Genomic DNA, 115,343 nt, shown 5'->3' with positions numbered 1-115,343 from the left:
TGAATACGTTCTTATGTTGATTGTGACACTTTCCCTCATCGTAGGTCTGTCTATACATTTTATTAAGCCATTAGGGGATTATTTAAAACACAATGTCGGGGAATACATTCAGTGCTTACTTGAAACTGGTCAGCTCCCTTTTATTCTAGTCAATAATCCCAGTAGCGAATGTGATCTTGAAGGGCTCCAAGCCTCTAGTCTTGCAGAGTCTAGTGGCACAAGTGGAGGCAGCGGTTCTTCAGGTGATACAGGAAGTAGTAGTTCCAGTGATTCAGACTCTGACTCTAGACGAGGGGCTAATAATAAAAGTGGCAACTCAGGTAACAATTCCAACAATTCAGGAAGCGGTAACTCTGGCAATAATGGCCTTAGCCAAAACAGAAGTGGGGCCCTTACAGAATCAGGCGGTGGAAGCGGCTCTGGTGGAGGTGGTGGGTCTAGTGGCTCTAACCGAGGCCAAAAACTTGCTGCCAAAATCAATGTCGATGGGAACGGCGATGGCATTCAGCGTGGCCAAAATGCCTTTTATAAATACGATCAAGATCTTGGTCGTGGTATCTCTGGTACTATTCCTGTTGAGCGAAAGCCCGAAGAAGAAAAACTAGCATCCGTACGCAATCCCACAGAACCACCTAAGGCTAAACGAGATAATCAGGTTGAGGGCCTAAGAAAAAGTGGCTTCACTGCTCAAATGCCTGCTCCACAAAAAATGGGTGGGATAACTAACGAAAATGTCGATCTTGGACTAGATTTCGGTAAATATATTCGATACCTCATCATCGGGGGGATCATATTTGCTTTAGTTCTGATGGTCGTCTTGCAGCTCAATAGCTTAAGAAAGAGCATGTCAGGCGGAGATTAGAATTTAAAGACCCTTTGCTTTAATGAGATCCCTTACATATAGGAACTCATTGCCTGTCTAACGTGATTATAATACAACAGACACATGAAAGTGAGTTTAGCCCAAATCAACCCCACTCTAGGAGACTTCCAGTTTAACAGCCAACAGATCCTTGCTCGGATTCAAGAGGCTTATGAAGAAGGCAGTGACTTAGTAGTGTTCCCAGAATGTTGCCTATTTGGATACTACCCCGCAGATTTATTAGAGCGTGAGTCCATCGTAAAAGAGCAACTGAAATATATCGACGTTATAAAAAAGAAAATGCCGAAGGGTATCGCCGCACTTATTGGTTTTATTGACCTCAACACGGATCGCCGAGGTAAAAGGTTTCGAAATTCTGCGGCATTGATTTCTACTCACAAAATACACAAAGTTTTCCACAAACAGTTGTTACCTACCTACGACATCTTTGATGAGAGTCGTCACTTTGAATCTGGGGATATGAATAAAAATTTTATATCCTTTAAGGGTAAAAAGATTCTTGTCACTCTTTGCGAAGATATATGGGCTTGGGAAACACAACAAAGGGCACTGTATAGTAAAAATCCTCTTCTCTCTTTAAAAAACAAATGCGACCTTATTATAAATTTAAGTGCTTCACCTTACACTCTTACTAAAAGCAAACAGAGAAAATTGATCATCGAAAAAACATGTAACGCCGTTAAGGCGCCAATGATCTATGTCAATCAAGTGGGAGCACAAGACGAAACTATCTTTGATGGAGGCTCGTTAGTTGCAAATAAGAAGGGCCAGATTATTAAACAGCTCTCTATATTTAAAGAGGATTTATCTTCTATTGATCTTTCACAGATTTCAAATACTAAGGAAATCTCTGTTAAAAGTGGCTGCATTGAAGATGCCCTTATTTTAGGTATTAAAGACTTTTTTAAAAAAACTGGGTTTACGAAAGCGCATCTTGGTCTAAGCGGTGGCATTGACTCGGCAGTTGTGTATGTCCTCGCCTGCAAGGCATTAGGCTCAGAAAATGTTACAGCGATTTATATGCCTACAAAGTTTAATGCCAAACTCAGCGCAGATCTTTCTTTGAGACTTTGTAAAAATATGGGCCAACCTCTTTTACAATTTCCTATTGATGAAATCTTTGGAACCTTCTCTAAACATCTTGATGAACATTTGAATTTAAATTCTTTCAGTTTGGTGCATGAAAATCTCCAAGCTCGTATTCGAGGCAATATCTTAATGGCCTACTCTAATCAATTTGGTTCTATGCTTTTATCCACAGGCAATAAAACTGAAATGGCTGTAGGCTACACCACACTATATGGAGACATGTGCGGTGGTCTTTCTCCGATTGCCGACCTTACAAAAACTCAAGTCTATAAACTGGCAAGAGACATGAACGCATCTCGGGAGGTGATTCCTGATGAGATCATCACTCGCGCTCCTTCTGCAGAGTTACGAGAAAATCAAAAAGACCAAGATTCATTGCCTGAGTACGTTCTTCTGGATAAATCTGTCACTAAAATTGTTGAACACTGTTTAAAGCCCACAACACCTACTGACAAATGGACTTTAAATGCCTTAATGAAAAGTGAATTTAAAAGATGGCAAGCCCCACCTATTCTAAAGGTGACAGGGCATTCTTTTGGTAGAGGCAGAAGATTCCCTATCGCCCATAAAGCCTTTTATTAAATCTGTTTCACAAATTCCAAAACAATGAGGAGGCTTAAGATCATGATTGAGAGGCCAAAGCAAACCCTCGTGGTCACTCATCCATAACACTTAAAACAAAGTGGAGTTTTAGATCGTGAAGACGCTCAGGATTTCTATTAAATTTCTTTTTCGCAGCACTTTAGTATTTCAAGTGTGGCTTGCAAAATTCGTTGTGGAGGCCATTGGGATTTTTCAAAATTTAATGTGGAAGGAGGATAGTGTATAAAGCCCGCACGTATTGGAGTCCTATTTTTTTCTAAATCTGGTCTTTGCCTTGGAGCGCTGTTAGAGACCAAAGATGCTTCCCTCCCCACTGTGCTCTTATTAGCTATGTAATCTAGGAGCTGATACATTAAAGAGTTACACACATAAGTGCCTGCCGTATTAGAGATTTTTGCCTCAAATCCCTTTTGATTTAAATGCTCAACGATTTCAACAATAGGGAGGGTGGAAAAAAAGGCCTCCCGTCCATTAAACACAATAGGTCTTTCTAATGCCATATCCATATCATTATCTGCGATGTGTGCAGATTCACAATTTATCGCGATTCTTTCTATATTGATAACTTCTCTGTTATAAGCCAACCCAGTGCAAATCACATAGTCCACTTGTTGTTCATCCAAAGCTTCTTTGAGTTTTGCAAATGCTTGTTTGTAACTTACTGGTAGCAAAAGTGTTTCAATATGAGACAAGTGCAGTTGAGATAGATCTTCTATCAACCGCTGTGTAGGATTATGCTCATAATCCGCAAACGCTTCAAAACCTGTAATGAGAATCTTCTTTTGTAATTCCATAAACTCAACTATACTACTTTTATCCATCTAGCTTAAAGCCGCTCTCTGTGACCCATTTATCTTAAAGCACACATCCTGATTTGCCGATAGTATTGTATGTTAATATTTTTGACAGCATCAAAGACCATTAACAAGTTTGCTGCTTAAAAGAGGTTTAAAAACGATTTTAACAGCACTAGACGACAAAATATGTGGCATAACTCTCGCAACACAAATGCTAACAATGGGGGTTTAAAATGAAACTTATCACTATTACAGTTGCTATCTTATTTAGTAGCCAAATTTCTTTTGCTGCCTTAACAGCAAATACACCTAATTGCGACAAGCAAGCTAAACAAGATCGCCATGTCAGCGTTTCTACTTGTAACTTTAATTTCTCTTCTCTATATCCGTCTTGTGCAGGAAAAGTAAAAGAATCACCTGATGGCGCTAGAGGTGCAGATTATTCTCAAAAGAAAGGTTCTTAATTTAGTTCCTCTCTCTTTGGTTGAGACTTACCATTGTTCAAAGCCTTGGCTTCAGAGCTAAGGCCTTTTTTATTTTCTTTCAACGTATTTAAAGTCTCTTTGCGCAATTCCTCTTTGAGTTTTTCTTGGGCCTCTGTTGTCAAATCACCCACTTCTAATTTTAGACCCTGTAAAAAGCGTGCGACACTGGAATTATCTTTAAGTAAAACCTGCTTTACTCGTTCGCCTTCCGCCTTCAAATGTTGCTGAACTACAGGACGAGTGATGATCACCCGAGAGCCATCCTCTGTTGTGAATTCTTTAATAATGTCAGAAGTGAGCATCTGGCCCCCTTCAGCAATATTTTGAATTCTACGCGATGCCGACAAAGACTTCATCCAACTTGTAAAATGAACTTCCAGGGTTCTATTTTCTTTACCTATTCGCAACTGTAAAATCGAAATGATCACAAAGGTCACAAAGATGCTTTTGATCATAAACCATGTCACGCTCATAACACACCACCTTTTTTCATATTAACAGGTGTCAGTTTTAAAAAGTAGATCTGTCGGATCTTTCTTGATTGGACTTAGGTATAAAAAAAGCCCAGACTTTGTGTCTGGGCTCTCTATGTCACTCAAATACGGCAAACCAAATTTACCGCTATAAAAGGACATTACATCATAGGCATTCCACCCATGCCGCCGCCCATTCCATGAGAATGGCCACCGCCATCATCCTTTTTAGGGGCATCTGCGATCATGGTTTCTGTCGTCAACATTAAGGACGCCACAGAAGTTGCGTTTTGTAGTGCGCATCTTACAACCTTAACAGGATCAATTACACCTGCTGCAATAAGATCTTCGTACTCTTCAGAGTAAGCATTAAAGCCCCAGTTATCACCTTTGCCATTGATAACACGGTCTAAAACGATGGAACCATCTAAACCTGCATTAAAGGCAATCTGTTTAATAGGAGATTGGCATGCTTCTGCCACAATTCTTGCACCAAACTGCTCTTGTTCAGAAAGCTTTAAGCTTTCAATCGCTTTGCCTGCTCTAAGAAGTGCAGTACCACCACCAGGAACAATACCTTCTTCTACTGCCGCACGAGTTGCATTTAAAGCATCTTCTACACGAGCTTTCTTTTCTTTCATTTCAATTTCAGAAGGAGCACCCACGTGGATCACGGCTACACCACCAGAAAGTTTAGCTAATCTTTCTTTTAGTTTTTCTTTGTCATATTCAGAAGATGTTTCATCAATCTGCGCACGAATTTGACCGCAACGAGCTTCGATATCCGCTTTTGCACCCGCACCATCTACAACAGTTGTATTGTCTTTATCCACAACGATTCGCTTAGCATGACCAAGATCCTCTAATGTAGCTTGCTCAAGTTTGCGGCCAGTGTCTTCACTGATCAATGTTGCGCCTGTTAATACCGCGATGTCGTCTAACATGGCTTTTCTTCTATCACCAAAACCAGGAGCCTTAACTGCACAAACTTGGAGGTTACCTCTAAGTTTATTCACAACAAGAGTTGCAAGAGCTTCACCATCAACATCTTCTGCAATGATCAATAAAGGACGGCCTTGTTTAGCAACACCTTCTAAAACACCAATTAGGTCTTTCATCACACTGATTTTTTTATCAAATAAAAGAATGTAGGGACTATCAAGTTCTGTTTCCATTCTTTCTGCATTAGTGATGAAGTAAGGAGACAAATAACCACGGTCAAATTGCATACCTTCTACAACTTCTAATTCTGTTTGCGCTGTTTTAGATTCTTCCACTGTGATCACACCTTCTTTGCCCACTTTATCCATGGCTTGTGCAATCATCTCACCGATTTCTTTATCATTGTTTGCAGAGATAGCGCCCACTTGAGCAATCTCTTTAGAATCTTTAACAGGCTTAGCGATCTTTTTAAGTTCAGCAACAACAGCCTCAACAGCTTTGTCCATACCTTTTTTGATCGCCATCGGGTTGTGGCCCGCGCTCACAATCTTTGCGCCTTCGCGGAATAAAGATTGAGCCAATACTGTAGCAGAAGTTGTTCCGTCACCAGCATCATCATTAGTTTTAGCGGCCACTTCTTTCACCATCTGTGCGCCCATGTTTTCAAATTTATCTTCCAGTTCAATCTCTTTGGCTACAGTCACACCGTCTTTAGTGATAAGAGGCGCGCCAAAAGATTTATCAATAACAACGTTACGACCTTTGGGTCCAAGTGTTACTTTCACAGCATTTGCTAAAGTGTTTACGCCTTTTAAAATAGATTTTCTAGCGTCTTCACTGAATTGTAATTCCTTGCTCATTTAATACTCCTAAACGTATTTTAATTTTTTAATTAGTTGATCACACCGAAAACTTCGTTTTCTCTCATCATTAGATATTCAACACCATCTATCTTAAGTTCTGTACCAGCGTAAGTACCAAAAAGAATCTTATCGCCCACTTTAACTTCTAATGGAATTGTCTTTCCATCATCTGTAACGCGACCGACTCCCACCGCAACGACCTCACCTTTGGATTGTTTTTCTTTTGCAGAATCAGGGATGATTAGACCACCAGCTGTTTTATCTTCTTGCTCTGTTCTTTTGACCAAAATACGATCGTTGAGCGGGCGAACATTAACTGCCTTTGCCATGAATAGACCTCCTATTTTAATAACTCATTATAATGGCTAAATTTTTTTATTTTTATGTGGTCAATATGGAGCCTGTGTCATGAGAGTCAAGTAAGCCCAGAAAATTTTTCTATAAAAACTACGGCCCATCAAAAGGGCTCACACTGACTCAAACCTAGGCCCGTGTTTCTCTTGATTTTTCTACTGCTTACACCATGTATATTGCGTCGCATTATCGGGGTGCTGCCTTACAGATTAAAGACCCCTTGAAAGCCGCTCCTATCTAGGCATTGCGAGGGTCGGGGGAAACCAGACCCTAAAGGGAACTTGGGCCGCGTGTTGCTCCTATCTCTTCGCTCCGCGCAGGTCGCAAAAGCCTTTCTTAACTCTCGAGAGGAGAGGTCACCGTATCCTCGCTGTCTAACACCAGCTCGCCCATGCCTTGGTCTAAACTTTCGATCTTTCGAGCCTGTACTAGCACTCGGCTTTCAAATGAATTTCTAGCTTTTTTAAAGGTGTCTAAACTTTTTTGTAGATGATCTTCAATTTTTAAAAAGGTTTCGGTAAATGTTTGCAGTCTTTTTTGTAGCTCTTTGGATTGATTATAAATCTGACGAACATTTTGAGACACCTTATGCTCACCCCAACCCATGTGTATGGCTCGAAGTAGGGCAATAAACGTAGGTGGTGTGGTAATCAAAACTTTGTTTTTAAGAGCGTACTCTATGATCTCTTTATCAGCTTCTAGTGCGGCATACAAAAAAGATTCATTAGGTAAAAACATAATCACTTGATCTAAACTTTCAAAACCTACAGCTTCAAAATATTTTTTCGAACCTAATTCGCGAATATGTGTTTTGAGCCGTTGTGCATGATCTTTGATATGCTGTTTTTTAAGATCTTCATTGTTTTCGTCAACAGATTTCAAATAAGAGTCCATCGGTGTTTTAGAATCCACAATGATTCTTTTTCCTGATGGAAGCCTTACAATCAAATCTGGTTTTAGAGACTTGTCATCTTCAATGAATTCTTCTTGCGTAGAAAAGTCACAAAACTCTGACATCCCTGCAAATTCAACACAGTTTTTAAGTTGCAGCTCTCCCCAGCGTCCACGAATGTTGGGTTTAGTCAGAGCTTCTTTTAAGGATTGAGTCTGTTGGCTTAGATAGGTTCCTGTCTCAGCAACGTACTTTAATTGCCCTTCGACAAGACCCAGAGTCTTTTCTCTTTCTTTTTCAAACTCATTAAGTTTATTTTGATAAGTCTGTATTTGAGCAAAAAGATCTTTGAACTCTTTTTGCAGATGCTGTTCCCTTCGCTCTGTCACTTTATCTTGCGAGGCCACTTCATTCTTAAAGCTCAATTGAGCCATTTCTAATAGCTTCTTTGATTTTTCTTCTAATATTTCTGCCGAAGTGGTTCTAAAGCTATCTTCAAGTTCACGCTTGATATCTAGTACCAGTTGTTTTTTTTCAGACAGCTCATTCTGCAAGAACTCGTGAGCAAATTGTGATTGTGCTAGTTCTGATTTCAGTTTGTCTATTTCCTGCGTGCTCTTATAAAATTTGAGCCTAGAAAGCAGGTAGCCTATGACTAACCCCAACAGAAAAACCGCAACTAACAGAATAGGAACAAATGCACTTATTGTCATACTCACCTTAAAACATCCCTAAATTTAAACATTTATTTATCTTTCGTGCTAGCACCAGCGCGCGCTCTCAAAAGAGTTCCTCTTTAATCTACATATATACAGGACGTGACCTTATAAATTCCCGACTTGTCCATGTAGTAGTCCCCATCAATAATCAGAACGATCTCTTCGGTTTCATCTAGCAAAATAAAAAAATCGATCTTTAAAGCATGGCCTTGGGGTGTGACTTCTAAAATGTCCACAGCAGGTTTTCTGATGATCTGCATATCTGTAAGACCGATTTGCATCACGGCATATTCAATCTCATTGTCTTCGTCAAAGCCCACTTCTGTCCAAGAGCCATTATCTGCAAAACAGTTGATCTTTCCAGCATGAGCGTTAAACCCCACCAGTGTGAACAGTGTTAAAATAAAATATTTCATGTCTTCCCCCACTTCTTATCCTAAAACTCTAATGTAAATCACCAGTTTCAATACAACTTAAGCACATGTAGTTTGTTCTTCCTGACACTTCGTTTACATCTTATTACAGAAGGGACAGCATCTACACTTTTTGAGCGTGCCTAAATGCACAGCACTTAGCGCCCCATCGTAGACTCTTTTTAACATAGATCAAAATGTTTTATTATTCTTAGTTTGGTCTGTAGAAAAATGATGCAAAATGGCTCAGATGGAGGGATTCGAACCCCCGACAGGGTGATTAACAGTCACCTGCTCTACCGACTGAGCTACATCTGAACGAAGCCTTATTTTTAGATGAAGACTAGAATTGTGTCAATCACATGGACAAATTAAGGCCTGGGCTTTATTTTATAAAAAGACTAAAAAAACAGCACTTACACAAAAGAAAGGACTCGAAAATGATTCAACTAAGACGAGAGGGCTTGTTCGTTGCGTTAATAACCCTATTTTTCTGTCTAGGATTGAGCGCATGCTCACATGGAGGTTCCTCGTCCAAGGCCTCTGCCCATGGCAAAAAAGAATGCTGCAAGACCAAGAAAGATCACCATGCCCATGAAGGCCACGATCACCACCATCATCATAAAGATGGGGAAGCCTGCGACCACAGCCATGACAAAGACCATAAGCATGACAAAAAAGAGTGCTGCAAAACCAAAAAGTCCGAAGGTGAAAAGAAAGAGTGTTGTAAGACAAAAAGAGCTGACAGCGAAAAAAAAGATTGTTGTAAAACCAAAAAGCCTGATGGCGACAAGAAAGAATGCTGTAAGACTAAGAAACCTGGTGGTGAGAAAAATGAGTGTTGCAAAACTAAAGCAGCAGAGAAAACTTCCGCCACTCCTCAAGCCACAAAGTGATTTAACCAAAGGGGGCTTATCGTCCCCTCACTGCAATCTTGCCACACACACTCTGAATATGAACATAGACTTCAGAATCTAGTCTATGATTTAAGTCTGAAGATTACTCACCACTTCTAAAAACTGGGATTTGCATATCTGGCCTTTTTTCCTTGTCGGTGCCCTCGTTATGCTGCGAGCCTTTATCTTCTGCTCTGGCATTCTCCTCATCGTCTTCATCTCCAAAGAACACCTCTTCAATAAGACTTGATTCCTCATAGGGATCGTGTGGGCCATTGTTGTTTGCTAAATAATAAATGATAGAGCCAAAAGCTAAACACAAAGTGATCACTCGCAAAACCCACGCCCAAAAACTAAAATCACGGTGATGCTTATCTACTATTTTTTTGAGGTGCTCTCTATTGGGATCCATGCAACTCTCCTGTCATTTGACCATAAAGCTCGGTCAATTCTGTATATATTTCTGCCAATGTCATCGTTCCATCAATAGCCATTTTAAGTGGAGGACGACTCGGAAATGAAGCTACCCGTACGTCATCATAACCCCATTTCAGCAGTAAATACACAAGGGTTTCAAGTGTCTCGTCATCTAAAAGTATAAAAGAATAAAAAATAGGGGTTTTAGTGATCAGAATGGCATCGTATCTAAAAGTTTCAGCTTTGATCTTCTGATCTTTTAAGGCCTGTGCAGAAGGATAATCTAACTGAATAAAATAACCCGCATCTCTATCCCAACCTACATTCTGAACTTTATAAATACCCTCAGGAAAGGAAGAATCTGTAACTTTCATTCGTAATCCATGACCCTCACTCCGAAACAGAAACTTCAACCGCGTCCTTTGTTCTTGCTGGGGAAGCCATAATTCCATTTCAGCTTCTTTTTTGAAAATACTGAGGTATGCCGTGCCTTCATTTTTAGAAAGCAGATAACCCTTACCTTCACGCTCTAGGCGTTCGGGAACAGATTGTGACAGCTCTTTTATAATTTGCTCTTGTGTCCGTTCGGAGTGAAAAGTGTTTTGAGCATCAAGACGATTTTTGAAAATCTTTAAAGCTATCGCAGAAAGAAATAAAACTACAACTAACCCTATTAAAACCCAATGTAATCTGATACGACTGCCCACACATCTGCCCCTTATCTCTTATTTTTTCTTAAGTTTCTTAAGAGGTAAAGTCTCTTTTTACTAAATCATCCTTTAGGTACCTTTGGACTCTGTCTCTTATCCACAAAACCCATTTCTGACCAAAAGCTTCGACTTTGACGATCGCCAAGACCAAACTGAAGTTTTCTATTTTTAATCTCAGATGAAGAGACCCATGAACCAAAGATTTTATCCCAAATGGACAAAGACACACCAAAGTTTTTATCTCTATGCTCTAGAGCAGAAGAATGATGGATCTGGTGCTGCCTTGGACTGATAAACACTGTCTCAATCCACTTACCAAATCCTATAGGTATGTGGCTATGCCTTAGGTTGGCGCCAAGTAAATTAAAAAGAAACCCGAAAATATTCACACCCAACAAGGTCCACAGTGTTAAAGGCCTTGAAAACCAAAATACAAAAAGACCTGTAACCACACCCAGACTTAAGCTGTTCCTCAAGGTGGCAATAGCAGATTCCACAGGATGAGCCCTATACAACGTAACGGGTGTGAGAATCTTTGCCGAATGGTGCACAGAGTGAAACTTCCATAGGAGTGGTACTTTGTGCATGATCATGTGATGGAAAAATCTTAAAAAATCATCCCATATAAACGCAACTACTGTAAAAACAAATAGAGGCAACGGAGTAATGGCTGCTGAAGCATGGTCAGGAAAATTTGTATTTAGAAGCTTAGCTAAGTTCTTGGCAATCCAGAAGCTAAAATCCAGAAAAGGAATGAACAAAGCTACTTTAAATAAAGAGTTCATAAAATAGATATAGTAATCAAACTTTGTTGATCTATTCCACCAATATTTCTTTCTAAAAACCAAACGTGAAACCTGAGATGGTGTGTTTTTAAAGCCATAGGTGAAAATCACCCACACCACAATCAATAAAAATGCGACTAAAATGTTCCAATGAAAAAGGCGTGAGCCTGGCTCATCCACAGGAGCCAAAACCAGGTCTAACCATTTTTTGATATCAAATGAAATCTCGCCCATAGCCTCTACCTAGAGCATACATAGCGGATTGGGCCCTATTTTACCACCTAATCTTTACCGACTGAGCTTAAAACTTGTGAGTGACACCCAAATGAAAAGACTGTCTTTTACCTGATCTGAATCCTGCGGGTCTAGCCGCCACCATATATTCTGCGGCTAACACGTTATCCACTTTATAGGTCATATCCCAATTCTCACTAAAGATATAACGGCCAGAGAAATCCACCACCGTATAGGCTGGGATTTTAATACGATCTGTATTATCAATAGACTGATCGTACATAAAAGATTGATAGGTTACAGACAAATAATTTTTAGTGAGTTTGGTCTCTACACCTACGGTCAACGACATCTGGGCTTCAGGAACGTAAGGCAAAGGATCTCCCTTAGACACCGTGCCTATTCCCCATTCATGATTTGTAGAATTGAACTGTGAATCAAACGCAGCTGAAAGAAGGGTTAGGTTTGCCTGTAAAGGTAAATAAAAAGACTCAAATATAAAGCCCTTTGTGGCACTGGCTTCAATACCAAAAATGCTGGCCTTACCTCCATTGAATGCCACTCCCAGAGGCGTCCCCGTACATCCTGACGATACCGTACATGTCCCTGTGATATTCTGATAGTGGGTGAAAAAACCCGTCAGATCAGCTTCAATAAAACGTTTAGCATCTCTGTACTTAAGCTGAGCTTCAAAATTATCTGCCTCTTCTTTAACTTCTGTTCCTGCCACAGAAATGCCCGATAACGTTGCCGCACGGTTGTAGCTTATCGCTGTTGAAAACATAGGGTGCCATCGGTAAAGTGTCGATAAACCTGGGATAAAAATATTATCACTTCTTTTGGCATTGCGGCTGGGCGTGAGCGTGTCATCCAAATCCATCCCTACCCATTCATATCTTAAAACTGGAGTCACATTCCATTTGCCAAACTCAATGCTGGATCGTGCAGATAAAGTGAAGGCTTGAGAGGTTTGACTCTCTAAAGCGTCTGTCTGAGTAGGCGTCATTGTTCTTTCTAATTTACCGTCAAACATTTCATAACGATCTGAAGTGTGGTCTCTCTTAATCTGATCTTGGTGAAACCTTACAAAAATTTCTGGTGAGATTTTATAGTTATTAACTTGATATTCTGAAGAGAAATTTGTTTGTATCCCTTGGCTATAGAATCGTCGATCATTGCCAGCAATGACAATTTCGGCATCGGGACCAAGATCTTCAGTGTCTCTTGCTCCAGTTAAAACTTCATAAAAAAGTGGAGCACTCGATGGATTTGCAAGTAGGCTTCTGAAATCCTGTCCCCCTCTAAAACGGTCTGCGCGATACCATTTGCGGTGAAAGTCATTGCGATAAAGTGAGGTCTTTAAAATTGCCACGTCACTTAATTGCATTACATGATGCAATTGGTATTTTTGATGATTCCAAAGCATCTCATCTAAAGCCGTGGATGAATATCTTCTAAAAGGACTTGCATTAAAATCTGTACGGGAAAGCCCAACATAGGTTTCGTTGGAGTCTTCATAAGAATAACCAAGATGGACTTGTAGATAATGCTCGTAACCTTTGGCAGAAAATAAGTCCCACTTTAATTTTCCAGAAAGATCAATCTTTTCGAAACCCGCATTGCCCCCACCATCAATCTTTTTAAAACCATCGCTTCGCAAGTACGCACCTTGAATGAGGTATCCACCAAAACTTGTAGGCGCAGAGTAATTAAGTTTTGTGTTCAGAGTATTAAAAGACCCGCCAGTGGCTTTAAGCTCCCCGCCCTGCGTGTTGCTGATAGGAATGGTGACATAGTTGACCGCCCCCCCGATAGAATTTGGCCCAATATGAATGGCAGAGAACCCTTTCCAAACTTCTAAACTATAAATATTATTCATGTCTGGGACGTAGTAAGCGGCTGGAGCAGAGTACGGAGCTGGTCCAATTAAAATATCATCTTCCAAAATGACCACTTTTTTTGAACGATCAGGATTTGTCCCACGCAGCCCAATGTTAGGGCGCAAACCTAGTCCCTCTTCCTCTCTAATATATACACCTGAAGTGTGCTTAAGTGCACGGTTGACGTCAGTGAATTGAAAGGACTCTATCACCTCATTTGAGATTTTTTTGGGATTAAAGGCCTCTTCGACTTGGCCCATGCTTGTGCCAAAAACCACAATATCATCTAATTTTTCAGTCTGTGCAGATGAAGCAGAATTCACCCTATCCTGTGCTAAAGAAAAAACAGGGGCTGTCATTATAAATAACAGCCCCACAATAGTAATATTTCCAAAATACTTTTTCATTAACCTGACCTAGTCGTTGTCCCCTTGGAACGTGGGTGGTGCTTGAAGAGACAATGCAATGATCACATCTGTCTTCATTAAAGTCGTGATTCCACGAACATTATGAAAAAGAGCACACAAGGTCCCACTTGTTCCTTCTTCGCCAGCACAAGACTTATATCCTTGCTGATGGATCAGCTCAGGAAGGGAACCTTGTGTTTTTAGTGTTGCAATGTCTGCTAACACCTTATCGACGTAGAATAAGACCTCTTGTGCCACCTTGCCATGTCCTACAACTGTTAAATAGTCATCAAACCCAAAGGCTTTTACTTGTGGATCTAATGAACCAAAGAAAACTTCTTTGTATCCCAACGCTTGGGCCTCCATGGCCTCAAAAGACATTCCTGACCACTGGTGTTCCGCCAGTTCAGGACAAATTTTATTGGGGCTGATGCACTCTTTGTGAAGTCCAATGATCTTTGCTAATCTAAAGTCTTTAAGGCTTTCAATAGAAAATAGACCATCACTGATTTGGTTTATAACCGCATCAATCTTTTGTGTGCCATCCACCAATCGTTGTGGATAGTTCCCACTGGCCTCATCCCAAGCTTCCAAGAGTTTGTGTGCTGTTCCCACCAACTCATCAGAGATGATTTCAGCATACGCACAACGATCCACTTGTCTTTCCACAGCTGGTTTTTTAAGCCACTCCACCACATTTTTATTTCTAGAGCTTGTAAGGTTACACTCAGAAGAATAGGTCTCTTCAAAAAACATATACTCAAGCGATGTAAGTCCCTTTGATGTAAAAATAGTTTGTGGGTTGTACTTTCCAGTTCGATCTAATTCCTCGACGGCTCTATCTACACCACAGGTGTTCATCAATGGCCAAGAATAAATATTGTCAGCTAAAAATTTGCCGTTATCTATTAACGGACCAAAAGCAACTGCATCAAGCTTGTGATACACAAGCATAGCCTTCTTCCATTGCTCTTGAACGGCTTGCAAATTTGCTGTCGTAGGATCAGCCTTTAACTCCCCACAATAACCCTTGATCGTTTGACTTAAGCTTTCGGTTTCAGAGTAAAAAGCCTGTACATTTGGGTAAACCACATTCAGAGCAACATTCAGAACAAGTTTCTCTTTGCTGAATTCACCTTCGCCCAGCTGACTCACCAACTGTTGGTATCTTGTACCAGTTAGGGCCGCCATTGTTACAAATAGCGCGCCCATCAAAAATACTAATCTTAATTGAACCATTTTGTCCTCAATACATTTAGGATTTAGTTATATCCAACTTCTGTCATCACTTCGATGGCAGTAGTGATATTGTTACCAATTGTAGACCAAGGAACTGTGGTCATTTCAAATGGACCCCAAGTGTCTACAAATGTGTTTGCATTTAAACCTTGTAAAACAGGGAAATCAAAGTGTGATCCAGAAATAGCGAGCTGGTGCTTTTCTTGTAATAAGATTTGCACAAATTGCGCTGCCAATTCTTGTTGTGTAGATGTTTTAAGTAAAGCTACACCCATTCCGTTGGTGTGCACGCCGCCAGTACCTTGCTCTAAGAAGGCCATTTCCACTGGAAAGCCAGGGTTTGGCGCAATGGCTCCTGCAAGATAGTAGTGATTTACAATCCCTAGATCACAAGTACCATTGGCAATTGCATTTAAAATAGCATTGTCATTTGAAAAAATAGGAGCTGCTAAATTATTTAGCCAGCCTTCTAAGATTTGAGTTGTCTTGTCTTTACCATGCTTATCTAAAAGGTAAGACACCAATGAGATATTGTAACTGTGGAAACCTTTTCTTAAGCAAAGACGTCCTTGCCATTTTGGATCCGCAAGATCTTCGTAAGTTGTCAATTCAGATCTATCCAAAGCCTCTGGCGAAAACGCTACAGATCTTGATCTGTATGTAAGAGCCACATAGTTTCTGTCTGTATCTTGAAGTGAAGGAATCACCTTGCTGATATCTAAACTAACTGGGAACGCTTGTGTTAAGTTATTAGCTTTTAAATCGCTAAAGAACATGATGTCTTTTGTAATGAATAGATCACCCACAACACCTTGAGCCGTTGCAGCGATATGTTGATCTCTGAGTGCGAAATAGTCATTACCACCCACAAACACCACTTCTTCGCCTGTTTGGGCTTTAAATTCGTTAGCAGCTTCAACAAATAGTTGAAGATTTCTGTCGGCATAAACTACTAATTCTGCAAATGATGCTTTTGCTACTAAAAGAGACGCAAGTATAATTAAAATACCTTTCATAGAACCCCCTATTGATTTGGTGATTTACTCCTATTCAAAATCACCAAGCAGGTCTAGAGAATTCCATTTTTATTGAAACAATCTTTCAAGTTGAAAGTGAGTTGATCATGCACTGACAAGAAACTGTTTAACGCTCTTCGTAAGAAATTTAAATTTATAAAAATAGCCACATCAGCAATGCAACTAAAGCAGGTCCACCTTGAATCATAAGTATCTTACGCCCTACGGAATAACCTCCATATAGAGCCGCAACAGCAACACAACTTAAAAAGAAAATAGCTAGTTTGTGTGAATATGTCGGATCAGCATAGGTCGACCAAATTAACCCCGCAGCTAAAAACCCATTGTAAAGCCCTTGATTGGCCGCAAGTACTTTGCTTTGCTCTGCTTGCTCTTCGGTCTGCCTAAAGACTTTACGGCCAAAAGGTTTGGTCCATAAAAACATCTCTAAGTATAAAAACCCTAAATGTTGTAATGCGATCAATACTAATAATGTGTCTTTGATTAAGGCCATTCCTCCCCTTTCTGTACACTGGCTGAAATGGATCGAGCTGAAAATGGCGCGCTCGGAAGGATTCGAACCTCCGACCACTTGATTCGTAGTCAAGTACTCTATCCAACTGAGCTACGAGCGCGCAAAAGATTGGAAGATCAAGGTTTATCAAAAAAACCTAGTAAAATGCAAGCTAAAGACTTTGCTATTGTAAAATCCGCCAATCTTGAATATTTTAAGCCCATGATTGACGTATGGAAACAAAGCTTCAATGCCGCCCAAGAGACCTTAAGTGCGTTTATGGGTGACCCCCAACAGTTTGAAAAGTGCCAGAGCTTTGCGGAGTTACTCATTCAGACCTACACCAATGGGGGCAAGGTCTTTTCAGCAGGAAATGGGGGCAGTCATTGTGATGCCATGCACTTCGCTGAAGAGCTCACAGGGCGATACAAAAAAGACCGCAGACCCTTAGGGGCCCTAGCTTTGGGAGACCCAAGTCATGTGACCTGTGTCTCTAACGATTATGGCTTTAATTTTATCTTTTCACGTCAGCTTGAGGGGCTTGGCCGAGAGGGCGATCTGTTCTTGGGCCTCTCTACAAGTGGAAATTCGGCAAATATACTAGAGGCTCTGCGTGTGGCTCGGAAATGCAACATCAAAACTGTCGCTTTATTAGGCAAAGATGGGGGGCAAGCCAAAGACCTTGCGGACCTTGCCATTATCGTGCCTGCAAATGACTCAGGACGCATTCAGGAAGTGCATATCAAAATTATTCACACCGTCATCGAAGTTGTGGAGCGCCACTTTTTTCCCGAAAATTACGAATAAGGTCATTGATTTTATATATTGAATTTGAGACAAAAGACTTTAAGCCAAGTATGAGATATTACTTTTTCTTCTCAAAGTGGAAGGGTGGGTGAGTGGCTTAAACCAGCAGATTGCTAATCTGTCGTACGGGTAACACCGTACCGGGGGTTCGAATCCCCCCCCTTCCGCCACTAAAAATACAGCACCCAGAATACCGTTAACTGTATTCCGAATTCAGACCAGTATACTGAAGGCAGAGTTTGGCTCACTTAGATGGAATCTTTTAAAATTTTAGCCAAAGTTTATGCGGGCATTACAAAGGTGCCGCAGCACTTTTTACTCGTAATAGTTACTTTCACTTTCTTGAGTCTGTTCAGAAGCTGGCTCTTCGTAATGTTCCGTTGAGAGCTGACGAGTCTTGTGATCAGGAACATAGTACATCGTAAACCCATGGTAGATTCTATTAGGATCTTTGATCAGCTGGGGATTGTTGTGCCATAGGCTTTGCCACTTTGCTGTTGTTCCATAAAGGTCCATAGAAATAGATTTAAGGGTGTCCTCGGGCTGAATCACATAAGCGTTTCCGTTACGAGCCACTTGCACATCATTTTTAACATCATTGATTGTTAGGGTGATCCCAGTAGGCATAGTCTCAGGAGTCCCAATTAACGCACGATTGGTATTATAAATATTTCTCCATTTTGAATAGTCACCATAAAATTCAAAAGCAATCTTCATCAATGTATCACCACGCTTCACCTTATAAGTGGTTGTGGCACCCATATTATTATGATTATAGGAACTCGCACTTAGGCTTTCGTCTGGGCTTTGATAAGCAGAAGATGAAACTTCTTCCTCTTTTGTTGGAAGGCTTTCTGGCAAATCAACATCAGAAGTTTCATAAGATGTGTATGCTGAAGTGTCTCCAGATTCTTCGGCATTACTATATGAATCGTCACTTTCTGCATCGAAGGCATCACTGTCTGAATAACTTTCACTAGTGTCTGTATTAAAATAGCTGTCATTAGGAGTGGCTGCCACTTCGGACTTCTTTGGTGCAGATGTACATGCTACAAAACTGGAAAATGCTAAAGATAAAACAATAACATTTAAAATGTTTCTCGTTGCTTTCATAATTCTTATTATCTGTGATTTTACCAGATGGAACAATGCCTGAACCCAAATACAGGACTGAAATCCCTTCTGTTAAATAAGTGATCTATCCAAAGGTATGTATTTTAAAAATACAAACTGGATCAAGGTATAGGTCTAAGCAGTTTACTTCTCTAGACGTTCTGCAATCCAAATCTTAATCAGAGTTTGATAGCCAAATTATGGATTAGGTGAACTAAGAAACTTGAGGGTCCGCTTTTCAAACTCGGCTTAATATTTGCTGTTTACAGAGCCTATGAGACGTTCCCCACGCTATAACATTTCTAGATGCTTTCAAGGGCCACAAAACGGCACTTATAAATTCTTATCCGCACTATTTGTAACTGGGGCCTTCTTACTGACAAGCCCTGAATCCTATGCTTTATTTCTACCTGAAACAGGTACAATCAAATCCAAATTAGTCGAGATGAAAGATTCCTCTGAAACTCATATCGACTTGCAGGGCTTTATCGCTCCACCTATGGCAGATAAATTTATAGAGATCGCATCCACATTACCTCCTGCTCCTCATCGCATTCTATTTAAACTCAACTCAAGAAGCGGGGGCTCTGTACAAGAAGGATTAAAAATCATTGAAGCGATTGATGAACTTAAATTAAACGGCTACCAGTTTGATAGCACCGTCCTTAATGGAGAGACATGTGGCAGCATGTGTGTGCCACTGTTTTTACAAGGTCAAAAACGTACAGCAGGTGCGGTTTCTGTCTTTATGTTACACGGAGTGGTCCCCAACGCCTTTACGAATATTCCCAATGAAAGTCGAACTCGGGACTATCTTAAACTCTTTATTCGTGCAGGTGTTTCGGAAGAATGGATCGAACAAAAATGGGAAGATGGGGTTTTTACAACCCCAGGTTATTTTTGGATTACGGGACAACGATTGGTCGACGAAAAATCTGGAATGATCTCAGACCTTATTCCCGCCCATGAAGTTCTAGAACCCGTAAGACCACCTTTTGATCCCAACATTAGACCCAGATAAAGATCACTTTGTTATTCTTGCGTCAAATCCTCTTTATTGAGAAAATAAAATTGAAAATAGAAACTCTTTAATAGTATGAAGGCTCAAGGAAGCCTTTGTGGGCTTAAAGGGGTTTATATGTTTAAATTTTTATGGTTATTTCTTTCTGTCTCACTATTTTCATTTTCAACTGCCCATGCACTTGAGCTGAGTTTAGTTCAAAAACTAGCTGGTCCTGACAGTTGGGACTGCCCTCAAGATGTAACGTTAAACATCACTAACGAAGAACTCACGTTGACAGCTACAACACCTACAGAGACTGGTGGCTTCTATCAATTCCGCATTGGGGAGTTAAATCAAGGAACCGTATGTAGAGATCTAAACTCTAGTTACATCTTTGGGGGAATTAGATGTTATGCCTCTGATCTTGTTGAAGACCAGTACTCCATAAAAGCAGAAGCTCGCTCATGCACCAGAGAGGTCTTTCGTTGGAACTGCGACCCCTACTCTACAGAGCCTGTGAGTGAATTTTTATATGATAAGCAATCAAAAATTGTAACAACTCAAGCACTCATCAACTGGCAGGATGATCCTTATTATTCCTGCAAATATATTGTGAAATAGAGTTTCTGAGTCATGAAAGGCCCTGCATTTTTTGATGGGCCTTTGAACATTGTTTCGTGTCACCTGATATACAAGAACAGGATTAAAACTCTAAGCAGCCAGAGCGTGCACTTTTTCCTACTCGTCCTGGATCAAAGTTAAATGAGTTGCCCCCGCCTTCTCCAGTATTGCGAACACTACATTTACTGCCTTTGGTTGCAAATTTTTTAAACACTGACTTTTGTACTTTTTTAACCTGTAAGGGCCAACCCAAGTCCTCCTTACTTCGTTCTGGTCCTAATGTTAAATCTGAAAAAAGACCTTGTGCATAGTCCTTATCGCTTCTTCCCTCAATATAAAAAGTATCCTTATTCTTGTCGGTCACAAAAACTTCGGTTGCGCGAACTCCTGCGCCTTGAATTAAAAATTTAAATTTATGAAAACTTTCTTTGGGTGCAGACACTCTTATAGTTTGGCTGACTTTATATCTTCCAGGAGGGAAATACAAAATCACTTTGCCCGAAGATTCTTGGGCCTTGATGGCCGTTTGGATGCTAGCATAATCATCTGTTTCACCATCACCAGTAGCCCCCCATTTTTTAACACTAAACTCTAATAACGGGATTTCTGGGTCTAAGATTTCATCTCTAGTGATCTGTGAATTCGCCTCGGCCGCAAATACAAATACGCAAAGTAATACTAAAAAAAATTTCATATAGTCTACCTTATAATCCTTGAGTTGCTTTTGTCTTATCGGATAGTTCATACATTTGACCAAGCTTCACTGACGTTGTTCTCCCAGATTCATTCAATAAAACGGGATGTGCCTTTTATTTAAAAAACTCTTTAATTTTGATTCTCTAACTCTCGAATGGCTTTAAGAACATCTGCGATGGGCGTTGTGCGCTCACCACCCATTCCTTCAGATGTGGATGCTTTTTGCAATTCACACATGGACTTCCAGTTGTAGAGAGCAGCTAATTTTTCCTCTTTATTTAAAACCGACGTTTGCATCAGATCAGTTACACTTCGGAAATTTGCACTTGGACTGCCTATCAATTTCTTTTTATCCATAATGTTGTCACCTCAAACTTGTTCTGTTTTGGATTTATAAAGCCCTGCCAGTCAAGTCACCCTTATACGTAGTGTCTCATTATAAAACACGTCGTAAAACGATAAAGTTTTAAGGTCCTGTCCAAACTTTAAACATAGTCAGAATTTTAAAATATGGTTAACCTATTGATATTATTGATTTTTAAACAGTGACAAAATTGGTCCACTCATTGCTTAAGACTAAGCATGAAACACGAAGCCTTTAAAAGCATAAGTAATATGGTTTGGTCATTCATCTTTATAGTGTGTGTGACTGCTACGTTAACTTTTCTGGATTCAAGCCCTGCTGATGCCTCAAATAGAACCACTTGTAATATTAAATCTGGATTTAAGATTTATTATATCTTAAAAAATGGAAAGCTTGGAAAACGTGACTACTCAACAGGATCAACAAAAGATAGAACTTATACTTGTATTAAAGACAGATATTATCATCGCATTCTTATCAACGGTAAGTGGCGATATGTGTCTGTGGATGCCGAAACCACGGCACCTGTGCAACAGTCAAATGTAGATGAACCACATCCTACAACTGAAGAGGCCGATGCAGAAGGAGTTGATAATTTAAGTGGTGATGCTCCAAGATTAAGTGAACCAGGTACTCTGACAAACCAACTTGCCCTAAAATCTAACTACAATATTAGAAACGCAAACGGTGACCGTATAGGAAGTACTTTTGGTATTGATGCCAGTAAACAGAATGTTCAAGTTAAACTTTCGGCTCCTAACACACCCATCGTCAATGCCGATGGTCTGGTCAGTGTGCAATACAACTATCTGAACTCTCGAGGTCGCAGTGAATCTGTAGACGCATGGATCAGTCCCGAAGCGATCATCAATTATGATCAAGTGATCAAACCCGCTGCCTCTGGAGGTGTGGTTTACACAGGAGACGATACCACCAGAGGAACACCTGCTGTTGATACCTCTGTAGGCGCTTCTGAAAAGTCCACTCCTGCAGCTCCAATTGCAGCAGAAGAGTTTAATATAGATAATCCAAATATTCCCAAAGCAGGTGAGCAGATCAATATCCTAAGAGGGATTGATGCTCTTATTCCTAAAACTCAACCTTTCCTCGCTTCTGAGCCTATGGATGGTGTGAAACCTTTAAATTCAGGGTCAGAACTGATCGCCACTGGAAATCGTAAGTGTGATCGAGACAGTAAAAAGTGTTTTGTTGAAGTCGAATTCAGTGATGATACTGATGGTGAGTTTGTCGGCTGGATTGATGAACAGCAAACCACTGTAAATCCCACATATCACCTTGCTGGCGGTCAAAGTGGCGGATCAGTGATCACCTCGGCCGACTCTGATTAACTTGGTGTTGGCGATGGCGACAGTGTTCTTTAAAATAATAACGACTGGTACACACAACGTTTTACAGAAGAAGAACGCGAATCTCATCAAAGACTTTTTGAAATGATCAGGACAATGCCTAAACCAGTAAAATATGAAACCAACAGAGGTTTAATACGCATGCACAACGATAGACGCGGTTTCTGCGGAAGCTACCACTACGCCACTGAAGACAATCCAAAGGTAGGAGCTTCTGATGAAATTCAGACCTACGCTAAGCCTCTCACCGCATGTGTAATTGCAAGGCTGACACAAACTTGGAAGAAGTATCATTGTAAAGATGGCGGGAATAGCAATGGCTGTCGCCTAAGTACTGGGGATATCTCTCATAGAACGCATAGAAAATTTGATGGTCACAAATCCCATACTGATGGGGAATGCGTCGATATCAGACCAATGAGAAAAAGTGGAGTTGGTCCTCTTGATTATAACGCGGACTCTTATGACCGAGCCAAGACGCGTGAACTTCTAAAATTGTTAAAAGAACTAGGTGGTACTAATATCTTGTTTAATGATCCTGTTTTAAGAAAAGAAGGGCATTCTGGATATGCGGGTGGCCATCACAATCATATTCATGTATGCTTTAAGTCTGGAACCACAAAGGCGAAGAACTCTTGCTCTAACTACTCACCCGACTATGAAGTGTGTCCAGAGTTAAGATCTTTTTTTGATGCACCTTTGATGAAACAATTTAAGAAATAAAATACGAGAGGTTGATAATGAATAAGTATTTCATTTTTATATTTAAAACTTTACTTGTAAGTCTAACCACTCTGCAAATTGCTTATGCCCATGCGCCATCCAAACCCGCAAAATGTAAAGATGTAGTGGGAATTCGTGAGATGCAAGACTTTAGAAATGATGGCTCTGAATTTATCAACTACACCAAAACTCCACTTTATTCTGCCCAAAGTGACGAAACTTTCTTTCACTACTTTGCAGTTAATAAAGCTTTGCAAAGAAAAATAAGTCCTGTTGTTGAAATCAAGATTCTCAATAGCAGTGGCAAAGCCATCAATTCCTTTAAATTTGATAAATGGGCCGACCATTCTCATTTTCGTGAACTGTCTTATGCTAAGTTTAATTTCCAGAAGTTCATCCACAAGAACTTAAACGAGCCTTTTGATATTTATATCAATCTTGATAAGGCCGAACGCGCAAAGATTTCTCTTCATACCATCCCCTACAGTGCTGAAATCTCGGTATTAGGTGATGATGGAAAATCTATTTGCCAATTTGGTTATGCTTATGGAGCAAACTTCCACTAATGTGTATGACTTTGCGGAACACTCACTAGGCTGAGTCTTCCATATTCTACAAGAGATAAAGTTTTAAAGGTCTTTGCCATTGAATTGGTGACTGAAACCGTCGTTACCCCATGAGGGACGTTCACTGCAATAAAGCCACCACCTTTTTGAATCCGATCTACAACTCTGCCTGCTTTATCAAAGTATATGATTGCGGTGGCATGAGTCTTTTGACTTAGATCCACGCTGTGCGCACCGTCTTCGATCATACCCATAATCATGCCCGCTGATGGTAAAACATTAACTTTTTTACTTGCTAGGACACCTGCTAACCAATTCTTTCTGACAAGTGGTACATCTAGATGAGTTCGCCTTCGATTGATAAATGTACTTGTACTGACGAACTCTGGGCCTGCGTCAATATCCATAGGCATAGGTGTAGAGCGGTCATAAAAATTGATCACATTATTTTTTCTTGCAGAAAGCCACCAGGTAGACGTACTTCCTGGAGCTGAAACTCGAGCCGCAATATGAGCGTCTGTGGCTCTAAAGGCTTCTTTAATATTCACATTCACTGGTTTTAAGGGTGCTGTTTCTAGTTGCGCTATACTGGTGTGATGTGCTTTTACGATTGTACTTTCATAAGGGATTTTGACTTTAGCATGGGTGGCCTTAAGGATATGCAAACCCTCTGGAGGATTTATAAATGCAAAGTACCCATCTTCACTTGTACGAGTCGCCTTAGGATTGGGAATTCTAAAGTTAAAATATAAAGGCTGTAGATCTTCATAACCTTGTAGTGTCACTGTAGCGCCTGCCAGAGGGGCTCCATCATGAGAGACCCTTCCCCAAATGATAGAATAAATCTTTGATCTAGGAAGGTAAGGCTCAAGCAGTTCCATCATCACTTGCATTCTGTTATCAGAGTGCAAGATAGGTTGTATGGGTTTACCTGATTCAGCTAATTCAATAGTATTCCAAAACCCACGGTGTGAAGCAGTTACTAATATTTGTGATCCTGATGTCACATGAGCTTCTTCAAACTTACCTTGTCGATCTGTTCTAAAAGACTCTTCATCACCATCAAGATGAATACGACTTGGTTCTCCTGCAACCGCAACTTCAATGTCATCAAAACTTTCATAAGAGAGGACTTGCCCGATGACAGAGATTTCATCCGTAGGAACCATCTTTAGTTTAAGCTCTGCCATATTTTGATTTTGGTTGCCGAGCTTGTTTAGCTGCAATTCACCATAGGCAATCGCAGCTCCTGTTTCATGTCTAAGTTCTACAGTGAGCTTACCTCTTAGGGCATTCACATCTATCTCAAACTCACCCGTATAGGGATCAACAGCACCACGTTCTTGGGTCATGCCATCGAAGATTCTTTGAATATAAAAGTTAAATGTTTCACCAGGGTAAACAGCACCATCAGCCAAGATGATCTGTCCTTTTAATACAGCACGCTCCACTTCATGATTTAAAACTGACTTTGCAGCCTGCTGAGAAATAAGATTAGGATTAAACGAAGCAGAAGCCAGCATCCCCACAGAAGAGGTTTCGCGAGTAGCACTCTTAGAGTTTACATTTGACGCCAGGAAGTTCTCACCACCAACAAGCACTTCAACACCATCTACATTGATCGACTTTGAGTTTTGAACTTCTGTTGTCCTATTATTATTGATCTCTTTTCTAAACCCGTAAGTATGAGCAGTAAGAATTGGAGGTTGAATATTAAAGCTTTTTTTAATCTTGCGAGTCGTATCAACAAAACCCTCAAGCTGCTGTCTTGTATTTGTTCCTACTAAAATAGGAGCACTGTTTACAAAAACTTCATGTGCTTTTTGAATGGCTTCATTGAGTGGTGAAGTCGTATTAGCTGCGATCACAACTTTGGGAAGTTGAACCTTAACAGTTTCAGGGCGACCCGCGTAAAGGTGCTCTTGTTTAAACTTTTTTGAATTATCTGAGGAGTCGAGTTGAATACTCGCAGGTACACTATGAGTATCTTCAAGAGCGGCAAAGGCAGGTGACATTCTTTGTGCTGAGATTTGCAATTTAACACCAAGACCACGGTACTCTATATCAGATAAACCGTGACCAGTTAATGTAACCAAAAATGCTAATAACCCTGCTGAATATCTCATTAACCTTCTTAAACTAGTTAAAGTTATTTTGAATAACCAACTTGTTCTATTGTGTTAAAATGCTCTGAAGTCGTCAACGAGATTCGTATCACCTCGACGTTGTTCGAGGTAGGCCTTTAGCCTAGCCAGAATAATCTTGGCTATTCGCTCATCATACCCCACAATTTGGAAATTCTTTTGAACACTGTTGGGTGTTGTGGCTTCTTCAACAGGGACGATCACTTCAATAGTGTAGGGCCTTCTATCCCCTTTGATCAGGATTCTTGCATAGGCACGTTGGAGTTCATTGCGTGCAGGTTTCATCTTTTTTCCGTAACGCACAAACGGTACAGAAATAAACTCTCGGTTATCCTCAGATGAGGAATGTAAGTTCACAGGCAAAGCTTTGACTATCCCTCTTTTAATCTCAATAGTTGACTTATCCACGTTCTGAAGTTGCACTCCACTGGCTGCACACCCCAGCATTTGACTAGTCAACGTCCAGATGAGTAACAAAAAGGTCGCCTTGACCACTTTATGACTAGGCATTGGGAACCTTTTGCGCATCCGCAAGGAACTGTTCTAGACCTTTGTCTGTAAGAGGATGTCTTGTGAGCTGCGGGAAAACCTTATAAGGAATAGTCGCAATATCTGCTCCGATCATTGCGGCTTCCAATAAATGAATGGGGTGTCTTATGCTAGCCACCAAGACTTCAGTCTGGAAATCGTAGTTTCTGTAGATGCTCTGGATCTGAGAGATGATGTCCATTCCAATATGTGAAATGTCATCTAGTCTACCTACAAAAGGTGACACCATCGTCGCACCTGCCTTAGCAGCTAGCAGTGCCTGCATGGGAGAAAACACAAGAGTAACATTGGTTTGGATGCCTTCAGCCGCAAAAGTCTTCACCGCAATCATGCCTTCTTCGGTCATGGGAATCTTTACGACAACATTATCAGCGATCTTTGCCAGTTCTTTACCTTCTTTGATCATACCTTGTGAATCTAAGGCTAAGACCTCCGCAGATACTGGACCTTTCACAATTTCACAAATGGAGGCAATCACTTCTTTGTGGGGTTTACCTGTCTTGGCCACCAAACTAGGATTGGTAGTGACTCCGTCCATCCATCCCTTATTGTGGGCATCTTTAATTTCACTAATGTCTGCTGTATCTATGAAAAACTTCATGGTTCCTCCACGTGGGGTTATTACTAATGCAATACCCTATGTCTACTTTACTATCAATCCAGCTCAACATCTACAGCCAACAGACTGTGTCCCGTTTTTAAAAAGGCTGAATCTTCCCACTGACTTTCATCGGTCACAAAGTCGAGCAAGGGTCTATTTAATACTGGGTGAATGTAATCTTTAGGTAAAACCTCAAGGCTGGGGTACAAAAACTCCTCGCGATCTAGCCAATGCGGGTAAGGCAAAATCACCGTTTTACACATTGTAAACTGAGAGCGAAAATCTAGAATTTGCACCTCAACACCCTTTGCGCCAAGGTCTTCACTTAACTCTTTAGCGATTGTATTTACTTGTCGACCAAAGTCCTGGCCCCAGTCTTCAGCATCCTTAAGTTGGATCAAAATGCAAAACGTCATGTGTGTCATGCCCAGTTCCCCAGGAATGCCCAGCCTTACCCCTTTGGGTTTAAATTGATACACGGCAGAAATATTTTCTATGATCCCAAGAAAGCCAAGTGTCTTAATGAACTGTTGCCCAAAGCTTGTGCCCCATCTTTTTTCTGAAACTACGCCAATAAGTGCAAAATCAAGACTTTGTAACATCTTGTAAGAAATCTCCTACTGAATAAAAATCTGGGGTTTGACCCACAATCCAGTGTAAGACCTCAAGACTGCCTTGTGCAAAAACTTTTCTATTTAAAGCTGTATGTTTAACAACAATCTCTTCGTTAGGCGTGATGACTTTAATCTCATGAATACCAAAAACTTCACCTTCGCGATACGCCTCTACCTGAACGCGCCCTTGGCCTATGATATTTTCAAGGTCTTTTTGTAAAGTCACCGCTGTTCCACTAGGCTTATCTTTTTTATGTATATGGTGAGTTTCGCTGATCACAAATTTTTCGTCTTTAAAAACCTTAAGAGCTTTTAACATCTCACGAACAGTCGCAATTCCTAGACTCATATTTGAGGCCCAAAATAGAGGGGCATTAGCTTGGGAGTACCCCAAAGATTTCACTTTTTCGGAAAACTCCACCTCAAGCCCCGTAACTCCACTCACCAAAGGCACTTGGTGTTCTTGGCACCAATCCACTACTTTTTTAAAATTATCAGGCAAACTAAAATCAATAACGCCATCAATCGTGGCACTTGTCCAAGTTCCCTTGTCAGATAAAAGTTTCTGCTCGCGACTGTCCCATGTCCCTGCCAATTCAAAACGAGAATCTTCGGAGATCATTTTTTTAATCTCTTCTCCCATTCTGCCTGAGTGACCGACTAAACCTACTTTGATCATTCTTGCCCTATTACAGCTTAAGTGTTTTTACTTTTTGTGTTTCAGCAGATAAATCGGCTCTGTACTTCTCAGATAAAGTCAAAAGCGGGAGTCTGCACTCGGCACTGTTGATAATTCCCATCTCCAATAAAGACCACTTTACAGGTGTTGGATTGGGTTCTACAAAAATTTGTCGTGATATTCTTAAAAGTGGCTCAAACTTCTTTTGCGCTTCTACAGGAGCTTCTTTAGCTAAAGTGAATAAAGCTTTTAACAGATCACCGCAAATATGGCTTAAGACAGAAATAGATCCATCACCACCGTTTGACACGAACTCCACTGAAGTCTCATCATCACCAGACATAAGGGACCAATGCTCAGGCACACTAGCCTTAATCTCTTTAAGAAACGCAATGTCTCCCGATGCTTCTTTAATTCCCATAATGTTTTTATGAGGAGCTAACCGTGCAATCGTCTCGGTGGATAAACTTGTTAATGTTCGCGAAGGCACATTATATAAAATAACAGGCGCACTAGATTTACCTGCTACGGCTGAAAAATGTTGGAACAAACCCTCTTGCGTGGGTTTGTTATAGTACGGAACCACATCTAAAAAGGCATCAGGTTTAAGACTTGCAAACTGCGTATGAAGTTCGATGGTCTTATGAGTAGAGTTAAGCCCTGCACCTAGAATCAATGTTTTATCTTTAGCTCGTTCTTTAACAAAACTATAAATTTTTTTCACCTCGTCCACACTGAGTGATGGACTCTCGGCTGTTGTTCCGTTGACAACAAATCCATCCACACCTTGTCGGACTTGGTCCTCAACAAGCTTTTCTAAAGACTCCCAATCAATGTCCTGATTCTTGAAGGGAGTTATAAGTGCCGTTACCACCCCTGAACTTATTTTTTTGCTCATCTTCTTTTTCCTTCTCATTCATATATTCTTGGTAGCTTTGATGATACAGTTTGGGTTTAGAAGGTGGAATAGGAGCCCCACGAATTCCACAGCCCACAAGACCACTTAGGGTCAACAGAACCATACTTATTATAATACTTTTCCAACCTATAAACATAAAGAGGAACCTAACATGGTTCCCCTTTATCGTCAGTGCTTAATTTGCTGCTTTATAGATCTTTTAGGGAGCCCACAAGAACTTTGCGTGGTTTTGAACCATTAGCTGGGCCAATTACACCTTGGGACTCAAAAACTTCAATCAAGCGAGCCGCTCGGGGATATCCCAACTTAAACTTTCGTTGAAGCAAGGAAGCGCTGACCTCTTTCATTTCTGAAATTGCAGCTAGAATCTCATCATATCTTTCATCAAATTCGTCTATGCCGTCTCCCATATCCATATCATCGTCAGCCTCACCCAGAGCTGAAGAGCTGCCCTCCACCGCACGCATGGCCTTAGCGTCATACATGGGATCAGATTGTTCCTTCCACACCTCAGTGATGCTTTCTATTTCGTCCTCTGACACATAAGCCGCATGGGCACGAATAGGCTTAGACACACCTGGAGACTGAAACAACATATCCCCACGGGATAAAAGCCTTTCAGCACCCCCTTCATCTAAAATCACCCGAGAATCCATTTTACTTGCGACCTTAAAACTGATTCGACCTGGAATATTGGTTTTGATTAAACCTGTGACCACATCTTTTCTTGGAGACTGCATCGCTAGAACTAAATGTATACCACAAGCTCTGGCCATTTGTGCGAGTCTGACTACGGCTTGCTCCACATTGACTTTATCCACAGACATTAAATCCCCAAACTCTTCGACAATGATGACAATAAAAGGCAAAGGTTCAAAATAATAGGACTTCATAGGGGCTTCTAAATCAATCTGTTCATTGATCTGTGCGTGTTCTTCTTTTGTCTCTGCATCAAACTTGGAAACACATTCATTAAATCCTTCTAGGTCACGAGCACGAAACTTCGACATAGAACGATATCTCTTATCCATTTCGTTAATCGCCCATCTTAAAGCATTCACAGCTTTTTTGCTGTCACGAATAGGTGGAACCAAGAGATGAGGAAGATCGTTGAAAGCCGCAAGGTCCACTTGCTTAGGGTCAACAAGAATAAGCTTTAAAGTTTTAGGGCTATGCCTTAAGAGCATCCCTGTGATCATTGAAACCACAAACACAGATTTACCTGAACCTGTTGATCCCGCCACCAAAAGGTGAGGCATCTTTCTTAAATCCACAACCATGGGGTAACCATCAGCCCTACGACCCAAACCAATGGGCAAGGCCATGCTGTCTTTCCAAAAAAGATCCATTGAAACGATATCTTTAATAAACACCGTGTCTCTATTGGCATTGGAAGTTTCTATCCCCACCACATCACGCCCTGGAATGGGAGCAATGATCCTGACAGATTCACTAGACAGAGCCAAACACAGATCCTCTGCCAAATCCGTGATCTTACTTAATTTCACATCCGCATTGGGTCTAAATTCAAAGAGTGTCACCGCAGGGCCTGACTTCACCCCAACAATCTTACCCTTTACTGAGAACTGTTCCATTTTACTGACAAGCTGTTCTGACTTCTGACGAATCTCATCCTCACTCATTCCCTCAAATTGAGAGGGAGGTTCATTTAACAAATCCAGTGACGGCATCTCCCATTCGTCGTCCTTGATTTTGCGTGCCACCTTCTTCACATTCTCACGCTTAAAGGACTCAATTTTAAAACCCTGTTCTCTTTGTATTTTTTTCTTAAGAGATTTTTTTGCAACAGGGCTTAAAGGAATGATTCTATGATCTTCCTCGTCCACTTCCTCATCATACTCTTCTTCAAAGTCTTCTTCGATGGTGTCTAACTCTGTCCGTACGGCTTTATTCTTAACCCCGAATATATTTTTTATTTTTAGAGCCCATTGGGACCAAACACTTTGAGGTTCTTCAATGTCCCAATCCTCATCTTCGTCTTCACTCTCCTCCGACCCTCTATTCCATCTCGCCTTTGCCCAGTTGAAGACCGCCGCAGGGTTTTCCACAGCAAGAATCACACAGATCACATAGGCCAATACCAAAACAATACTGGTCCCTGTAAGGTTCAAAACACTTAGCGCATATTTAGACAGAACATAGCCAATCCACCCCCCTTGTTGGACTACTCCACCAAAGAGATTCAGGTTGGTGTAAAGACTTAAGCTGATCGCCACTAGGCACAACAGCACAAGAGCCCAGCCATACCTGTCAGATGAAATTTTTTCCTTTCGGAACGACTTAATGGCCATATGTAAGGTGAGCAAAACAATAAAAAATGAAGCCACACCAAAGAGCTTATATAAAAGCTCAGAAAGTATCGCCCCCACATGCCCACAGGCATTTTTTACTGGGCTTGCAGCACCCGAAAAGGTGTCGAAAAGGACCCGATCGCTAGGGTCAAAGCTGACCAAAGAACAAAGCACAAAAACAGATAAGGCCAACCATAAACTACCTATAATTTCACTCTTAATATTGAATACTCTCTTCATAACTTTGATTTTAAACTGATTCACAGAAAAGAGCAGAATCCATCCAATCTTCTTGACGAAAGTCCCAGATTAAGTGATGCAAGGATGTGCTAAAAATCAACGAAATCTTTTTTAGTATCCAGGGCGAATCCACTTACTCTGGACTCCCTACGGTGTTCGTCAGAACATCAGGCTGTCATCTGCGTTGTCACTATTGCGACACCACATACGCCTACCACGAAGGCCACAGAGTCTCCGTGGAAGACATTATTGCCAAAGTCGAGCAGTATCCCACCAAGTACGTCTGCCTTACTGGAGGAGAGCCTTTACTACAAAAGAGAATCTATGAACTGATTGATGGGCTCTTAGAGAAAGACTTTATCCTCTCTATGGAGACCTCGGGTGACATCAACTGCGCCGATGTAGACCCCAGAGTGAAAAAGATCATTGACGTTAAAACCCCTGACAGTGGGGCTGCTGATAAATTTCATGAAAATAATTTAAAATTCAAAGATGATGGGCACACGGAGTACAAATTTGTTATTTGTTCGGAAAGGGACTTGGAGTGGGCTTTTGAATTTGTCAAGCGACATGACCTTGCGAAAAAAAATCCCGTCTTATTTAGCCCTTCCCATGGAAAAATTGCACCTGAGTGGCTGGCGCAAAAAATTTTATCAAATAATGCAAAAGTAAGGTTGCAATTGCAGCTACATAAGTATATTTGGTCAGAACACAAACGGGGCGTATAGCCCAAAGCTCAATGTACAGAACAGTTAAAAGGAGTCGGCTTTGCAAGAACTAACTCATAACCCAGATCATCTACTTGTTGCGAACTTACAAAACATCAGTTTAGAACAATTAGTAAAAAGCAAATTAGAAGTGCTCTTTAATCAACAAAAAGAAGCTCAAGTTGAGCTCAATGGTTTGTATGAATTAGTCATTGAACAAGTCGAAAAACCTCTTATTGAGCTTGCTCTTAGAGCCTATAATGGCAACCAAGTTCGCACAGCCCAAATGCTAGGTATTAACCGCAATACCCTTAAGAAAAAAATCGATAATTACAATATCAAAACTCGCTCTAAACAAAGATTCAACTAGGACGCGTTAGCTAAGCCTAGTGGCTTATACCCTGCGCCAAATCTAGGTTTTAGGCGAAACTCCATGACGTGGCATGTACTTTTGAATGGTGCTTGCCATGCTCTAAGATTATTGGCCTACTATCTTTCTTCGCGCAAAATTTAGGGGTGCAAAAGTGAACAAAACTCTTCCACATAATATTGAGGCAGAACAGGCCATTTTGGGTGGTCTGATGCTGGACTCAGAACTGTGGGACGAACTCACTGGTCTTATCGACACGACTGACTTCTATCGACCTGCACATAAAAAAATTTTTGAAGCTATTAAATCTCTTTACCGTAAGGGTCAGACCGCTGACATTGTCGTACTTTCCAACCATCTGCAACAGATCAATGAAATGGACGCTGTTGGTGGCACCAAGTACCTAGCTGAACTCATTGAAAGAACCACATCCACAGCCTACATCGAGCAATATGCCAAGATTGTTCGCGAAAAAGCTCTTGTTAGAAAGATGATCGCAGCCTCACAAAAGATCACCGAAGAGGGGCTTACAGAGTCTTATGAAGATGTTGAGAAGTATCTCGAATCCTCGGAAGCCGATATCTTTAATGTTGCACAAACAGGAACCGCTAAAAAAGGCCTAACAGGTCCTTCTGAACTTGTACAACTCAGTATTAAAAAGATTGAAGAGATGATGAGCCTTAAGGGCAACGTCACAGGTGTTCCTACAGGTTTTATAGAACTAGATGATATGACCGCAGGGTTTCACGGTGGAGAGCTAATTATCGTCGCCGCTCGCCCCTCTATGGGTAAAACAGCCTTGGGCCTAAACCTTGTGGCTCATGCTGCACTCAGAGAAAAAAAGTCTGTGGCTTTCTTCTCTGTGGAGATGCCCCAAGAGCAATTGATGATGAGAATTCTAGCTAGTGAAGCCAAAATCAACCTAAATAAAATTCGTATTGGTCAAATTGATGATAAAAGTTGGGGGCGCTTAATCAGTACAGCAGCTCAACTTAGTGAATCTAAGTTGTTTATCAATGACACCAGTAATATCAGCCCTTTTGAAATTAGATCTATTGCCCGTAAACAAAAATCCAAACATGGCCTAGATATGATCATGATCGACTATTTACAGTTGATGAGCATGAATCAAAAGATGGAAAGTCGCGAACGAGAAGTGGCAGAAATCTCAAAGTCTCTAAAGGCCCTTGCCAAAGAACTCAATATTCCTGTTGTGGCGCTTGCCCAAATCAATCGAGGCGTGGAAGGACGTTCTGATCGAAGACCAATGTTATCCGACCTTAGAGAATCGGGATCTATTGAACAAGATGCAGACGTGATCATGATGATTTATCGTGATGATTACTATGAAAGAGAGAATCCAACTGGACTCGCAGAAATCATTATCGGCAAACAACGTAACGGTCCTGTGGGTACAGTGAAATTACGCTGGGAACCTTCTTTGGGACGCTTCTCAAATAATATTGACGATCGTACAGGGCCAAATGCACCTTTCCCAACAGAGCCTCCTGTTTCTTCACCTAGCTTTGGGCCCGATGACGGTTTCCCACCACCCTCTAACCCTCGAAAAAATTTCGCTCCTGGGTCATGATTTTGGTATGAATGCCCGCATTGTGAACTTCATTCCAACCGCCAGACTGATCCTCTTTCTTCTTTTGATTTACACAAAGGCTTTGGCCTTTTCGCAACTCACTGTAGAGTCCACTCCCTTTAGTTTTTTTGAGAATGATGATATCAATTATTTTGTACGAAGCACGCTACAAAGTCGTATCGAACTAAATAAACATTGGATCGCTCATCTAGGTGTCAGTGGTTCCTTTGCAGATCTTGAGAACTCCAATTCTCAAAGGTATTTTATAAACCCAACAGGCACGAGATTGATCTACAGAAATTCCTCTGTTGTTTTTGCTATGGGTTTTAATTCCCATGACTACACCATCTCTCAATTTATGGGACCTTTAGATTATGTAGATCAAAGGAACTATTGGGACCCCCTGCACACTGAGCGACTGGCTGACTTCTCCCTACGTACTAGTTTTAAAACAGGAAAGGTACGATGGCGAGTCACCTATATCCCTTATAGACTCAAGCCCGTTTACCCAGGGCAAGATTCGTACTGGTTGCCCAGAAACTTACCTGCAAGCATTCAAACCACTGACCAAAATGTCATCTTCCCTGAAAACCCCACTTACGGGTGGAAAGATACCGAAGTCTTCCGTGACAGTAATAAAAATAATTTTGCAATCATTGGAGAGTATGAAAACAAAAGTTGGTTGTGGCGTTGGGGTTACTACAACGGATTAGATGTGGCTCCTAACTTTCACTTAGAACTCAATTTACAAAATATTGATTTTAATAATTTTGAAACGATTTATCCTATCTTTGTCATCCCAGTACAAAATAAAATTCAACAGGTAGGATTTGGAGTGAGATACATCACTCCTATAAAATGGCGACTGTTCTTCGAGAACACACTCAGTTCTGGTAACCCTGATGATCTTGTCGCCGAAGATTATTTATACTCTACTGTATTTGGTCTGGAGTGGGGTATCCCTTTTGCGGGTGACATTTTATACGGTCTTTTCCAAGGTTTTTATACTGTAAGCTCTGAAGAAGAGAATCACCTAGGAGTTCTCCCCCCACTTAGAAAAGCCGCTATGGCCGCTTTACTTTGGAAGAAACCTCGATACGAACTTTCCCTGGCCTTTATTTATAGCTTTTCGATTGATATTGCATTAACCCAATTTTCTTCCAAGTTATTTATAACAGACCATCTTTTTGCTCAGGCCAACATAAATTTATTTAACGGCGCTACACCCGAACTCATCAGTGGTATAAAGAACAATGACCTCATACATGCTGGTGTTGGTTATAAAATAGAGTTTTAGTTTTTATTTATCAAAATATAGTAATCCGTCACCACTGCCAAATTTCATATCTTTAAGCAAAGGCGAAAGCTCTTTTGCAACAGGCAAGGGGCCTGCCTCAAGCGCGCTCACCACTCGAGGAAAGATCATAGACATCGAGGGTTCTCCACTATATTTTTTGTCTCCTCTCCATTTTTTCATCTGACTATGAAATCTGGATTGCATTTCAAACTTTGATTTTTCTAGCTGCAAACCCACACCGCTTTGTGTGCTCACTACCGAGAGTTCTCCTTTTCCTGATCCATAAGCCACTACATAAGGCAATTCCTTGTTGTTGATAATGAGGTTTAACTGCACAAGTAAAATAGCTTTGTGATTGAACTTGATTCCATTTGTAAGTGCGTGATTGATATCTAGATTATCAATACAAATGGCCACGTGCAGTTTGAAATCAACATCCGTTGGAAAACTCATTAGATCTCTCCATGCAAAAAACTGCATAAATCTAGATTCAAATAAGTCGTTCGCACCAGGAATTTCTGATCTACGATAGGCGATTTGAAAACATTCTTTGGGAATCCATAACTTTAGCACCTTCTTAAGATCAGAAATGGTGTATGTCAGAATGTTTTCTTGGTTGGGGTAACTTGTATTTAATAATATTTGCTCTTTATAAGGCCATCTGATTTGAGTGCGGGCATGAACACGACTGTCCACTTTTAGATCTATCAAAGAAATATAAATCTTTCTTCCTAAAAAATTAAATTCTAATCCTTTCTTAAAATCGTCCCAGTAGCTTTGTATCACTTCTCTGTTTACCAGATTGATGATCTGTGTTTGTCCCTCATCACTCACAAGCCACTTGATTGCGATTTCTGAAAGTTTATCTTTATAATTACCTGGGGCCTCACAGTTTTGTGCATCAATGATAAAATCTGGTTCAGCCGTAAAGTTAATATCTCCCACCCATGGACGATCACCTTTAATACTTCCAAAAGCTTCAATCCCCACATCTTTTGCACCTCTGATCTTTAACTCATCACAGGTGATGTTTGTGTACACATTCACTCTGAGTGAGCCTTGGTTTTGTACTAATTTGTATTTGGCATCAAAGTGGGTGACTTTAAATTCAATATCTTTGATTTTAACATCTAATTTCACTTGTCCATCATCTAAAATTTCAAAATACGGTACGAATTTGGCCGTATAACGAATAGACTCCGCTACGAAATCCAAACCACTGATCTGAGGCAGCTCTTTAAGCTCACTCTCTAATACTAAACCCTCTTTAAAGCTAGAGTTTAAAACCTCGTTTAATTGCTTTGAAGTCATATTTAATACAACTGGGGTATAAATATCGGCGAACGCTTTTGTAGAAAAAGCCATGATGAAAACGACAGTGAACAGTATTTTTTTTGTGGTCATGCTCTATTGTCGGTGGCCTAGACCATGGTCTTAGGTCTAGGTGCTGAGTATTTTTTATATTTTTGATTTTTTAGTTTTAATAAGCTGACAGTCTCAACTTTGTTTATAAAGTGTTGATTGATTTTACAGAAGCCACACTAAGTCTTACTTGCACTTTGAAAAATTAAAAAACCCTAGATGTTAGGTCTGGGGTTTTCTTGATTTGCAATAAATTGTCTAACTTTCAAACAGGCTATTTTGCTTTAGCGCGTGGTTTTGTTTTCAATGACAACGCCATTTCGATGTTATCATTGATGACTTTGTCTCCTAAGTTTTTAAAGAACTTTTCAGAATTGTATTTTACGTTATATTTGGATCGATCAAACTCAAAACTAGATTTGATACCAAAATTTGTGTCTGAAATCTTAGTAATGGCCACATTAAAGGTCTCTTTATGAGTTTTGTCCTTAATAGTCATATCCCCAGTCACAATATACTTTTTTTCTTCACTCTCATTCTTCTTCTTGTCCTTTTTCTTTGCTTTGACAGGGGCTTCCTTTGTCACACTTTTAATTATAAATTTTGCGACAGGATATTTTTCCACATCAAAGAAGTCTGAAGACTTAAGATGATTATCTAATTTTTCACTGTATTTAGGACTCTCAACGTCCTCATTTTTAATGGTCTTCATATCAATGGTGATCTCACCAGCCACAAGCTCCCCGTCTTTATCAAACTCGACGGTTCCACTTTCCACCTTAATATTACCGCGATGCGTATCAGTGACGATCAGCTTCTTCCAACCCTTCCATGACACTTCACTGTTAGCTGGGTTAATATCCAAAACCAAGGCCGATTGGGCATAGGCTCCATTTACTGAAAATACAAATACTAGAATTAGAACGATTTTATTTAACAAGGCAACCTCCTCAAAATTAAGTATAAATATAATACAGAATAGCTGATTTAAAGTTCAAACCAATTCTACATCGCAAGCTGTTGAAAGCTATTGACCTTGGGCATTTATCGTCATTTGATTGGGGGGAGGAAAGGGAGATCCTAAAAAATGACAAACACCACGGATAACTTAACGGGATGGGAGTTAGTGGATTTAGTCGCATCAAGCATGAGCCAGTCAGAAAATGACACTTGGCTCAAAGAACGACTGATCGAAACTCTTGAAGCACAAAATATTGATATCGAAAACATTGACATCAACGTACTTAGAAATTGCGCCATGAAGGTCTTAAAGCAGTCTCTCACACAAGAACTGCTCGCAATAGGCAAATAAATAGAGAGCAAAAAACCACGTCTTTTGCTCTCTTTAATCTAATATTACTTTTTAGTTCAAGCTTCAGCACATAAGTCCGCAGCTCTTTGAATAAGGTCAATCAGAAGCTTTCCCTACAGATCACTTATCGTAAAAAACAGAAAGTGACACAATATTAAATGTAATACTTGAGCCTTTATCAATATCGCCAGCAACGTTTAAAACTAATGTCGCATTGGGTGTCCAAGACACTTTTTCTGAAATGGCAAATCTCTTACCGACACCAACAAGTAAAGCTATATTATCCACATCAGCACCCGCATCAATTTTCATATAACGGATTCCACCTTGAACAAAAATCGCAGAAGCTAGGTCTGTGTTTAAGTTATATCGCGCTAAGGCCCCTAGAGCAAAAGAGGAGATATCAACTAAGTCACCGCTTACGTTCATGAATCCAAGAAGTCCACCCACTTGAAGTTGCTCATTCAGTTGATAATAAACTTCTGATCCTAGAGCAATGGTCGTAGCATCCATGCCCCCACCAGCACTAGTTAAATCCAGCTGGCCAGTTGTTGGTGTAGAGCCTCCACCAAACATGGACATAGCAGACCCATAGGATCCCATAGCCTGAATCTCAAATTGAGCATGGGCCGTCGTTGTGATCCCACCTACAAATACGATTACTGCAAAAATATTTTTTAACACATAGCCTCCTTTTTGCTTTGTTATAAATATCTTATTTCTCTTTGGACTTAACCGTAAAAATTTTTTCTATATTCGTCAAAGTCTATACCGAAATGCCTCACGACATTATAACTCAGTGGGCTTTAAATGATCTTAGACAAATAATAACTGATATTTAAAAACAAAAAGCCCAAGGGAAACTTGGGCTTTTTAAAAGACTTGTTTTTAAAATGTATTACTAGTACTAAACTCTCTCAACAGAAACTGTGATTTCTGCTTTTAAAGTATCGCCTTCACCCAATACAACTTCAGCCTTATGTTGGCCTAAGACTTTGATAGGAGCTGGCAAAACGATATCTTTTCTATCTACTTCAAAACCTTTTTTTGCTAACTCTTTTGAAATCTCTTGAGCAGAGATGGAGCCGAATAGCTTTTCGTCTTCACTGGCTTGAACTTTGAACTCCACAACAGTGCCCGTTAAGCTTTGAACTATAGTTTTTCTAGCTTCAATGGCTTTGTTCTTTTGAACTTCGGCAACACGTTTTAAATGCTCAAACTCTTTAACTCTTTTTTCAGTAGCTTCAGCCGCTAGTTTGCGAGGAAATAAAAAGTTACGCGCATAACCGCTTGCAACATTTAAAAGATCTCCCACTTTACCAAGGTCTTTTACATCTTTTTGTAGAATTACTTTCATTCTAAACCCTTTCGTTCTTCTTTATACTTCTCTCTATAATCAAATAAATACTCTGCTACACCCAAAAGCACTAGACCCACGGGCATGTATAAGATGATCAGGATATACCACATATTGCGCCAAAATCGAGCAATTTTAATCTTATCAAACAGTGAGTTAAGCACCGCAACACCTTGAAAAAAATACAAGCAACATAATGGGAAAAACACATTTTTTGCCGCTAGGATCACCTCAGGTGGAAGGGTCACTTTTAAACCTTTTAGGTCTATGAAGGCAAGACAAAAACTCACTAATATAGCCCAAAAATAAAGAGGGGGGACATCCATCTTGTTCAGCAAACTTGTTCCCCAAAAACTGACTAAGTACGCCATTAAAAATGCAGAAAAGTAAAGTGCAGGGATATAGTGGTGCAGCTCTTTCCAACGGTTCATAAGACTCACACTGGCTTCCTGTGAAGAGCCCGCGGTCTGTTGTATGTATTCACCAATTCTAGTCACCCAGATGGTCAGTTCCTGTTCCCAAGCCTCAGGAAACATCACTCGGATCAGTAATGCTACAGCAATGTGAAGAAGCATGATCAATAGCAACACCACTGTTTTACCCATTTGTTTAAAAGCACTCTCACCCTTCTGCCAAATGAAGCCAACAAGACTGTGTGCTTCTAAGGCAAGAACAGGTATAAGGGCAAACCAAACTGTAAACCCCAATCCAAGGGCACTCATAGAGATCACAGCAAGTGGCAACAAGGCCCATCTCACATATTTGGGTACCGACTTATAAAAATGTCTGACAAAGGGAATGGCTAAAATCCATATTAGTAAAAACGCAAAAAAGCAGGTTGAAAATGTCACAACCTGCTTTATTCCTGCACTCAATTTAGATTTCATGATTTAAGCCAAAGATAATTTAGGCGTTAAACGTTTTTCTTGCAGCAGCTCTTTTCTTAGCCTTCTCTTCGAACTCTCTTCTTTTCTTTTCTGCGTCAGCAAGAATCTGATGATACTCTTCAACGTGTTTATTTAAGTCTGTATTGTCTTTAAGGCGCACGTTCAAGAATCTAAGAACTTTATCGTTGATTCTCATTGTTCTTTCTAATTCTTTAATCGCTTCTGGAGAAGTTTTAAAAGTGGTGTAGAAATAGTTCCCGATTTGGCTCTTATCAATAGCATTGGCTAGTGGTCTTTTACCCCAAGTTTCAACACTATTCATAGCTCCACCAAAGGATTCTACGATTGATTTATTTTTTGTGAAAAGTTCTTTTTGTTCTGCTTCTGAAGCCTCTGGGTGAACAATGATCACTGCTTCATAAGCATGTTCTTTTTTGCTTTCTTCTAGTGTAAAAGCCATCTCTGGTCTCCTTCTTATGGTTCATCGCCGCACGCACCTATTTGCGCCAGCAAGAAGAGAAATCTTGGTACCATGGTCTATAGACAAAAACAAGCATCTCCTTAAACTATAAGAATGGGCTTATCCTTCAAAGTACTCGATTCTCCTCAAAACGAAATTATTGGTACTCTTGTACCCTTATTCGAAGGGCTTCTCATTGGGCGAAGCCGAGGACACTGGATTGTGGAGGACAATCGTATCTCTTCCACCCACGCCGAAATCCAATCTAATAACCAAGGACACTTGCTTTTGGTAGATAAGGGTTCGCGTAATGGTATTAAGGTCCAAGGGCGTAATATCAGTAAGCTTTTACTCTTTCCTGGCCTCATTTTACAGATTGGTGACACCTTAGTCGAAGTCCAGCACATTGATGACCAGGTCCTTCACCAAAGCAATCAGGATGAAACCCAAGGACTGGTGTCTCAGGCTATGGAGATCGTCTCTAAAATTGATATCACTGAACACGAAAGAGACTATGTTAAACCCCAGTTTTTCCCTAATCCAGTACACCTCGAAGTCATTCAGGGCCTCCAGCTGAATCAACAGTGGATTTTGGATTATGGCCCTTTTAGATTTGGATCAGGCTCTATTGGAGGACTTTTAGTGGGGCAAAATATGCCCGAATTGGTCTTTGAAATCTTTCTTGGTTCGCGTGGCCCCATGATTCGGCCTCTTACAACGGAAAGAATCTTAAAGCTTAACTCTATCCCACTGATCTCAGAATCTATCTTAGAAAATAAAGACATTCTAACGATCACTTTACCTAACGAAAATATCACCCGTATAAGGTTCAATCTGAACTAAAATACTTTGTGACTTTAGGCTGGTTCCAGTTGTATCTCTGTAAATTATGAATACAGAAATCAATTCCTCTAGAGTTGTGACCGATAACACACCCATGAGTAAGCACACGTATTTGCCGACACAAAATGGATACTGCTTTGGAGCTGACGGCAACAAGGTCTATTACGAACTTCACGGCAGTAAGGGGCCTTATGTAGTGCTCGTTTATGGGGTGGCATGTTTGATGAACCATTGGATTTATCAGACTGCTGAGCTGTCTAAAACCCACCGTGTGATCTTATTTGATTATCGAGGGCATCATAAGTCTGAGTATCATCCCAACCTCGGCATGGACCATGTGGCCCATGATATTAAATGCTTACTCGACCACCTTGAAGTCAAACAGGCTTACTTGGCTGGGCACAGTTTTGGGGTTCCAGTTGTGGTTAAGTTTAATCAACACTACCCAGATATGTCTTTAGGAAATGTTTTAATAAATGGCTTTGTTTACAATCCTTTAGATGAGTTATTTAGGGTTCCTGTTTCCAAAAAACTCATATCAAGTATTGAAACTTTGCAAGAAAGCGCTCCTCAACTTTCACAATGGCTGTGGAAAAAAACCGTAAATAACCTGCTCGCCCAAATCACTTGCGGCGTTCTAGGTGGATTCAATTTAGAGCGCACATCGTTTAAGGACATTGAGGTTTACACTCAAGGTTTAGAAAATCTTAGACTCAAAACTTTGCTCGCATATATGAAAGAATTAGTGGCCATGGATTTACGAGAAGCACTTCCTGAAGTGCAAAATAAAACTCTAATCATCTCTGGCTTGCGCGATGGGATCACTCCCACTCACCAACAGGATCTCATGAATGCGCTTCTGCCCAACTCAGAAATCATAAAGTTTCCAGAGGGAAGCCACTGTACACAATTGGATTTGCCCGACATTTTAAATCCGATCTTACGAGATTTTTTTAAGTGATCACCAATGAATTGATGAATCCGTATAAGAGATCATATCCGTCGGAATTTTCAGCACTCTCTGTTTTAAAAATAACTTTTCCATTTATTTTTTAGTCATTTTTTTGTTTTTTCTTTCAACGTCTTAAGTCGCTTTGCATCAGTAAAAGTTTTATTAGCCAGTTATTTTTTTTGCTGCAATACTCTTTAAATCGCACAAAATACAAGCGGTCACTTATTCAAAATATAAATATTTTTAATATTTTACCTCATTTTTTGCATAAAAAGTCAGCAAAAAATGGTCTTCTTGCGTCCAAATGTGGATAACTCAGTGGAAACTTGGGAATAACTCTCTAATGGTATCCTGACACAAGGGTCAGAAACCTAAATGTAGTTTTCGTCTTTATGATGGAGTTTTCTCTATTTCTTTTTCAAAAAGGACTTCAAAAATCCAGAGTTGCCTCTTGCAATATTACTTAAGCTAATATCCTTAGGACAGGTCGCTGAGCAGGCTCCTGTGTTAGAACACGAACCAAAACCTTCTGCATCCATTTGAGCCATCATCTTTTGAACTCGGGCTTGCGCTTCAACTTGTCCTTGTGGCAGTTGGTTCAGCTGATTGATCTTTGCAGAAACAAAAAGCATAGCTGAAGCATTTTTGCAGGCTGCCACACATGCCCCACAGCCAATACAAGCCGCGGATAAAAAAGCATCATCGGCGTTGTCTTTAGGGATGGGAAGATTATTGGCATCTTGCGCATTCCCTGTCGATACAGATACAAACCCACCCGCACTGATAATTCTATCAAAAGCTGAGCGATCCACGATCAAATCTTTGATGACAGGAAAGGCTTTAGCTCGGAAAGGCTCCACATAGATCTCTTCGCCATCTTTAAACGATCGCATGTGAAGCTGACATGTTGTTGTACTGACATTGGGGCCATGGGGCTCACCATTGATAACCATAGAGCACGTTCCACAAATCCCTTCGCGACAGTCGTGATCAAAAACAACAGGATCTTTATCTTCATGGATCAACTTTTGATTTAAAACGTCCAACATCTCTAAGAAGGACATGTCAGTGGATATATCCTCGACATTATAAGTTTCGAAATGCCCCGTATCCTGAGCATTTTTCTGTCTCCAAACATTGAGTTTTAATTTAATTGTTTTTGATTCACTTGAAGCCATTGTTACCTTCTTACTTATAACTACGGGTTGCTAATTTTACGTACTCAAAATCCAAATGCTCTTGGTGCAGTTGCCAGCTTTTTTTGTTCTCATCACCTGTATATTCAAAAGCTGAGGCATGGCAGAATTTATCATCCACACGTTTGGCCTCACCATCCATTTGGTACTCTTCACGGAAGTGACCACCACAAGATTCTTCTCTTTGTAGAGCATCTCTGGCCATCAACTCACCCAGTTCTAGGAAGTCAGCAAGCCGTGTTGCCTTTTCTAATTCTTCATTTTTAGTTTTATCTTCACCAGGAATTTTTACATTTTGCCAAAACTCTTCACGAATTTTTCCAATTTCATCAATGGCTTGTTTCAGTCCAGCTTCATGTCTAGACATACCTACTTTTTCCCACATGACATGGCCAAGCTCTCTATGGATCTCATCCACTGTTTTATTGCCTTTAAGATCCATCAATTTTGCAATCTTAGTCTTTACAACATCAGCGCTGGCTTTAAATTCAGGGTGATCTGTAGTGATAGGCTCAAAAGTATTTGAAGCAATATAATGGGATAAGGTGGCAGGAATTACAAAATATCCATCAGCAAGTCCTTGCATCAAAGCAGATGCACCCAACCTATTTGCACCATGATCCGAGAAGTTCGCCTCACCTAAAACATGCAAACCAGGAACTGTACTTTGTAGATTGTAATCCACCCATAATCCACCCATTGTGTAGTGAACCGCAGGATAAATTCTCATGGGAACTTTATACGGATCTTCACCAGTGATCTTTTCATACATTTGAAAAAGGTTGCCATATTTTTCACTGATCGCCGGTTGGCCCAAACGTTTAATCGCATCTCTAAAATCTAAAAACACGGCTTTACCAGTAGCACCCACACCTTTACCCTCGTCTACGCGAAACTTCGCTTGTCGTGAGGACACGTCTCTGGGAGCCAGGTTTCCAAAGCTTGGGTACACTCTTTCTAAATAGTAATCTCTTTCTGTATCAGGAATTTGCGAAGGATGTCTCTTGTCACCAACTTCTTTGGGAACCCAAACTCTTCCATCGTTCCTGAGTGATTCAGACATCAAAGTCAGTTTGGATTGATAGTCACCAGAAACAGGAATGCAGGTCGGATGAATTTGCGTAAAGCAAGGGTTAGCAAATGCAGCCCCTTTTTTATGAGCAGACCATGCCGCAGAGACATTAGAATTTTTGGCGTTAGTTGAAAGATAGAAGACGTTTCCATATCCACCCGTAGCGAGCAGCACGGCGTCCCCAGCATAAGATTCAATTTCACCTGTAACAAGATTACGAACTGTAATTCCTCTGGCTTTTCCACCAATCACTACAAGATCCATCATCTCTCTACGAGTAAGTAAATTGACTTTTTTAGCCGCAACTTGTCTCATCATTGCCGAATAGGCTCCTAATAAAAGCTGTTGTCCTGTTTGTCCTCTGGCATAAAAGGTTCTTGAAACTTGCGCTCCACCAAAAGATCTGTTGGCTAACAGGCCCCCATATTCTCTAGCAAAGGGCACACCTTGGGCTACAGCTTGATCAATAATGTTGTTTGAAACTTCGGCCAAACGATAAACGTTGGATTCTCTTGATCTAAAGTCTCCTCCTTTAACCGTGTCGTAGAAGAGTCGATAAACCGAATCTCCATCATTCTGATAATTTTTTGCGGCGTTGATCCCACCTTGTGCAGCAATAGAGTGCGCCCTTCTTGAAGAGTCTTGTATACAAAAAGTAGTGACGTTATATCCCAATTCTGCCAGAGTAGCCGAAGCCGATGCCCCTGCTAATCCTGTTCCCACAACAATAATATTAAATTTTCTTTTGTTGGCGGGGTTCACAAGCTTCATATCAAACTTATATCTTGTCCAACGATCTTCAATTGGGCCACTTGGAACTTTTGAATCCAGATTTATTGCCACACTTACTCCTAGCCTTTATAAAAAAAATAAACGTAGATGGGTTGGCTGATAAAACCGCCCACAACCACCAAACCATAAATCCAGCCGACAGCTGAAATTACTTTTTCATGCACATTGCTTAAACCAAAGGACTGAAACAAAGACGAAACACCATGCTTAAGGTGTCCGTATAAAAGCACTAAACAAAACATATAACCTACAACATACGCAGGATTCTGGAAAACCTCTACAACTAGGCGATGTAGGTCTCGCATTTCCACTCCATCGTAAGTGACAGAATAGTATTCACCAAATTTGAAAGTGAGTAGATGAGAGATCAAAAACAATAAAATAACCGACCCCTGAAACCACATAGTTCTTGAACTCAAAGTGGCTGCGGCCTTCCCTTTAGGACGAATGGCATAGGCTTTTTTTCTTGCTCCCCAATTTCTGAAAACCAACGCCATTGTCAGCATCATGTGGAGAAACAACAGACCCAACAGACCTAGCTCTGCAATATAAATCAAAGGGTTCGTAATCAATTTATGGCTATAGATGTTATAAGCCTTAGGACTAAACAAAATCAGCATATTCGCAGCCATGTGCGTGAATAGAAATAATGCCAACCCCAGACCGCCAACGGCGACTAGCTGTTTCCGTCCCACAGTGGATGTGAAGTAATTTTTCATGGATTTTCCTTGTGTTTAAATAATAACTAAATGAAATTCCCTTCCTTGTCACTCTTAAGAGCAAATCAAAAGCGAATATCACGTCCAACATCTTGCTAAAAATATTCAAAATTCCCACGTCGAGTCGTGATTCTCCGTCAAACTCTCGCTATAAAAACCTACTATCCTAAAAAAGGAGTACTTTGTGGTTATTTATGTGTGTATAAAACAGGTCCCTGATACGGAAACAAAAATCATAATCAATTCCAATAAGTCGGGCATTGAGACGTCCTCTGTGAAATGGATCATGAACCCCTACGATGAGTATGCTGTAGAGGAAGCCATCCAGAAGAAAGAAGCCTTAAAGGCAGAAAAAGTTGTGGCCCTTACTCTTGGCCCCGCTCGTGCAGCAGATGCTTTAAGAACTGCTTTAGCCATGGGGGCTGACGAAGGACTACACATTGTGACTGACGATATTTTAGATACAGGCAATATTGCCAAAGCCTTAGCTGGAGCCATTAAAGCAGAGGGTCAAGACGCTTTTGTCTTCGCGGGCAAGCTTTCTATCGACTCCAATAACTCTTCTGTTGGCCAACAAGTTGCGCAGTTTTTGAAAATTCCACACGCCACAGTGATTTCAAAGTTTGATGTGAATGGTGATAAGGTCCTAGTTGAGAGAGAGACAGAAGCTGGAAATAAGGAGATTGTAGAGCTCACATCTCCCGCACTTGTTGCGGCAAATAAAGGTTTAAATACCCCTCGTTTTGTGAGTCTTCCAGGGATCATGAAAGCAAAGAAAAAACCTATCAAACAAGTCCAACTTTCTGATCTCGGAGTTTCTGCCGCAGACAATAAAGTCACATTTAAAGATTATGAACTTCCTCAAGAAAAGCCCGAAGTTAAAATTTTATCTGGAGACAATGCCACTCAGGAGCTGGTCTCTTTATTAAGAAACGAAGCCAAGGTCATTTAAAGTTAGGAGTAAAAATGTCTATTTTAGTATTCGTAGAACAAAACAACGGAAAAATTAAAGGCTCCTCACTTGAACTTGTGACGGCAGCGCAAAAATCAGGTCAAAAATTTTTCACGGTCTCGTTTGGTGCTGGAAGTGACAGCATTCAGAATGAACTCTCTCAATATGGTGTAACTCAACATTATGCCTATTTGGAAAACGACTTTCAGTTTTACAATCCACAAGTTTATACACAAGCCATGGTAGAACTTGCCAATGAAACGCAAGCCAATATTGTTTTAGGTTCTGGCTCAGCACTCACAAAGGATCTTTTCCCTGCTATAGCCACCCAACTGGATGCGGGGTATGTTTCTGATTGCACTAATTTAGTCTGGGAAGGCTCAAAGTTCAGCGCCAGAAAGCCTCTTTATGCTGACAAATGTTTTTGCAAAGTCGAATTTTCTGATGGAGCCAAACAAGTCATTCTCACTCGACCTAATCAACTTCCACTAGAAAAGAAAGACGGCACAACCACAGAAGTTGTCTCTAAAACATTTTCAGCCCAAGACCTTAAAACTATTGTCAAAGACATCGTTAAAGGGGCCTCTGCTAAATTAGATCTTACAGAAGCCAATGTAATTGTGTCTGGAGGCCGTGGCTTACAAGACGCTTCCAACTTTAAACTCTTAGAGGATCTTGCAGAAGTTTTAAATGCAAGCGTAGGAGCCAGCAGAGCCGTTGTCGATGCAGGGTGGGTTCCTCATAATATGCAAGTGGGTCAAACTGGAAAGACCGTAGCCCCTACCCTTTACTTTGCCATCGGAATTTCAGGTGCTGTTCAACATTTAGCTGGCATGTCCAGTAGCAAAGTGATTGTAGCCATCAATAAAGACCCTGAGGCGCCTATCTTCAAAAAGGCCACTTATGGTATCGTTGGAGACGCTCTAGAAATCGTTCCCAGGCTGACGCAAGAGTTTAAAACCTTGCTTTCGTAAGTCACTTTTATAAAACTCTATCCCTTCAAAAGAGAGGCCTTTGACTTAGACCTCTCTTTTTGTTTTATGGGTATATGCTTAAAAAAATTCTTAACAGCCCTATCTTTCTCTCCATTGTGGTCTTTTTAGGCTATCTCTTTTTTCGTATCTCCATGCTGACTTGGCGCAAGAAAGTCGTCCTTCACCCAGATCTCCAAAAACTACTAAACCAAGACGAACTGATTAGTGTTGGTTTTTGGCATCAGGATATTTTTGCCTGCCTATACCTAATAGGAAAATTCAAAACCGTATCCATGGTTTCTGATAGCAAAGACGGTGAACTCATAGCCCGCATGATTCAATGCTTTGGAGGTCAAGTAGTGCGAGGCTCATCACGTAAAGGAGCCATTAAAGCCTTAAAAGCCATGCTTAAAATGGCCAAGACAACACGACTTTGGACTGTGATTTCCGTTGATGGTCCAATTGGACCAAGAAATAAAGCCAAATCTGGCATCATCGAAGTCTCGCGCATTGGAGGCTCACATATCGTCCCTCTTGGAGTTTATGCTTCAAAAAAATGGGTTTTAGAGAAGACCTGGGACCAAACCGAAATTCCAAAATTTTTTAGTAAAGTGGTGTACTACTTTGGTCCACCATTTTCACCTAAAACTCTAGACCCCAAGTCAGAAAACGATCAGAATATATTATCAGAGGCAATAATGGCTGCTCAGAAAAATGCGATGTTAATATGTTCTGGGAATAAGTAGCCGCCTCTCTATAAAATTTATTACTAGGAGCTTAGCATGTTAAGACTACTTGCGTTTTTCTTTTTGATCCCTACACACTCTTACGCTCAGATTTTAGCAAAAGTGGGCAATCAAGCTATCACTGTTGAAGAGTTCAAAAAAGAATTCCAAAAAACCAAAGAAAATATAGGCATGCTCCCCTTTGAACCCACTCCTGAACAATTTCTTGAAGACATGATCCGTTATCGAATTGGTTTACAGGAAGCCAACAAAAAAAAGATCACCAAAATCCCTGAGGTTAAAAAGAAGCTGGAACAGGAATTATACAAGGCCTTACTTGAAGTGGAATTAGCAAAAAAAGTAGAGGCGATTAAGATCAAAGACTCTGAAATCAGTGCCTTCTATAATCGTTATCCAAATGTTAGGACTAGCCACATCCTTGTCCGTTACCCTGTAGATGCCACACCTACACAAATTCAAGAGGCTAAACAACGCGCACAAACTATTTATGGTAAAGTTGTTAAATCCAACCGTCCTTTCAAAGAGTCTGTTGGCCTTTATTCTGAAGATGAAATCAGCAAAGCCTCCGAGGGTGATATCGGTTACCAATCTATTTTAACACTCCATCCTGCATACTACGAAGCCGCTCGTAAACTACGTCAAGGGCAGATTGCTGGCCCCATTCAAACTCGCTTTGGTTTCCATATCTTACAACTCACAGGAGTACAGCCATTTAGTGAAGCTAATAAAGAACAAGTACGCATTGCGCTTTTTGATGATAAAAGAAAAAATATCGTGGATAATTACTTTAAGGATTTGAAAAAACAGTACCAAATCAGTATAAATCCTGAGGCTCTAAAAAAATAAAATGAGGTGCAATGAGACATTCAATTATCAAGCTAAGCTTAATAATCCTTTTGGGTGTCTCTCTTTCTTCCTGTAAAAAGAAGCAAGATCTTTTTAACGAAAATATCATTTCATCTTCACACAAATCATTAACGGGGTTTGAGTTCTCTAACCTCTTGGTCCGCAAGTTCATTGAGCAAGATATAAAATATCCCAAACCCGATGTTGTGGCTGTTATTAAAAGACAAATCGTTGAAGACTTTATCATTCAATCCACTTATGAAAAATTTGCCAGTGAAAACAATATTTTCGTCAAAAAAGAGAGCTTAGATGAAGCCTTTGAAAAACTTGTAGACTCATATCCTGATCGCGAAAGCTTTGAAATCTTTTTGAATGAAGCAGGTCTTAAGGTTTCTGATGTGCGCTCCTCTATTAAAGATCGTCTTTTAAGACAACTGGTCCGTGAGCAAATCATGAAGGACTTTAAAACTGAGATCACCGAAGACGATCTCAAAAATTATTACAACCAAAATAAACAAGATTTTCACCGTGAAAAGCAACTCCACCTAAAACAGATTGTTGTCGAACACGAAGAAGAGGCCTTAAAAATTCAAGATCTACTTAAGATTGGGAATAATAAAAATTATGAGTCTTTAGCGCAAAAGTACTCCCTTGCCCCAGAAAAAATCAAAGGGGGGGATTTAGGCTGGGTGAATGTCTCTGATTATCCCGCGTTTGCAGAAGCCGAAAAGACCTCTAATGGGCGAATCTCATCTATCATTAAAAGTGCCAACGGCTATCACATCTTTAAGGTCGTAAATCGCCGTGCTGCGCAAGATTTGCCTTATAATAATGTTAAAACGGATATTAAACGCCTTTTAGAACGCCAGCTCCAAGAGCAGTTTGTGGCCCAGTGGTTAAAAGAGCGTGCTGCACAACTAGATATAGAAATTAACAATGACCTACTGAGTAAGATCGTGGTAAATAGACCTAGTAGCTACTAGGAGTAAGGCCATGATATCCTTCAATTTTTTCAAAAAAAGTCTTTCACTTGTTATGGGCTTATGCCTGCTCTGTGTGCAACAAGTAAGTGCCAAAACAGTAGATGAGATCATCATCATCGTTGCTAACCAAGTGATCTTACAAAGTGACCTTGAGCATTTTAAATCCAATCTTAAAAATCAAAAGCTAGTAGACTTTGAATATGCTAGTCTATTTTCAAATTCAAATTTAGAAAATGACGAAAAAGCCCAATTGGACTATCTGGTAAGTGAAAAACTATTCATCCACAGTGCTAAAAAAATAGGTATCTATGACAATGTGGCTGATAACCTAGATAAAGAGATCGGAAAGATTGCCGCTTCAAACCAACTGACTTTAAGTGAACTCAAAAAGGAAATCCAAAAGGAAGGCGTGGACTTTGAAGACTACAAAAGCTTTACTCTTAACTCGTTAGTCAGAAAAAGAGTCATCGAACAAGTCATTGCTTCAAAGATCGACATTTCTGAAGCTGACATCATTCAACACATGCAGCGTTCAGGTTCAAAAACTTTTATTCCGAAATTTGAATATAAACTTTCTCATATCCTTGTGAACCGTTCTGCTGACATTGATATGATTGAAAATGCCATTAAGAAAAATGGCTTTTATAACTCCCTTAAATATTCTGAGAATGACAGTGAGCACGGTGAGCTAGGTACTTTTAAAGAAGGTGAAATGACACCTACAATCGAGAAGATTGTTAAGACTCTAAAAGTAAACGAAATCAGTCCACCTATTTATGTCGGAGATAATGTCTTCTTCATCAAATTAGATGATAAAATTCGAATCAACAGCTTACCTAACACGCCTGAAGTCAGACAGATTCGTGCAGAACTGATACAGAAAAGTCTTTCTCGTGAAATTGAAAAATGGCTAGAAGACCAAAAAGAAACAAACCATATTAAATATTTTAAATCATAAAATGTGGGGTTTATTTGGCAGACTCTAATCCTCTTTTTCATATCACAACAGGTGACATTGATGGTATTGGATTAGAAGTCACCCTTAAAGCCCTAAATCAGCTAGACGAGCACATCCTGTCCTCTTATTGTTTTGTGATTTGGATTCATTCTTCTCAAGTGGAAATCGTAAAGTCTTCTCTAAACCATCAGCCCTGCTTTTTAAAATATGAAGATTTCTCTGCCAACGTTTCATCTCTAAATACAAATTTAGTGTTTCTATGTTCAGATTTATCTCCAGCCTATTGGTTTGAAGCCGCATCACAATATTGTCTGGACAAGAAAGGCGTAGGGATCATTACAGCTCCTTTATCAAAACAAGAGAGTTTTTCACTGGGACACAATGACTTAGGACATACAGAGATTTTAAAACGTATTTGCCAAATTGACTTACTATTTATGGCTTTTATTGGGGAATACTTTAACGTAGTTCTGTACTCAGACCATGTCCCCGTCAAAGATGTTGTTTTAGATAAAGATAAGTTCAAATATTTTTTAGATTTAACCTTTTTACTGAACGGTAAATTTCCAAATTATACAACGGTCCTTCTCGGACTTAATCCTCATGCAGGCGATAAAGGCCTGATAGGAAAAGAAGATGGTGTTATCTCGTCATGGATTCAAGAGTGGCAACCTAAGAACCTGATTGGACCTGTTCCTGCGGACTCTGCATTTTGTAATTACAAACAAACACCCTCCACGTATGCCGCTCTTTATCATGATCAGGGCCTTATCCCTTTCAAGATGGCGCATGGATTTACTGGTTATCACACCACCTTAGGATTACCTTTTATTCGTACTAGCGTTGACCACGGAACTGGAAAAAATATTTTTAACCAGAATAAGGCTGACTTTTCATCTATGCTAGATGCTATCCGTGGAGCAGCAAAAATTCACCAAGGGAGTATGAAATGATAAACCCTCAAATCTTTAGAGAATACGACATTCGCGGAGTCTATCAAAAAGATTATGATGAGTCTTTTGCTGAGAAACTTGGGTTTTATTACGTACATTTTTTACAAGCTGAATTAGACAAAAAAGAAATTCATCTTTCTGTGGGATATGATGCACGCCTGTCCAGCCCGAGTTTATGTGAGGCTTTATGCTCTGGTATCAGAAAAGCAGGTGGGTTCATTTATATGCTTGATATGATCACATCCCCTTTAAGTTATTTTTCCTGCTTCAACTTAAATATTGATGGTGCCGTGATGATCACAGGCAGTCATAATCCTCCCGATCATAATGGATTCAAAATTTCAAAAGGAAAAACAACCCTCCATAGCCATGAAATCGCCACACTTAAAGACCTGATTTTAAATGGCACAGAAGATTTAAGTTTAATTGCCGAATCAGGTGGGACAAAGACTTACAACATCTTAAATGATTACCAAGATAAGTACACTACAGAGTTCCAAGGGAAACTCAATGACATCAGTGTCTGTTTTGATTGTGGAAATGCGGCCGCTGGGGTTGTTGTTCCACAAATGTTTGCAAACTTAAAATTAAAAGGCCACATTCTTTTTCCAGAACCTGATGGTAGGTTTCCCAACCATCATCCTGATCCATCAGTAGAAAAAAATCTTACAGACCTTAAGAAAGCAGTCATTGAAAATAACTACAATGTGGGTATAGGTTTTGACGGTGATGCGGACCGAATAGGAGTCGTAGACAATAAAGGAAGAATGGTCACTGTGGATCAATTTATGATTCTTTTTGCCCAAGATGTTTTAAAGAATCATCCAGGCGCACCTATTATTGGTGATGTAAAATGCTCTCAAATTTATTATGACAAAATACGTGAATTTGGTGGAAACCCTATCATGTGGAAGACAGGGCATAGTTTAATTAAAGAAAAAGTTCGTGCTGAAAAGGCCCCTTTTGGTGGAGAACTCAGTGGACATGTTTTTTTTGCTGATCGTAACTATGGCTATGATGATGCCTTTTATGCAAGTTTACGACTTTTAGAAATTATCAATACTTATAAACTTAACCTTGCTGATTACGTTGATGCCCTACCTAAATTTTATTCTACACCAGAATTACGTGTCGCCGTTAAAGAAGAAGAAAAATTTAGAATTGTTGAAAACCTAAAAACACAATTACTTAGAACCAAAAAACTCACTAGCGATATTGATGTATTAGACGTCAATACCCTTGATGGAGTGAGAGTGAATCTTACTGGAGGCTGGGCTTTAGTCCGTGCCTCTAACACACAACCCGCTATTACAGTCAGATTTGAAAATTCAAGCGCAACTTTATTAGAACAATCCAAAAATATTTTTTCAGAGCTTTTAAACGTTGAATTGGTTGATCATCATTAGATTAAGACTTTAGTTATATCTATCCTTTAACCTGTTTGATTTGAATATCAGCATCTGTACTTCTATCTGTAGTTACTTAGACCTTAGTTCTGTGTTGATATGAAATAGCTAGAAGTTCGTCACTACGACTAAAACATAGTTCTTATCCTTTCAAGGTATCAGCCGAACAAAAAGTATGTTTAAAGTTCTGGCTCTTATTTTTTTTATTCTACCTCACTTCTGCTATGCCCTTTGTCCTGATCCTGTGCCCAATCAATATATTGTTGTAACATCAAACCCAGAGAAAGTTTTGGAGTCTCAGTCCTCATCTTTCAAAACATCTACAAATCAAAATCAATGGATTTACAATCACTTACAAAAAAAGGCTTCATTCAAAACAAACTCTAGTCAGAACATTCCTTTAAAATACTCAACTCTAGTTTTAACAATGGATAATTTGGGTTATAAAAAAATCAAAAATCTATCTGGCACATTAAGCATAGAACAAGATTGTTATGTTTATATTAACAACCTAGATAAACCTTCTAATTTGGACATTACAAATTTAGATATAAGAGATGAAATTCTAAATAATGATCTAGAAGAAACTCCTCCTAACGATCCACTATTAAGCGAGCAGATGTGGTACTTTGATGTGACAGGGTCACTAACAACATCTCTAGACACTCAAAATAAAACACTGGTCGCAGTCTCTGACACAGGCTTTGAATACACTCATTTAGATTTGATCAATAATCTGTGGGTCAATGACCTTGAATATAATGGGCGAAATAATGTTGATGATGATAATAATAAATGTGTCGACGACATTCATGGCTGTGATTTAACAACTAGTGATGGCCAAATAGGACCTAATAATTACCGATCAAATTATTTAGACCATGGAACACATGTTGCTGGGATCATTGGTGCTGAACAGAACAATGCCCGCGGTATTTATGGAGTAGCATCAAATGTCGAATTGATGCTTTTAAAAAGCTTCAATAGCAGTCGTGGAACTACCTCTAGCGATTTGATGAGAAGTATTTACTTTGCTGTAGACAATGGAGCCAAAATCATTAACTGCTCTTGGGGTGTCAATGCTTCACCTAATGTTTCAGAATTTTTAGCTTTTGAATATGCAAGAAAAAATGATGTTCTGGCTGTTGTAGCCGCAGGCAATGAAAATATCTTTGCTTCTAGAACTTCTCCTGCAGGACTCACGAATGTGTTGACTGTAGGAAGCATGAATTCACAAAAAGAAATTTCAACATTTAGCAACTACGGTGACTCTGTTGATATTTATGCTCCAGGTGGTGATAAGATCAGAAGAAACGAATTCATCTGGTCTACTGTCACTGCTAATCGGTATGAAGGAAAACGTGGCACCAGCATGGCAGCGCCTTTTATTTCTGGTGTGCTTGCTAATATTAAAAGTGCCTATCCTCAAGCTACAAGAAATGAACTGATGAATCTTTTATTTCAATCTGCAGAAAAGAAATCTCTCAAGGCTTATTATGAACCCACACATCTTGAAGATGGCAGAATCTTAAACACCTATGCACTTTACCAGCTAGCAAAGGACTATTTTAACCAAGAGGATAGATATTATGATTTTGAGCCTAAAGACATTTCCAAACCTATAGGATCAGGAAGTGTGAATTCAAATTCAGTAGGAGATTATAAAACTAGTTCTTCAGGGTGTTCCAGAAAGAATAATTCTGAACTTATGGAAAGCACGAGTGTAGATGCAGAAAAACCTTTGTCTATTTTTCTACTACTACTTCCTGTTTTCCTTGTCTTAGTTCTTAAATACAGACTGAAAGACAAATAACCTTAAAAAAGAAAAACCCACACCTATGCAGATGTGGGCATTCACCATTTAGGTCTGTTAGAGAAAACTTCTCTAATTATTGACCCATGATCATGATTGCAATAACGAATGTGAAAAGAGCAAGTGTTTCAATGAACACAAGACCAAGAATCATTGGTGTTTGCATTTTATCTTTTGCATTTGGATTTCTACCGATACCTTCCATTGCAGCAGAACCTACTAGACCTTGAGCAATCGCACCACCAAGAGCAGCTAAACCCATTGCGATAGCAGCAGCAAAACCGTAATAGATTGTGTTTCCAGCAGTAGCAACAGTAGTCGTAACAACTTCAGCACCTTCTTCAGCAAAGGCAACTGTTGATAATAACATAACTGCAATCATTAAACCCTTTTTCATCATTTTCTCTTCTCCTTTTAAATCTTTCTGTTTTAAACCTAACAATAAAGTCTTAAATAATGTCATTCCTACTAATGATCATGTGACAATGCCATAGAAACATAAATCATTGTAAGAACTGTAAAAATAAACGCCTGCATACAAGATACAAACAAACCTAAAATATAAAATGGAACAGGAACTACGTATGGAACTAAATCCGTAAAGATGCCTAAGACGCTATGATCAGCTAACATATTTGCTCTTAAGCGAATACTTAAACTGAGTGGTCTTACTAAGTGAGAAAAAAGCTCTACAACCAAAATCAATGGAGCCAACCACCAGATAGGACCCATAAAATGTTTTACGTATCCTAGGCCATGCTCTTTAATACCAAAGGCATTATAAACCACAAACACAAAGAGCCCCACAGCTAAACCTGTATTGATATTTTCTGAAGCTGTTCCAAGGCTGGGTACTAAACCAAAAATATTATTTATAAGAATAAAGAAAAAGATGGTTGCAAACATAGGTACATAAGGTCTTCCCTCTGGCCCCACAACTGTATCCGTCATAGATCCAATAAATTCAGTCAGTTGTTCAAATAGACCCTTGATGGATAACTTCGGTGCAGGTGTGACGGCCTCTTTACCTTTACCTAGAGCTACATTTGCAGCTACCGCTAGAATTGTCATCAATCCAACGGCACCAGCAGCAAGTGCCACGTGCATGTTTGAATCTGTCACTCCAGGCAATTGAGTTGCCCAACTAAAAGCAGCCATATTTATTCTCTCTCTAATTTATTGGTCTTCTATAACTCAAAATCACCAGACTAGGCAATACATTTAATAGACCAAGAGCATAGGAAGTGACATTAAAATCGGGCTGCTTAAAGAGCCAATACATACTCAGTGCGATGACTGGATACTTGGAAAACATCAAAAAAATGGACAAAATGAGGTTCCGACCTGCCATGATAGATTTAACGGCATAATAGATAATTGTTACACAAAATAACATTGTTAAGCTGCCTGCCAGTAGGTACTTGGTACCACCCCAGAAGCCCAAAACAATCAAAGTGAGCGCACCCCAAGATAGGGCCGCCCATAGGGTGTTTTGCGTTGCATTATTGAGTTTGGTTTTGTTCATCTTCCTTTTCTTCTTTTTCAATTTTTGAAAGTGCTTTTATAAGGATAAACACCCAAAGCCCCATGGCTGCAAAAATGAGCATGGGAGTCGCTAAACCCATCAGTTGAAACTTTTTATCTAGCCACTTCCCTAGGTAAAGTGAGATCACAACTAAAATGACCAGCTCCATGGCCACTGCTGTTAAAACACCATAAACCTTATACAACTTATCTTTTTTGGCCACACATCCCCTTTTAACGACGAATTCTTTTACCTGTCGGCCCGCCTGGTTGTAACTCTAACCTTTTCTCGAGCTTAGAAATTTGAGCTTCTGCATAAGCCTGCGAACTTACGTCTTGTGTATGATTTTTAAAATTTTTTAAAACATCAATGGCTTCTTTAAGCATACGATTTTCTCTATAGGCCACAGATAAAATGATAGGAAGTTTTAAGCGATTGGACTCTTCGGGAAAAGTCCCTAAAGCTTCTCTTAAAGGTACTGTTGCATCCTCGTACTTTTCTAAACCCATCAGTGCCTGGGCATGCAATATGGCCGCTTGTATATACTTAGTTTTATCAATGACTTTATTTTGCTGTTTCTGGTTTTTGTTTAAATCCTCAACTTCATTGATCGCCTGCTTATATTCTTTTTTATAAAAATAGGAATGGCTGATTTTGATTTTTGCTTCTAAGCAAACCAAAGGATCTTCACACAGTTCTGTCACTTCAGAAAATTGAATTAAAGCATTTTCATAGTCTTGCAAAAATACAAAATAAATCGTTCCCATATTAAAATGGTAATTTTCTCGTTCCTTATTATTTTCTGCAAAAACCAAAAGCTCAGAATATGAATTCAAGGCACATTGATAGTCTTTAAGCTTTCTTTCACATAGGTCTACAACTTTTAATAGAACTTTTTTCTTTTCAGTTCTATTTCGCGCAAGACTCATAGCTTTAATATACACTTGTAAAGCTCTTGTCTCTTTACCACTGTCTGCTAACTTAATTGCTTTTCCCATATTACTTTCGTAGGTTGAACATCCTACGAAAGTAAATAAAAACAAAAAAAGAGAGCTTCTACACAGTCTCATTTTCCTTAAACTTCGACTCCTTCATCATCTCGAATCAGAGCCACACTTGTGACGTACTCGCCATCTTTTAGATTCATAATACGAACACCTTGAGTGTTTCTACCAAAAATCGAAATGTCAGACACTGGAGTACGAATAGATTGCCCCTCGTTAGTAGTTACGAGAACTGAATCGGTATCTTTTACTTTTTTTACACCAACTACCTGTCCTACTTTATCTGTGATCTTTTGAGTAATGATACCCACACCACCTCTAGATTGTTTTCTATACTCTTCAAGAGGGGTTCGTTTGCCGTATCCATTTTCTGTAATGATCAATATTGTATCCTTATCATTAGCCTCAATAATCTCTGCACCAATGACTGTATCGTTTTTTCCTAATGTTATACCTTTTACCCCACGCGCACTTCGTCCCATAGGTCGAGCATCACCTTCATCAAAACGAATGGACATCCCATTTTTAGTTACAATGATGATATCGTTCTTACCTTCTGTTAATCGAGTGCTTACAATTTTATCGTCTAAATCCACTTTAACAGCAATAATTCCAGAAGGTCTTGGGTTACTAAATGCAGTCAAATCTGTCTTTTTGATCACACCTTTTTCACTAATAGTAACCACATAACTGCCATCTTCGTACTTCTCAACAGGAAGAATAGCGTTGACCTTTTCTCCTTGAGAAAGTTGCACAATATTATTGATAGATCGACCTTTAGATGTACGACTGCCTTTTGGTACTTTGTATGCTTTTAACCAATACAACTTACCTTTATCAGAATACACCATCAAAGTTGTATGTGTATTGACCGAATAAATTTCGGATACATAGTCTTCTTCGGCAGCTCCAGACCCCTTAAGACCCTTACCACCGCGTTTCTGTAATCTATACTCATCTAAAGAGATTCTTTTCACATAACCAGTATTAGTCAAAGATACAATGATGTCTTCTTTAGCAATAAGGTCTTCAACATCAATATCAGAACCATCATCTTCGATCTTTGTTCTACGAGGGTTAGCATATTTTTCCTGGATCTCCCTGAGTTCCTCAGAAATAATTTTATAAACCTCATGCACATCTGACAGCACTTTTTTAAGCCATTCAATTTTTTCTAAGATTTCTTTTAATTCATTTAAAATCTTATCTCTTTCAAGACCTGTTAAACGTTGCAGGCGCATTTCAAGAATAGCTTGAGACTGTTTATCTGAAAAACCAAATTGGTTCATTAAATTTTCTTTAGCAATATTTGTTTCTTTTGATGCACGAATAGTCTTAATAACTTCGTCAATTTGATCTAACGCCTTTTTAAGACCTTCTAAAATGTGTGCTCTAGCTTCAGCTTTTTTAAGATCAAAAATACATCTACGTGTAACAACGTCTCTACGATGTTCAATGAAAGCTTCTATAACTTCTTTAAGGTTAAAAAGTTTGGGCTGGTTTCTAGAATCTAAAGCCAGCATAATGATACCAAAACTGACCTGAAGCTGAGAGAATTTAAAAAGTTGATTTAAAATAACCTGCGCATTTTCACCACGCTTCAACTTAATGACAACACGAATTCCCTCTCTACTAGATTCATCTCGGATATCAGAAATTCCTTCTATGCGTTTGTCATTCACAAGACCAGCAATACTTTCAATAAGTTTAGCTTTGTTTACCTGATAGGGAAGTTCCGTAATAATAATGTTTTGTTGGTCTTTTTTCTCTTCAACTTCAGTAACGGCTTTAAGAGTGATAACACCGCGACCTGTTTTGTAGGCTTGAAGAATCCCGTTTCTACCAGAAATAATACCTGCAGTAGGAAAATCAGGCCCTGGGATAATATTGATAAGTTCATCTAAAGTGATGTCATTATTTTCAATATACTTAAGGCATCCATCAATCACTTCGCCTAAATTGTGAGGTGGAATATTTGTAGCCATACCCACTGCAATACCTGAACTTCCGTTAACTAGAAGCGCGGGGAATTTTGCAGGAAGAACTAAAGGTATCAATAGTGAGTCATCATAGTTAGGACCAAAATCTACTGTTTCTTTATCTATATCTTGCAAAATTTCTTCTGCAAGTCTGGTCATTCTTACTTCGGTGTAACGTTGTGCTGCTGCATTGTCCCCGTCAATTGAACCAAAGTTTCCTTGTCCATCAATCAAAGGCTCTCTCAGTGAAAAGGGCTGAGCCATTCTCACCATGGTATCATAAACTGCACTGTCACCATGAGGATGGTATTTACCAATGACGTCCCCTACTACACGAGCCGATTTTTTATAGGGTTTATCGTAAGTATTATTTAGGTCGTACATGGCAAATAAAATTCGACGATGCACTGGCTTTAAGCCATCTCTGACATCAGGAAGTGCTCTACCCACAATGACACTCATTGAGTACTGTAGATAAGCCTCTTTCATCTCTTTATTTATATCTATATCTGTTACACTTAAATCTTTAACTTCATCCATTTTCTTTTCCAATCAGTTTCGACAAAAATTAAACGTCTAAATCCCCAACTAAAAGTGCATTCTCTTGAATGAACTTTCTACGCGGCTCAACTTCTTCACCCATCAATGTACTGAATGTATCTTCTGCATTCATAGCATCATCAATCGTCACCCGTAATAAACTTCTATTGTCTGGATTCAAAGTAGTTTCCCAGAGTTGTTCTGGGTTCATTTCCCCAAGACCTTTGTATCTTTGGATATAAAGCCCTTTTTTACTTGAATCCATAACGTTTTCATAAAGCTCTTTGTACGTAACCACTTGTCTCTTATCATTTTCAGTTATTACTTCCGTTGGTAACTGAACAACTGCGTTCATATTTGCCCAAAGAGTTTGAAGTTCCTTTATTTCTGGATAGTTATCCATGTTTTCATCAATCTTAGTTATAAGTGGTCTTCCAAACTTCATGGTTTGCACGGTGGCGAACTGACTTGAATTGCTAGCATCCTTTACATCAACAATTCCCATATTGGGATTGTCCTTAACGTACTTTTGGATCTTTTGGATTTCTGCAGTTCTGTAAGTTGTATCTGTAGCAAATTTGTTAAAATCCACTGCGTTCTCAACTAAAAATTTAATAATATCTGGATCGTATTTATGAGACATCTTGAGTAACAAAGAATCATACTCTTCAATGTCTACAAAAAGCTGCTTTACTTCTTCTTCTGAACTTCCCGTTTTTAAGTTTTTAATTTCCATTTTGGAAATACTCGACTCTAGGAGATAGTTCATCAGTGCCTTTTCATCTTTGATGTACTGCTCACTTTTTCCTTTTTTCACTTTATATAAAGGAGGTTGAGCAATATACACATATCCTTTTTCAACTACTTCTGGAAGCTGTCGATAAAAGAACGTCAACAGCAAGGTTCTAATGTGTGATCCATCCACGTCAGCATCCGTCATGATGATAATTTTGTGGTATCTTAGTTTATCAATATTAGCATTTTCTTTACCGATACCTGTGCCGAGTGCTGAAACCATCATCTTGATTTCGTCATTGGCAAGCATTTTATCAAAACGCGCTTTTTCGACGTTTAAGATTTTACCTTTTAAGGGAAGCACAGCTTGTGTTCGTCTATCACGTGCTTGTTTTGCAGAACCTCCCGCAGAATCTCCCTCAACCAAATAGATTTCGCATAAGGCAGGGTCTCTTTCTTGGCAGTCAGCCATTTTACCTGGCAAAGCTCCGCTATCTAACGCTGTCTTTCTTCGAGTTAAATCTCTGGCTTTGCGCGCGGCCAATCTGGCTCTAGCAGATTCGACACATTTTTTAACAATATTTTTAGCTGTTGTGGGATTTCTATCAAACCAATCCCCTAATTTTTCATTTACTAAGGATTCAACAATCCCTTTAACTTCAGCATTTCCGAGCTTTGTTTTTGTTTGCCCTTCGAATTGTGGCTCCATAACCTTAACACTAATAACTGCAGCTAAACCTTCACGAATATCATCACCATCCAGATTCGTTTTTAAATCCTTAAGCAAATTTTTATCTGTGGCATATGCATTTGTAGTTCTTGTCAATGCCCCTTTAAAACCTACTAAGTGAGTTCCACCTTCTAATGTGTTAATATTGTTACAGTATGTGTAAACTGTCTCTGAGTATGAATCGTTCCACTGCATTCCAATTTCAACTTGAACATTGTCTTTTTCACCAGAAAAGTAGATCACCTCTTGATGTAGTGGTCTTTTCTTTTCATTGATGAATTGGACAAATTCTTCAAGGCCTTTAGAATATTGAAATAACTCTTTTTTATCTGTTCTTTCATCATGTAAATGGATGGCTAAACCAGCATTTAAAAAAGCAGTTTCTCTAAATCTTGTAGCAAGAATATCGTATCTAAACTCAATACCTTCGCCTTTGAATATTTTTCTATCAGGTTTAAAGGTCGTCTTTGTCCCTGTCTCAGATGTTACACCTGCTTCTGTAACTGGACTTTTTGGAACCCCAATTTCATAAGATTGCTTCCAAATTTTACCATTTCTTTTAACCTCAACCTTACACCAAGAGGACAAGGCATTGACCACAGATGCACCAACACCATGTAGACCTCCAGACACTTTATAATTGGAGTTATCAAACTTACCTCCAGCATGTAAGACTGTCATAACCACTTCTAAAGCAGATTTACCAGATACATGGTTACTCACAGGGATGCCTCGGCCATCATCTTGAATAGTCATAGAATCGTCAGGGTGGATAGTCACATGGATGTTTTTACAGTATCCAGCGACTGCTTCATCTACAGAGTTGTCAATAACCTCCCAGACTAAATGGTGATAACCTTTTTCTGTGGTGTCCCCAATATACATCCCAGGTCGTTTTCTAACTGCTTCTAAGCCCTCAAGGACTTGAATCGACCCTGCATCATAAGCTTTATTTTGAGAGTCTGTTGAATTTGCTTCCATCTTTACCTCTAATTCCATAACTCAATGAGTTCACTATAACCTTACAATAAACTGATCCGACCCTCTTCAATATAAAATTGCTTGTGGGGGCCCATGATCTTTTCTAGGGATGATGATTTTTCAGTTGTTGTAATTATAATCTGTGATTTTACATCTTTTAAAAAATCTACTAAACGGTCCCTTTTCCGCTCGTCCAGTTCCGACATGACATCATCTAAAAGTAAAACTGGACTCTCCTCTCTTCTTTCTAAACGATAAAAAATCTCTGCTATCTTTAGGGCTACTATTAAAGCACGCTGTTGGCCTTGTGAACAATAATAACGCGAGTCCTTACCGTTAAAAATGAATTGAATATCGTGCTTCTGAGGGCCTATTAGACTGTACCCAGAAGAAAGCTCAGATATGTAGAGTTCTTGGGCTCTTTTTCGTAATAAATCCTCTATTTTTTCAGCTTCAAACTCATGAATTTCAACATCCGAAATGATGTAGTTAAAATCAAAAGAATCCTCTGAATTAAAAATATACCTAACTGCTGTTTGCGCATAAGGTTTAAGCAGATCTAAAAAATAGATCCTAAGCTCAATCAGATCTAACGCACTTTTGATAAAAATGTCCGTTATAGAATTTAACAGGTCTCTGACCTCTGATTCTTTTTTGAATTCCCTCTTTACATCACCTAAAACCTTATTTCTGGTTTTTAAGATTTTTCTAAATTGAGAAACAGCTTTTGAGTACTCGGGTAACTGTTCAATAATGTCATCTATTAAGTTTCTTCTTTCCTGAGGACCTTCTTTTATTGAGGCTAAACTTTCTGGACTAAATAAAACTGTAGGACAAAATGTGGATAATTTTGTTGAAACTGTTCTTTTTTCATTGATCCAAAATGTTTTTTTATTATTTTCAATTTGAACTTTCAAAGAATTATCTACATTCAAAGAATCTTTATAATTACTTTTGATAAGCGCAACATTACTTTCAGAAAAACTCTCTTCTTTAAACATCGATATACATCTAGAAGGTTCTGTCGTTCTAAATGATCTACCTCTTGAGAGAAAGAAAAGAGCTTCCAGTAAGTTTGTTTTGCCCTGTCCATTCTCGCCGTAGAAAATATTAACACCCTCTTCCAATTTGATTTCAGTATTTTTAATATTTCTAAAGTGGAAGAGATTTAAATTTTTATATGCCATATTGCTTTGTAACTAAATTCTCATAGGCATTACAACACATGTGTAATCCGTATCGTTCTTTGGTTTGATCATTCCTGGTGAAAGCTGGTCATTAAGTGAGATACTTAGCGTATCTTCATCAAAACTACTTAGAACATCCAAAACATATCTAGCATTAAAACCAATTTTAATACTTTGACCTTTGTAGTTGATTTCTAACTCTTCTTTAGCATCGCCCATTTCTGGATTATTAGAAGTGATTTCCATTTTTCCATCTGTTAATGAAAAAGTAACACCTTTAGATTTTTGATTCGACAATAAAGAAACCCTTTTAAGGGACGAGAGTAATGTCTCGCGATTTACTTCTAAAGATTGAGGAAGATTTTGTGGAATAAGCTGTTGATAATTAGGGTACTTACCTTCAATCAGTCTTATAAATAAAAATGTGGGACCTGATTTAATTACAAGTTGAGCACCTTCAATAGCCATTTCCAAGTCACCTTGAGACTGTTCAACAAGTTTTTTAAGTTCATTTAAGCCTTTTCGTGGAATGATTACACCTGCATTGAAAGAACTTTCCACATTATCCACAGGGATTTCCCTATCTACTAGGCTTAATCTATGTCCATCAGTAGCCACCATTCTTAAATACTGTTTTCCATTTTTATTTTGCTTTTCAAAATATACACCGTTGAGGTGGTAACGAGTTTCATCATTTGAAACACTATAAATTGTTTTCTCAATCATATCTAAAAGAATACTTGAACTTAACTTTGTGAATTTGTTTGTGGAAAATGTGGGAAACACTGGATACTCTTCAGGATTTAGTCCTACTATATTAAAAAAACTTTTTCCGTGTTGAATTTCAACCCAGTGGTTCTTTTTCTTTTCAATAGCAATCTCACCTTCTGGTAATTCTTTAACTATATCAAAAAGACTCTTTGCATTTATAACAGCTTTACCTTCTTGAAGGACTTTGCATTCCATTTCATCAGTTAAACTCACTTCAAGATCAGTTGCATAAATTTTAATCTTAGATTCTTTAGCTTCAATTAAAACATTAACCAAAATTTGCATGGAGTTTCTTTTCTCAACTACATTTTGTGCTTTAGAGATTAAGCCTAAAAAGTTTTTTTGATCGATTTGGATTTTCATTTTTATCCTTTCTTTTTACTAATTCTTTAATTTTAAAAATTTAGTAGTAGTAGTAGGGGCTGTGAATATGAACTAAAATACCCTAAACCGCTAAAATTACTAATCTTTTTTTGTGGATAACAGCCTGTACAAAAAGCCTTTTTAAAGGGGGGTTTTACACAGGAAAAGTTACCCACAAAGTTACAAACTCCTAATCCACAGCCTTATCCACAATCCACTTATTGCACACCTGTGATATTGTGGATAGAGGTCACTAACTCATCAATATCACTAGCCAAATCAGAATCTTTAGACTGTTGAATTTCTGTGCGTTTCACTGCGTTAATGACCGTTGTATGATCTCGTCCCCCAAATGCGCGCCCAATTTCAACTAAGGATTTACCAAGATGTTGTTTGATTAAAAACATAGCCACTTGGCGAGCAGTCACAATGGGTTTGATTCTTGATTTAGACTTGAGATCACTGACTCGGACCTTATAATGGTCCGCAACCATCTGTTGGACCTCTTCCACAGTTAAAGTCCGTTGATCCACATGAGCCTCAAGAATCTTTTTGCAAAGGTTAATATCAATATTTACACCATTGAGATCTGAGAAAATTTTAACCTTATTTAAACTGCCTTCCAGCTCTCGGATGGACTTTTTAAAGGTTCGAGCGATGTAGTTCACCACGTCCGCAGGAAGCTTAATATTTTGCTGTTCGGCCTTATATCTTAAAATAGCTATTCGAGTTTCTACATCAGGCATTTGGATGTCTGCAATAAGTCCCCATTCGAGTCTCGTTCTGATACGCTCAGCTAAACCTTTGATATCTTTAGGCATTTTGTCACTCGAAACGACAACTTGGCGGTTGGTTTCAAGATATTCGTTCAAAATATGGAAGAATTCCTCTTGGACAGCTTCCCCTCTATTAAAGATATGGACATCATCTAAAAGGAGTAGATCGCTATCTTCACAGTACCTCTGTCTAAATTTATCCATTTCTTGTCTTCGAATACTGGCAATACACTCATTAAAAAAGCGAGACCCAGTTACATAACGGATACGAATGCTTGGGTTATTTGTAAGTATGTGATTTCCCACAGCATTTAGTAAATGAGTTTTACCCAGTCCCGTGGGTCCATATATAAATAAAGGGTTATATTTCCTAGCGGCAGGGTTTTCGGCAACGCTATGGCAGGCCGCATGGGCAAATTCATTATTTCTGCCTACAACAAATGAGGAAAAGGTATAGGAAGAGGTCAGTTGCTCATTTGAGCTTAAACTGCGAGTTTCTTTTTTAGCCGTACCTAGGTTTAACCCTTCGGGTGGCTTATAACTATTTGAAATAAAAGAACTTTGCGTTCTTTCTTGGTGTTGCGTTAAAGTCTTAGCTAAATGACTTTCTGCCGCTAGGCTTTGTGAGGCCTCGTTTCTTTTATTTATGGCAGGGTCTACGATAAGCTTGAGTTCAAAGTCGTTAGAATAGAAATTACGGATCTCTTCTCGAATATTGGGTAAAAAGTTCTGTGTGATCCAGTATTCATGTAAAAAAGTGGGGACACCCAACTGGAACTCTAAATTGCCATCAGACTCTTGAATATTGAGCAATTCAGTCGGCTCAATCCACAAATTGAGCCTTTGGTTGTCTTTTTGTTTCAAATTTTGTTTGATTTTAGCCCAAAAGTCTTGCTTTTCAGACACGAGTCCCCCCAGATACACGCCAGACGAGCCTTATTTGGTAGCATGCCCTGTGGATAAGTTCAATCACTTGACCAATGAATATGCTTTGTGATTTATTGCGTCTCTAGGTAAAAATCTCGAAGGAGTAATTTCGTGAAAAGGACGTATCAACCAAGTCGTAGAAGAAGAAAATCTGTACACGGATTCAGATCACGTATGGCCACTAAAGATGGAAGAGAAGTTTTATCTCGCAGAAGAGCAAAGGGTCGTAAAAGACTTATTGTAGCTGTTGGTGGAAAATAAGCTAATTATCTTAAATCATTCTCTACAATTTGAAGAGTGTAAGAAAAGCGGTAAGAAGCTTTTTGTCCAAAAGAAGCTTCTTTTATCTTTTAAATCTAACTCTCTTAAGCACCATCGCTTTGGGTGGACCGTACCTAAATATGTAGGTACTGCAGTGACAAGAAATAAGCTTAAAAGGTATTGCAGAGAATTTTTTAGGAACCAAGATTTACAGTCCAATAAGTATTTTGATGTAAATGTGGTTTTCTTAAAGAGTGGCAAAGATGAGTACAAAGACATGCGGTACGCAGACTTCTCAAAACTTCTACATCCAGCTTGGGATAGCTTGCTTAAAAAAAATTGAGAAGCTTTTAAAACTTCTAGCAGTCATATTATTAGGTTTCTATAGATCCTTTTTAACCGCCTTTTTTGGAGGTGCGTGCAGATTTGAACCTAGTTGTTCAGAGTATGCTCGTGATGCTTTCCATCAGCATCGAATTGACCAAGCCTTTATTTTAACACTTAAAAGACTCTTAAAGTGTAGACCTGGTGGGCCTTATGGCTATGATCCTGTGCCCCCGCCTGAAAAATGCAAACATCCAACGTTAGGGATATGTAGACATGAGCACAAATAATAACAATTCCTTTTTTGATCCAAAAACAATTCTGGCTATCGCAGTCACCTTTTTGCTTTTTATGGGCTGGAATAATTATATGCAAAAGAAGTATCCCCATATTTATGCAAAAGATAAGGTTCAAGATGCTTCTACTCCGTTGCAGGTTAAAGACTCAGAGGGGGCAACGACCGATGAAGTGCAAGCTGAAAATACGAATGGAAATAAAGAAGCTTCACCAGCTGTGCTGACTAAAAAAGTAGAAGAAGCACTACTACCTGAAGAGCAAATTATTAAAGTTGAAGATGAAATTTGGACACTTGAGTTTTCAAGCTACGGTTTTGAGCTTAAGAATGCTGAGATCAAAAAATATAAAGAAAGGGACGCTTCAAATAAGAAGTTTTCGAAATTATTTAAAACAGCCATCTTGAATTCAAAAGAAAATCTTATTTTTGATTTAAAGCAAGAGGGCAATAAGATCGTTGGAATTCATCAAGGATCAAGTGGCGTGATTAAAAAAACAATCACATTAGATAATAAAACCTATTCCATGAACGTAGGGTATGAGTTTCAAGGTGAATTTTCTGGTTTATCTACATATCTAGAGATGAAAATTGAAGACACTAGTGCGGGTACGATGTTTATGCCCAATTATGAAAGACAAGAGTATCTTGCCATTAGCAATGGAGAGTCTAACAGAGACTTCATCAGTAAAGATGGATTTGCCAGCCGAGTTTTTGATAATGTGACGATTCTGTCGTTTGCAAATCACTATTTTGGCCAGGCCGTCTTGGATAAGTCTACACTAAAACCATCAGCATTGATCTATTCAGGTGATGATGAAAATATTTTTGCAAGATTAGACTACGCCTTTACTCCACAAGTGAAAAGTTTTGAAATCTCACAAAAGTATTTTATTGGGCCTAAAGATGATGCGATTCTTAAAAGTGTAGATGCGAACTTTATTGAACTGATCAATTTTGGAATGTTTAAGCTCATCTGTTATCCTATTTTGGCTTTATTGAAGTTCTTTTATTCTTTAACAGCCAATTACGGTATTGCGATTATACTACTGACTTTATTGATGAGGATTTTAGTGTTTCCTTTGGCATACAAGGGTTACAAATCCATGGCTAAGATGCAGAAGATCCAGCCTCAACTTAAAGCGATCAGAGAGAAATATAAAAATGACTCGCAAAAGGCAAACCTAGAGACAATGGCTTTGATGAAAGAATCACAAGTCAATCCGTTAGGTGGATGTATGCCTATGCTATTACAAATTCCTATTTTCTTTGCTCTATATAGAGTTTTATCTGAAAGCGTAGTTATGTATCAGGCTCCTTTTATGCTTTGGATCCAAGATCTAAGTTTAAAGGACCCTTATTATGTGCTTCCAGTTTTAATGGGTCTAACTATGTTTATTCAGCAAAAACTAACGCCTACAGCAATGGACCCTACACAGCAAAAAGTGCTGATGTTCATGCCAATCATGTTTTCAATATTTATGATTTCTCTGCCAAGTGCACTTACACTTTATATTTTTGTGAGTACCTTGTTCGGTGTTCTTCAACAGTATGTTTTTACTAAGGCTAAAAATTAAAAAGGAGATGAGTTGTGAGCTTATTTAAAAAAATATTCGGGGGTAAAAAAAGCGAAGCCGAGTCTTTTGTTGAGACTAAAATGCAAACTTTACTTGATAAAGCAGGTTTTAAACTTTCATTTGATTTAAAGGTATCTGAAGAAGATAAAAAGATTTTGGTGGACCTATATGGTGAAGATGAAGAGATTTTAAAAGATAGAGATGCCCAACTTTTGGATGGTTTTCAGCTCTTTTTAAAACGAAGCCTACAACATAACTTACCAGAAGAAAAAGTTTCCGTGATAGTTGATAGTGGCTCATATCGTGAAAAAGCAGATGATGAATTATATCAGTTGGCTGAGAAACTTAAGGGACTAGTCCTAAAAAAGAAAAAAGCAGTATATTTTAGGGCTCTTCCTCCAAGAGAAAGAAAGTTAGTTCATCAGTATCTTTCTGAGGATAAGAGATTTAAAACAAAAAGTGTCGGAGAAGGGATTTATAAAAAAATTAAGATATTTCTTGTAAACTCAAAACCCAATCCGAATCCTAGTAATGCTAAAAATTCCAATGGTAAAAGACCTAATTCTAAATTTAAAGAAAAGAATGGAAATGTTATAGAAAAAGAAGAGTTTTATGAAGTGAACGGAAACGTCGCTTTGCCTGATGATGATTTTCCAGATGAAAACTTTAACTCTTAGTTAGATGATATTTCGCGTTTTATGTATAATTTAGAGGATACAATTTGCGCGCAGTCTACCCCTCAAGGAAGAGGTGGACTTCATGTTATTAGGGTTTCAGGCTCTCAAGCTCTAAGATATGTGAAGCCTCTATTTTCTGGTTTTCCCCAAACGATTCTTCCTAACTACGTGTACTATGGTAAAATTAAAGATCCATCACAGCACAGAATTTTAGATGAGGTTTTAGTCACCTTTTTTGAAAAGGGGAGATCTTTTACTGCCGAGGAAACAGTTGAGATCTCTTGCCATGGAAATCCTGTGATTGTCAGAGAAATTCTAAGCCTACTTGTACATGAAGGCTGTAGGTTAGCAGATCGTGGTGAATTCACATATCGAGCCTACAAAAATGGACGCTTGGATTTAGCACAAGCAGAGTCTGTCCTTATGCTTATCGAGGCCAACTCGTCAGCTTTTATTGATAAGGCTCTAAGGCAACTTGACGGGCAGTTTTCTGCATTTTTGTTAAATGTAGAAGAGAAGCTAGTTTGGGCCATAGCAAGGCTTGAAGCCATGATTGATTTTTCAACGGAAGACATTGAAATTGAAAGTAAGCAAAACATCTTGTGTAAAATTTCAGAATCTCTTAATTTATTAGAACCTTTAGTTAGGAACTTTGAAACTCGTCACTTAATTGATAAAGGAATCAAAACCCTTATCTTTGGCCCTCCCAATGTTGGTAAATCCAGTCTTTTGAATGAATTTTTAGGTAGAAAAAGGGCTATTGTTTCAGAGGTGGCTGGAACAACTCGTGACTTTTTATCAGAGACTACAATTATTGGTGATAAGGCCTTTGAAATGGTAGACACGGCGGGTTTGAGAACCACAGACAATCACATTGAAACAGAAGGTATTGAAATGGCAAAAGGCCAGGTGGAAGTGGCTGACCTGGTACTGGTTCTTTTAGACTATGATAATTATAAGTTTTTAGACAAATTCCTTGAATTTACTAAAAACAAAAGAACGCTGGTTTTACTGAACAAGTCTGAGCTTTTAAACGAAGAGAAAAAACAAGAGGTAAGGGAGCATTTTCAGTCCCACTCTGTCCCCTATTTTTTTATTTCTATTTTTACTAAGTCTGGATTACAGGAGCTGGCCACAGCTATGAGCGAGCTTTTTGATATTAGCGAAAGCGAGTCTTCTTTGGAGGTGGTGTCTGTTCGCCAAAGAGGACTTTTGGAAAAGATAAAAAATGAGCTTGAACAGGGCTATCAAACCTTTGATGAAGGCCATAGTGAGGAATTCGTACTGTCTCACTTGAATTTAGCTTTAAAAGATTTGTTACAGCTTCGTTTTATTGAAGATGAAGAGATTGTGAGAGATAAAATTTTCAAAGATTTTTGTTTAGGCAAATGATTTTTGACCTAGAATTTTGTGTTTGAAAAGAGCACAAGAAAAGGCCCACTCTCAGCCTATTTTATGGACAGAATCTGTGTTTCTGTGTATTTGAATTACCTATGAAATCTATGAATTATGACATCATTGTAGTAGGAGCTGGGCATGCAGGTATAGAAGCCAGCTTAGTGGCCGCACGTCGTGGTCAGAAGGCCCTGCTTATCACTACTGATGCCTCCAAAATAGGTTTTATGAGTTGCAATCCTTCTATTGGGGGACTGGCTAAGGGGCACATGGTTCGAGAACTGGATGCTCTTGGTGGTGAGATGGGCCGCATAGCTGATAGTTCGACCATCCAATTTAAGCGTTTAAATATTAAAAAAGGACCTGCTGTTCGTGGTTCTAGGTCACAATGTGATAAAGATCTCTATTGTGCAAATGCAGGCCAAGTGATTCAGACCGAAGAAAACATTGATCTTTTAGAGGATGAAGCCAAATCACTGATACTTAACGGAAATGTATGTCAGGGTGTTACTCTTACTGATGGCAGTAAGATTTTTTCAAAAAAAGTGATTTTAACTACAGGCACCTTTATGAGAGGGGTCATGTACATTGGCCTTCAAAAGTTTGAAGGTGGAAGAGTTGGGGAAAAGGCCACCGTGGGCCTTTCTGATCAGTTGAACGATTTCGGATTTAAAGTCACAAGACTAAAAACAGGGACTCCTCCCCGCTTATTAAAGGAATCTATCAATTATGAAGGACTTACAGAAGAATGGGGAGACGACAAGTTTGTTCCATTTAGCTTATTTAGTCCTACAGAGATGGCGCTTCCAAAGGTGTCTTGTCATATTAGTTACACCAATGAACGTACTCATGAGATTATTAGAAGGAATTTAGATAAATCTCCAATGTTCACAGGTATGATTGATGGGATTGGTCCTAGATATTGTCCTAGTGTAGAAGATAAGATTACAAGATTTGCAGATAAGGACCGACACCAAACCTTTCTGGAGCCAGAAGGGCTAAATACAAACTCAGTTTATTTACAGGGGATATCCACTTCCCTACCTGAGGATGTTCAGTTAGAATTTTTAAAAACCATTCCTGGGCTTGAAAATGTTCGTTTAATTCGCCCTGGTTATGCTGTGGAATATGACTTTATTCAACCCACTCAGATTAAAAGTTCTTTAGAGACAAAGTTTATTTCGGGTTTATATTTAGCGGGACAAATCAATGGAACAAGTGGTTATGAAGAGGCTGCTGTCCAAGGATTTATGGCGGGTTTAAATGCCAGTCTTGCCATAGAAGATAAGGACCCTTTTGTTCTTAAAAGACATGAGGCTTATATTGGTGTTTTAGTTGATGATTTAACTACGAAAGGAACCCTTGAGCCTTACCGTATGCTCACCTCTAGAGCTGAATATCGCCTAATATTGCGTGAAGATAATACCTATGAAAGGTTGTATGATTACGGCTTGAAGTATGGTCTATATACTGAGGCACAAAAACGAAAAATTGATGAGCTCTTAAACGGTAGAAAGCAGTATAGAGAGTCATTAAAAGGTCATAAGCTTGTACCTAACGAAACCACACAGTCCTTTTTAGAATCCATACCCACAAAAAGACTTTTAAAACCTAGCAATTGCGAAGAGTTACTTCGTCGAACAGAAGTCACTAATGAAAATATAAAACATTTATCACTGTCTTTTCAGGTTTCTTCTGATATATATGAACCAGTGGAGATTGACATTAAATATGAGGGCTATATCAACAGAGAGTATGATAAGATAAAGAAGATGAGTAATTTGGAGGATCTAATCATTCCTGACTCTTTTAATTATACTCAATTACAGTCACTGTCTTCTGAAGAGAAAGAGAAATTGATGAGAATTCAACCCAGAACATTGGGACAGGCTTCTCGTATTAGCGGTGTCAATCCATCAGCCATTCAAGCTCTGATGATTCATTTGGATGGATAAGCTATGAGTCTTCAACAGGTTAAGGAATTTGCCAGTTTAATCGAAAAATTTAATAAGAAAATCAATTTGGTAAGCAGAAAAGATATTGCGAATCTCTGGTCAAGACATATTGAAGATGGACTACGCAGCCACAATGAGTATTTGAATAACTACAGACTACCCGATGAATATTCATTTTATGACCTTGGATCAGGCAACGGTATTCCAGGCATGATTTGGGCTATACTTTCACCTAGCAATCTGTTCTTTCTTGTAGATACAGACGAAAGAAAGTGTGAGTTTTTAAAGTATGCAAGCACAAAACTTGAGTTAAATAATGTTGTTATATTAAACCAAGATTTCGCTGCAATCACCCCGCCCCTTCCTTATGTATTTTTGAGCCGCGGACTTATGAGTATTCAGGAATTCCTGTCGTCCGAGTCTAAATTTAACGAATCTCCTGGATTTTTTATAAAAGGTTCCACGTGGAACAATGAAATCGGACACATCCCAGCCCACTATTTTGCCTATTCAGACTATTCTTTGGACGGGGATACTCAGAGATCGCTTGTGTATTATAAAGGAAAATCTGAAAAATAATGTTTCACGTGGAACAACTTCGCTTATGCTAAGTGTCTAATGTGGAATATCCTTTACTTGAATTGTTTCACGTGAAACAATTTTGAAGATCGGAGGCATAATGGCAAAGGTAATTTGTATTGCAAACCAAAAGGGCGGAGTGGGAAAAACGACTTCGTCAGTAAATATGGCGGCATGTTTAGCTGAAATGGGGAGAAAAGTTCTTCTCATTGATATGGACCCACAGGGGAATGCCTCGAGTGGTCTAGGAATTAAAAGACATGAGCAGGCTGAAAAAAATATTTATCATGTCCTTATTGGTGAGAAAAAAATCTCTGATTCTTTATTTCAAACATCACATAAAAACTTAGAAGTGATCCCAGCCAACCCAGACCTTGTTGGTGCTGAAATAGAACTTATAGATGTTCCAGAAAGAGAGTTTAGACTTAAAGAAGCTCTAGAATCTATTAAGTCAAAATACCATTATATTCTGATTGATTGCCCTCCTTCGTTAGGACTTTTGACCATTAACTCGATGACTGCTGCGGATAGCTTTATTGTTCCTCTACAATGTGAATACTTTGCTCTAGAGGGGTTGTCTCAGCTCCTAAATACTGCGGGGCTTCTAAAAAAGAAGCTTAACCCTAGACTAAAGATTGATGGCATTGCCCTTACTATGTTTGACACAAGAAATAACCTGTCGCATCAAGTTGTAACTGAGATTAAATCTCATTTTGGAGACAAGGTTTTCCAAACTATTATCCCTAGAAATGTAAGATTGAGTGAAGCCCCAAGCCATGGACAGTCCATCATAGCTTATGATCCAAAATCAGTAGGTGCTAAAAAGTATATGGCCTTAGCTCGTGAGTTGGATCAACGAAGCGTGAAAAGCAATGTGGCAAAAGAAAACATGGTAGGAGCTTAAGGTGGCAAACAAAAATACAGAACAAAGCACAGATACAAAAAATAACAAAAAAAGATTGGGACGTGGTTTGGGATCTTTACTCGGTGTGGGAGGAGCTTCTTTAGATGAAACAGAAGAGCTAGTTTCTGATACTTCAGAAAAGAAACAGGCCTCAAAAGAACCCCCTAAAGTCAAATCGGCTACAGAAGCCCCGAAAGTTGAAGTTCCAGATACAGAAAGAATCCATTGGGTGGCCGTGGAGAATCTTGAAGCCAACAAATATCAGCCTAGAAAAGTTTTTAATCCTCAACCCTTAGAAGATTTAGCGGCGAGTATTAAAGAAAAAGGAATCATGCAGCCTATAGTGGCACAAAGGCTTTCTGCAAATCGCTTTGAGATCATTGCTGGTGAACGAAGATGGAGAGCCGCTCAAAAGGCTGGACTAGTAAAGGTTCCAGTCATTTTAAAAGAGACAAACGAGAAGGATTCCTTAGAGTTAGCTCTTATTGAAAATATCCAAAGAGATGATTTAAACCCCATTGAAGAAGCTTTGGCGTACCAAATCCTTGTGGACAAACACAATATGACGCAAGCAGATGTGGCCGAAAAGGTGGGTAAAGATAGAGCTACAGTCACAAATACACTAAGACTTTTGAAGCTTTCTAGAGAAGTCCAGGATATGGTGGCTGCGGGCGATCTATCTATGGGACACGCCCGATGCTTAGTTGTGGTTGAAGATAAAGAACTGCAAAAAAAGTTAGCAAAAAAATGTTTGGATCTGAGCCTCAGTGTAAGGTCCACAGAGAAGCTTGTTAAAACAACTCTAGAAGGTAAGCCTTCAGATGTAGAAGTGGAGACAAGCGAAACTAGAGCGCTACAGGCCCTTTCTAAGGAAATCCAGCGCAATACAGGTGCAAAAACTAAAATTCAGTATAAAAATGGAAGAGGCCAACTGACATTGCAATTTTATAATAAAGAGCAATTTGAAGGTCTGATCAAAAAGTTTAGAGAATGGAATTAACAACATGGAAATGAACACAGTCAAAAAAAGATCAGAAGAGGAGCATGAGATCGGTGAGGTCTCTGCCATTTTAGGCCCTGGAACACAATTTGAGGGTAAGTTATCCTTTGAGGGTACGGTAAGAATCTCGGGTGAATTTAAGGGCGAGATTTATACAAATGATATTTTGGTTATCGATCAGACTGCTGACATAGAGGGTCAAATCGAAGCCGATGAGGTCATCATTTCTGGTTACGTCAAAGGGAATATCTACGCAAAGTCAAAGGTCACAATGTACCCACCCGCACACTTTACTGGAACAGTCACAAGTCCTTCGCTAAGCATTGCCGATGGAGTCGTGTTTGAGGGTGCTTCATATATGCCGCAGACCTCTTAAAATCATTGACCGCTATTGATCTCAATGATAGCCATTTTCCTAAAAAAAGGAAAACCTCAAAATGTTAGAAACCATCGTATCGGCACTTGGTATCAACAGTACTTTATTCGTACAGTTAGGTATCTATCTATTTGCGTATGTTTTGCTGTACTATATTGCGTTTAAGCCTTACTTTTTAGCTTCTGAAGAAAGAAAAAAAATGACATCTGGAAGTTCTGACATCATGAAACGCTCCCATGAGCTCATCCAGCAATCCGAAGAGAAGTTCCAAAAAAGAGCTCGCCAAATCAATGAAGAAGTTTCTTTCATGTTCAATGAACAGAGATCCATGGCATCCAAAGAAGTAGAAAAAATCCAAAAAGACGCTTTGGAAAAAGCTAAAGATATTTCTGCCCAAACGCAACAGCAAATATCCCTACAGTTGGAGCAAGCAGCGGGTGTTTTAAATCAAACTTCAAGCGAAGTGTCTCAAGTCATTGTTAAGCAAATATTAAATAGCAGGGGAGGAGCCCAATAATGTATTCAGGAGTTTATCCAAGGCTATTATTTGTAACATTGATGCTAGTAGGTTCCACAGCGATGCCTGCAGGTGGAGGACATCATCATGATGGTTCGATCCCTTGGGACTTGGTGGCGGCTCAGACATTTAACTTTTTATTGTTCGTGGGAATTATAGTTTTTATCATTAAAAAATATCTAGTGCCTGTATTTCCAGTTTACAGACAAAAGTTCATTGAAGAGTCTACTAAAGCAGAAAGAGAAATGGCGGAAGTAGAAAAGAAGCGCAAAGAGATCGAAGATCGTCTAAGCAAGCTTGAAACGACGTACTCTTCAAGACTTGAGCAGGCTAAAAGAGAATCTGTTGAATATAAAAATAATTTGATCCAAGAGGCGAAACGATCTGCGGAAAAGACGGTCAAAGATGCTTCAGAGAACGCATTAGCCGCATTTAAGAGTACAGAGCGACAATTCAAAATGATGGTTTTAGAAAAGGCCCTTTCAAGAGCTAAAGAAGACCTTCCAAAAGAAATTGGAGAAAACGAAATTCAACGGCTGCACAACGAATTCTTGGAAGAGATTAGGGTGAATCCATGAGCAAAGACTTTGTTTATCAATACGCTAAGGCCTTGTTTGATTTAGGTGAAAACTTAGATATCAAAACAAAATATTTAAAAGAACTTAGAGTTTTAAGTGAAGTTTTATCTTCTTCAGATGTTGAAAACTTCCTTTTATCAAGACAAGTGTCTTTGGCAGATAAGATTAAAATTTTGGATAAAACTCTAGAGCAGATCAAAGCAAGCAAAGATGTTGTGAATACATTAAAGATGCTTACAGAGAGAAATAAAATTACATACCTACCTGAAATCACATCTTCTTATGAGTCATTGAACGATGAGGCCAATGGGGTCGTAAGAGGTACGGTAAAATCATCCTACATTCTAAGCCCAGCACAAAGAAGTGCCATTGAGTCTAAGATTCAAGGAGTATTGAATAAAAAAGTGATTTTGACTTACGTGGAAGACAAGAAGGTCATCGGTGGAATTAAGGCTCAGGTGGGAAGTTATACATTCGATGATACATTTGAAACGCATTTAAAAAAATTAAAAGACCAAATCAATAGGAGTGCTAACTAATGGAAATACGCGCTGATGAAATTAGTAGAATATTAAAGGACGAAATCAAGAACTACGGCAAAACCGTAGAAGTAAGTGAGTCAGGAACTGTATTAACAATTGGTGACGGTGTTGCCAAAGTTTTTGGTCTTGAAAATGCAATGGCTGGTGAGCTTGTTGAATTTGAAAGTGGCGTTAAAGGGATGGTTCTTAACCTAGAGAATTCAGCAGTAGGTATTGTGGTTCTAGGTGAAGACAGAGGAATTAAAGAAGGTGATTCTGTTAAAAGAACAGCTAAGATCGTTCAAGTACCAGTCGGTAATGGCCTTTTAGGTCGTGTTGTGGACGTTTTAGGTAACCCACTTGATGGCAAAGGTCCAATTCAAGCCACAGAGTTCAGAGCGATTGAAATCAAAGCTCCAGGTATTATTAAAAGACAACCAGTGGGAGAACCTCTTCAAACAGGTATTAAAGCTATTGATTCTATGATTCCTATTGGTCGTGGACAAAGGGAATTGATCATTGGTGACAGACAGACTGGTAAAACAGCCATCGCCATTGACACAATCATTAACCAAGGTGACCAAAACGTAAAATGCTTTTACGTAGCTATTGGTCAAAAACAATCTACCATCGCACAAGTGGTTGAAAAATTAAGAGCCACAGGTGCTTTAGAGTACACAACTGTTATTGTGGCTTCAGCGTCTCATCCTGCACCATTGCAGTACCTAGCTCCGTATGCAGGGGTGTCTATGGCTGAGTATTACAGAGACAATGGTCAACATGCGTTGATTGTATATGATGACTTAACTAAACAAGCTCAAGCTTACAGACAGTTATCACTACTTTTAAGACGTCCTCCTGGTCGTGAAGCCTTCCCTGGAGATGTATTCTATATTCACTCAAGACTTTTAGAGCGTGCGGCAAAAATGAGTGAAGCTGACGGTGGTGGTTCATTAACAGCTTTACCTATTATTGAAACACAAGCGGGTGATATTTCTGCTTACGTACCCACGAACGTGATTTCAATTACAGATGGACAAATATTCTTGGAATCAGACTTATTCCACAAAGGGATCAGACCTGCAGTGAACGTAGGTAAATCAGTATCTCGTGTGGGTGGTGCTGCACAAATTAAAGGGATGAAACAAGTTGCGGGGACTTTGAAATTGGACCTTGCACAGTTCAGAGACCTTGAAGCATTTGCTGCGTTTGCATCAGACCTAGATGCGGCTTCGCAAAGACAGTTGTCTAGAGGTCGTAAGCTGGTTGAGATTTTAAAACAACCCCAGTACTCTCCTTACAAAGTGGAAGAGCAAATTGTACTTATCTATGCTGCGGTTAAAGGCTATTTGGATAATGTGACTGAGACAGATGTGAATCGTTATGAAAAAGAATTCATCGAATTCTTGTCACAAAAGTACAGTGATGTTCAAAAGAATATTGTTAGCGAAAAGAAAATCTCTGATGCAACTGAAGCTAAATTGGTAGAAGCCATTAAAGAATTTAACGCTGTTTTTAGACCTACAAACGCTTAATTTAAGGAACGGTATCAGTGGCAAATTTAAAGGATATTAAAGGCAGAATCGAGAGTGTAAAGAACACTCAACAGATTACAAAAGCCATGAAAATGGTTTCTGCTGCTAAACTAAAAAAAGCCCAAGACAATATTATAAATTGTCGCCCGTATGCCTATAAAATTTTGAATCTGATCAATGACATTGCTTCTACAAACGGTGTGGAACACCCGCTTATAGAAACAGGGGAAAGGCCCAAAGAAAAACTATTATTTGTTGTACTAACAAGTGATAGAGGACTTTGTGGTGGGTTCAACAACAACTTGGCAAGATGGGCATTAAAAAAATACGATGAAATTGCACCGAACTACAAACAGGTCGATTTCTATTTTATCGGGAAAAAAGCCGCCGCTTTTTTCAAAAACAGAAAAATTGAAGCTGTAGCAACATTAGAAAATCTAGCAAAAGACATTTCGTACTCTCTTGCTAGCGACGTGGCAGAAGATCTTTTAACGAAGTATCAAGCGGGCGATTATGACGAAGTTCAGCTTGTGTATAACGAATTTAAATCAGCAATTGCGCAAGAGATCGTGCAAGAGACATTATTGCCTCTAGCAGTCGCAGCAGAAGAAGGAACGGACGAGATTACAGATATTATCTTTGAACCTTCTCCTGCTGAAATGTTGGATCAGCTGCTTAAGAAGCACTTCGCTGTTCAAATTTACAGAGTCATGTCTGAGAGTATTGCTGCTGAACATGCGGCACGTATGACGGCTATGGAAAATGCAACTAAAAATGCTGCTGAAATGATTTATAAACTTACTTTAACGTATAACAAAGTAAGACAAGCTAATATTACAACTGAATTGATTGAAATCACTTCTGGTGCGGAAGCGCTCCAAGGGTAATTATACTGAAGGAGAAAGGGTTTAAAAATGCAAACAGGAAAAATTAAACAAGTAATGGGACCAGTGGTTGACGTTGAGTTTGGTAGCGGTGAGCTTCCACCCATCTACACAGCTCTAAGAGCAACAAACACAACAATTAACAGTGAAAAATTTAACCTTGTATTAGAGGTGGCACAGCATCTGGGTGATGGTGTGGTCAGAACGATTTCTATGGATAGCACAGATGGACTTGTTCGTGGAACTGAAGTTCAAAACACAGGTGATATGATCACAGCTCCTGTAGGTGCAGAAGTGTTGGGCCGTATTATTAACGTTACTGGTGATCCAGTAGATGGTGGACCTGCGATTCCTGCTAAAGAAAGATGGGTTATTCATAGAGAAGCTCCTACTTTTGATCAACAATCTACACAAGCTGAAATGCTTATGACAGGTATTAAAGTAGTGGACCTTTTAGCTCCTTATGCAAAAGGGGGAAAGATCGGTCTCTTTGGTGGTGCGGGTGTTGGTAAAACCGTATTGATTCAAGAGTTGATTCGTAACATTGCGACTGAGCATGGTGGTTATTCTGTGTTTGCGGGTGTGGGAGAAAGAACTCGTGAAGGTACAGATCTTTGGTTAGAAATGAAAGAGTCTGGCGTTATTGATAAGACAGCACTAGTTTATGGTCAGATGAACGAGCCTCCAGGTGCCAGAGCGCGTGTGGCTTTAACAGGATTAACCATTGCAGAATATTTCCGTGACAAAGAGAACCAAGACGTTCTTTTCTTCGTGGATAACATCTTCCGTTTCACACAAGCTGGTGCTGAAGTGTCTGCGTTATTAGGTCGTATTCCTTCAGCTGTGGGTTATCAGCCTACATTAGGTACAGAGATGGGATCTCTACAAGAGCGTATTACCTCAACTAAAAAAGGTTCTATTACTTCTGTGCAAGCGATTTACGTTCCTGCGGATGACTATACTGATCCTGCTCCTGCAACAACATTCACTCACTTGGATGCAACAACAAACTTAGATCGTGATATTGCAGCTCTTGGTATTTATCCTGCGGTTCACCCTCTTAACTCCACATCAAGAATTTTGGATCCACAAGTTGTGGGTGATGATCACTACAAAACAGCACGTGATGTTCAGGCTTTACTTCAAAGATATAAAGAACTTCAGGATATCATTGCGATTTTAGGTATGGACGAATTATCAGAGTCAGATAAGCTTGTTGTGGGTCGTGCCCGTAAAGTTCAAAGATTCTTATCTCAACCTTTCTTTGTGGCCGAAGTTTTCACAGGTTTAAAAGGGAAATACGTAGATATTAAAGACACTGTTAAAGGATTTAGAGAAATCCTTGATGGTAAACATGACAGCGTTCCAGAGCAGGCGTTCTATCTAGTTGGAACTATTGAAGACGTTTTAGAGAAAGCAAAAACTTTATAGTTTATTAAAGGACAGTCATGAGCTTAAAACTATCTATTGTCACACCCGTTAAGAAAGTAGTTACAGACTTAGAAATCGAGTCTGTAACCATTCCTGCTTATAAAGGTGAGGTTACTATCTTGGATCAACATGCCTCTTTAATTACAACTCTTGAGTCAGGTGTTTTATCTTATAAAGCCAAAGGCAGTACAGAAGAGCAAAGAATTTCTGTAAGCTGGGGTTATTGTGAGATTCTAGGAGGAGAGATCTCTGTCCTTGCAGAAACAGCTGAGACCAAGAACGAAGTCGATACGGAAAGAGCAAAGTTGGCCATTGAGAAGTCAATAGAGGCCATGGCTCAAACAGAAGATGTTGAAGTCATCGAGAAGTACAACCGTAAACTTAAGAGAGCAGAAGCGCGTTTAAATCTGTAACTATTGACCTCAGTGCAATATAAAAAACTTCAAAAAATATTTTTTAATATCTGTTCAAATTTAGTAGATAAAAGGGACCGTAAAGAGTCCCTTTTTTCATGTCCACTTTAAAGACAAACTTTCCAAGCCGTTTGCTATTATCTAATCATTGGAGCGTTGTTGTCATTCACTGTTGAGTGACTAAGGCATAAGAGGAATTGATATTTTTAATCTCTTTTTCTATCCATTTCCAAATATTTTTATTCACACCATAAATGTTCATTTTTTTAGAAGGAAGTTCATGAGTTAATAGAGGGTCAGTGGTGTTAATAAGAACAAGGTGAGGAAGAATATCCTTAGGAACGGTTTTTAGGCGCTTATTAGAAGTGTCCCCAGAGACATGGAAAAAACAAAGATTCTTTTTGCAATGTTGTAATTGTGCATTCCAGTTTTCCATAGAAAGAGGGATAAATTTACCTTTATCAAAGACACTTTTAAATTCTGTGGCAAAGGCATTAGAAAAGGTAAAAAGATAATTGGCTTTATTTGATTTTGTAAACTCAGCAATCTCTTCAAATAAGCTTTTAGGCACTTTTTGGAAATGCAGTTGGCTGATTTTGGTTTGTAAGGTGTAGATCTTTGCTAGGCTACGCTTGATATTTTCCATATCAAAGTTGTCATTTGTAGGTTTAAGCCTAAGTTTAGTTTTTAAAATTCTTTCGAGTTTGCTATTTATAAATTGCTCGCTCATTTTTCCTGTTTTAATGGCGTTTAGAACGGCATTATAAGCAACATGTTGATTTTTTCTGGACCAAACAACCAGCACTTGATCATGACCAGCATTTAAGGAATCTACAACCTTTTGAGCAAGGTCCAAATCTTTATTCTTAAAAAAGATCATGTCGAGATCATCTGTGAAAACAAGTCCATCATGTTGAAAAGTGTCACTAAGTTTAGACACAATGGGTTTAGAAAAAGTAGTGAGTTCACCAGTAGGGTCTAGGGCTTCAACGCTCATGTGTGAAGTCATCACACCAATTTGAGGCGTGGAATGGATGATCGTTTTGAAAGGCAAGAGGTCCTTTGTTGTCAGCTCTTCTAAAGAAGCCATCTTTCTTACGATTTCCTTGTGACTGTCTTCATGTACCCTGCCATGACCAGGAAAGTGCTTTAATACAGACAGCACGCGTGCAGAGTGAATGCCAGAAATAAAAGGCTGGACCATTTTGACAACTTCTTCGGGAGAGGAACCAAAAGAACGTTCTCCGATAAAGCTGAACTTCTCTTCAGAACGTAAATCAACAACGGGAGCAAAGTTGACATCAAAGCCGATACTTTTGAGGTAACGTCCTGTCCATAAACCAAGCTGATAGGCAAGACTTGGGTCTTGGGTCTTTCCAATACTGAGTGCACTTGGAAAAAAATGTGAAGGTCCTACGCGCACAACGTCTCCACCCTCGTGATCAACCATAAATAAAGGCTCTAAATAAGGTTTTTGTTTATAGTGTCCTTTAATTCCTTGAATAAGTTGGGCTACACTTTGAGGAGATCTGCCATTTCTAGAAAAGAATAAGAGTCCACCAGGCTGTGTGCTGTCTAGGAATTGTTTTAATGAAGCATCATAGGTCTGTTGTTTAAAGCCAAATACAAAAAGCTGCCCGACCTTTTGTTCCAGTGTCATCTCTTGGATTATCTTTTCCACATCAGATTGAGCCCAAGAAGTAGGGGCAAAAAATAAAAATTGAATAAACAGTAAGCTACTATATAATTTAACCATGGTGGGAATTAAGCGCTTCATACTTCTACATATCGTGATAAATGCTTTTTTTATTAGCTGGACCTACGCCAAGAATGTAAAAGAGGATCATGATGAGAGTGAAAATTGGGTAAAGGTCGAGAAGCAATTTATTGTAGACGATGAAAAAGACTCTAAAAAAAGCAGATTCCTTTCTTTTAAAGAACGAAGACCGTCATGGGGATTTAGAATTGCTTTATCACTGGAAAAATCTGAATCAGATATAAATTACCCAGTTTCTACGCTGCAAAAAGCCAAGATTAAATCCAAATCGATGGATTTTGGATTACAAACTATGGCTAGTTATAACTTACCTCTGATCTCGGTGGGTGCAGGTATCAACCTAGGTCTGTATAATTTTAAAGGTGGGGTTAAAGCATTAAAAACAGGTGCTGATTTACATGCTATTGCTGATGGAATATTTAACAATCCTTATGTGGCGCCCTACGGAAAAATAGGAATAGGTAGATATTCGTTTGAAAATCCCAGTTCAAGTGATGTGCTTAAACATGATTCTAAACTTTCTTTTTACTATACCTTGGGCGGGCTATTGCTTTTAGATTGGTTACAAAAAACCATGTCTATGGAGGCGTTCTATAACTATGGTCTAGAAGGAAGTTTTATCTTTTTTGAAATGGAAGATTTCCCAAGCCTTGCTTCTGCAAAAAGTAGTCTTTTTCCAGATAAATTTAAAACCAGAAGCTTTAAAGTAGGACTGCATCTTGTTTTCTAACTTTCAGGTTTGCAAGAGATTCGTTTCTGAACTCTTTATAAGAAATTGATTTCATCGTAAATTCTTGGCCAAGTGATCTCATTCATTCGGATCAGAAGTCGATCATCAGGCAGTAATTTGTATTTTTTATTTTCTTGTCGTGTAAGAGCAAGAATTCTATCAATAGACATGGTTGTCGAAGTATCAAATTTAAGACTAAGATTTTTGGGCCCAGAACCGACCTCTTTGATTCCTTTGTCTTTACAGATTTTTTTCACAAGCATCATCATAAATAAATTAAGAACGGCATCTGGTAGTGTGCCATATTGGTCTCGCATTTCCTCTTCAATTTGATCAATCTCTTCTGGTGATTCAATAGTGGACAGTGCTTTATAAAAGGAGAGTCGCATTCTAATATCTGGAATATAATCGCTAGGAATCAATGCAGGTAAAGAAATATTGATTTCAGGGTCAAGATGAGTGTTTAATTTTTTACCCTGAACCTCCGCTACTGCTTGTTGTAGAAGTTCCATATATAAATCATACCCTACAACATTCACATGACCAGATTGATCTTCGCCAAGTAGATTTCCTGCGCCACGCAGCTCAAGGTCGTAATGTGCAATACGTATTCCACTTCCAAGAGCTGTATTTTCTTGTAGAATTTTAAGGCGCTCTAAAGCATCTTTTTCAATTTGACGTCCTTTGGGTATGATCAAATAGCAATACGCTTTATTTTTACTTCGACCTACGCGGCCCCTAAGTTGATACAACTGGCTCAGACCGAACTGTTGAGCTTGATCAATAAACATGGTGTTTGCATTTGGAATGTCCACGCCAGATTCAATGATGGTGGTTGAAAGTAAAACATCGATTTCATGGTTAAAAAAAGCCAGCATGACTTTTTCCAATTCATGTTCGGCCATTTGACCATGTCCCACCGCAATTCTTACATCAGGCATAAGGTTTCTAAGTTCGTCATATATGCCATAAATACTTTGTACGCGGTTGTGAACATAGTAAACCTGCCCACCCCGTTGAATTTCTGAGTAAATGGCTTTTTTAATAATTTCAGGATTATATTTAGTAACGAAGGTACGTGTAGGTTGTCGGTCGATGGGTGCTGTGGTGATTAAACTTAAGTCTCTGAGTCCCATAAGACCCATATTCAATGTGCGTGGAATAGGTGTTGCAGAAAGAATTAGGGTGTCCACCTCGGTTTTGAGTTTTCTAATTTTTTCTTTATGTTTTACGCCGAATTTCTGTTCTTCATCACAGATGAGTAAACCTAAATTTTTGAATTCAACATCTTGGCTCAATAGCCTATGAGTGCCCACAACAAGATCAACTTCGCCAGTCTTAAGCAGCCTGAGTGTCTCTTTGACTTCTTTGGGTGAAACAAAACGATTGAGACTTTTAATGTTAAAACCCCAATGAGCAAGGCGTTTTTTAAAAGATCGAAAATGTTGAAAGGTCAAAACAGTAGTAGGGGCAAGGACAGCTACTTGTTTACCAGACAATAAAACTTGAAAAGCAGCTCTCATGGCAACTTCGGTTTTACCAAAACCGACATCTCCGCATACCAGTCGATCCATAGGTTTATCTGTTAATAAGTCAGAACGAATGTCGTGGATGGCCTTAATTTGGTCCTCTGTTTCGTCAAAAGGAAATTCGTTTTCAAATGCAAAAAGATCAGAATCTGTAATTTTATAAGGTGATCTTTTTTTAAGGCTTCTTTCTGCATACATCTGGAGCAGATCATTTGCTACATCTCGAATATGGTTTTTGACTTTGATCTTGGCCTTTTCCCATGTACTACCACCAAGTTTATCTAGGAGTGTTTCATTGTGAGGACCATTATAAAGTTTAATTTGATTGATACGATGGACGGGTAAGTAGAGTTTGTCTTTATCTTTGTACCTGATTTCCAAAAACTCAGAAGTGACACCCTGTATATCCATGATTTTAAGGCCTTCAAAGCAACCTAATCCGTGTTGAATGTGGACTAAAAAATCACCAGATTTGATCTCACCAAATCGTATCGCATCGAGTTTTTTGAAATAGTCGGCACTGCTATTTTGTGATGATCTTGAAATGGTTTTTCCGAATAGATCTTTGAATCTTAAAAGAATTAAATTTTCTTCATTGAGTTTAAGTGTATCCAAACAAGGTTCTTTAGTGATGAAAATCGAAGGGGCATCATTATGCAAAGAGGTTTGGATAGCTTCATGAATGTTTAAGCCTTTAGTGTACTCTTGTTCTATACCTGCACACAGTTGCTCTGCTCTTTGGAAGGCGAAATCTTGAGGAGCTGAGATGATCAAATTAAACCCTTGTTGCTTCCAGTTTTGGAATTGTGAGGCTAAAAATATTTGTAAATCCTTAAAGTTGCCTTTTAAAGCACGAATCTTAGCTAAGGACTCTTTAAGTGTAGTACAGGAATATTTAATAAGGTGATCTTCATCTGTGGCTTCAATTTCTTCGAGGTCTTTAAGCAAAATTTCATCCAATAAAAAGGTATGTTTCTCTGGAAGGATGTCAGCAGATTTAATAGAGTACAGGTCCTCAACTTTAGGGTGGATCAAACTTTCAAGGTCATTCTGGTACTCTTGCTGTAGAGACTCTAGGGCAACTTGCCATTTGTTAAGAAGAATCTCCTTATTAGGAAGCCAACATATTAAATGTTGGGGAAAAAAATCTTTAGCCAAAGAAAACTTGTCCCAAAAGCCTTTTAAAAAGAACTCTTGTCCAACAAAATCTCTTTGATTTCTGATAGCAAATTGAGTTTGTTCCAGATCTTCTTTAGCAACTTTACGATCTGAGGTGACAGCATTTAAATACTTAAACAGTGAAGAGGGGTTTTCTGTTGTGTAAAAGGTTTCTTTTGCTGGGATAAGAGTGAAGCAAGAAAGCTCTTTAGTTTCAGACCTTTGTGTTTCTACATTAAAGTACCTAAAAGTATGAATTTCATCTCCGAACAGTTCGATTCGTATAGGAAGAGTGTGTGCAGGTGAAAAAATGTCGAGGATTCCACCTTTCATACTGTATTGACCAGGTTGTTCTACAATGCTTACAGAGCGATAACCTAAAAGTGTTAAAAATTCTTGAATAGGATCGGGGAGTTCTTCCCCCACTTTGAAGTTATAAGTGTTTTGATCCAAGTGATCTTTAGGAAGAGTCTTAAGACTTAAAGCAGTCATTGTGGTTACGTAAATGGAGTAATCACTAGATGCCGTAGAAATATGATGTAAAAATCGTAAACGCTGAGAAGAAAGATCGCTTCTTGGTGAAAGCCCAGAGTAGGGGCTGACATCAAAGTCAGGTAAGTACAGACAATTGAGGTTTTGAGACTCAAGATATTGCACCAATGTGCGGGCTTCGTGGTCCTCTTCAACCAAAAGGAGATGTTTGTAGCCAGGGATAAACTGAGGATTGCTTTTGAGTAATAGAGTCAATGGGACCAAAGAGGATGTGCCCTCGATTTGCTTATAGGTCCAATCTTTTTTCTCTAAATTCTTTGTAATCAGTTGTTCAAAAACAAGTGAGGAACTCATAAAAACCACTAAACGCATCTATACGACTTTGGTCAAAATAGAAGAGGTTCGACGCAATGCAATCCTAGGATCAAAGTTAAAGAAGTTTAAGAGTCCTTAACTTGTTCATTGCAGCTTTATACCCGACGTTAGCGATCTTTTCTAAATTTTTGCTGTTAAGGCTGAGATGATCGGCAAAAAACATCTCGTGGTCCTGTGGACTGGGGTGAATATAAATGTACTGAGCATCCAAGTTAATTTTTGTAGAATCCACGATCTTATTGATCAGCTCGGATTGCTTTTGTTGAGGGACATTATGTTCTTTAAAGTGGGTGGTTAAAATCTCAATGATGGAACGAATAGTATTTTGTGATTCTTGGTAATGCTCAACCTTTTGATGAATCACTTGATAAATCGCCTGGTTGATAATCATGGGTATGCCATATTGGTTTAAGCTGCCCATTTCAGTATTCAACTCATAGGGACTCATTGAATAGGAGGCAATGACTAGGTCAGCACCCTGTTCAGTGGCTACGTGAGTACTCATAGTGTCCCTGATCTCCCCATCAAAAAAGTAGGTGGGTGGGGTATTTTCATTGTCTTTATCTAGTTTGATTCCATAAGGGGCAAAAACTGCAGGAAGAGCTGAGGAGCTGGCAATGGCTTCAGAGATGGTAGCGTGAGAGATATAGTCGGCATGCTTATCCCCTTTAAAATGGGTGTCTATCTCTGGCCCAAAGATCGCTTTTTTGGGGTGGTCTAGGTAGGTTGCAATGATGAACAATCTAGACTCTAACTCATTAAAATTATTAGTTTTTAAAGCTTTTTCACGAAAGTACTTCTCTAAGTTTTGGGTGGAGAAGAGTCCATTCACTTTTACACCACGTTTGATCAGCACTTCAAGGCCACCCGTCACACCTAGTTTATTTGAAAAGAAGGCAGGTAAAAACCATCTGGGCAGAGCTTCTTTTATGGGTACAGAAAAGAGGTCGCGGTACCCCATGGGAGAAAGGTCGTGGTCTTTTTGTTTGAGCTTGGATTGTGGCAGAAGCTCAGTCAGGCCCGAACCCAAGGTAAAGGCATAGATGATGTCTTCCAGTGAATAGCCAGAGGCTAGGAAGCTAGCCACAATAGAGCCCGCACTTGAGCCTACAAAGGTTTTAAATCGAATACCTTGCCTACCCTGGTTGTCCTCATCACTGCCAAAGATAAAGCCTCTCTGTTGCATAGCCAGACAGACGCCAATATGAAAGGCTGCGGCCTTTGTGCCGCCTCCACTGAGTACTAATGCAGGTGATTTATAGGATTTAACAGTCACAACTTTATGATAAGGACACAAAACGGCATCCGCAAACCAAAGAAATTAAGACGCATTAGGACAATACCTAGGCCATTGATTAGTCATTCATCTGGACTTTAGGTTATAAATATAGTTGAAAGTCCTGATTATTCACCAAGGGTATTTACCATATCAGGGTGGTGAGTTAGATTTGATTATGCAAGAGGGAGGATGTTTGGATAACTTAAACTGGATACCATTAGCTGACTATTCGGCGAAATACAAAGTGAGTATCTCAACATTAAGAAGACGCATTAAAAATGAGCAAATTGAATATGCGTTTGATAATGGAAAGTACTTTCTTCCAGATTTAAATATCAGAAACATCTCGAAAGCTAACAAATCTTTTTCGCAAGCCGCCCCCCCCAAGGCAAGCCCTAAGTTGAGTCATCAAGATGAGGGTTTGCAACTAGGCCAACATTTCTTCGGAAAAGATTTTTTAGAATCCTTAGAGGAGTCTTTTGAAGAGCCGAATGGAACAGAAGCACACGATGCTTTTGTTTCATCCTTCTCGTTCCCAACTCAGCAAGAAACCCTAAAGAGTGCGGCTCATAACATGTCTCCTATGCCTGCCATAGACGATGAAGAGCCACGCAGATCAGAGACCTCAGAGTCTATGAAAGAAGTTTTAGACCACATGACCAAGGAACTCAAAAAGGCTTACTCTGCTATTCTACAAGAAAAAGAAGAGCAGTTGTTTCTTTTAAAAGAACAGGTTGTGGATTTAAAAACTCTTGTAAACATACTTGAATCCGAAAATAAAAGGTTACTCGAGCAGCAAGAAGAGATGACGATACTTCCACATGTGATTCGAGAAAAAGTACAGTTCTAACTTTCATTCTTAAATACAAAACAACAAAAAATGGTTTAGAGGTTTGAGCCACTGTGACCAGTGGCCTTCATTTCTGAGGGAAAGAGAAGAGACAACTTTGGGCAGATCCTGTCTACACCTTCAACACCGTTTTTTATAAAGATTCCCATATATAGGTAAAAGGGCAATATCTTTGGCCTTAAGCTTGCAATCTCAATGAAACACATTTTTTGGAGAACCCGAGATGCAAACCTTTCTAACTTTTTTGGCCATGTTTGTTTTTGTCACCCATTCCGCTTCTGCCCAAGTGGTTTTTAAAAATCCATACTTAGAAAAAATACTAATGACCAGCAGTGAAGTAGATGAGCTGTTGGAAGAGTGCACAAATATGGATGATCTGAAGGCACTGACCCTCAATAAGGACCATACTGACCCCTCTAAAGGGACTTTCACTTACTATTATAGACACATGATCAATGATCCTCGAGCTACAACAATTGTTTTTTTACCTGGTGGACCTGGGGGCGGTTCAATGACTGGTGTTACGGATGAAGCGAATCATCTTTTTGCTGATGAGAGTATGAATACCAAGCAGTTTAACTATATTTGGATTGATCCACGAGGGACAGATTGCAATATTTTTGCAAAGGGTGACTTTCCTGAAAGTGCAGTGACAAGCGAACAGACAGCCTTAGATATCATCGAAGTTATCGTGAAGGAAAATATTAAAAACTATATTATATATGGTGAATCATACGGAACTTTACTAGGTACTATTCTAGCTTCACAGATCAACAAAAAATCTATGCCACAACCGAAGGCTGTAGTTCTGGAAGGAACATTAGCAGAAGCCTATTCTAAGGGAAGTGGTTATGCGCAAAGCTTTGCCGATAAAGCGAATTTACTTTTAGACAGACACCCTGAATTAGCAAAATTACTATTGGACAATGACAATCTTCCATTAAACGGTACCTCTGAAGGATGGGCGAATTTCTTGGCTAATATACCGCCTGAAGGTTTAAATGGAGGTGAAGACGAATATTCATTTGCATATTATTGGCAAAAGCTATTAGAGATAGTACACAGTTTAAGAACGGGTAGCGATTTGCCAGAAGATATTGACAGTATTGTTGAAGAAGTCAGTGACAGCAATGAAATGCAAGAATCAGCAGAGTATGCTAAAGACGCCGAACTTATAAACTATATTGAAACAGCACTTGTCTGTAAGGAAATATCACCAGAAGTGATATACAAGTATCTTAATTTTGATCTTGTAAATGGGCGAGTTGTCTTTAAAGAAAATCCACTATTTCCTGATATGTGTCTGGGATATACAGACAAAAAGTTGTATTCCAGCAAAAACTATCCTTTTAATATTCCTACAATTTATATACAAGGCGACCTTGATCCTCAAACTGAAATTAAAGGCGCCAAAGAACATTATAAAAGTAACAAAAGTACGAAGAAAGTTTTTATTGAGGTGAAAGACGGTGGACATGCGCCACGAGCTATAGAGATGAAAGGTTGTTTTGACAAGTTTTTACGAGTTATAGATCAAGATCCAAATCTGGATTTTTCAAAAATCCTAGATTCTAAAGGCCACTGCTTGTAAGATAAAACAAAAAAAGACCCTTACGTGGGTCTTTTTTAAGGGTCTCTAAAATTTAGTATATTTAATTTGGCAAAGAAATCCTATGCCACCAAACTTTTTGCTTTTTCTGTTGGGGACTCGATACCTTTACTGTCCTTATCCTTAGTGAGAAGTGCAATTTGTAGCACTTCATCAATATTATCCACCAAAATAAAGTTTAGCTTCTTTTTAAATTCAGTTGGAATATCCTCAAGGTCTTTTTTGTTGGCAATAGGAATGATGACGTTTTTGATTCCTTGATTTAATGCCGCAAGAGCCTTTTCACGAATTCCGCCTACAGGCAGTACTCTACCAGTTAAAGTCAGTTCTCCTGTCATAGCAAGGTCCATTCTTACAGGAGTGTCTGTGATCAAACTAATAAGAGCCGTAGCTAAAGTGACACCTGCAGAAGGACCGTCTTTAGGGATAGCACCAGCAGGTAAATGTATATGCACTTGATGGTTTTCAAACCAGTCAGGATCAATTCCTAAAATGTCATAGTGGGCTCTGGCATAAGAAAGAGCAGCAGTCGCAGATTCTTTCATCACATCACCGAGCTGTCCTGTCAGAGTCAATCCCCCTTTGCCTTTCATGGCAAGAGTTTCAACATACAGAATTTCTCCACCAGCTTGAGTCCATGCAAGGCCTGTTACAACCCCAACACGATCTTCTTTAATGCGTGCATCTTTAATAAAGCGAGGAGGGCCCATCAATTCATAAACTTTATTTTCTGTTACTTTTATTTTTTCAACTTGTTTAGTCACAATAAGCTTTGCAACTTTACGGCACACAGAACCAATTTCTCTTTCAAGGTTTCTTAATCCTGCTTCGCGAGTGTAGCCAGAAATTAAAGCTTTGATTCCTTCGTCAGTAAAGGTGACTTGATCTTCGTTAAGTCCATTTTGTTCTCTTTGTCTTTGAACAAGGTGGGTTTTAGAGATAAGTAGCTTATCATTTTCTGTATAACCAGGAATATGAATCATCTCCATACGATCACGAAGGGCTGCGGGGATATTTTCAACAACGTTTGCCGTTGCAATAAAGAGCACTTCAGAAAGATCAAAGTCATGGTTGATGTAGTTGTCCCTGAAGGCAAAGTTTTGTTCAGGGTCTAACACCTCAAGCATTGCAGCACTTGGATCACCTCTGAAATCAGAGCCTAATTTATCAATTTCATCTAAAACAATAACAGGGTTTTTGGTTTTAGCTTGTTTCATGGCTTGGATGATTTTGCCAGGCATTGCTCCCACATAAGTTCTTCTATGGCCACGAATTTCTGCTTCATCTTTTAAACCACCAAGAGCCACTCTTTGGTATTCTCTTCCCATAGCTCTGGCAACACTGCGGCCAAGAGAAGTTTTACCCACACCAGGAGGGCCCGCAAGACATAGGATTGGTCCTTTGATTTCAGATTTTAGACTTCTCACAGCTAAGAACTCTAGAATACGATCCTTAACTTTTTTAAGTTCATAGTGATCAGCGTCTAAAACTTCTTGAGCATGATTCACATCAAGGTTGTCTTCTGTCTTTTTACTCCATGGAATGTCAACCATCCAATCTAGATAATTTCTAAGCATAGAAGATTCACTAGAGTCAGGGTGCATGCGTTCAAGTCTGTTAAGCTGTTTTGTGACATCTTCTTCAACTTTAGGAGGCATTCCTGCATCTTTAATTTTATTTTTTAAGTCCTCGAGTTCATCAGCTTTTTGATCTTGAGTTTCACCGAGTTCATTTTTAATAGCTCTCATCTGTTCGCGTAAAAAATATTCGCGTTGTGAACGAGACATGCCTTCATTAGATCGGTTTTTAATCTCGTGCTTCATAACCTCAAGTTCATGAGATAACAATTCATCCACCAGATAGAGTCGTTCAACAGGGTCGATAATTTCTAAGATTCTTTGGCTGTCGTTGACACTTAGACCAATGTTACCTGCAATGCGATCTGCAAGCAGCCCAGGCTTTTTTTCGTCATCTAAAATTAAAAGTAAATCAGGTGAAAGCAGTTTACCTAAGCCAATGATCTTTTCTACTTTGTCACGAACAGAGCGCATAAGGCTTTCGCACTCAGGTGTGAGTTGTTCTGGCTCGGCTGTTTCAACGGGTTGAATTTGAGCTTCAAAATAAGGGTCTGTACTTACAAAGTCATTGATGACCGCACGAGACACGCCACTGATTAAGATTTTAAGCCTGCCATCAGAGAGTTTTTTCATTTTTCTAATTTCAGCGACAATACCCACTCTGTAAATTGAATTACTTGATGGAGCTTCTTCGCTGGCTTCAACCTGTGAAGCAAGAAAGATCAGTCGATCTTGTCTGGATAAAGACTTGTCTACGGCTTTAATTGAAGAATCGCGTCCCACAAATAAAGCAAGAGACATAAAGGGATAAATCACCATATCTCTAACTGGTAATAGTGGTAACACCTCTGGAATTGCAGCATCTTTGTTGTTAGAACTCATTCGGCCTCCGTTGCAGTTTCTTCTGGGCATCCCAGCCCGTAAGACTTTATCGGAGGCTCATAAGATTTCTACACGGTTTAGACCTCTATCAAGGTCTAAAAATACCTCTAAATCCCTAAGAATTTAGAAGGTATCGGTGTTGATAATGGAACCGCCTTGCACTTTTAAGCTGAACACAGGTCGATTGACAACGCGGGAAGGGTCCATGGAAAGAGGGCCTAAACAGCCTTCGATACTTGGTAAAGTCTCAAGACTTTCCTTAAATTGCACACGGTTAGTGGACCCTCTTCTGAGCGCAGTTCTAAAAATTCGAGCCGAATCATATCCCAACACTGTGAAAGCATTAGGTTCGCGGCCATTTAAGGCTTGGGACAAAGATCGAGTGCAGGAGTTAGCAGGCCAAGAGTTTTCAGGAGGAAGTGAATCAATAAAAACTGAACCTTCTACCTGTTGAGGTGCTCTTCGTACTAACTCTGGACTATTCCAGAGGTGAGTCCCAATGAGAGGAATTTCTTCCACATCAAAATAGGCCAGTGTTGCAGCAACTAAGGCTCCATTTTTTGCAGAATCAGCGATAAAAAGAGCATCAAAATCAATCACGGGTGGAAGAAGCTCATCTACACTGGGTGGATTGAGTCGGCGAGCGCGCGGATTTTGAGCTTTCCACGCTTCTAGTTTTTGTTTGTATTCAGCCTCACGTCCTTCGGCAGAGTAAACTTGGATCAGTTTACGGATGGCTTGGTTTAAGGACCCGCGGTCATTAAGATCATAAGATTCGACGTGCTGAACTTCTTTGCCATTGTCTGTAAGAACTTGGATAAAGGCCTCAGCATAGGTTTCACCAAAATTGTCAGCAGATTTTAAAACAGCAATACGATGATATTTGCCTTCTTTTAACACCATCTCTGCACTTTTTCTTGCAGCGGTTTTGAGGGTGAAGGCGTTTTGAAAAGTGTAATCATGATTTTCAACTAATCCAGCTTTAGGAGTTAAAGCTAAAAAGGGAACACCGAATTTTGAAGTGACCTCGACAATAGCTTCAGCATCAGCAGCAGTCACACCACCAATAACACCCATAACACGATCTTCAAAGATAGCCTGTTGAGCTAGAGCCTGTGCTTTTGTGGAGGAGGCCTCCGTGTCCTTGATAATAAGTTTTATATCAGATCCCATTCCACCAACAGATGTTTGTAAACCTCTTAAGACGTTTTCACCGATAGCTTTTCTGGATCCAGTTAGAGGGACAAGAACGGCAATGGTGTTGCGCTTGATGTCTGTATAAACAGCTGAATATCTTTTAAGGTCTTGAATCTGAAGGCGTGCAGGATCATTGGGCTTTAGTAAAGTAAGTGCCTTGTCAAAAAGTTGGTAAGCTTGAGTGATGTTTCCTTCATAAAAATAAGATTTACCTAATTCAACATAAGCCAGACCGTGGTAATCGGCCATTGAAGGATCGTTCACTATTTTAGCTAATTGTTGTCGGTTCAGTCTAATGCTAATGAGATTTTGAGTGACATCTCTAGCCTCAGCAATTTCAGATTCTTTTGTGGCATTTTTGATTACAAAATCTGCCGTTTCTAATGCCTGAGCGTACTGTTCTTGTTGAATCAAAAGTGGGTATTTCAGTCTTTGAAAGATCACTCTGTCTTTAATTGCAAGGTTGGGCTGTTGTAATCCAAGGTCAATATACTGGATGGCAAGGCCAGCATTTCCTCGAGCTTTATAAATTTGCGCAACTCTAAATATTGCAAAACTTCTCTTGGGGTAATCGTAGTTACTATTGATGATACGTAAGTAAGCCTTTGTGGCTTCTTCTTGCCGACCCTCACGTTCTAATAAGCGTCCCATGAGGATGAGAGCATCAAAATAAGTTTCGGTTTCACTACGTGATTTGGCAATGTCATCAAGAATAAGTAAGGCTGTTTTGGGATCAGAGTTAGCGATAGCATCTTGAGCTTTCTTAAGTTGAATAGCCTCTTGTGCGTTTGGTCCTTTGCTTTTCTGAGTAGGTGTCACTTTTTTAACTTGAAACTCGGGGGCGGTCACACAACTTGTTAATAAGCCTAAAAAGATAAATATGGATAATATTTTCAAAGGTCACCTCTTAATTTTGGATAAAGATAATTCGTATTTTTTGATTAAAGGAGAAGATTTGAGGGAGATTTTCTCGATCCATTGTTTTTCTTCCTCAGTAAAGTCCGTGGGAACATCAATCAGGATGCGAACCAGTTGGTCACCCTTACCAAAGCCTTCCACTCTAGGATAGCCACGGTTTTTTAGTCGTAAAACTTTTCCTGTTGTTGTATTGGGCGAGAGAGTCACCTTTGCAATTCCATATAAAGTAGGAACAGTTTTTTCACAGCCAAAGATGCTTTCTTTTAAAGTTATGGGCAGATCCATTTTGATATTCCGTCCATCTTTTGAGAATAAGGGGTGAGGTTCAATATTGATAAACACATAAAGATCGCCAGGAAGATCTTTGCCATTGCGCGAACCTTCACCTTTGATGCGTAGTTTTTGCCCTTCCTTTATCCCTGCAGGCACTTTTACAGCAAGTTTTACGACTTCCTTTTGTTGATGAAAATCCAGACGTGCATAATGAATAGTTTTGGTTGCTCCATTGGCAGCTTCTTCTAATGAAACAGTCAGAGAATACTTTAGGTGTAATGAGGCATTACTAGCCTCTCCTCTTTTTTGTGGTGGAGGTGGAGGATTCTTCGGTGTGGGCTCCTGTTTGTTTTTAACAAAAGGATTAGGAGCCTCTTGGGTTTTTTCTTGGGTGAGATTGCCATCATAGTTATCCGTAATGTAATCGTAGGCGGCGGTAATTTCTCGAAATCTTTCAAGAGCTTTAGCGTTGCCAGGGTTCATGTCTGGATGATATTTCTTGGCTAATACACGATAGGCCTTCTTGACTTCGTCAACAGTACGAGTCTGAGAAGAAAGTTCTAACAAACCTAAAGCCTTCTTTAAATTCAAATGCTTTATCCTTTTGCAACTACAACTTGCGAGGGCCTAAGTACTTTATCATGAATGGAGTAGCCTTTACGAAAAACTTCGATGACAGTGTCAGGGGCTACATGGTTGGCAGGGACCTGTGTCATGGCCTCATGAAAACGAGGATCAAAAGGTTTATTTAAAGACTCAATCTCTTTGATGCCGTGCTTTTCGAGAGCCGCTCTAAGCTCTTTTGAAGTGAGTTTTACTCCGTCAACAAAAGATTTGAAATTTTCTTGTGTGACTTCGTTTTCAAGAGCCTTTTCAAAAATATCCAAAATAGCAAGTAAGTCTAAACCAATACGTTCAGCGCTGTATTTTAATAAATCGGAACGTTCCTTAATATTATTTTTTTTGTAGTTTTCAAATTCAGCTTTTAAATAAAGATAGTCTGTACGCAGTTGGTTTAAGGCATCATCAGACTCGGTTTTTTTGTCTTTTAAGTTTGTGACATTCTCTTTAGTGTCATTTTGGTCTTGGGTTTCAGATTTGTTCTTTTTAGCAGACTCTTTATTATTTTCTGACATTTTATCATTCCCTAGTTAGATTCTTTATTTCGTCTTTGGTAAAGCACAGCTCACGGAAAGTTCTATCAGCGAACTGTTTGCCGTATGCTGTCAGTTTCCAACAGTCAGTCTCATAAAATATATACCCTTCTTTCTGCAATTTTTGTAGTTTATCTATAAGGAATTGGACACAAGGGGCTGGAAATTTGGACTCCAAGCGGTCTCTTGGAATGCCAGCACTCTGTCTGAGGTGAGTGAAGGAAAAGTCCGTCATTGACTCATGGAGTTGGAGCGCTTCGATTTGTGGAGCGGGCGGGAGGCTTTGAGTTTTGAGTCGAGCGTCAATTTGGCTAAAATAGGACTTATAAGAACGCGGATTCCAAAAACGAGTACCCCAGCTGCCATATTCCTTAAAATAAGAGTGTGCACCTAGACCAACGCCCCAGTAAGAAAAGTCATTCCAGTAAAGTAGGTTGTGTTTAGAGGGGTGCCCTGTTTTATGTACATAGTTTGAAATTTCATATCTGGTAAACCCATATTGATGAAGAAGGGGCTCGGCTTGCAGAATAAGGTCTTCAAGCTGATCGTCTTTCGGAGCCTCTTTATTTAAAAAGTGCAGTTCAGGCACTGTAAGAAGATAGATGCTAATATGACTAGGGTTATAAGTGGAAAGTTCAGCTACGTCTTGAGCGAATTTATCCGCAGAAATTTGGGGTAAACCCAAGATAAGATCAGCAGTAAAAGAGGTCTGGGTGTCATAAAGAAGCTTAAGCGTCTCGCGAGATTGTTCTGCATTGTGCTCTCGTCCAATTTTTTTTAAAATTTCAGAATCAAAGGTTTGAACCCCCACGCTGTAACGGGTGACGCCGTAACTTTTGAGAAGGTCTAGGTCTGGTTTGGTTAAAGTGCCAGGGTTGATTTCATACGTAATTTCAATGTTGTCTTGGAAAGTATAACCTTGATTTTGAATGGCATCTAAGATGCGTTTAATGCGCCCAGTGCCAAATAGCGAGGGCGTCCCCCCTCCAAAATAGATCGAGCTTAAGGATTTTTGCGGCAACAGCTTCAAAGAGAGTTCAGAGATCACGTAATCACAATAGATGTCCATGCTTGGACCCTCATCAAGAAGTATGGTAGCAAAGTCACAGTAATGACATTTCTGTAAACAGTAGGGAATATGAATATAAATCCCTTGAGATAAATTTGATGTCTGAGTGAACATGCCTTAGGATTAAACGTATGATTAAGAAGTTTCAATTAAAAAATGGTTTCACGGTTCTTCTAAACCCCTTAAAAAAGTCTCCCGTAGTCAGTTTGCAAGTCTGGGTCGGAAATGGGAGTGCACACGAGACCCAAGACGAAGCGGGTGTTTCACACTTTATTGAGCATTTAGTTTTTAAGGGCACCACGAGCTTTGGTCCTGGAGAGATTGCGCAGACCATTGAAGGATGTGGGGGGCAACTGAATGCTTACACCACGTTTGACCAAACAGTTTATTATGTCACTCTAGGTAAAAGCGAAATTGAAACGGGCTTAAAGGCTCTGTCAGAAATGGTCTTTTCTCCTACATTTGACCCAGAAGAGGTTAATCGCGAAAGAGAAGTCGTCATTGAAGAGATTCGCAGAGGCATGGATGAGCCATCCAGAGTAAGTACACAGTTTAGTTTTGCCCACTTCTTTAAAGATCATCCATACGGTCGTCCAATCATTGGCTATGATGAAGTTGTACAAAATATCCCTGTGGAGAAGATCAAGGCTTATTTTCAAGAACAGTATCACCCGAACAATATGTTTTTGTTGATCACAGGGGATTTCGAAGATGACGTACTTGAATCTGTGAAAACACATTTTGGTCAAGAGACACAAGACCATAAGAAATTAAGAAGCGTGCCCCCCACTCGTTTTAATCCCAACGCTGATCTCGAATTTTTAAAAACAGAATTTGAGGACACCTTTTTAAATTTTTATTGGTCAGCCCCTGATGTGAAGTCCAAAGATTATCTGTGTTTGGAACTACTGGCTTTGATTTTAGGGCAAGGTGAAAGTTCTAGGTTATATAAAAAATTAAAACTACAAAAAGAATGTGTAAGAAGTGTTGGTGCGTACCCTTTCTCTATTAAACATCCAGGGTTGTTCGCAATAAGTATTAAACCTATCACAGGACAAGAAGATACAGCAGTTGAAGAGGTTGTGAGCGTCTTAAATGAACTTGCGCTTGAAGGTGTGCAAGAAGAAGAATTTGAGAAGGCCATTATTAACTTTAAAAGCGATCTCTACTATTCTTTAGAAACGTGTGACGGTCTTGCAAGGCAAGTGGGACAAGTGACTTTCTTTTATGGGGATGAAAATTATTTAAATAAATATATCAAAGAACTGGATGAGATCGCCATTACAGACATTAACTTATGTCTACAGAAATATCTTCTTAAAAAACCAAAGACATTTATCACATCTAAAAATGAAAGTTTAAAGTCAAAAAGATACTCAGATATTTTTGACTCGAAGTTAGCAAAAGCCGTGACAGAAAAATCATCGACCTTCACGCCAAAGCTCAATTTAAGTTGGCAACAGCATGAAACGACAGACTCTAGAATTCATCAGTTCATTGTGGGACCTGGGGTAAAACTATTTTTAAAAGATCAAAAAGAAACGCCAGTTATACATATGGATGTTGGATTTCTGGGCGGTGCTAAAATTGAGAGTTCTCACGAAGATATCTCGGCAACCTTTGCCCAAAGATGTTGGGCGAGGTCAACGGCACAATGGAATGAAGACAAGACATTGTTTGAATTGGAAAAAATGGCAAGTTCGATCAGTGCGTTTTCGGGAAAACACTCTCTTGGGTTACAGATGACGACGATATCTCCTTATAGAGACCGTCTATTACAAATTTTCCCTGAATTTCTGACTTACACCACAACACAAGATCAGATCATCCAGAGGGAAAGTAAACTTATGCTTGAAGGTTATAAGCGACGTAAAGATAATCCTGCGCAAATCGCTTTCTTAGAGTTTATGAAAATGGCTTTTGGTGAACATTATTATTCTAAAGATAGCATTAAAATTTTAAGCGAAACTCGTCCGCCCATAGCTGCACAGGTTTCAGATTTTATTGGGCATCATTTTGACCCTAAAAATATGGTGATATCTATGGTAGGAGACTTGGGTTCTATTGATAGGGCCAAGCAGTCTGTTGAGGATATGTTAAGTCAAATGACATGGGTTCAAAATGACCTGTATTTTGATACCACTATTCTAGTCCCTGATGCTCAGGAAAAGACCATTGAGAGCGATAAAGAGCAGTCTCATATTATTTTTGGATTTCGAGGCTTGGACTACAGATCAAAATCAAAAGCCACGTTGTCAGTGATTCAATCTATTCTTGCTGGGCAAGGTGGTCGACTTTTTATTGAGCTCAGAGACAAAGAATCTTTAGCTTATACAGTCAGCCCCATACGTATGGAAGGTTTAGAGGGCGGGTACTTTGGTTCTTACATCGCATGTGCTCCAAGCAAAAAAGATAAAGCGATTGCCATGATGAAAGAAGAGTTTTTAAAACTCACTCACGATCTTGTTCCAAAAGAAGAATTAAGAAGTGCAAAGAAATCATTGATCGGAAAAATGCAAATTTCGTTACAAAGAAACTCCAATGTCAGTGAAAATATTTTCTTTGATTCTTTATATGGTTTAAATCACGACCAGTATCTTTTGTTTGAAGAGCAAATCAACTTTGTCACCGCAGAAGACATCCGCGATTTAATGATTCGGCTTTATGCTCAACCTCATTATACCGTCGTTGTGGGTTAGATGAGAATGGTGCTGGGCCTCTGGGTCTAGATTTGAGACAAACCCAACGCAAGTCTAATTTGCTTAACAAATAAGCCCTATATGTCGATCAATGACAGGGAGAATATAAAGTCTCCTTGGATTTGAGAGGGCAAATGGGTACAGATTTTAAAAACTTAGCCACACCCAGAGATTTTTTTGCTGAGCTGATTCAAGACGCAGCAAAAGCGGTGAGTCGTTCGGACTTTCACCCTTTATCATACTCTTACCTATCAGAGCTACTTGTAGACTTCTTACATGTTGAAAAGCTCTATGGTGCCGAGGGTAGTGGCTCTAAAATGATGGCAGAGCAGTGGTTTGAGTCTCAGGCTTGTGATTTGAATGCAAAAATAGTGAGACTTAAGCGCTTAGGAGACACGAGCCTTTATGTTGCAGGCTTTTTTGCTTCTTCTTTTAAACGAAAGGTCATCAACCAAAGTTATTATATTCAAATGGGCGAGATGTCTTTTCAGTCGCTTTCTAAAATAGTGAGTGAGCCCGAGTTTGAAAATGTTTATAGTCACTTCTCAAGTCATTTTCCCAGCTATGTGGATATTCTGACTGAGGTCAGCCAAAAGGTAAATATTCAAAAGTCTGGAGATATTTTAAATCTATTTGAAAGGTATATCGACTCTGGTTCTAAGTGGGCAGAAAAACAGCTTCTCTCGGAAGGGATTTTGACTTATCCCTTGAAAAAAACCTCAAATTAAGTCATTAAAAAGTTATGTTTGGGCTTGGGTTTGGCGAATTAGTACTCTTGGCGGTGATAGCTCTTCTGGTTTTCGGACCAGATCAACTGCCTATAGTTGCCCGTAATGTTGCCCGTTTTTTAAATGAATTAAAACGAACGACTGAAGAATTTAAAAAAGAACTTAAGGTTGATGAAGAACTTTCCTCAACTTTTAACGAGATCAAACAACTGAGGGCTAAAAACTTACTTGAAGGCCCTCTAAATAAAAAAAATCCAGAAACCACATCCCAAGTGACATCCTCCTCTTCGTTACCTGCCCAAGAGCAATCCGTTGAATCAAGGGCAAAACAAGAATTAGGGACAGACTCTGCAGAAGAAGAAAGTTCTGCCTCGGGAAAGCAAGAAGAAGACAAAGGCGCGGGTGAGAATGAGTGAGGAAAATTTCAAAGAGACCGCCTTTGTGGAGCACCTCAAAGAGCTAAGAAAAAGAATCGTCTATATCATGTTCTACTTAGTCGTCGGTGCTGTCATCGCGTGGATATGGAAAGAAGACTTATTTAATATTGTAAGAGCCCCGATTTCTCCTTATCTAAATAAAACAGGTGGGGGTTTAAGTTACACCAGTCCTATGGAAAGTTTTTTGGGTTATATCAAGGTGGCTCTTTTGGCGGGGACACTGCTGAGCGCACCTCTTTGGATTCATCAGATTTGGTTATTTATTGCTCCAGCGTTGTATTCTAAAGAAAAAAAATATGCTTTAGGTTTTATTCTATCAGGTTCTTTGCTGTTCATTTTAGGTGCCGTATTTGCGTATAACGTTGTGTTTCCCTTTGCCTTTAAATTTCTATTAGGTTTTGGTGATGGAACAGATCAGGCCATTATCACGATTGAAGAGTACTTGGCTTTTTTTACACGAACCATTTTAATTTTTGGTTTAGCCTTTGAGATGCCTCTTATAATAAGTGTCTTAGGTATGATGGGTGTGGTGAATGATAAGTTTTTAATGAATAAAAGAAGATATGCTTTTTTAATTCTGGCGATCATGTCGGCTGTCTTCACGCCCCCTGATCCGCTATCAATGATCTTGATGCTTGTCCCTCTGTATGGACTGTATGAATTGTCTATTGTGAGCGTTAAAATACTACAGCCTAAAGAATCTCTTTAGGCTGTATAAAAACTCGACTGATATATGGAAATTATAGTGGAGTGGATTGGAAATAGAAACGTTTTCTAAAGTTGGATTCAGGCATAGTAGAAGGTCCAAACCAACCTATAAGAGTGCCCTCAAAAATGTACGGAACAAAAACGTTGTTTGGATCAAGCAACTCCTCCTCGCTCATATCTTGCAGTTTTTCCATGTATATCCAGCTACTAGCTGTGGAGTTTTTTGTGGTGGGACAGCATAAAGAAGAATCATCTATATTTTCATCAAGATCACCTGGACAGGAGTCTCCAGTGCTCGCTAATTCAAGATAGTCAATTTTATGCATGCAGGTAGATTTTCTGCCAGGGGGAACTTCAACAATAAAGGATCTTATCTGGGGCGTTTCATTTCCATCCTCGTCTGTGACAGTCATTTTTCCTGGTGTAATCCAAACATTTTTTGTATCTTTGGGTCCAGTGACAAGCGTATGTGCGAGCAAGACAGTTATGGGTTTGTCTCCAGTTTTGTTATCAATCTCAATTCGAAATCTAATATTTGGTGCCTCAAAAGTCCAAAATGTTATACCGTCAGGTGTGCTGACGGGAATTTCCCAATCAACATGTAACACTATGGGCGCAGTAGGGAATACTCTCACTTTCACATGTTTGGAATTTCCAAACCCCGCCAATTCATCCTCTTCACCACAGCTTGCGGTGACTAAAAACAAAGGTATGATCGCCAGTATTAAAATAAACTTCATTTTTTTCATACGTCCCACCTAAAATTATATCGGAAAAAAGAGTTTAATATCTCAGTAATAGTATGCCTTTTGTGTGCTTACAATGCTACAATATTAGCTATAACCTTGGTCTAGTGGGAAAGTTTCTCTAAGACTTATAAATCTAGCATGACGGTCTATTTTTCTTTGTAAAGGGTAACACTTTAGTAACTGTTATAAATCTCTGTCGTATTTTGATACAGGTTTTGGGCTAGCTCTTTACGGTCTTTAAAATCAGAAGACATAAAGTGGTTTACTTCTAAGAAATCCACACGGATGGACTTGTAGGACATAAGCTTAAGAGCGTGACCCAAAAAACTTTGTTGGTTGGTCCAAGACAAGGACGTTTTATTATTTGCACTTAGTGGGACCTGATTTGTGTGCGTATACTTAGTACAGTAATTAAAGATAGGGGCAGAAAGATGATCAGTGACTTTAAGTAGAGATGATTTGTAAGGTTTAATGGTGAGCCCATCAGAAGTGGTTGCTTCGGGAAACACCAAAACATTATGACCATTTTGCAGGGTCTTTTTGAGGTCGTGGATTTCATGACTTAAATCTTTATGCGAAAGTCTATTAACATAAAGACATTCTCCTAGCCATGTGATCTGACCTAGGAAGGGAGTTCGTTTAAGTTCAAGAGAGGTGACAAACAGTGTGGGAATTTTTGAAGCAATGATGAGGATATCAGTATAAGAGATATGGTTAGAGACCAGTAACGCTCCATTAGGTATTTGCGAAAGTTTATACTGAACCTTGATGTTAAAAACTTTTAAACAGCTCTTGCATGCCCACTGGGTGTTTCTTTGGGCAATGGATTGACGAATTTTTTTAGAGAAAAAGAAAAGGCCTTTATTTAAAAGCCCCAATATAAAGAAAATAGAAATAATAAATACTAATAAGGGAGTCTTTATAAAAACTCGAAGGGCACTCATGGCAAAGCTGCTTTTAAATCATTGATAATGTCATTGGCATTTTCTAAGCCCACACTCAGTCTGACTAAAAAGGGATCAAACTTAAAGTCAGTCTTATGTTGTTCATCCACTGCGGCGTGAGTCATGTAGTTAGGCAGTTCAATTAGAGTTTTTGTCAGCCCTAAACTCACAGCCAAAGTAATAGAATAGGAGTGTTCAGCCACATGGTTTACGAAAGCTGTAGTGTGTTTCTCGGCATCGTGAAGTTCAAAAGAGATCATATAACCAGGGTTAAATTCACCCTCTGCATTACGTAGAACTTTTTGAGCCATATTGAAAAACTTAAAGCTTTCAAGGCCAGGATATTTTACTGACTTTACAGCGGGATGAGCTTCTAAAAACTGTGCGATTTGTAGCGCATTTTGTTGTTGTTGTTTGTTACGCAAATACAAAGTAGGAAGCCCATGTACGTTAATATCCCATGCAGCGTGGGGATGTAAAACAGCACCAAAGTCCTTTCTGGCCAACTTCAAAGAGGTTTCAAATCTCTTGGCACCAATAACGACACCTCCCATTTCTGTTCCGAAACCAGAGATATTTTTGGTTAAACTGTGAATGACAAGATCAGCACCAAGCCTTAAAGGTTGTGCCCCACATGGAGTGGGGAAGGTGTTGTCGATCACAATAAGAATTTTGTCTTCGTCACTACGATTGATATTAAGTTTCCTTGTGATCGCCGCAATGGATTCAATATCAATGATTTCTAGATCAGGATTTGAAACTGTTTCGAAATAAATGATACGAGTCTTATCGGTAATGAACTCTTCGCAACCTTGAGTCAGATCCACAAACTTGCCTTGGATTCCAAATTTAGGCAGCCAGTTCTTGAGTAGACTAAAAGTGCAGCCATAAATTGTTTTATGACAAAGCACTTCTTGGTTTTGTTTACAAAGAGTTAATATGCTCCCTGCGATGGCGGCCATACCAGTTCCAAAGGTCACAGCGGTTTCTGCTCCTTCGGCCTTAGCCAGTTGATTTTCAAGCATCAGAGCATTTGGGTCATCAAGTCGATCGTAGATCCAAATGGGATCGTCATTGAATTTTTCACTGGCAAAGGATTGAAATCCTGCAGCTCCTCTCTCCACAGAACCCAGTCGGAATGTTGTGCTTGATGAGACGGGTGGGATAAGTGGTTTTGAAAAATCCCAAGCTTGGGTTAAGGATTCACCATGAATCATACGTGTTTCAAAAGAAACATCATGGGATGATTTTTGAGAGTTATTTTTTAGATCTTTTGACAAAGTCCCTCCCTGCTCAAATATGGGCCTGATGTGTGCCAAAAAACCACAATAACACAGCTTTAGCAAAGACTTTTGTAGAGTGCTATTGGCTTTTTGGGCTTTCTAAACGAGACTGTAAATATGGCTGAAGATAAGAATGTGAAAAATTCTGTAAACCACCCTTTGGGAACGGATAATGCGTCCTGCTATACGGTGGTTTTAAGCGACTTACACCTTTGTGAGGCGGAAACCCCTCATCCTAAAAGACCCTTTTGGAAAAAGTATAAAACCAGAGAGTTTTTTTTCGATGACAATTTTAAACATTTTTTAGAGGCCATTCATCAACAAGCTCAAGGCCAGAAAATAGAATTGGTTTTAAATGGTGATGTTTTTGACTTTGATAGTGTGACCTCCATACCAGAGAATCCAAGTTTTAAGGTGACATGGTTAGAGAAAAAGAGGGGTCTGAACCCAGAAGAGGATAAGGCAGAATACAAAATTCAAAAAATATTAAACGACCATCCTGTTTGGGTCGAAGCCTTATCTCATTTTATTAAACAAGGTCATACCGTAGTCATCGTTGTGGGTAACCATGATTTGGAATTGCATTTTAAAAGAGTACAAAAGCTTATTTTAGAATCCTTTGAACTTACAGAAGAGCAGTTAGAACACATCAGATTCTGTGAATTCTTTTATGTTAGCCATGGTGATACACTTATTGAACATGGAAACCAGTATGATCCGTTTTGCTTGGCCTATACACCAGTTAGGCCCTTTATCATTCGCGATGAAAGGATACAGGTGCGTATCCCTTTTGGGAATTTAGCCACAAGATATTTGATCAATGGAATGGGGTACTTCAACCCCTACTCTGAGTCTAATTATATTATGACAGCGGCAGAATATGTCAGGTTCTTTTTTAAATACATGATGCGCACTCAACCTTTGATCATGTGGACATGGTTGTGGAGTTCGATCACTGTTCTCTGGGTTTCGTTATTAAATCGAATCACCTTTTCCGTGAATGATCCTTTGACTTACGAAACAGAGATTGAAACTATAGCCGAAAAGGCCAACGCCACACCACGTATGGTGAGAGAAATGTTGCAGTTGGCTGTTGCGCCTGCAACGAGTTCCCCGATGTTGGTGATCAAAGAATTATGGTTGGACCGTGCGTTCTTATTTTTAGTGAGTTTTTTATTTCTTTTACAGATATTCTTTATTGTAGATAGAATCTTCTCGTTTTCATTTTATTGGATACTTTTAGTTTATCTTTTGTTTTTACCCTTCTTTGTGTTTTACTCGAGAACCATCACCTCAGATGTGCAGAAAGTAAAAGAGCCTAAAGAGAAGATTTTAACGCTTTCAAGTTTAATTACAGGTGTAAACCGTGTGGTTTACGGTCATACGCATAGAGCCTTACATGAAATTATTGGCCCCGTGGAGCATTTGAACTCTGGAACCTGGTCTCCCAACTTTAAGGATGTGGAGTGCACGGTCGTTAATAGTCGTCGTAATTATGTGTTAATTAAACGTCTTCCGAACCAAGAAAAGAGGGTCGCAAGTCTTGAAGTTTGGGAAGGATAGACAAGTGACTATAAAATAAGCGTGTCAGGATGAAATATATTCAAAAAAACCAGTTATTTTAGTGGGTTATGGGGCTTGTTTTTGGGTATGGTTTTTGTATATATCATTGCATGACAAAACAAGTTCGAATCACATTTGGAATTTTACTGTGTTTACTTCCGATTATGGCATGGGCCAATCCGACGACGCCTACAGCATCTGAGGCTGGGTACTGCATTGATGGAAGTTGTGGTGGTCGTGCTCCGACGTCGAATATGCTAAGTCTGTGTGAAGACATGAAGTCTCGAGCTGCATGGGCTCAAGACTGGCAGTGTTCTAATATTGCCATTTATGACAAAGACGACAGAAAAAGCATTACTACAAATAAAGATCCTAAAATTGATGCTTTGTCAGATGTGGTGGGTGCAGGTTCTGTATGTAACAGAACTTTTACTGGTACTATAGTTAAGCGCACAAATGATGATGCAGATTATGTGGTTCTTCCTGCCCACAGCTTTTTTGATAGAAGCGGGAAGCCAGTATTAAATAAAGAAGGCAAGCCTTGTAGTGAGGCAGAAATGGCCCAAGCTCAATTTTATCCAAATTTAAAATATTTATATATGGACAGCAATTTAAAAGAATTTGCTATGCGATCATCACAAATTGAATGGCCACCCATCAATTTAGAGGCGGGTAAAGAATGGGGTACAAGAGGCGAGGATGTATTGATTTTTAAGCTTAAACCTACTGATGGAATAAAACTTTCAGAAGAAATTATGCCTAGCGGTAGACAAAGAGGATACGCCAAATATTTTGTCTATTCAAATTCGGACGTTAAGATCAGTGATTTTAAAAATTTTGCGAGAGTTTCTTTTCATAGAGACAGTGCAAGACCCTTAGAACAAAGTTATCAAACAACAAATATACAGGCCTCTGCTGGCAATGGAATGGTTTATGACACAAGTGATACGTGGTCTATAGCTAGTGGTTCTCCTCTAGTGGGCGAGTACGCAGGACAAGTGGGAATTCTTGGTCACATAAGTACAGCGTCTGGGGAGGATGTCGATGCTGCTGCGCCTGTGATAAAGACACAGGATGTTGCTCATCATCGTGATTATAATAGGAATATTTCTGGTAACCAAATAGCTCAGAAGTACAATCTTGAAAGCGTTCGAATTGATGGCCGTATGGCAGCATTGCACAAAGCGCAATAAATGCAGGCGACACTGTCGCTACAGTTAACAAAAAAACACTTAAATTCTCATATTGAAACAAAGGATTCTTCTCCTCTTATCGACTTTTGTCGATAAGAAGGTGTTATGAAAAGCAATTGGAACAGATCTTATTTTTTTCTAGTTATTCTTGGTTTTTCTTTAAGTACTCATGCTTATAGTCCTAGTGATGGGGGACTTGGTGGGTTGCAAGAATCTGGGACGGGAAAACTATTGGGTCTTGAACATGCTATCAAACTAAGTACTTCAGAAGATGGAGACGAGGCCCCATCAATACTAGATCATGTGACATTGCCGACAAGAAGCTCGTGCTCTGCGCCAGATAATATAGAGAATAAAGCTCAATTTTGTGAAGTAGCACTCGCAGAAGCGAAGGCGAAGGCTGAACAATTTGCGCAAGAAAGGGCTCAAGACGAGGCAGAAAAGATAGCCGTAGAGAAAATGAAAGAAAAGAAAAGTGTTTGTGATTATCGTGTTGGTCAATTTAAAAACAACTGTGTGTCCGTGGAGTTACAAGGTGTAAAAGCAGAAGGAATAAGTGGTTGTGCGGACATGTTACCTTTGATTACAAGCGCAAAAGAAACCAACAGTGGTCTGCTTGATGGATGTCGGACGCTTTTTGAAACTTTAAAAGAGCCGTGCACGACACCAGCAGTGGGTGAAGTAAGGGCTCAATCCGTGAGCGAATCAGGTAGAAGTTCTAATGGTTATGCTCAAGCTACGGCATATAATCCAAAGCTTGCGAGCTTTCCCATCCAGCCAGAAGAAGATATGGTGGCGCAGTATCAAAATATGCTAGCAAACTTTAATAAGTTAGAAAGTATGATCAATGCACAAGTTGCTGATTTAGACCGTGCAACAACTCAGACTCAAGAATGTGTCGCAAGTGGTATTGCTGGAAAGACAGGGGATATCAGTGGTGTATCGGGTCAACAAATGTCATACACTGAGGATGCCGTCGATCTTGGTTTAGAGACATCAGGAAACAATGTTGGATTGCAATATTTCTCAAGAAGAGCTGCTGAAGCCGATGCGGCAGCAGCATGGGAGGAACAAAGACAGAGGGAGGCAGATATCGCTTCGGGAAAACTAGCCGCTCCTACAACAGTTTCTGATGCTACCCCAGACTATATTAGTACTTATAGGCCTTCAAACTATGAAGCAGCAGGAACCCCTGAGTTTTATCAAAACGCTTACCGTTCAGCAGTACCAGTCGATCCAGGTGGCGGTGGTACTGTTACAGATCTGCTTGGTGGACAAGAGCCACCTGTAACATTGCCTATAACAATGGACTCGGTTCCTATTCCGCGTCCGCGACCAGCAAATTTAGAAACTTCGCCAAGAACTACACCTACGACCACAAGAACGGCAACGAATCCTACACAGCCACAGACTTCAACACCTACTTCACAAAATAAGGCGAGCGATAAGTACTTAGACAACACCAATGCGTATGGTGGAGGAACGACTCCTAATGCGGGTGGAGGCTTAAATCCAAGCCAAATGTTGGCGCAATTAGGGCAGAACGCTACGGCCAGTGAAAAAGTGGGGCAGTATAACGGTGTCGATTATTCTGGAAATTCTTACTATGGGAACGCCAATGGTAGATACAGTGGGAGTACAGATAATTATGCCACAACAAGCGGGGGTGGTAATCTGGCTGGTAATACAAAGGGATTTGTAAGAGAAAATGCGGCTATCCCAACAGGTGCTCGCAATGGATTTAATACGGCAAATATGTATAAAACAGCGGGAAATTTTAGAGGCGGAAGTGGATCTTCTTATACGGGCTTTCAGGGAGCACCAACGAATACGGATGGAAGTGGCGCTGGAAGCCCAGAAGGAAAAGCGGGTTCTGCAAAAGATAGTAAATTTAAAAAGGGTGGAAATAAACAAGTTTTCTCTAGTAAAACCGAAGGGGGACAGGGCGGAGGCTCTTCGTTCAGTTCGGATAGTAGAATTTTATCTGAGAACACATCTCGTAGTCCTGCATCGAATGTAGAAGATAAATATAAAAACGCAAAGAAACGTGGTGAAGGTTTTGACCCGAGCAAATATGAGCCTCGAGATTTAGCTGCAAGAAAAGCCTATGAACGAGTGACAGGAAGGCACGTAGCGGGAAGGCGAAGTAATGGTCTGCCATGGCCACGCGATATTCGTCAGTGTAAAAGACCCGACAGCTGTAAGGATGTATTCGGACACATGAGTGACCAGTTCAGAGTACAATTTCTTATGAATGGAATCTAAAAAATATCAAGAGCAACGGCAGAATTGTCTAATTTGTGTTATTTCGTAAAAGAATTAAAAATAAAATATAAGAATCCTCTGTGGATATGTGGACAATTTTGCATTTTGCACGGCGACAAATTGTTTAAAATCCATCTGTAAAGAAAATTTCACTAGTAATTAAAACAAAATCCTGCTTAATATAACCTATAGGAACCACCTAGGAGGATTTGAATGGCCGAAGTTTTAGTTGTAACAAGTAAAGTAAAAAAGTATATCAAAGAAAAAAGCGGTTGTAATACATCTGCAGAAACTATTGATGTATTAAGCAAAGCAATTGAACAGCTTTGTAATAGAGGCGTTGAATCTGCAAAGTCTGATGGCCGCAAAACTGTTATGGCCAGAGACATTGTTATCGATCATCTGTAGTAATACTTTTATAATATATTTTTTAAATGCGACTCCTTTTGGGGTCGCATTTTTTATTGGGCCAAAGCTAGTACATCTTCCCAACTCAAGATAGCAAGCCCCAATTCAGTGGCCTTTTCTGCTTTTGACCCAGGATTTTCTCCTACAACAACATAACTCGTTTTTTTGCTGACAGTAGAGGTGATCTTGCCACCTAAGGATTCTATAAAGACTGCGGCTTCATTTCTGGAAACGGCTAAGGTTCCAGTAATGACAAAAGATTTATTTTCAAATGCAGGATGAATGGTCTTGGTTTTCTCCTGATATCTAAGGGTGATCCCGACGGATAATAATTTTTTAATCTCTTTAACAAAGATTTTGTCCTGAAATTGAGAAACGATAGATTGTGCGACTTTGGGTCCTATATCTTCAAGGCTCACCAAAGTGTCCAATTCTGCTTTTAAAAGTTGATCCAAGTTACTGAATGAGTGAGCCAGTGTTTTTGCTGTTTGCTCTCCGACAAAACGGATTCCTAGAGAGTAAATGAAGCGATCAAAATCGACATTCTTACTCGTTTCAATGGATTGCAAAAGATTTTCAACAGATTTATCGCCAAAGCGATCTAACTTTAAAATGTCCCCAGCTTTTAAAAGATAAATATCGGAATAGGATTGGATTAGTTTTTCATCAACAAAGCGATCAATAATTTTTGACCCCAACTTATCGATATTCATGGCTTTACGTGAAACAAAATGTTTTAAACTTTCTTTAAAGACAGAGGGACATAGTGGGTTGATACATCGGATGGCCACTTCACCTTCGTTTTGCACCCCCTCATGCCCACAAGAAGGACAGGTGGTAGGAATTTTATAGGGTTGGCTCACGATAGGCCTTTTCTCTATGACTACTTTCACCACTTCAGGGATCACATCACCAGCCCGATGAATAATAACAGTGTCTCCTTGCCGAATGTCTTTACGGTCGATTTCATCTTGGTTGTGAAGAGTAGCGCTTGTGATTTGCACTCCACCTACACGAACGGGCTTCATGACAGCAACAGGTGTAAATACTCCTGTGCGGCCCACTTGAACGTCAATGCGTTCAATGATGGTCTCTGCCTGTTCAGGTTTAAATTTTCCTGCGGTGGCCCAACGTGGGCTTCGAGCCACCTGTCCTAAAATGTCTTGAATGGAAAACTCGTTCACTTTGATCACAACGCCATCAATTTCAAAAGGAAGTTGAGATCTTAAAGACTCCATTTGTCTATAGTATCGAACAACGTCTTCTGGGGTCTTACACACTTGATAGAGGTCAAAATCAGATATATCGGTAGTGTTTGAAGTGTCTTTGCCCAGAGGAAAGTCGAAAGCATTAGGTATTTTCAAATCCCGTATGAGTTGAAAGAATTCCATTTGTGAATGAAGTTTTAAACCGTCAATAATTCCTGGAGCATAAGCGAAAAAACGTAGGGGCCTAGAAGCTGCAACCTTGGGATCAAGCTGCCTTAAACTGCCTGCTGAAGCGTTACGAGGGTTAGCAAAAGTGTTTTTACCTTCAAGTTGGATACTTTCATTAAGGCGGGCAAAGTCTTTTTTAAACATCAAAACTTCACCTCGAACTTCTAAAATGCGTGGAAGGGGTAATTTTTGATTCCAGCTGAGAGTTAAGGGAATCGAGGAAATGGTTTTGATATTAGAGAGGATGTCTTCGCCTGTAACTCCATCTCCACGGGTGAGGGCTTTAATCAACACTCCATCTTCGTAGACAAGTTCAACGGCTAAGCCGTCAAATTTGGGTTCGCAGAAGTAAGTGAAATGGCCCTGTCCTTTTAAAAAATTAAGGAGTCGTTCATGAAATTGCACAAGTTCATCGGCAGAATAGGTGTTTTGTAATGAAAGCATGGGTAGGCGATGGGAGACCTTGGTAAAAGAACTTAATGTCTCGCCGCCGACTCTTTGGCTGGGCGAATCGTTTGTAATGAGTTCTGGGTGTTGGGACTCCAGTTCAAGGAGTCTTTGAAACATTTGATCGTAATCAAAGTCCGTGATTTCTGGGGTGTCCAGAACATGGTAGAGGTAGTTATGATGTTGAATCTTTTGGCGTAGTTCTTTGAGTTCTTCTTTAATGGACGTTTTATTCATAATTCCCTTGTTCCAAATGTTTTTAAGAAGCAGGTCTTAAAAAACAGAAATATAATACTACGGTTTTTTATTATTAAATAGAACTTGAATCCCGCAGGAAAGCCTTTTACAAAAGGAAGTCAGGAGGGTTTGTAGCGGGATACGCGACGCAGCAAATCGGACC

Annotated in this window: 107 protein-coding genes and 3 tRNA genes; 53 read left to right on the top strand and 57 right to left on the bottom strand. The window is 39.4% G+C overall.

From position 1 onward, the window contains the following. Positions 1-13: 13 nt before the first annotated feature. Together M9899_01565 and M9899_01560 are read left to right on the top strand one after the other, a co-directional pair. On the top strand, positions 14-862 hold the full coding sequence (locus M9899_01565; GenBank protein MCO5112841.1) for a hypothetical protein: 849 nt from the start codon (positions 14-16) through the stop codon (positions 860-862). Between the two features lie 84 nt (positions 863-946). Further along, on the top strand, positions 947-2,554 hold the full coding sequence (locus M9899_01560) for an NAD+ synthase (GenBank protein MCO5112840.1): 1,608 nt from the start codon (positions 947-949) through the stop codon (positions 2,552-2,554). A 137-nt stretch (positions 2,555-2,691) separates the two neighbouring features. Here the strand turns inward: M9899_01560 and M9899_01555 are convergent, their stop codons facing one another. Then, positions 2,692-3,396 carry a hypothetical protein gene (locus M9899_01555; GenBank protein ID MCO5112839.1) on the bottom strand — a complete coding sequence of 235 codons (705 nt, stop codon included), beginning with the start codon at positions 3,394-3,396 and terminating at the stop codon, positions 2,692-2,694. A gap of 209 nt (positions 3,397-3,605) precedes the next feature. Between M9899_01555 and M9899_01550 the strand changes: the two genes are divergently transcribed. Then, on the top strand, positions 3,606-3,836 hold the full coding sequence (locus M9899_01550; protein MCO5112838.1) for a hypothetical protein: 231 nt from the start codon (positions 3,606-3,608) through the stop codon (positions 3,834-3,836). Here M9899_01550 and M9899_01545 read toward each other — a convergent pair. From M9899_01545 to M9899_01475, 15 genes are all read right to left on the bottom strand, one after another. Next, positions 3,833-4,330, bottom strand: a complete 498-nt coding sequence (locus M9899_01545) for a hypothetical protein (GenBank protein MCO5112837.1) — start codon at positions 4,328-4,330, stop codon at positions 3,833-3,835. The two genes, M9899_01550 and M9899_01545, sit on opposite strands and share 4 nt — an antisense overlap. Positions 4,331-4,491: 161 nt before the next feature. After that, entirely contained in the window at positions 4,492-6,132 is a 1,641-nt protein-coding gene (gene groL / locus M9899_01540; GenBank protein ID MCO5112836.1) for a chaperonin GroEL, read from the bottom strand. A gap of 32 nt (positions 6,133-6,164) precedes the next feature. Next, a complete protein-coding gene (locus M9899_01535) occupies positions 6,165-6,464 on the bottom strand; it encodes a co-chaperone GroES (GenBank protein MCO5112835.1) in 300 nt (99 codons plus the stop codon). Positions 6,465-6,825: 361 nt separating this feature from the next. Next, positions 6,826-8,094, bottom strand: coding sequence for a DNA recombination protein RmuC (gene rmuC, locus M9899_01530; GenBank protein ID MCO5112834.1), 1,269 nt, complete (start codon positions 8,092-8,094; stop codon positions 6,826-6,828). Between the two features lie 83 nt (positions 8,095-8,177). Further along, positions 8,178-8,516: a hypothetical protein gene (locus tag M9899_01525; GenBank protein ID MCO5112833.1), complete on the bottom strand. Its 339-nt coding sequence runs from the start codon at positions 8,514-8,516 to the stop codon at positions 8,178-8,180. A gap of 239 nt (positions 8,517-8,755) precedes the next feature. Then, positions 8,756-8,831: transfer RNA gene (locus M9899_01520), tRNA-Asn, on the bottom strand. A gap of 197 nt (positions 8,832-9,028) precedes the next feature. Beyond that, on the bottom strand, positions 9,029-9,418 hold the full coding sequence (locus M9899_01515; GenBank protein MCO5112832.1) for a hypothetical protein: 390 nt from the start codon (positions 9,416-9,418) through the stop codon (positions 9,029-9,031). A 94-nt stretch (positions 9,419-9,512) separates the two neighbouring features. Beyond that, a complete protein-coding gene (locus M9899_01510; protein MCO5112831.1) occupies positions 9,513-9,821 on the bottom strand; it encodes a hypothetical protein in 309 nt (102 codons plus the stop codon). Continuing rightward, positions 9,808-10,533, bottom strand: a complete 726-nt coding sequence (locus M9899_01505; GenBank protein ID MCO5112830.1) for a hypothetical protein — start codon at positions 10,531-10,533, stop codon at positions 9,808-9,810. The genes M9899_01510 and M9899_01505 overlap by 14 nt, the downstream gene beginning before the upstream one ends. 65 nt (positions 10,534-10,598) lie before the next feature. After that, positions 10,599-11,555 (bottom strand): sterol desaturase family protein, encoded by a 957-nt coding sequence (locus M9899_01500; GenBank protein MCO5112829.1) that lies wholly within the window; start codon positions 11,553-11,555, stop codon positions 10,599-10,601. 67 nt (positions 11,556-11,622) lie between these two features. After that, on the bottom strand, positions 11,623-13,842 hold the full coding sequence (locus M9899_01495) for a TonB-dependent receptor (GenBank protein MCO5112828.1): 2,220 nt from the start codon (positions 13,840-13,842) through the stop codon (positions 11,623-11,625). 9 nt (positions 13,843-13,851) lie between these two features. Then, positions 13,852-15,081 (bottom strand): imelysin family protein, encoded by a 1,230-nt coding sequence (locus tag M9899_01490; GenBank protein ID MCO5112827.1) that lies wholly within the window; start codon positions 15,079-15,081, stop codon positions 13,852-13,854. Positions 15,082-15,104: 23 nt separating this feature from the next. After that, entirely contained in the window at positions 15,105-16,097 is a 993-nt protein-coding gene (locus tag M9899_01485) for an extracellular solute-binding protein (protein ID MCO5112826.1), read from the bottom strand. Positions 16,098-16,251: 154 nt separating this feature from the next. Next, positions 16,252-16,611, bottom strand: coding sequence for a DUF1304 domain-containing protein (locus M9899_01480; protein MCO5112825.1), 360 nt, complete (start codon positions 16,609-16,611; stop codon positions 16,252-16,254). 44 nt (positions 16,612-16,655) lie between these two features. Continuing rightward, positions 16,656-16,732: transfer RNA gene (locus tag M9899_01475), tRNA-Arg, on the bottom strand. Positions 16,733-16,740: 8 nt separating this feature from the next. Between M9899_01475 and gmhA the strand changes: the two genes are divergently transcribed. Then, positions 16,741-17,418: a D-sedoheptulose 7-phosphate isomerase gene (gmhA, locus tag M9899_01470; GenBank protein ID MCO5112824.1), complete on the top strand. Its 678-nt coding sequence runs from the start codon at positions 16,741-16,743 to the stop codon at positions 17,416-17,418. A 78-nt stretch (positions 17,419-17,496) separates the two neighbouring features. Next, positions 17,497-17,588 (top strand) — tRNA-Ser (locus M9899_01465). Positions 17,589-17,733: 145 nt separating this feature from the next. On the opposite strand, the gene M9899_01460 is transcribed toward M9899_01465, so the two are convergent. After that, positions 17,734-18,531: a LysM peptidoglycan-binding domain-containing protein gene (locus M9899_01460; protein MCO5112823.1), complete on the bottom strand. Its 798-nt coding sequence runs from the start codon at positions 18,529-18,531 to the stop codon at positions 17,734-17,736. Positions 18,532-18,805: 274 nt separating this feature from the next. On the opposite strand from M9899_01460, the gene M9899_01455 reads away from it, so the two are divergent. Then, positions 18,806-19,552 (top strand): hypothetical protein, encoded by a 747-nt coding sequence (locus M9899_01455; protein ID MCO5112822.1) that lies wholly within the window; start codon positions 18,806-18,808, stop codon positions 19,550-19,552. Positions 19,553-19,669: 117 nt separating this feature from the next. After that, on the top strand, positions 19,670-20,155 hold the full coding sequence (locus M9899_01450) for a hypothetical protein (protein MCO5112821.1): 486 nt from the start codon (positions 19,670-19,672) through the stop codon (positions 20,153-20,155). An 82-nt stretch (positions 20,156-20,237) separates the two neighbouring features. Here the strand turns inward: M9899_01450 and M9899_01445 are convergent, their stop codons facing one another. Together M9899_01445 and M9899_01440 are read right to left on the bottom strand one after the other, a co-directional pair. Continuing rightward, positions 20,238-20,849: a glycoside hydrolase family 55 protein gene (locus tag M9899_01445; GenBank protein ID MCO5112820.1), complete on the bottom strand. Its 612-nt coding sequence runs from the start codon at positions 20,847-20,849 to the stop codon at positions 20,238-20,240. 131 nt (positions 20,850-20,980) lie between these two features. Next, entirely contained in the window at positions 20,981-21,208 is a 228-nt protein-coding gene (locus M9899_01440; protein MCO5112819.1) for a hypothetical protein, read from the bottom strand. A 225-nt stretch (positions 21,209-21,433) separates the two neighbouring features. Here M9899_01440 and M9899_01435 point away from each other — a divergent pair, with 225 nt between their 5' ends. The 3 genes from M9899_01435 (at position 21,434) to M9899_01425 (ending at position 23,871) form a co-directional block, all read left to right on the top strand. Next, positions 21,434-22,564, top strand: a complete 1,131-nt coding sequence (locus M9899_01435; GenBank protein MCO5112818.1) for a hypothetical protein — start codon at positions 21,434-21,436, stop codon at positions 22,562-22,564. 102 nt (positions 22,565-22,666) lie between these two features. Next, positions 22,667-23,305: a hypothetical protein gene (locus tag M9899_01430; GenBank protein ID MCO5112817.1), complete on the top strand. Its 639-nt coding sequence runs from the start codon at positions 22,667-22,669 to the stop codon at positions 23,303-23,305. 17 nt (positions 23,306-23,322) lie between these two features. Beyond that, the gene (locus M9899_01425) at positions 23,323-23,871 is read left to right on the top strand and encodes a hypothetical protein (GenBank protein MCO5112816.1); all 549 of its coding nucleotides are present in this window, start codon (positions 23,323-23,325) and stop codon (positions 23,869-23,871) included. On the opposite strand, the gene M9899_01420 is transcribed toward M9899_01425, so the two are convergent. From M9899_01420 to M9899_01390, 7 genes are all read right to left on the bottom strand, one after another. Continuing rightward, positions 23,868-25,997, bottom strand: a complete 2,130-nt coding sequence (locus M9899_01420) for a DUF4198 domain-containing protein (protein MCO5112815.1) — start codon at positions 25,995-25,997, stop codon at positions 23,868-23,870. The two genes, M9899_01425 and M9899_01420, sit on opposite strands and share 4 nt — an antisense overlap. 54 nt (positions 25,998-26,051) lie before the next feature. Continuing rightward, the gene (locus tag M9899_01415) at positions 26,052-26,525 is read right to left on the bottom strand and encodes a hypothetical protein (protein ID MCO5112814.1); all 474 of its coding nucleotides are present in this window, start codon (positions 26,523-26,525) and stop codon (positions 26,052-26,054) included. After that, positions 26,518-27,165, bottom strand: coding sequence for a fructose-6-phosphate aldolase (gene fsa / locus M9899_01410; protein MCO5112813.1), 648 nt, complete (start codon positions 27,163-27,165; stop codon positions 26,518-26,520). The genes M9899_01415 and fsa overlap by 8 nt, the downstream gene beginning before the upstream one ends. 53 nt (positions 27,166-27,218) lie before the next feature. Then, the gene (locus M9899_01405; protein MCO5112812.1) at positions 27,219-27,767 is read right to left on the bottom strand and encodes a hypothetical protein; all 549 of its coding nucleotides are present in this window, start codon (positions 27,765-27,767) and stop codon (positions 27,219-27,221) included. Next, complete coding sequence (locus M9899_01400) at positions 27,751-28,458, bottom strand: 4-hydroxy-tetrahydrodipicolinate reductase (GenBank protein MCO5112811.1); 708 nt, start codon at positions 28,456-28,458, stop codon at positions 27,751-27,753. The genes M9899_01405 and M9899_01400 overlap by 17 nt, the downstream gene beginning before the upstream one ends. A 10-nt stretch (positions 28,459-28,468) precedes the next feature. Continuing rightward, complete coding sequence (dapA, locus tag M9899_01395) at positions 28,469-29,356, bottom strand: 4-hydroxy-tetrahydrodipicolinate synthase (GenBank protein MCO5112810.1); 888 nt, start codon at positions 29,354-29,356, stop codon at positions 28,469-28,471. A gap of 209 nt (positions 29,357-29,565) precedes the next feature. Then, the gene (locus tag M9899_01390) at positions 29,566-31,929 is read right to left on the bottom strand and encodes a DNA translocase FtsK (protein ID MCO5112809.1); all 2,364 of its coding nucleotides are present in this window, start codon (positions 31,927-31,929) and stop codon (positions 29,566-29,568) included. Positions 31,930-32,015: 86 nt separating this feature from the next. On the opposite strand from M9899_01390, the gene M9899_01385 reads away from it, so the two are divergent. The 4 genes from M9899_01385 to M9899_01370 all read left to right on the top strand — a co-directional run bounded on the left by M9899_01385 (position 32,016) and on the right by M9899_01370 (position 35,894). Continuing rightward, positions 32,016-32,657 (top strand): 7-carboxy-7-deazaguanine synthase QueE, encoded by a 642-nt coding sequence (locus tag M9899_01385; protein MCO5112808.1) that lies wholly within the window; start codon positions 32,016-32,018, stop codon positions 32,655-32,657. Positions 32,658-32,697: 40 nt separating this feature from the next. Further along, positions 32,698-33,006 carry a site-specific DNA inversion stimulation factor gene (locus M9899_01380; GenBank protein ID MCO5112807.1) on the top strand — a complete coding sequence of 103 codons (309 nt, stop codon included), beginning with the start codon at positions 32,698-32,700 and terminating at the stop codon, positions 33,004-33,006. Positions 33,007-33,160: 154 nt separating this feature from the next. Continuing rightward, entirely contained in the window at positions 33,161-34,597 is a 1,437-nt protein-coding gene (gene dnaB / locus M9899_01375) for a replicative DNA helicase (GenBank protein MCO5112806.1), read from the top strand. A 7-nt stretch (positions 34,598-34,604) separates the two neighbouring features. Next, positions 34,605-35,894: a hypothetical protein gene (locus tag M9899_01370; GenBank protein MCO5112805.1), complete on the top strand. Its 1,290-nt coding sequence runs from the start codon at positions 34,605-34,607 to the stop codon at positions 35,892-35,894. 3 nt (positions 35,895-35,897) lie between these two features. Here M9899_01370 and M9899_01365 read toward each other — a convergent pair whose 3' ends face one another. Continuing rightward, positions 35,898-37,298 carry a hypothetical protein gene (locus M9899_01365; GenBank protein ID MCO5112804.1) on the bottom strand — a complete coding sequence of 467 codons (1,401 nt, stop codon included), beginning with the start codon at positions 37,296-37,298 and terminating at the stop codon, positions 35,898-35,900. A 232-nt stretch (positions 37,299-37,530) separates the two neighbouring features. Continuing rightward, positions 37,531-38,196, bottom strand: coding sequence for a YceI family protein (locus M9899_01360; GenBank protein ID MCO5112803.1), 666 nt, complete (start codon positions 38,194-38,196; stop codon positions 37,531-37,533). 147 nt (positions 38,197-38,343) lie between these two features. Here M9899_01360 and M9899_01355 point away from each other — a divergent pair, with 147 nt between their 5' ends. Then, complete coding sequence (locus M9899_01355; protein MCO5112802.1) at positions 38,344-38,568, top strand: hypothetical protein; 225 nt, start codon at positions 38,344-38,346, stop codon at positions 38,566-38,568. A 120-nt stretch (positions 38,569-38,688) separates the two neighbouring features. Here the strand turns inward: M9899_01355 and M9899_01350 are convergent, their stop codons facing one another. The 4 genes from M9899_01350 to rpsF all read right to left on the bottom strand — a co-directional run bounded on the left by M9899_01350 (position 38,689) and on the right by rpsF (position 41,272). Then, entirely contained in the window at positions 38,689-39,252 is a 564-nt protein-coding gene (locus tag M9899_01350) for a hypothetical protein (protein ID MCO5112801.1), read from the bottom strand. 223 nt (positions 39,253-39,475) lie between these two features. Continuing rightward, positions 39,476-39,925, bottom strand: a complete 450-nt coding sequence (rplI, locus tag M9899_01345; GenBank protein ID MCO5112800.1) for a 50S ribosomal protein L9 — start codon at positions 39,923-39,925, stop codon at positions 39,476-39,478. Then, entirely contained in the window at positions 39,922-40,812 is an 891-nt protein-coding gene (locus M9899_01340) for a DUF2232 domain-containing protein (protein MCO5112799.1), read from the bottom strand. Before M9899_01340 ends, rplI begins: the two co-directional genes overlap by 4 nt. A 19-nt stretch (positions 40,813-40,831) precedes the next feature. After that, the gene (gene rpsF, locus M9899_01335; GenBank protein MCO5112798.1) at positions 40,832-41,272 is read right to left on the bottom strand and encodes a 30S ribosomal protein S6; all 441 of its coding nucleotides are present in this window, start codon (positions 41,270-41,272) and stop codon (positions 40,832-40,834) included. Positions 41,273-41,386: 114 nt separating this feature from the next. Between rpsF and M9899_01330 the strand changes: the two genes are divergently transcribed. Together M9899_01330 and M9899_01325 are read left to right on the top strand one after the other, a co-directional pair. Continuing rightward, a complete protein-coding gene (locus tag M9899_01330) occupies positions 41,387-42,115 on the top strand; it encodes an FHA domain-containing protein (GenBank protein ID MCO5112797.1) in 729 nt (242 codons plus the stop codon). A gap of 46 nt (positions 42,116-42,161) precedes the next feature. Further along, a complete protein-coding gene (locus M9899_01325) occupies positions 42,162-43,076 on the top strand; it encodes an alpha/beta hydrolase (GenBank protein ID MCO5112796.1) in 915 nt (304 codons plus the stop codon). Between the two features lie 398 nt (positions 43,077-43,474). Here the strand turns inward: M9899_01325 and M9899_01320 are convergent, their stop codons facing one another. From M9899_01320 to M9899_01310, 3 genes are read right to left on the bottom strand one after another with little or no spacing between them, the layout of a single operon-like run. Then, entirely contained in the window at positions 43,475-44,245 is a 771-nt protein-coding gene (locus M9899_01320; GenBank protein ID MCO5112795.1) for a succinate dehydrogenase/fumarate reductase iron-sulfur subunit, read from the bottom strand. A gap of 10 nt (positions 44,246-44,255) precedes the next feature. Further along, positions 44,256-46,178, bottom strand: a complete 1,923-nt coding sequence (locus M9899_01315; protein MCO5112794.1) for a fumarate reductase/succinate dehydrogenase flavoprotein subunit — start codon at positions 46,176-46,178, stop codon at positions 44,256-44,258. 8 nt (positions 46,179-46,186) lie between these two features. After that, entirely contained in the window at positions 46,187-46,846 is a 660-nt protein-coding gene (locus M9899_01310; GenBank protein MCO5112793.1) for a succinate dehydrogenase cytochrome b subunit, read from the bottom strand. 184 nt (positions 46,847-47,030) lie between these two features. Between M9899_01310 and M9899_01305 the strand changes: the two genes are divergently transcribed. The 9 genes from M9899_01305 to M9899_01265 all read left to right on the top strand — a co-directional run bounded on the left by M9899_01305 (position 47,031) and on the right by M9899_01265 (position 56,477). After that, on the top strand, positions 47,031-47,798 hold the full coding sequence (locus M9899_01305) for an electron transfer flavoprotein subunit beta/FixA family protein (protein MCO5112792.1): 768 nt from the start codon (positions 47,031-47,033) through the stop codon (positions 47,796-47,798). A 14-nt stretch (positions 47,799-47,812) separates the two neighbouring features. Next, positions 47,813-48,772, top strand: coding sequence for an electron transfer flavoprotein subunit alpha/FixB family protein (locus M9899_01300; protein MCO5112791.1), 960 nt, complete (start codon positions 47,813-47,815; stop codon positions 48,770-48,772). Positions 48,773-48,846: 74 nt separating this feature from the next. After that, positions 48,847-49,518 (top strand): lysophospholipid acyltransferase family protein, encoded by a 672-nt coding sequence (locus M9899_01295; protein MCO5112790.1) that lies wholly within the window; start codon positions 48,847-48,849, stop codon positions 49,516-49,518. 36 nt (positions 49,519-49,554) lie between these two features. Next, the gene (locus tag M9899_01290) at positions 49,555-50,364 is read left to right on the top strand and encodes a peptidylprolyl isomerase (GenBank protein MCO5112789.1); all 810 of its coding nucleotides are present in this window, start codon (positions 49,555-49,557) and stop codon (positions 50,362-50,364) included. A gap of 11 nt (positions 50,365-50,375) precedes the next feature. Next, positions 50,376-51,347 carry a peptidyl-prolyl cis-trans isomerase gene (locus tag M9899_01285; protein MCO5112788.1) on the top strand — a complete coding sequence of 324 codons (972 nt, stop codon included), beginning with the start codon at positions 50,376-50,378 and terminating at the stop codon, positions 51,345-51,347. A gap of 73 nt (positions 51,348-51,420) precedes the next feature. Then, positions 51,421-52,305, top strand: a complete 885-nt coding sequence (locus M9899_01280; GenBank protein MCO5112787.1) for a peptidylprolyl isomerase — start codon at positions 51,421-51,423, stop codon at positions 52,303-52,305. A gap of 14 nt (positions 52,306-52,319) precedes the next feature. Next, positions 52,320-53,258, top strand: coding sequence for a 4-hydroxythreonine-4-phosphate dehydrogenase PdxA (locus M9899_01275; protein ID MCO5112786.1), 939 nt, complete (start codon positions 52,320-52,322; stop codon positions 53,256-53,258). Beyond that, the gene (locus M9899_01270; GenBank protein ID MCO5112785.1) at positions 53,255-54,664 is read left to right on the top strand and encodes a phosphomannomutase/phosphoglucomutase; all 1,410 of its coding nucleotides are present in this window, start codon (positions 53,255-53,257) and stop codon (positions 54,662-54,664) included. Before M9899_01275 ends, M9899_01270 begins: the two co-directional genes overlap by 4 nt. A gap of 175 nt (positions 54,665-54,839) precedes the next feature. Further along, positions 54,840-56,477 (top strand): S8 family serine peptidase, encoded by a 1,638-nt coding sequence (locus M9899_01265; protein ID MCO5112784.1) that lies wholly within the window; start codon positions 54,840-54,842, stop codon positions 56,475-56,477. A gap of 76 nt (positions 56,478-56,553) precedes the next feature. Here the strand turns inward: M9899_01265 and M9899_01260 are convergent, their stop codons facing one another. The 10 genes from M9899_01260 to dnaA form a co-directional block, all read right to left on the bottom strand. Further along, complete coding sequence (locus tag M9899_01260) at positions 56,554-56,940, bottom strand: ATP synthase F0 subunit C (GenBank protein MCO5112783.1); 387 nt, start codon at positions 56,938-56,940, stop codon at positions 56,554-56,556. A 5-nt stretch (positions 56,941-56,945) separates the two neighbouring features. Beyond that, positions 56,946-57,635, bottom strand: a complete 690-nt coding sequence (atpB, locus tag M9899_01255; GenBank protein MCO5112782.1) for a F0F1 ATP synthase subunit A — start codon at positions 57,633-57,635, stop codon at positions 56,946-56,948. 13 nt (positions 57,636-57,648) lie between these two features. After that, positions 57,649-58,002, bottom strand: coding sequence for a hypothetical protein (locus tag M9899_01250; protein ID MCO5112781.1), 354 nt, complete (start codon positions 58,000-58,002; stop codon positions 57,649-57,651). Further along, positions 57,980-58,225, bottom strand: coding sequence for an AtpZ/AtpI family protein (locus M9899_01245; protein ID MCO5112780.1), 246 nt, complete (start codon positions 58,223-58,225; stop codon positions 57,980-57,982). The genes M9899_01250 and M9899_01245 overlap by 23 nt, the downstream gene beginning before the upstream one ends. A 10-nt stretch (positions 58,226-58,235) precedes the next feature. Continuing rightward, the gene (locus M9899_01240) at positions 58,236-59,000 is read right to left on the bottom strand and encodes a hypothetical protein (protein MCO5112779.1); all 765 of its coding nucleotides are present in this window, start codon (positions 58,998-59,000) and stop codon (positions 58,236-58,238) included. A gap of 77 nt (positions 59,001-59,077) precedes the next feature. Beyond that, on the bottom strand, positions 59,078-61,525 hold the full coding sequence (gyrA, locus tag M9899_01235) for a DNA gyrase subunit A (GenBank protein ID MCO5112778.1): 2,448 nt from the start codon (positions 61,523-61,525) through the stop codon (positions 59,078-59,080). A gap of 28 nt (positions 61,526-61,553) precedes the next feature. Continuing rightward, positions 61,554-63,971 carry a DNA topoisomerase (ATP-hydrolyzing) subunit B gene (gene gyrB, locus M9899_01230; GenBank protein ID MCO5112777.1) on the bottom strand — a complete coding sequence of 806 codons (2,418 nt, stop codon included), beginning with the start codon at positions 63,969-63,971 and terminating at the stop codon, positions 61,554-61,556. A 41-nt stretch (positions 63,972-64,012) separates the two neighbouring features. Next, positions 64,013-65,158, bottom strand: coding sequence for a DNA replication and repair protein RecF (recF, locus tag M9899_01225; GenBank protein ID MCO5112776.1), 1,146 nt, complete (start codon positions 65,156-65,158; stop codon positions 64,013-64,015). Between the two features lie 12 nt (positions 65,159-65,170). Further along, positions 65,171-66,292 carry a DNA polymerase III subunit beta gene (dnaN, locus tag M9899_01220; GenBank protein ID MCO5112775.1) on the bottom strand — a complete coding sequence of 374 codons (1,122 nt, stop codon included), beginning with the start codon at positions 66,290-66,292 and terminating at the stop codon, positions 65,171-65,173. A 218-nt stretch (positions 66,293-66,510) separates the two neighbouring features. Beyond that, on the bottom strand, positions 66,511-67,974 hold the full coding sequence (dnaA, locus tag M9899_01215) for a chromosomal replication initiator protein DnaA (GenBank protein MCO5112774.1): 1,464 nt from the start codon (positions 67,972-67,974) through the stop codon (positions 66,511-66,513). 132 nt (positions 67,975-68,106) lie between these two features. Here dnaA and rpmH point away from each other — a divergent pair, with 132 nt between their 5' ends. The 16 genes from rpmH to atpC all read left to right on the top strand — a co-directional run bounded on the left by rpmH (position 68,107) and on the right by atpC (position 83,214). Continuing rightward, the gene (rpmH, locus tag M9899_01210; protein MCO5112773.1) at positions 68,107-68,256 is read left to right on the top strand and encodes a 50S ribosomal protein L34; all 150 of its coding nucleotides are present in this window, start codon (positions 68,107-68,109) and stop codon (positions 68,254-68,256) included. Between the two features lie 600 nt (positions 68,257-68,856). Then, entirely contained in the window at positions 68,857-70,449 is a 1,593-nt protein-coding gene (yidC, locus tag M9899_01205) for a membrane protein insertase YidC (protein ID MCO5112772.1), read from the top strand. A 14-nt stretch (positions 70,450-70,463) separates the two neighbouring features. After that, on the top strand, positions 70,464-71,126 hold the full coding sequence (locus tag M9899_01200) for a hypothetical protein (protein MCO5112771.1): 663 nt from the start codon (positions 70,464-70,466) through the stop codon (positions 71,124-71,126). A 21-nt stretch (positions 71,127-71,147) separates the two neighbouring features. Further along, the gene (mnmE, locus tag M9899_01195; protein MCO5112770.1) at positions 71,148-72,518 is read left to right on the top strand and encodes a tRNA uridine-5-carboxymethylaminomethyl(34) synthesis GTPase MnmE; all 1,371 of its coding nucleotides are present in this window, start codon (positions 71,148-71,150) and stop codon (positions 72,516-72,518) included. Between the two features lie 101 nt (positions 72,519-72,619). Continuing rightward, positions 72,620-74,476, top strand: coding sequence for a tRNA uridine-5-carboxymethylaminomethyl(34) synthesis enzyme MnmG (mnmG, locus tag M9899_01190; GenBank protein ID MCO5112769.1), 1,857 nt, complete (start codon positions 72,620-72,622; stop codon positions 74,474-74,476). 3 nt (positions 74,477-74,479) lie between these two features. After that, entirely contained in the window at positions 74,480-75,055 is a 576-nt protein-coding gene (locus tag M9899_01185; protein ID MCO5112768.1) for a class I SAM-dependent methyltransferase, read from the top strand. Positions 75,056-75,155: 100 nt separating this feature from the next. Beyond that, positions 75,156-75,959, top strand: coding sequence for an AAA family ATPase (locus tag M9899_01180; GenBank protein MCO5112767.1), 804 nt, complete (start codon positions 75,156-75,158; stop codon positions 75,957-75,959). A 1-nt stretch (position 75,960) separates the two neighbouring features. Further along, on the top strand, positions 75,961-76,959 hold the full coding sequence (locus tag M9899_01175; GenBank protein ID MCO5112766.1) for a ParB/RepB/Spo0J family partition protein: 999 nt from the start codon (positions 75,961-75,963) through the stop codon (positions 76,957-76,959). Positions 76,960-76,963: 4 nt separating this feature from the next. After that, entirely contained in the window at positions 76,964-77,335 is a 372-nt protein-coding gene (locus M9899_01170) for a polymer-forming cytoskeletal protein (GenBank protein MCO5112765.1), read from the top strand. 61 nt (positions 77,336-77,396) lie between these two features. Continuing rightward, positions 77,397-77,852 carry an ATP synthase F0 subunit B gene (locus tag M9899_01165; protein MCO5112764.1) on the top strand — a complete coding sequence of 152 codons (456 nt, stop codon included), beginning with the start codon at positions 77,397-77,399 and terminating at the stop codon, positions 77,850-77,852. Further along, complete coding sequence (locus M9899_01160) at positions 77,852-78,430, top strand: hypothetical protein (GenBank protein ID MCO5112763.1); 579 nt, start codon at positions 77,852-77,854, stop codon at positions 78,428-78,430. The genes M9899_01165 and M9899_01160 overlap by 1 nt, the downstream gene beginning before the upstream one ends. Beyond that, positions 78,427-78,969 (top strand): ATP synthase F1 subunit delta, encoded by a 543-nt coding sequence (atpH, locus tag M9899_01155; protein MCO5112762.1) that lies wholly within the window; start codon positions 78,427-78,429, stop codon positions 78,967-78,969. The genes M9899_01160 and atpH overlap by 4 nt, the downstream gene beginning before the upstream one ends. Then, on the top strand, positions 78,969-80,486 hold the full coding sequence (atpA, locus tag M9899_01150; protein ID MCO5112761.1) for a F0F1 ATP synthase subunit alpha: 1,518 nt from the start codon (positions 78,969-78,971) through the stop codon (positions 80,484-80,486). The genes atpH and atpA overlap by 1 nt, the downstream gene beginning before the upstream one ends. 17 nt (positions 80,487-80,503) lie before the next feature. Next, positions 80,504-81,373 carry an ATP synthase F1 subunit gamma gene (atpG, locus tag M9899_01145; GenBank protein ID MCO5112760.1) on the top strand — a complete coding sequence of 290 codons (870 nt, stop codon included), beginning with the start codon at positions 80,504-80,506 and terminating at the stop codon, positions 81,371-81,373. Positions 81,374-81,400: 27 nt separating this feature from the next. Continuing rightward, positions 81,401-82,801: a F0F1 ATP synthase subunit beta gene (gene atpD, locus M9899_01140; protein ID MCO5112759.1), complete on the top strand. Its 1,401-nt coding sequence runs from the start codon at positions 81,401-81,403 to the stop codon at positions 82,799-82,801. A gap of 17 nt (positions 82,802-82,818) precedes the next feature. Then, entirely contained in the window at positions 82,819-83,214 is a 396-nt protein-coding gene (gene atpC, locus M9899_01135; protein ID MCO5112758.1) for an ATP synthase F1 subunit epsilon, read from the top strand. A gap of 166 nt (positions 83,215-83,380) precedes the next feature. Here atpC and M9899_01130 read toward each other — a convergent pair whose 3' ends face one another. Continuing rightward, positions 83,381-84,991 (bottom strand): hypothetical protein, encoded by a 1,611-nt coding sequence (locus M9899_01130; protein ID MCO5112757.1) that lies wholly within the window; start codon positions 84,989-84,991, stop codon positions 83,381-83,383. Between M9899_01130 and M9899_01125 the strand changes: the two genes are divergently transcribed. Beyond that, positions 84,969-85,721, top strand: a complete 753-nt coding sequence (locus M9899_01125; GenBank protein MCO5112756.1) for a hypothetical protein — start codon at positions 84,969-84,971, stop codon at positions 85,719-85,721. The genes M9899_01130 and M9899_01125 overlap by 23 nt on opposite strands. A gap of 35 nt (positions 85,722-85,756) precedes the next feature. Here M9899_01125 and mfd read toward each other — a convergent pair whose 3' ends face one another. Both mfd and M9899_01115 read right to left on the bottom strand, forming a co-directional pair. Then, the gene (gene mfd, locus M9899_01120) at positions 85,757-89,254 is read right to left on the bottom strand and encodes a transcription-repair coupling factor (protein MCO5112755.1); all 3,498 of its coding nucleotides are present in this window, start codon (positions 89,252-89,254) and stop codon (positions 85,757-85,759) included. A 76-nt stretch (positions 89,255-89,330) separates the two neighbouring features. Beyond that, entirely contained in the window at positions 89,331-90,572 is a 1,242-nt protein-coding gene (locus M9899_01115) for a patatin-like phospholipase family protein (GenBank protein MCO5112754.1), read from the bottom strand. Between the two features lie 175 nt (positions 90,573-90,747). On the opposite strand from M9899_01115, the gene M9899_01110 reads away from it, so the two are divergent. Next, complete coding sequence (locus M9899_01110) at positions 90,748-91,404, top strand: hypothetical protein (GenBank protein ID MCO5112753.1); 657 nt, start codon at positions 90,748-90,750, stop codon at positions 91,402-91,404. Between the two features lie 223 nt (positions 91,405-91,627). Continuing rightward, positions 91,628-92,995 (top strand): hypothetical protein, encoded by a 1,368-nt coding sequence (locus M9899_01105; protein ID MCO5112752.1) that lies wholly within the window; start codon positions 91,628-91,630, stop codon positions 92,993-92,995. Between the two features lie 80 nt (positions 92,996-93,075). Here M9899_01105 and lon read toward each other — a convergent pair whose 3' ends face one another. From lon to hemW, 5 genes are all read right to left on the bottom strand, one after another. After that, the gene (lon, locus tag M9899_01100) at positions 93,076-95,472 is read right to left on the bottom strand and encodes an endopeptidase La (GenBank protein MCO5112751.1); all 2,397 of its coding nucleotides are present in this window, start codon (positions 95,470-95,472) and stop codon (positions 93,076-93,078) included. A 123-nt stretch (positions 95,473-95,595) separates the two neighbouring features. After that, on the bottom strand, positions 95,596-97,566 hold the full coding sequence (locus M9899_01095) for a penicillin-binding protein activator (protein ID MCO5112750.1): 1,971 nt from the start codon (positions 97,564-97,566) through the stop codon (positions 95,596-95,598). A 3-nt stretch (positions 97,567-97,569) separates the two neighbouring features. Then, positions 97,570-98,451 carry a DnaJ domain-containing protein gene (locus M9899_01090; GenBank protein MCO5112749.1) on the bottom strand — a complete coding sequence of 294 codons (882 nt, stop codon included), beginning with the start codon at positions 98,449-98,451 and terminating at the stop codon, positions 97,570-97,572. A 5-nt stretch (positions 98,452-98,456) separates the two neighbouring features. After that, a complete protein-coding gene (gene grpE / locus M9899_01085; protein ID MCO5112748.1) occupies positions 98,457-98,996 on the bottom strand; it encodes a nucleotide exchange factor GrpE in 540 nt (179 codons plus the stop codon). 4 nt (positions 98,997-99,000) lie between these two features. Then, the gene (hemW, locus tag M9899_01080; protein ID MCO5112747.1) at positions 99,001-100,197 is read right to left on the bottom strand and encodes a radical SAM family heme chaperone HemW; all 1,197 of its coding nucleotides are present in this window, start codon (positions 100,195-100,197) and stop codon (positions 99,001-99,003) included. A gap of 17 nt (positions 100,198-100,214) precedes the next feature. Between hemW and M9899_01075 the strand changes: the two genes are divergently transcribed. The 4 genes from M9899_01075 (at position 100,215) to tatC (ending at position 104,656) form a co-directional block, all read left to right on the top strand. Next, positions 100,215-102,782: an insulinase family protein gene (locus tag M9899_01075; GenBank protein MCO5112746.1), complete on the top strand. Its 2,568-nt coding sequence runs from the start codon at positions 100,215-100,217 to the stop codon at positions 102,780-102,782. A 134-nt stretch (positions 102,783-102,916) separates the two neighbouring features. Continuing rightward, complete coding sequence (locus M9899_01070; GenBank protein ID MCO5112745.1) at positions 102,917-103,510, top strand: hypothetical protein; 594 nt, start codon at positions 102,917-102,919, stop codon at positions 103,508-103,510. A gap of 14 nt (positions 103,511-103,524) precedes the next feature. Further along, on the top strand, positions 103,525-103,926 hold the full coding sequence (tatB, locus tag M9899_01065; GenBank protein MCO5112744.1) for a Sec-independent protein translocase protein TatB: 402 nt from the start codon (positions 103,525-103,527) through the stop codon (positions 103,924-103,926). Then, the gene (tatC, locus tag M9899_01060) at positions 103,919-104,656 is read left to right on the top strand and encodes a twin-arginine translocase subunit TatC (protein ID MCO5112743.1); all 738 of its coding nucleotides are present in this window, start codon (positions 103,919-103,921) and stop codon (positions 104,654-104,656) included. The genes tatB and tatC overlap by 8 nt, the downstream gene beginning before the upstream one ends. Positions 104,657-104,687: 31 nt before the next feature. Here tatC and M9899_01055 read toward each other — a convergent pair whose 3' ends face one another. From M9899_01055 to M9899_01045, 3 genes are all read right to left on the bottom strand, one after another. Then, a complete protein-coding gene (locus tag M9899_01055) occupies positions 104,688-105,404 on the bottom strand; it encodes a hypothetical protein (protein MCO5112742.1) in 717 nt (238 codons plus the stop codon). A gap of 173 nt (positions 105,405-105,577) precedes the next feature. Then, positions 105,578-106,348 carry a 1-acyl-sn-glycerol-3-phosphate acyltransferase gene (locus M9899_01050; protein ID MCO5112741.1) on the bottom strand — a complete coding sequence of 257 codons (771 nt, stop codon included), beginning with the start codon at positions 106,346-106,348 and terminating at the stop codon, positions 105,578-105,580. Then, a complete protein-coding gene (locus M9899_01045; protein MCO5112740.1) occupies positions 106,345-107,628 on the bottom strand; it encodes a PLP-dependent transferase in 1,284 nt (427 codons plus the stop codon). Before M9899_01045 ends, M9899_01050 begins: the two co-directional genes overlap by 4 nt. A gap of 120 nt (positions 107,629-107,748) precedes the next feature. On the opposite strand from M9899_01045, the gene M9899_01040 reads away from it, so the two are divergent. The 4 genes from M9899_01040 (at position 107,749) to M9899_01025 (ending at position 113,060) form a co-directional block, all read left to right on the top strand. Continuing rightward, a complete protein-coding gene (locus M9899_01040; protein ID MCO5112739.1) occupies positions 107,749-109,194 on the top strand; it encodes a metallophosphoesterase in 1,446 nt (481 codons plus the stop codon). Between the two features lie 110 nt (positions 109,195-109,304). Continuing rightward, positions 109,305-110,387, top strand: coding sequence for a hypothetical protein (locus M9899_01035; GenBank protein MCO5112738.1), 1,083 nt, complete (start codon positions 109,305-109,307; stop codon positions 110,385-110,387). Positions 110,388-110,492: 105 nt separating this feature from the next. Beyond that, positions 110,493-112,652: a hypothetical protein gene (locus tag M9899_01030; protein MCO5112737.1), complete on the top strand. Its 2,160-nt coding sequence runs from the start codon at positions 110,493-110,495 to the stop codon at positions 112,650-112,652. A gap of 213 nt (positions 112,653-112,865) precedes the next feature. Further along, positions 112,866-113,060, top strand: coding sequence for a hypothetical protein (locus M9899_01025; protein ID MCO5112736.1), 195 nt, complete (start codon positions 112,866-112,868; stop codon positions 113,058-113,060). A 53-nt stretch (positions 113,061-113,113) separates the two neighbouring features. Here M9899_01025 and ligA read toward each other — a convergent pair whose 3' ends face one another. After that, complete coding sequence (gene ligA, locus M9899_01020) at positions 113,114-115,180, bottom strand: NAD-dependent DNA ligase LigA (GenBank protein ID MCO5112735.1); 2,067 nt, start codon at positions 115,178-115,180, stop codon at positions 113,114-113,116. Positions 115,181-115,343: the final 163 nt, after the last annotated feature.

The organism is Pseudobdellovibrionaceae bacterium, from assembly GCA_023954155.1.
In the GTDB taxonomy this organism is placed as follows: Bacteria; Bdellovibrionota; Bdellovibrionia; order Bdellovibrionales; family UBA1609; genus JAMLIO01.
Note: the sequence above shows the minus strand (reverse complement) of the source record. Positions and strands in the feature narration are given on the sequence as shown.

Coding starts and splice junctions, on each gene's coding strand:
- M9899_01565 (MCO5112841.1), top strand. CDS start 14: ATGTTGATTGTGACACTTTCCCTCATCGTAGGTCTGTCTATACATTTT.
- M9899_01560 (MCO5112840.1), top strand. CDS start 947: ATGAAAGTGAGTTTAGCCCAAATCAACCCCACTCTAGGAGACTTCCAG.
- M9899_01555 (MCO5112839.1), bottom strand. CDS start 3,396: ATGGATAAAAGTAGTATAGTTGAGTTTATGGAATTACAAAAGAAGATT.
- M9899_01550 (MCO5112838.1), top strand. CDS start 3,606: ATGAAACTTATCACTATTACAGTTGCTATCTTATTTAGTAGCCAAATT.
- M9899_01545 (MCO5112837.1), bottom strand. CDS start 4,330: ATGAGCGTGACATGGTTTATGATCAAAAGCATCTTTGTGACCTTTGTG.
- groL (MCO5112836.1), bottom strand. CDS start 6,132: ATGAGCAAGGAATTACAATTCAGTGAAGACGCTAGAAAATCTATTTTA.
- M9899_01535 (MCO5112835.1), bottom strand. CDS start 6,464: ATGGCAAAGGCAGTTAATGTTCGCCCGCTCAACGATCGTATTTTGGTC.
- rmuC (MCO5112834.1), bottom strand. CDS start 8,094: ATGACAATAAGTGCATTTGTTCCTATTCTGTTAGTTGCGGTTTTTCTG.
- M9899_01525 (MCO5112833.1), bottom strand. CDS start 8,516: ATGAAATATTTTATTTTAACACTGTTCACACTGGTGGGGTTTAACGCT.
- M9899_01510 (MCO5112831.1), bottom strand. CDS start 9,821: ATGGATCCCAATAGAGAGCACCTCAAAAAAATAGTAGATAAGCATCAC.
- M9899_01500 (MCO5112829.1), bottom strand. CDS start 11,555: ATGGGCGAGATTTCATTTGATATCAAAAAATGGTTAGACCTGGTTTTG.
- M9899_01495 (MCO5112828.1), bottom strand. CDS start 13,842: ATGAAAAAGTATTTTGGAAATATTACTATTGTGGGGCTGTTATTTATA.
- M9899_01490 (MCO5112827.1), bottom strand. CDS start 15,081: ATGGTTCAATTAAGATTAGTATTTTTGATGGGCGCGCTATTTGTAACA.
- M9899_01485 (MCO5112826.1), bottom strand. CDS start 16,097: ATGAAAGGTATTTTAATTATACTTGCGTCTCTTTTAGTAGCAAAAGCA.
- M9899_01480 (MCO5112825.1), bottom strand. CDS start 16,611: ATGGCCTTAATCAAAGACACATTATTAGTATTGATCGCATTACAACAT.
- M9899_01460 (MCO5112823.1), bottom strand. CDS start 18,531: ATGAAAGCAACGAGAAACATTTTAAATGTTATTGTTTTATCTTTAGCA.
- M9899_01455 (MCO5112822.1), top strand. CDS start 18,806: ATGAGACGTTCCCCACGCTATAACATTTCTAGATGCTTTCAAGGGCCA.
- M9899_01450 (MCO5112821.1), top strand. CDS start 19,670: ATGTTTAAATTTTTATGGTTATTTCTTTCTGTCTCACTATTTTCATTT.
- M9899_01445 (MCO5112820.1), bottom strand. CDS start 20,849: ATGAAATTTTTTTTAGTATTACTTTGCGTATTTGTATTTGCGGCCGAG.
- M9899_01440 (MCO5112819.1), bottom strand. CDS start 21,208: ATGGATAAAAAGAAATTGATAGGCAGTCCAAGTGCAAATTTCCGAAGT.
- M9899_01435 (MCO5112818.1), top strand. CDS start 21,434: ATGAAACACGAAGCCTTTAAAAGCATAAGTAATATGGTTTGGTCATTC.
- M9899_01430 (MCO5112817.1), top strand. CDS start 22,667: ATGATCAGGACAATGCCTAAACCAGTAAAATATGAAACCAACAGAGGT.
- M9899_01425 (MCO5112816.1), top strand. CDS start 23,323: ATGAATAAGTATTTCATTTTTATATTTAAAACTTTACTTGTAAGTCTA.
- M9899_01420 (MCO5112815.1), bottom strand. CDS start 25,997: ATGAGATATTCAGCAGGGTTATTAGCATTTTTGGTTACATTAACTGGT.
- M9899_01415 (MCO5112814.1), bottom strand. CDS start 26,525: ATGCCTAGTCATAAAGTGGTCAAGGCGACCTTTTTGTTACTCATCTGG.
- fsa (MCO5112813.1), bottom strand. CDS start 27,165: ATGAAGTTTTTCATAGATACAGCAGACATTAGTGAAATTAAAGATGCC.
- M9899_01405 (MCO5112812.1), bottom strand. CDS start 27,767: ATGTTACAAAGTCTTGATTTTGCACTTATTGGCGTAGTTTCAGAAAAA.
- M9899_01400 (MCO5112811.1), bottom strand. CDS start 28,458: ATGATCAAAGTAGGTTTAGTCGGTCACTCAGGCAGAATGGGAGAAGAG.
- dapA (MCO5112810.1), bottom strand. CDS start 29,356: ATGAGCAAAAAAATAAGTTCAGGGGTGGTAACGGCACTTATAACTCCC.
- M9899_01390 (MCO5112809.1), bottom strand. CDS start 31,929: ATGAAGAGAGTATTCAATATTAAGAGTGAAATTATAGGTAGTTTATGG.
- M9899_01370 (MCO5112805.1), top strand. CDS start 34,605: ATGAATGCCCGCATTGTGAACTTCATTCCAACCGCCAGACTGATCCTC.
- M9899_01365 (MCO5112804.1), bottom strand. CDS start 37,298: ATGACCACAAAAAAAATACTGTTCACTGTCGTTTTCATCATGGCTTTT.
- M9899_01355 (MCO5112802.1), top strand. CDS start 38,344: ATGACAAACACCACGGATAACTTAACGGGATGGGAGTTAGTGGATTTA.
- rplI (MCO5112800.1), bottom strand. CDS start 39,925: ATGAAAGTAATTCTACAAAAAGATGTAAAAGACCTTGGTAAAGTGGGA.
- M9899_01340 (MCO5112799.1), bottom strand. CDS start 40,812: ATGAAATCTAAATTGAGTGCAGGAATAAAGCAGGTTGTGACATTTTCA.
- rpsF (MCO5112798.1), bottom strand. CDS start 41,272: ATGGCTTTTACACTAGAAGAAAGCAAAAAAGAACATGCTTATGAAGCA.
- M9899_01330 (MCO5112797.1), top strand. CDS start 41,387: ATGGGCTTATCCTTCAAAGTACTCGATTCTCCTCAAAACGAAATTATT.
- M9899_01325 (MCO5112796.1), top strand. CDS start 42,162: ATGAATACAGAAATCAATTCCTCTAGAGTTGTGACCGATAACACACCC.
- M9899_01320 (MCO5112795.1), bottom strand. CDS start 44,245: ATGGCTTCAAGTGAATCAAAAACAATTAAATTAAAACTCAATGTTTGG.
- M9899_01310 (MCO5112793.1), bottom strand. CDS start 46,846: ATGAAAAATTACTTCACATCCACTGTGGGACGGAAACAGCTAGTCGCC.
- M9899_01300 (MCO5112791.1), top strand. CDS start 47,813: ATGTCTATTTTAGTATTCGTAGAACAAAACAACGGAAAAATTAAAGGC.
- M9899_01295 (MCO5112790.1), top strand. CDS start 48,847: ATGCTTAAAAAAATTCTTAACAGCCCTATCTTTCTCTCCATTGTGGTC.
- M9899_01290 (MCO5112789.1), top strand. CDS start 49,555: ATGTTAAGACTACTTGCGTTTTTCTTTTTGATCCCTACACACTCTTAC.
- M9899_01285 (MCO5112788.1), top strand. CDS start 50,376: ATGAGACATTCAATTATCAAGCTAAGCTTAATAATCCTTTTGGGTGTC.
- M9899_01270 (MCO5112785.1), top strand. CDS start 53,255: ATGATAAACCCTCAAATCTTTAGAGAATACGACATTCGCGGAGTCTAT.
- M9899_01265 (MCO5112784.1), top strand. CDS start 54,840: ATGTTTAAAGTTCTGGCTCTTATTTTTTTTATTCTACCTCACTTCTGC.
- M9899_01260 (MCO5112783.1), bottom strand. CDS start 56,940: ATGACATTATTTAAGACTTTATTGTTAGGTTTAAAACAGAAAGATTTA.
- atpB (MCO5112782.1), bottom strand. CDS start 57,635: ATGGCTGCTTTTAGTTGGGCAACTCAATTGCCTGGAGTGACAGATTCA.
- M9899_01250 (MCO5112781.1), bottom strand. CDS start 58,002: ATGAACAAAACCAAACTCAATAATGCAACGCAAAACACCCTATGGGCG.
- M9899_01240 (MCO5112779.1), bottom strand. CDS start 59,000: ATGGGAAAAGCAATTAAGTTAGCAGACAGTGGTAAAGAGACAAGAGCT.
- gyrA (MCO5112778.1), bottom strand. CDS start 61,525: ATGGATGAAGTTAAAGATTTAAGTGTAACAGATATAGATATAAATAAA.
- gyrB (MCO5112777.1), bottom strand. CDS start 63,971: ATGGAAGCAAATTCAACAGACTCTCAAAATAAAGCTTATGATGCAGGG.
- recF (MCO5112776.1), bottom strand. CDS start 65,158: ATGGCATATAAAAATTTAAATCTCTTCCACTTTAGAAATATTAAAAAT.
- dnaN (MCO5112775.1), bottom strand. CDS start 66,292: ATGAAAATCCAAATCGATCAAAAAAACTTTTTAGGCTTAATCTCTAAA.
- yidC (MCO5112772.1), top strand. CDS start 68,857: ATGAGCACAAATAATAACAATTCCTTTTTTGATCCAAAAACAATTCTG.
- mnmE (MCO5112770.1), top strand. CDS start 71,148: ATGTATAATTTAGAGGATACAATTTGCGCGCAGTCTACCCCTCAAGGA.
- mnmG (MCO5112769.1), top strand. CDS start 72,620: ATGAAATCTATGAATTATGACATCATTGTAGTAGGAGCTGGGCATGCA.
- M9899_01185 (MCO5112768.1), top strand. CDS start 74,480: ATGAGTCTTCAACAGGTTAAGGAATTTGCCAGTTTAATCGAAAAATTT.
- M9899_01180 (MCO5112767.1), top strand. CDS start 75,156: ATGGCAAAGGTAATTTGTATTGCAAACCAAAAGGGCGGAGTGGGAAAA.
- M9899_01170 (MCO5112765.1), top strand. CDS start 76,964: ATGGAAATGAACACAGTCAAAAAAAGATCAGAAGAGGAGCATGAGATC.
- M9899_01165 (MCO5112764.1), top strand. CDS start 77,397: ATGTTAGAAACCATCGTATCGGCACTTGGTATCAACAGTACTTTATTC.
- M9899_01160 (MCO5112763.1), top strand. CDS start 77,852: ATGTATTCAGGAGTTTATCCAAGGCTATTATTTGTAACATTGATGCTA.
- atpH (MCO5112762.1), top strand. CDS start 78,427: ATGAGCAAAGACTTTGTTTATCAATACGCTAAGGCCTTGTTTGATTTA.
- atpA (MCO5112761.1), top strand. CDS start 78,969: ATGGAAATACGCGCTGATGAAATTAGTAGAATATTAAAGGACGAAATC.
- atpD (MCO5112759.1), top strand. CDS start 81,401: ATGCAAACAGGAAAAATTAAACAAGTAATGGGACCAGTGGTTGACGTT.
- atpC (MCO5112758.1), top strand. CDS start 82,819: ATGAGCTTAAAACTATCTATTGTCACACCCGTTAAGAAAGTAGTTACA.
- M9899_01125 (MCO5112756.1), top strand. CDS start 84,969: ATGGTGGGAATTAAGCGCTTCATACTTCTACATATCGTGATAAATGCT.
- M9899_01130 (MCO5112757.1), bottom strand. CDS start 84,991: ATGAAGCGCTTAATTCCCACCATGGTTAAATTATATAGTAGCTTACTG.
- mfd (MCO5112755.1), bottom strand. CDS start 89,254: ATGAGTTCCTCACTTGTTTTTGAACAACTGATTACAAAGAATTTAGAG.
- M9899_01105 (MCO5112752.1), top strand. CDS start 91,628: ATGCAAACCTTTCTAACTTTTTTGGCCATGTTTGTTTTTGTCACCCAT.
- lon (MCO5112751.1), bottom strand. CDS start 95,472: ATGAGTTCTAACAACAAAGATGCTGCAATTCCAGAGGTGTTACCACTA.
- grpE (MCO5112748.1), bottom strand. CDS start 98,996: ATGTCAGAAAATAATAAAGAGTCTGCTAAAAAGAACAAATCTGAAACC.
- hemW (MCO5112747.1), bottom strand. CDS start 100,197: ATGTTCACTCAGACATCAAATTTATCTCAAGGGATTTATATTCATATT.
- M9899_01075 (MCO5112746.1), top strand. CDS start 100,215: ATGATTAAGAAGTTTCAATTAAAAAATGGTTTCACGGTTCTTCTAAAC.
- M9899_01070 (MCO5112745.1), top strand. CDS start 102,917: ATGGGTACAGATTTTAAAAACTTAGCCACACCCAGAGATTTTTTTGCT.
- tatB (MCO5112744.1), top strand. CDS start 103,525: ATGTTTGGGCTTGGGTTTGGCGAATTAGTACTCTTGGCGGTGATAGCT.
- tatC (MCO5112743.1), top strand. CDS start 103,919: ATGAGTGAGGAAAATTTCAAAGAGACCGCCTTTGTGGAGCACCTCAAA.
- M9899_01055 (MCO5112742.1), bottom strand. CDS start 105,404: ATGAAAAAAATGAAGTTTATTTTAATACTGGCGATCATACCTTTGTTT.
- M9899_01050 (MCO5112741.1), bottom strand. CDS start 106,348: ATGAGTGCCCTTCGAGTTTTTATAAAGACTCCCTTATTAGTATTTATT.
- M9899_01040 (MCO5112739.1), top strand. CDS start 107,749: ATGGCTGAAGATAAGAATGTGAAAAATTCTGTAAACCACCCTTTGGGA.
- M9899_01035 (MCO5112738.1), top strand. CDS start 109,305: ATGACAAAACAAGTTCGAATCACATTTGGAATTTTACTGTGTTTACTT.
- M9899_01030 (MCO5112737.1), top strand. CDS start 110,493: ATGAAAAGCAATTGGAACAGATCTTATTTTTTTCTAGTTATTCTTGGT.
- M9899_01025 (MCO5112736.1), top strand. CDS start 112,866: ATGGCCGAAGTTTTAGTTGTAACAAGTAAAGTAAAAAAGTATATCAAA.
- ligA (MCO5112735.1), bottom strand. CDS start 115,180: ATGAATAAAACGTCCATTAAAGAAGAACTCAAAGAACTACGCCAAAAG.